This is a genomic window from Legionella nagasakiensis (assembly GCF_900639915.1).
Taxonomy (GTDB): Bacteria; Pseudomonadota; Gammaproteobacteria; order Legionellales; family Legionellaceae; genus Legionella_A; species Legionella_A nagasakiensis.
The window spans coordinates 1-115,343 of the sequence record NZ_CAAAID010000002.1; the positions used below are offsets into that span (position 1 = coordinate 1).

A 115,343-nucleotide genomic window follows, 5' to 3' on the forward strand; every position below is an offset into this window, starting at 1 on the left:
CAGAATAGTTGAATGAATACCCAGGCTCCTCGCTGCTTCAGAACAGGTATATCCTTGTTCAGTGACCAGACTAATTGCATCCAGTTTAAATTCTTTTGTATATTTTCTTCTCGTAGACATATTGAACTCCAATTAAGCAAATTATCTCTTAACTGGGCTGTCCAAATCAATTAGACCACGTCAATGGTAGTGGATGATGAAACAACCAAGATAAGCAGGTATACTATTGAAAAGTAATTATTATTAATAATCTATGTGGACACATCGCCGCTCGGGGCAAACCAATCAACGTGGCAGTCAGGATCATCGTGATCCGTATGAACGCGATCGCACTCGGGTGATTCACTGTCCCGCATTCAGACGTTTGCAGCGAAAAACCCAGATTCTTGGTACCGATGAGGGCGATTTTCATCGCACCCGTTTGACGCATTCTCTTGAGGTTGCTTCCATTGGACGAAGCCTTATACGTCATCTAAGTATTAGTCAGCAACCTCATTTCTTATCAGGACTTCTTCCCAATGATGATCTTATCAGTGTTATTTGTTTATTGCATGATATTGGTCATCCACCTTTTGGTCATGGTGGTGAGGTGGCATTAAACTATATGATGCGCCATCATGGTGGTTTTGAGGGGAATGGTCAAACCTTACGGCTTCTGACTAAAGTTGAAAAAAGTTATGGCGCTTATGGACTTGATTTAACGCGCCGAGCTTTACTTGGGATTCTTAAATACCCCGTTAGTCGCGCCAGTGTGGTTGCGACCTCTTTACCAGAGGTGCAGCAATCCTTCAGTAAAACAATTCGTATCAATGATTGGTTGCCACCAAAGGCTTATTTTGACTGTGAACAGCCTGAAGTAGATTGGTTATTGTCCCCTTTTTCGGAGTCTGAGCGAGCATTGTTTCAGTCACTGGTAAAGCCACCCGGACAATATACTCATGGAAAAGCAGCTTATCATACCTTCGATTGTTCTGTGATGGATATTGCAGATGATATTGCGTATGGGGTTCATGATTTGGAGGATGCAATTCATTTACGGCTGATTGAACGTTCGCAATTTGATACGCTTACCTTAAGACAGTTACTCGCTTTGACGCCTCTCGGTCAAGCTCAGGATGTATTGCTTAATTCTTTATTTGATCCAGCCCCCTATATTCGTAAGCAGGCTATTGGTGAGATGGTGAATTATTTTATAACGGCAACGGAAGTGCGGGTCACTCACGAAGGATTTGCAAATTCTTTGCTTAAATATAATCTTATTTTATTACCTGAGGCGAAAGCACTTTTAGAGTATCTGATGCAATTCATTTATCAATATGTGATTGATTCACAAGAAGCACGTACGTTTGAATATGGTGGGCAAACGGTGGTGTTGCGCTTATTTGAGGCCATCAGTTCAAACCCCGGCAGTTTGCTGGATAATAAAAATCGTTTGTTGTTTCATGAAGCAACGGATGAACAGGCTGCGTTCAGAATTGTGTGCGATTATATTGCCAATATGACGGATGAATACGCTTATCGCATGCATGAGCGATTATTTGGGTTTAATACACGAACGATATTTGAAAGACTATAAATATGGCGTCCCCAAGGGGATTCGAACCCCTGTTACCGCCGTGAAAGGGCGATGTCCTAGGCCTCTAGACGATGGGGACCTAGAATTTTTCGGTTGCATATTAAGCACAATATGCACCAGCATGGTGATATATTTGCCATGTAATATGGCGTCCCCAAGGGGATTCGAACCCCTGTTACCGCCGTGAAAGGGCGATGTCCTAGGCCTCTAGACGATGGGGACCTAGACATTTACAACCATGATTAACAAGCGATGGTGGAGCTAGGCGGGATCGAACCGCCGACCTCTTGCATGCCATGCAAGCGCTCTCCCAGCTGAGCTATAACCCCTAAATTTCCTGTATATCAGCTCTTTAAAAGAGAATCGCAGTTTAATGAGGCCTTCATTACCTGTCAAGGAATTTTTTAAATGAAATTAGGAGTGTGCTTGTTCTGTACGTTTTCTTGAGGATTTTTGATATTGTTTCCAGTCTTTGTCTTTTGCAAAGACAAAGCTTGCTGCTTCTTCAATGAAGAAACCGATATCATCAATATTTGCCCATGCGCAATATTCATTGATTTTTGCGAATATTTCACTATTAATTTCTGCTTTAATTTTTTCTTTTTTTTGAAATCGAGTTCCATTAATAATTGGCATTGCTTTTTACCTTCGAATGAAATGGTTAATTCGGCACATACCTTAGCAAATTATTTATCATTTGAGAAGCTTTAACTATTTTCATTTTTAATGATTAAAACATAGATAAGCCATTCAAAAAATTATATTTTATTTTGAATGGCTGGATTAAAGTTTTTGCTGCAAGTCGTTTAAATGTCGCCTTTACTGCAAAGATTAATAGGATCTGACTGTAACGCCATGACTTCCTGAGTGACTATGGTTGTGTGTGGCAGCGGTCGGAGCTCCACGGTCGTGAACTGACCCATGACTGAAATGACCATGGCTACGTGCAAAGCTTACTGGACCATGACCAAAGGTTGCACTGTGGCTATGAGTATGGCCTGGAGAGAACACGCCAGAATGACTATGGTGATGAGTGCTGGGAGCCGGACGAAAATGGCTATGAGTTGTCACACGGGGCACAACAACAGGGCGAAAAGGTGATGAAAAGCCAGGGGTGACGACCACGGCAGATGGTCTGGGCCATCCAACTGGTGTTGTGGCAACGACACGACTTGGTCTTAATAAAAAAGGTAATAAACAAATGGCGCCAATCATTAGTAAAGTGGCAGCGCCTATGGCAATAGGTAAAACTATTGAAGAAGCGGCAACGGCTGTGGTTCCGGCAGCAAGCATGGCTTTTGATGCAAGGGCTGTCGTTGCGATGGCTGTGGATTTGGTTGCTGTTGCGGCAATAACGCCGGCGGTAACAACTGCTGCTGTCGTTAAGGCCGCCGTACACGCTAAGAGAAAGGTATAATTGGTTTTGTTTTTTAGTTCTTGCGATCGTTCAGTTTTTGAATTTTTCATGCCTATTACCTGTTTTCTTATCATCAAGGGCAGGGCAAGTCTACTTGAGTTTAGGGTCTGTTGACAATTATCCGATGGTGTTATTTTTCTAGCTGCTGCTGTAAAGACTGCAGCAAGTCTAAAAGATCATGTGCCTTTTCGGAAAAGAAGGTTAACTCCTGGCGGGCTTGCAGATAGAGATTTTGAATTTTGAAAAACAATTCTTGTTTGTCGTATAGGGTTGCAAAGGTTGTTTTTTGATTGGCGATATCAGATGCCCTGCCTTTGCCTAATTTGGCATTGCCATATCGGTCAAGATAATCATCTTGCATTTGAAAGACAAGGCCTAAATGTGTGGCAAATTGGCGCAACGCGCATGCTGCATCCGGAGTTGGGTTTCCTGCGGCCAAGACCATATTAATGCAGGCTGATATGAGCTTACCAGTCTTTAACCGATGAATTTCACATAATTGAGATTCGTTAATGGATGGTTTTGCTAGCTCCGAAAGATCAAGACTTTGGCCACTGACCATGCCGGATGGTCCACTGGCTTTCACCAGCTCTTGCGTGACCGTGATGACTTGCTGTAAAGAGAGCGTTTTTGGAAGAAAATTAAGTAATACATCAATGGCCAGCACCTGCATGCCATCGCCTACTAAAATGGCAGTGGCTTCGTCGAACGCTCGGTGACAACTCGGCTTGCCGCGGCGAAAATTGTCATTGTCCATAGCGGGCAAATCATCATGCACCAGGGAATAGCAATGGGTTAATTCAATCGCCGCGGCAATGATATCCAGACTATCAAGAGGCACTTTGATTAATTTACCGCACAAATACACAAGCATCGGACGTAATCGTTTTCCGCCGGGAAATAGCGTGTAAATAATAGCTTCTTTGATGCGAGGAGCCGGAATATCCAATTGATTCAGCAGTGTTTGCAACATCGCTTCATGGCGTATAAGGCAATCGCTCATTGTTTGGTTATTCATTGGGTTGCTCAGGTGCCGGAGTGTTTGCGGCAGAAAGGATCTCAATCTTTTGTTCAGCCTGATTTAAAAGGTCTTGGCATTTATGTGCCAACGTCATGCCTTTTTCGAATTGCTTTAAAGAATCTTCCAGGGATAATTCCCCTTTTTCCAGTTGGGCAACAATTTGTTCTAATTCGGCTATTGATTTTTCAAAATGGATGGTCTTAGTCATTACGGTCATCCTGCGAGCAGGCAAATCATGCAATTATACTGCCTCATTGTGTGGATTCAACAGCCATCACCGGGAAATTATTGTGATCATAATAGAAATCAACATGGCAGCCGTTGACATCAGGCCGGGTATTGTAACCATATTGGCATAATTTTGTTTAGATAAGTCATAAACTTCCATAGGCCTACTTGGTATTCTTCATTGCCGAGAGGGTCAAGTTTTAACTCGGGAAAGGCAATGCCCAAACCAAACAATCCTGGGGCAATAATCCCAACATGCGGATTATAATCCACCTGTTCGCAGTCGTTGATGACCATGTTTTTTCTGCGTTTAAAGCCGACGGCATAAATTGCTTTACTGCATTCTGGCAAAAAACGGGTAATATTCGCTTCGGTGGCCGTATAGCGGACCAGATTATGGGGGTGGACCCCATCAATGTATTGACGTGCCCATCGCGCCGTTTGCCCTTTTAAACCGGTATTGTCAAATAAAATCCAGTCATTCATGGGAATTGCGTAGCGACATGGTGAACGATAAAAATTCATGACTTTTTTAACCCCTAATTCAACCAAATATTGAATGATGATAATGGCGGAATGAGAGGAGCCAAAAACAGCATAAGTTTCATCGGTATTTATAGATTGACTGAGTCGTTCTTTATCAATAGCCAAATCAAAAGGTAACGTATCAATTCCTGGATAATTTAAGCTTTCCGGGACGGAACCGGTTGCCAAAATGACCTGTTTTGCGTGGAACGTTTGCGTATCATTGCTTAAAATCCAGGCTTGATTGGAATGTTTCATTTCATGAATAAAGGCTGGTGCTGTTTGCACGGTTTGGCTTAAGTGTTTGGTTACCCATTGCAAAGGCTCAACGATATGAGATAGGGTGCATGTATCGCCAGCCGGTAAATGATTTAATTGAAAATCGTTTGATGCTTTATCATAGGAGAAGGATTGAACTGCTGTTAAAAAATCAATAAACAGTTTTACAGAGGTATTACTGGAAACATTTTTCCAATGCTGGCCTAAATCGCCAACCTTAAAATAGGGATCTATCCATAGAATATTCGTGGGGGCTATTTTATGATCCAGTAATTTACCTACAGCAGCAATGCCAGCAGGCCCCGCTCCGATAACTGCCCATTCAAAAGTTTCATGAGTCATTTTATTTTGTTTGTGGTGTAGAACGAGGTGTAGAGTCTAAATGCCTGGAAGGCATTATACAAGCTTAACGAAGGAAGAGTTTAAGAACCTGTCTTCATAGTCTAACTACGCAGGGCTAAAAGCCTCGATTTTCTGCGCTCCGGTGCTCTAAAATCAAGGCTTTTAGCCTCAGCCTGGCGACTCTGAAGACAGGTTCTAAGAGTAACGTTAAAGAAATAGAGCATGGAGTATGAAGAGACTTATGAAACAGAAAATACAATTTGTTTGCAATCAATGTGCTGCAGTCTTTTCGCAGTGGGCAGGGCAATGCATGCAATGCGGTGCCTGGAATTCAATCACAGAAGAATCTGTAAACACGTCAGGAAAAAGTACACGTACTGGAAATTATGCAAACGAACGTTCAGAAGTCATGCTTGTTGAGGAGGTGATTCTTGATGGTCAATCACGTATGGATTGCGGTTTGTCTGAGCTTAATCGCGTATTGGGTGGGGGCTTGGTTGATGGATCGGTGGTTTTGATTGGCGGTGATCCTGGGATTGGTAAATCGACTTTGCTCATCCAAACTCTAGCGCAATTGTCGTTGCAGCAGAATGTGTTATATGTTACGGGAGAAGAATCGTTACAACAGGTTGCCTTACGGGCAAAACGATTGCAATTGCCATTAGCCGGCTTAAAGCTTTTGGCTGAAACGCATGTGGAATCCATTCTTGCCCATGCGCAGAAAGAGAGGCCGCGTATTATGGTGATTGATTCAATCCAAACCATTTTTACCGAATTAATTAATTCAGCACCTGGGGGGGTAAGTCAAGTTCGTGAGTCGGCAGCGCAATTGGTTCGTTTTGCGAAAACCACTCAAACGGCTGTTTTTCTCGTTGGTCATGTGACCAAAGAAGGGGCGCTTGCCGGCCCCAGAGTGTTGGAACATATGGTGGATTGTGTGTTGTATTTTGAAGGGCAGAGCGATAGCCGTTTTCGCGTCATTCGCGCGGTTAAAAACCGGTTTGGTGCGGTTAATGAGTTGGGTGTTTTTGCGATGACGGATAAAGGTCTTAAAGAAGTTGCTAATCCGTCGGCGATTTTTCTGTCGCGCCAACCGGAACCAACGCCTGGCAGTGCGGTGATGGTGACCTGGGAAGGTTCTCGTCCGATGTTAGTCGAAGTACAGGCGTTGGTTGATCAGTCCCATAGTCAACAAGCCAAACGAATTACTGCAGGACTTGAACAAAATCGCCTGGCGATTTTACTTGCGGTTTTGCATCGTCATGGTGGTATTGCGACCTTTGATCAGGATGTGTTTATTAATGTGGTGGGTGGGATGAAAGTTACGGAAACGGGCAGCGATTTGGCTCTGCTGGCGGCGGTTGTTTCCAGTTTACGCAATCGCGTTTTAGACAATAAAACGGTCATTTTTGGTGAAGTGGGACTTGCCGGTGAAATTAGACCAGTACAAAGTGGTCAGGAGCGCTTGAGAGAAGCGGCCAAGCACGGTTTCAAACGCGCGATCGTACCTTATGCCAATGCCCCCAAACACGATTTAGCCATCGAAGTAGAGGCTGTTAAGTACTTACATGAAGTGATGGAAAAGTTGTAGCTGCGAGCTTTGCAGCTTCTTTGGCAAAATAAGTAATCATCAAATCCGCACCAGCCCGCTTGATTGCAGTTAGGCTTTCCAGCATGGCTTGCTTCTCGTCGATTAATCCTTGCGCAGCAGCAGCTTTCAACATCGAATATTCACCACTGACTTGATAGGCACATAATGGTACTTCCGGGAAGCGCTGTTTTACCCGATAGATGATGTCTAGATAGTTCATGGCGGGTTTAACCATCAGCATATCCGCACCTTCTTTTAAGTCCAAGGCTGCTTCGCGTAGGGCTTCATGTGAATTGGCTGGGTTCATTTGATAGGTTTTGCGGTCGCCAAATTGAGGAGCGCCCTGGGCTGCTTCACGAAATGGCCCATAAAAGCTGGAGCTGTATTTCACAGCATAACTTAAAATAGCAATTTCTTGATGGCCATTGGCATCCAGTTCTTGCCGAATGGCTGCGACCATGCCATCAGTCATACTGCTGGGGGCCACCCAATCCGCACCGGCATCGGCATAACTCACGGCTTGTTGTGCTAGCAGCGCCAAGGTCGCATCATTATCGATCGTATGGCCACGTAGTACACCGCAATGGCCATGGTCTGTATACTCGCAAAAACAAACGTCGGCAATGATGAGCATCTCTGGATTTATGGTGCGAATCTTGTGTATGGCTTGTTGAATGATCCCATTTGTGCTTAAAGAAGCACGGCCTCTTGTGTCTTTATGTGCAGGAATGCCAAACAGCAAGACTGCGGGAATCCCTAACTCAGAGAGTGTGTCAATTTCTTCAGACAAGCTGTTTAATGTCCATTGATACTGGCCGGGCATGGCGCTAATTTCACGTTTAGCGTTGAGAGTTTCACTGATAAACAAAGGTGCGATGAATTGTGCTGGATGCAGATGAGTTTCCTGTATCATTGCGCGTACTGCTGGAGTTCGGCGCAGACGTTTTAGGCGAAGGGGTATGGAATACTGGTTCATATTAGTCCTTGCTATGCGTATACAATAAATCCATGCCACTGCCAGAGTCGCTGGCTGTCACCTGGATACTGAAAAATTTATTTAAGAGGTATTTCAAGGTTAATACGTTACTGTCTTCTTGGAATAAACCGATATTATAGCTTAAGTATAAACGATTGGTTATCGCTTTACCGACCACAAAAGCCGTGCTGTCAGTCACCTCATTGGTTTCTTGATGATATTGTGATGTGCTTTGTATATTAAAATCAAAACCCAGTGTTTGTTTTAACTGATCCAGTAATTGCAAGCCCTTTGTACCTGAATCGAGATTCATGGCCGAGATGGCAGTCAGTAATAATTGACCTCCCGATCTACTGGCCTGACTTGCCGGTTTTCCTAAGATAATCATGGATAATATATCGGCTTGCGAGAGATTTGCCGGAATGGAAAATAATTTAATTTCAGGGGAATCGACTCGGCCGCTGACTTCAATACCTACGGTTGTTTTATTGCCTAAATTGATGGATTGGATATTCCCAGAGCTGAAATCAAACAATTCATTAGAGCTTGCAAAATTGGCGGTTGCATTTTTAAAATAACGAACAGCGCGAAGCCGGATGCCTGGGTTGCTTATCTTACCTCCTGTAAAGATAAGCTGACCTTCTTCAATCGTTAAGTCCTGTCCATAAGCTTGGTATTTACCGTCTCTGATCGTTAATTCACCCACAGCGAATGGTTCACTTTGTGGTATTTGTCTGATTTTTAGAGCGCCGTCTAAAAAACCATGCAGGCCTTTTACATCCAAAGCAACCTGTTGCCCCATTTTAAGTTCGATATCGGCATTGATGTTAAAAGGAGACGTTTCTTGTTTATCGCTTACAAACACAGCATCATCGGTTAAATCAATGCTGCTGCTGAAATTGATGGGTTTTAAGTTAGCAGAAGGCACAAGAATCGTCCCTTTTATATCAATCAAATCTGGTTTGAAATCAAGCGATAAGGACGGAGAGACATGAACCTTGTGTTCAGAGGTTTGCACGATGGGAAATTGTTCGCCGTTTATGGTTATACTCCCGTTCATCTCTGGGGCAAACGCTCCCTTGCCCTCCATCGTCAATGTTTTGCTTTGAGCTCCGATGGAACCGGTCGCTGTCCATTGCGTACCATGGGTTAGTAATTTAGCCTGGATTGGCGATAGTGCAAGATTTAATTTAGGCAGAAACACACTGGCTTTGTTTAACGTAATATCGCCTTTGACGATGGGGTTATTTAATTTCCCTTCGGCGGACAGCTTGAGATCAAGTCTGCCATGAGGTTTTTCAATGGCAGGACTCACCCCTGCAAGAAAATCGAGAGAATCAATGTGTAGATTTAACGTTCCTTGTATGGTTTGTTTGGTGGCGTCAATGTCATCAAGACGAAATTCAGGCAGTTGCCCATTAAAATCCAATTGTTTATGGCGGTCTATCTGCATATGACCCGCTGCCTTTAATCCTGTTGCTGATAAATTGGCCGTTAATTGTCCGCCTTGAAATCTGAGTGGCGGGAGTGTTTTGTCCAAGGTTGATTGATAGATGCCGGGTGTCATAGTGAGGGTTAGTTTTCCTTGTTGGGGGCCGGTCACTTTAATATCGGAGATCAGTGTTGTTTGTAAATTGGCAAGTGCTGGGTGGAAAAGCATCGGCTGAGGCAGAGAAGCGGTTGCTTGCCATTGGTAGATGGACGTTCCATTGATCTCCAGGTGATTAGCACCAAGCGAAAGGCTGGCATGGATTTTTTGTGGTTGATAATTGATTCGAGCTTTTAATAAATTGTCCATGTACCGTGCCGACACTGCTGCTGTCGCTGAAAGTGTTTGCGGTGAATTTCCCCAAACCTGTGCGGTCAATTCAAGATTTGATAAAGGCAGATTCTTCTCGGTTAATGTGAGTGAGGTTGTTTTGATTTCACCTTTGAATCTTGGTTTGGCCTGTTCATCATACGTCAATGTGGTGACGATGTTACCTTGAGGCATGCGCACTAAACTTCGAGCATCAACTTTTTTATCATGCACATGCGCATGCAAGTCCAAATCCGCTTTTGCCGGTGCATCAAAGGTAACTTGCGCCTTAATCAGTAAATCCGATAAGGTGCCATTCATGGTGATACGACCTTGCCGGTTTTCTATAACATTTTGAGCATCAATGGGCCATTTACCGTCGTGCCATGTGATTTGCATGGACAGTGCCTGGCCGTTTTTCAAGGTGCCATGGAGCGTTCCTTTGGCAGGTTGACTGAATTGCCCTTGCCAATGATATAAGTCTAGATTGCCGCTAAGTTTAATGTCTCCCTGAATATGGTGTTGCATGCCTGTTGTTGGTTTAAACGTCAGATTGGCTGTAACGGCATAGGGAAAATAGGGTTGACCATTTCCTTCTAACAAGAGACGGTTATGACCATAATTGGCTGCAAACTGATGAATGGTCCATTGTTGGCTATTAAGCGTTGTTTGTAAATACAGCTGCTCCATTTGCCAGGCTGCGCCAGCTTGTTTAATACGTAGTTCATTAAGCGTTAATTTGTTTATGGTGAGCATGATTGGTAATTGCGGCAGGCTAAAGTCAGTATGCCCCGCTTTTTCGATAGCTTCGGGTGTATCTTTGATTTCCATTAAGAGGGTGTCGGCATGGATTTCTTTAATGCGTAGTTCTTTATGGAATAAAGCAGTCCAGTTCCATGTCAGGCGTCCATGGTCAAGATGAAGATGAAAAGTATTGTCTTCATAGTCTAATTCGGTAAAGGATATCTGCTTGATCAGTTGGCCTTGTGGTTTTTTTAAAGTGATTTTTCCCGGTAGAGCTAAATTGGCTAGTTTAACGGCAGTATAGAATCCTGGTGTGGTGACCAGAAAAAATGCTAACACGCAGGTCAGTAGGATAAAGAGGATGAAGCATGTGTAAAGAAAGGATTTTAAATAGCGCATAGTTACAGATCAGGCCCCATATTAATCACAAGCTTAGGATTGCGTCCCTCAATACGATTAAAGTGGTTGTTAATCGCCTGGGCAACGCCCACTTTAATGGGACCAACCGGCGATACCCACATTAGACCGATGCCGGCATCGTATTTAAATTCTTTTGGGTTTGGATTATATACATCACCGCCGTCGACAAATCCAATGAGATACCATTTGTTGAAGGTTTCTTTTTGAATTTCCATGCCTGCAAAACTTAAAATTTTTCCAGGTCCTATTGAATTATAGCTGTATGCTTTCAAATTTTCGGCGCCTCCCAGCAATAAGGCTAAGGATAAAGGCAGATTGTTAATCTCATTAATTTGAGTAAATCCTTGCATGGCGTGAAAGAAAAAACGGGTGCGAATCAAGTCAAATGTTATCGCTGCTTTCGCATCAATCGAGGCTTGCGCCATATTAATTTCTGAGAGAATTGCTTTACTGGCTGCAAGGCCTGTGAGCGTGACATTGTAACCGGAAGGGGAAAATAATGGATCAGATACTTTACTCCAGGTCAATGTTGCTTTGGGAAACAAAAGCGACTTGGTTGTTTTGGGTTCCCCTGTGTAATTATAACGCTCATTTAACGCATTTAGGGAGAGAATGCGTTGGTGCCGTTTTTTGACATGTTGTTGAGCAACCGACAGCAAGAGTGAATTCCCATAACCGCTGCTGTAATTCAAGTTGGATAAACTTCCTGTGATGCTGTATTTATCCGTTACAGGATTTTGGCCGGGTATAATATATTGTGCCAGCAATGCATTTTCCTTAAGGGAGCCCTGAGCAATGGCATTGAATTTATGACCGGCGCGGTTTACTGGCACGATATGAATGCCTGCGCGTCCGCGAGGGCCAGTATCGGTTCCATAACCGATGCCTAAGGAATAATTGATTCGATGCACTCTTTCCAGATGAACATCTATTGGTACATGACGTTCGGAATTAATAGTTGGTTTTACCACGACGGATTTAAAGTAACCACTGGCAGACAGATTGGTTTCCAAGGCAAGAACCTGATCCGTCGAGTAAGGTTGGCCAATTTTAAAGGGGACATAACGATGAAGCAATTCCGGTGAAATGTAGGTTGGATCAAAGCGTATCTGACCAAAATAATATTGAGGACCTGTATTGAAAATTAAGGTGATGTTTGCCGTATAACGTTGCCTATCAATTAAAATTTCGGATTTTTCAAAGAAGGCATGTAAATAACCTTGATGTTCTGCCGCATTATGCAATATATCTTTTGCTTCTTCGTAGCGACGGTTAAGCAGAGGTTGACCACTTTTGATTGGAAGATCGCGCACGGCTTGTCGAATTTCAGGGTTTTCAGCACCTTCTCCCTGGAGACGTACAGTCAGGTTGGTTATATGCATTTGCGGGCCGGCGGTGATATAGATTTGCAATCGTTTGCCTGCAGGGTGAATGGTGATGCTTGGCTTGAAAAAACCATAAGGATACATGGCTTTGGTGATTTGTTCTTTTAATGCTTCTGGTGGTTCCTGGGTTATGGGTTTATCTTGATATAATTCAGCCAGGCGGTATTGCACATTCTCTAATACATCCCCTTTAATTCCTGTAATGTCAACATTCACGGCGTTCAACGCACCTAATGGCAGGAGGCTGCATAAAATGAGCAGGATGCGTCTGGCTCGTTTATTGATCATAAAGTTGATTGCCATCCATACCAGAAAGTGATTTCATGGTACCAGAAGCTTCCAATGCTTTCAGGTGGTATATAAATTCCAGTGCCGCTCTGGGAGATAAAGTATCCACATCAATGTTAGCTAATACAGTCAATATAGGGGATGTTGAGTTAGGTAAAGGGGGGGTAAACGGTGTTGTCGATGTTTCTTGCGCCTGTTGCAGATGATGATTGGCGAGCGTTAATACTTCTTCAGGTATTCCGGCTAATGCTGCAACTTCAAGCCCATAGCTGCGGCTTGCATGGCCTTCTTCGACTTGATAAAGAAACGTAATACCGCTTTCGGTTAATGCTGCTCGTAATTGTACGTTACGGATGCAAGAAAATTCGTCAGCGAGTTTGATGAGTTCTAAATAATGGGTGGAGAACAACGTATAAGCTTTCACCTTCGATGCAAGGTGAGCACAACAAGCATAGGCCAGAGCCATGCCATCGTGCGTGCTGGTTCCCCGGCCAATTTCGTCGATTAATACCAGGCTTTGTGATGTGGCATGCCTTAGAATATAGGCCGTTTCCGTCATTTCCACCATAAAGGTAGAACGGCCTGATGCCAGATCATCGCTGGCACCGATGCGCGTGAAAATTCGGTCAATGGGGCCTAATCTTACTTGTTGGGCAGGGACATAACTGCCAATATGTGCCAGTAGAATGATCAGGGCGTTCTGGCGCATGTAGGTGGATTTACCACCCATGTTAGGGCCGGTAATGACTAGGATATGGCAAGTAGAATGAAGGGTTAAATGATTAGCGATAAATCGTTCCTGGAGAATTTGTTCGATAACGGGGTGGCGCCCGCCTTGAATTTCAATGCCTGGTTGGTCACTCAATTCCGGACAGTGCCAGTTTAATGATTGTGCACGTTCAGCAAGAGTACATAATACATCCAGCTCAGCCAGGCCTTGGGCGATTTGCATCAGGGTCTGCAAATATTGGTGAATTTCCTGCAAAAGGGTTTCATACAGCCATTTTTCACGTGTTAATGCCTTGCTTTGTGCGGACAGTACTTTTTCCTCGAATGTTTTTAACTCAGGCGTAATATAGCGCTCGACATTCTTGAGCGTTTGTTTGCGCTGATAATAAGGGGGCGCTTTTTCTGCCTGTGTACGTGGTAATTCTATGTAGTACCCATGGACTCGATTATAGCCAAACTTTAATGAGGGTAAACCTGAATGATGTTTTTCTTTCTGCTCCAGTTTTAACAGTGCTTCGCTTGCGTGTTCGCTCAGTTCACGTAATTCATCCAATTCTTCATCAAATCCAGGCGCAATAACTCCACCATCACGAATTAGCATGGGTGGATTTTCGACGAGGGCTGCCGCTAATAAGTCGTGTAATGCGGGTAAGGATGTTAATTGCTTGCTTAGTGTCAGAATCAAGTCGCTTTCATTGCTGGAAATAGCGTTGCTTATTTCAGGAAGCAAGCGTAATGTTTGACGTAATTGGATTAAATCCCGTGGACGGGCTGAGTTTAAGGCAATACGGGATGTGATTCGTTCAACGTCACATATTTGACGAAGCAACTCATGTAAATGGCTGTCTTGTTTTTTTCTTATTAATTCCTTAATGGCTTGCTGACGATGGCGAATGAGCTGATGGTGGCGTAATGGTCTGCCTAACCAACGTTTGAGCAAACGGCTTCCCATGGCTGAAGCGGTATGATCCAAGAGTGAAAAGAGACTGTGATTGTGGTGTCCATGAGAATGTTCAAATAGTTCCAAATGACGTTGAGTGGCTGCGTCCAATTGCAAATAATGCTGGTTGTGCTCAAGTGTCACCGTCTTTAAATGTGGCAACGCTTGTCTTTGAGTGATCTGCAAGTAGGCCAATAAGCAACCGGCTGCAGGAATGGCTAGAGGATATTCTTTTTCTCCAAAGGCATCTAGATTTTGTACGGCAAATTGCTGGCATAACAATTCCCGTGCGTGTTGCCGATCAAAGTCCCAGGAAGGGCGAATTTTAATCGTGTATTGCTCATTCAGTTTGTCAAAAGGCAATGGTTCCTGAATCAGAATCTCAGCGGGTTTAAGACGAGCAAGTTCACTTTGCAGCTGACTAGAATTTGCTGCCTGCAATAAATGAAAACGACCGCTGCTTAAGTCAGTCCAAGCCAGACCGAATTGTTTCTTATCTTGGTGAATTGCCAATAGTAGGTTATCGCATTTTGCTTCAAGAAGCGCTTCATCGGTAATAGTGCCTGGAGTAATGATTCGGGTCACTTGCCGCTCAACCGGACCCCTACTTTGCGACGGGTCGCCAACTTGTTCACAAATCGCGACGGATTCCCCTCTTTTAATTAAGCGCGCAAGATAATTTTCGACGGCGTGATATGGTACACCAGCCATGGGGATTGGCTTGCCTGCAGATTGCCCGCGGTGAGTTAAAGTTAAATCAAGTAATTGTGCGGCGTGTTTAGCATCGTCAAAAAACAATTCATAAAAATCACCCATACGATAAAACAGCAGCATATCAGGATAGTCTGCTTTAATTCGCAAGTATTGTTGCATCATGGGAGTGTGAGAAGATAGCATCTGAGCCACGATAAAATTACATTTGTCGAGATTCTAGCAAATGCATTAGATCAAGTCAGTAAATGCTGTGCTTGGGTTATCAATAAAAGATTTCATGTGCTTGTGATAAAGTTTGTGTTTTGTGCGGTTTTTTATGACAGGCTTGTTGGTTCAATAAAGTGGATTGTAAATCTAAAATAATATATGCTTGTGAAGATAAATAATTAATATAATTATGTAACTTCTTCACATCATGTGAATTTTTGCTAGACTTGATAAGGAAGCTTATTCAATAAAAATAAAAGGGAGATGAATATGAAACAGTTGGCTATGTTATTAACTGCTGGCGTGGTGGCTTTAATGCTATCTGCTTGTGGTGAAGATAAACCGAAGCAACCGGAGGTAAGACCTGAAAATGCAGCGACTCAGTCTGCAGACAGAACAAATGAAGCCAAGCCCATGGATGCAACGGCTACACCAGAATCAACTGGCACTGAGACTGAAGAATAATCGTTCAGATGATGGACTATAACCCCGCATAAGCGGGGTTTTTTATAGCTTAGATTTCTAAGAACCTGTCTTCAGAGTCTAACTACGCAGGGCTAAAAGCCTCGATTTTCTGCGCTCCATTGCTCACATACTACTATGTATGCTGCGCTATGGTGCTCTAAAATCAAGGCTTTTAGCCTCAGCCTAGCGACTCTGAAGACAGGTTCTAAAGGAAAATCTATAAGTTATACAAAGGATGATTGTATAAACTCATGGTTTCTAAATAGGTGGAGAGAAGTAAATGGAAACGTTGGCGAAGATAGGCTGGTTTCATCTGTTCTATGCTCTAGTACTGATTTTATTAGGGTTTGTTATTGCCCAACAAGTCAGTAAGATCGTAAATCGGTCTTTGTCCAAGCGCTTTTCCCGGCATCAGGTCTTACTTGCACAACGATTAATTTTTTATGGTTTGTTTCTTCTCTTTGTATTTTCTGCTTTGCAACAGCTTGGTTTTAAAATGACCGTGCTTCTTGGGGCAGCGGGTGTATTTACCGTTGCCTTGGGCTTTGCTTCACAAACGGCGGCTTCTAATTTCGTCAGTGGAATTTTTCTATTGTTTGAACGTCCTTTCAGAGTTGGTGATCAGATTAAGGTCAAAGACTTGATTGGCACAGTCGACTCTATTGATTTGTTATCCACCAAAATTAAAACTCCTGAGAACATGCGCATCCGTATACCTAACGAAACAATCATGAAATCGGACATTACCAATATGAGCTTTTTTAATACTCGAAGAGTTGATATCCTCATTGGAGTGGCTTATAGCAGTGATATTGATCATGTTAAATCCGTTTTAACCCAATTGGCGAATGAACATGAGACTGTGGAAAAAGAGCCTGCAGCACAAGTGAGTATTAATAATTTCGGTGATTCGGCCATTGAGTTAAAATTTATGGTATGGACACAAACGAGTCAAGCAACGCAAGTAAAGAATCAACTGCAAGAAGCGATAAAGCGCCGCTTTGATCAGGAACAAATTGAAATGCCTTTCCCACAAATAACCCTGCATCAGGGACAGTAATGGATCCAATTACACAGGGAGCATTAGGTGCCGCTTGTTCACAAGTCCTATTACACAACTATGACAAGCGCAATGCCTGGCTGGTGGGTGCTGTAGGAGGAATGATTGCAGATTTGGATCTGGTCATTCGTTCATCGCACGATCCCATGCTTTTTTTTATTTACCATCGTCAGTTTACGCACTCGCTTTTTTTTATTCCGTTTGGAGGATTGCTGACTGCCTTTGCATTCTTTCCTTTTAAACGATTTCGCAAGCATTGGCACCTCACTTTGTTCGCGGCATTGATTGGTTATGCCACGCATGCTTTACTGGACGCCTGCACCAGCTACGGCACCGTGTTGTTTTGGCCCTTTTCTGATAGGCGTATTGCCTGGGATATGGTTGCCATTATTGACCCTTTTGTCACGGTCCCGCTCTTGTTAGGCGTTGTTTGGACGATAGTGTTTGATAATAGACGGGGAGTGGCGCTTGGTTTAATGGTGGCGGGTTCATTTTTGTTTTTTAATTCTTGGCAACATCATCGTGCTCTTAAGGTAGCAACGGCCTATGTCCATCAGCAACAGTGGGCCTATAAGAGATTGCGTGCTTTTCCTGGTTTAGCCAGCTCAACTCAGTGGCGAATTGCCGGCTATGTCGATGATAAATTATTGATTGCCGATGTGATTACGCCTTTGTTTAGTTCAAGTAAGATTTACCCCCTAGCGCTCTTTCCGGCATTCAAAAAACAAGATTTGCCATCGTATATTTATGAGGCAGGACAACAATTTCGTGACTATAAGGTCTTTTCCTGGTTTACCGATGGTTATCTGATAGCAGCACATCGGCAGCCTCTTTTGCTGGTCGATGTTCGATATCTTATAGGAGATGACCCATTAATTGCGTTATGGGGTATTCAATTTAACATGAATCAACGACATGTGAATGTTGTTCGTTCAATTAATCTTAAGAAGGGCTTTAAACCTTTAAAGTCGCAACATGCACAGGAGTATGATGAACGATGAATATTGCAATTCTGGCTACGGGTGATGAAATCATTGATGGCGATACTCTGAATACCAACAGTCATGCGATTGCCCATAGTTTGTCTTCGGAGGGTTTTTTTCTGGGATTGCATCTTGCTTGTGGTGACAAAGAGAAAGACATTTATTCGTGTCTTGAATTTTTATGCCAAAGCCATGACACTATTATTGTAACCGGTGGATTGGGCCCAACTTCCGATGATCGTACACGTTTCGCTCTAGCGCGATTTCTGGATATGCCGCTCGTTGAATGTCCGGAAGCATTGAATCATATCCAGGCGCGGCTAAAACGAGCGAACCTTTCTATGAATCCAGGCAATCATCAACAATCACTTTTTCCAGCGCAAGCCATTTTGTTGCCAAATCCTTACGGTACGGCGATGGGTTGTCATTGTTCTTGGAATAATAAACAATTTATCCTGCTTCCTGGCCCACCACGGGAATGTCTTGCAATGTTCAATCATCATGTTTTACCTGCATTACGACCTAAAAAAACCGATAGCAAATCGTGGCTTAAATGGCGTCTTTTTGGCGTAGCAGAAGGAGAAATTGCTCAGATTCTTGATGATGCGTTGGCTAATATGGATTGCGAAACAGGATATCGTTTAGAAACGCCTTATGTTGAATTTAAAGTACGGTGCCGTGATGCTCAGGTTTCTGCAATAAAGGGAATGATTGACCCGATTGTTGCGCCGCATATTATTGCGCCTCCTGAGCAAAAAGCCTCCGAGGGCTTGCGTAAACGGCTAGAAACGCTGGAAGAACCCATTGTTGTCATTGATGATGCAACAGGGGGAATGCTGCAAACGCTTATTCAACACCCAAGCACTTATCCTAAAATAATATTTCATGAGAACGATAAATGCCGTGTGCATTTTCATCTTCGTGGATTGGAGGAGTATTGGTCGAAAAAGCAATCAGCAACAAGTCATTTGGTCATCAAATATCATAATGATATTGAGCATGGCAGCGAAACACATCAGATTCCTTATCGCAGTGCTTTGGTGGTTGATTATGCGGCAGAATGGTTAAGTTTCCGATTGCTTCATCTCATCGATCAATTGCATTAATGCCAGGCATAATTCCTGGGTGCCCTCGTCGCGGATTGCTGAAAGGGTAAATACTTTACCTTGCCAGTGTAGTGCTTCTAGAATGCGTTGGATGGTTTGTTGGCGTATTTCATCGTTTGGTATCAAGTCAATTTTATTCAGTACAAGCCATCTTGGTTTATTAAGCAAGGCAGGATCATAAGCCGTCAATTCTTGAATAATGGTTTGTGCCGATTGCACAGGATCACTGCCATCTAAAGGCGCAACATCAATGAGGTGCAATAACACGCAGGTTCGTGATAAATGCTTTAGAAATTGATGGCCTAATCCCGCGCCTTCAGCAGCACCTTCAATTAATCCTGGAATATCAGCCATGACAAAGCTTTTATGTGAAGCAATGCGGACAACACCAAGATTTGGATGCAAAGTTGTGAAAGGATAATCAGCTACTTTGGGCTTTGCACTGGACACTGCGCGAATCAAGGTCGATTTTCCGGCATTGGGTAAACCGAGTAATCCAACATCGGCTAATACGCGCAATTCCAGATGGAGTTGACGGCTTTCACCGGGTGTGCCAGGGGAGGTTTGTCTAGGAGCCCGATTGACGCTACTTTTATAACGAGCATTTCCCAATCCATGAAAACCACCCTGAGCAACTAGAAGCCGCTCACCAGCATGACGAATGTCACCAATAAGTTCTCCTGTTTCGACATCATGTACCAATGTTCCCACAGGCACTTGAATGATTAAATCGTTGCCTTTTTTCCCCGTGCAATTGCTGCCCATGCCACTTTGGCCATTTTCAGCTTTAAAATGACGCTGATAACGAAAGTCAACCAGTGTATTTAAATCTGGACTTGCTTGCAGATAAACACTGCCTCCATCGCCACCGTCTCCCCCATCAGGCCCGCCACGAGGGACGTATTTTTCGCGTCTGAAGCTTAGGCAACCATGGCCACCATGACCTGCCTCTACCTTAATGTTTGCCTCATCAACGAATCGCATGTTTTGGCTTAATGTTGGCCTTCTGCAGCAACAGGAGTGATGTTAACGTATCGGCGGTTTTTAGCACCTTTTGTGGTGAATTTAACCAAGCCAGCAACCAAGGCATATAGGGTATGATCACGACCAAGCCCTACACCTTCACCAGCATGGAACTGTGTCCCTCTTTGGCGCACCAGAATTTCGCCAGCATTTACCAGCTGCCCGCCGTATCGTTTTACACCAAGATATTTGGGATTCGAGTCACGGCCGTTTCTTGTACTACCACCTGCTTTTTTGTGTGCCATTGCAATATCCTCTTTAAAGAGTCAATAAGCGCTAAGGGTTTATTGACTAATACCGGTAATTTTAATTTGCGTGTAATACTGTCGATGTCCCATTTGTTTCATATGATGTTTGCGTCGGCGAAATTTAATGATTTTAATCTTTTTGTGGCGCGCATGCTCAAGTATTTCAGCATTGACCTTGGCATTTGCAATAAAAGGTGCGCCACAGGTAACATTATCACCGTCTGCTATCATCAAGACTTCAGAAAAATCAACGTTGCTGCCAATTTCGGCCGATAATTGTTCAACTTTAAGTACATCACCTTCTTTGACGCGATATTGTTTACCGCCTGTTTTGATTACCGCATACATAATAATTCTCCAACTCGCCGTGTGATTGTTGACAAAGCCTTTGACTGATTGGCTATCACTGGTTCAATAAAAGTGCCACATTTTATAAAATAACCGTTACGACTTCAAGTTGATTTTAAATTATTGTATACTTCGCGCGTTTTACTACGTGAATTTGTTAACAAATTCGCTTTTTTTCGCCCTCGAGAATCTGGTCGCAAGATGAGGGGTTTTTTTATGGAGACTTAAATCAATGTCAACAATTGTTCTAGAAGCTGAAACAAGAGCAGATAAGGGGAAAGGTGCGAGCCGCCGCCTGCGTCGTCTTGAAAATAAAGTGCCCGCCATTTTATATGGTGGTGAAAAAGAACCAAAGCCAATTCATTTATTGCATAACAAAGTACTGAAAGCATTGGAAACTGAAAGCATTTATTCCAGCGTTTTTGAATTGAAAGTGGATGGCAAAGCAGAAAAAGTGATTCTTAAGGCGATTCAGCGCCACCCTTTCAAGCCAGTCATTTTACACATGGACTTGCAGCGAGTGAGCGCCAAAGATATATTGGTCAAATTAGTACCCCTGCATTTTATGAATGAGCAGAATGCCAAAGGCGTTAAAGCCGGTGGGATGGTCAATCATACGATGATGCAGGTGGAAGTTCGCTGCCAAGCTAAAGATTTGCCGGAATACATTGAAGTCGATCTGTCTGATATGGAATTAAATGATGTGTTGCATCTATCCGATCTAAAATTGCCAAAAGGCGTTCATTTAGCGGTTGATCCCAGCGAAGGTGATCACGACCATCCAGTGGTCAGTATTCATGTGCAAAAAAGTGGCGTTACTGAAGCAGCCGCTGAAAAAACAGAAGAAAGCTCTGCTGAAGGTTCCGCTGAAGAAAGTGCAGAATAAAATAAATAATTCTGTTTTTCTCATCGTAGTTTGTGGATGATAAGAGCTTCGATTGATTCATAGTACAGTGCCATTAACGGCGATAGGAAATCCCTCCTAACCTCCCTTTAAACAGGGAGGAATATTCAAGGCATGTGGTTCCTTCTTTGTAAAGAGGAGGGGAGGGATTTTTATTATGAAGTGCGGCTTAGTGAAGACAGCTTAAACCTGAATCTTACCCATGACCATCAAGTTAATTGTCGGTTTAAAAAATCCTGGTGCTTCTTATGCCTCTACACGCCATAATGCTGGGGGTTGGTTTGTTGAACGGTTAGCCCAATATTATAAGCTAACGTTCAAAGCTGAAAAAAAACTGCATGGTGAATTAAGCGGGTTAGAATTTAATGGGAGCTCTTGCAAGCTATTACTGCCTTTGACCTATATGAATCACAGCGGCTTGTCTGTTCGGGCCGTAAGTCAGTTTTATCGTATTCATGCCAGTGAAATATTAGTGGCCCATGATGAACTGGATCTTCCTGCAGGCCGCATCAAATTGAAAACAGGTGGTGGGCATGGCGGCCATAATGGGTTGAAAGATATCATCAATCAGCTGGGATGTTTTGATTTTCATCGTTTACGGGTTGGTATTGGGCATCCTGGTCATAAAGAATTGGTACTAAATTACGTGTTAGGGAAACCAGCTCAGGCGGAACGTCAATTGATTCTGGATGCCATCGAGCGTGGAGTTGATGTGATGCCAGAGATTATAGCAGGCGATTTGGCTAAAGCGATGAATGTATTGAATGGTTAAGAACCTGTCTCCATAGCCTAACTAGGCAGTGCTAAAAGCCGCGATTTTCTGCGCTCCGCTGCTCTAAAATCAAGGCTTTTAGTCTCAGCCTGGCGACTCTGAAGACAGGTTCTAAGTGAGGTTTTCATGGGATTTAAGTGTGGAATTGTCGGTTTGCCTAATGTCGGTAAATCAACCTTGTTCAACGCGTTAACTAAGGCGGGTATTGAAGCGGCAAATTATCCATTTTGTACCATTGAACCTAATGTTGGCGTGGTTACCGTTCCTGATTCGCGCTTACAGGCATTAAGTGATATTGCTCATCCGCAGCAAACCATTCCTGCTGTGATGCAGTTTGTTGATATTGCTGGATTGGTGAAAGGTGCTGCCAGTGGAGAAGGGCTTGGTAATCAATTTTTGGCAAATATACGGGAAACCGATGCCATTGCTCATGTCGTGCGTTGTTTTGAAAATACGGATGTTGTTCATGTGGAAGGAAAAGTTGATCCATTAAGCGACATTGAAGTCATTAATACCGAACTGGCTTTAGCTGATATGGATACGGTAGAAAAAGCTTTAAATAAAGCTGGAAAAATCAGTAAAAGTGGCAATAAAGAAGCGCTTTTTGAAAAGCAAACCTTTGAAAAAATAAAAATGCATTTGGATGCGGGTAAACCTGTGCGTACGTTGCAACTGACTGCTGAGGAAAAGCAAATTAGCCAGCGCTTATTTTTATTGACAGCTAAGCCTGTGCTTTATATTGCCAATGTAGATGATCAAGGCTATGACAATAATCCTCTGCTTGATAAGGTATGTAATCTGGCTGCTGATGAAAAAGCTCGTGTGGTTGCCTTATGTGCGGCCACCGAAGCAGAATTGATTGAATTGGATGAAGTAGATCGCCAGGAATTTATGGCTGATTTAGGATTAAGTGAGCCTGGGTTAAACCGTGTGATTCGTGCGGGTTATGAGTTATTAGGTCTGCAAACTTATTTTACCGTCGGTGTTAAGGAAGTGCGTGCCTGGACGATTCATCGAGGAGCCACAGCACCGCAGGCAGCTGGAGTGATTCATACAGATTTCGAAAAAGGATTTATTCGTGCGGAAGTGATTGCTTATGATGACTTTATCGCTTGCCGGGGAGAGCAAGGTGCAAAAGAGGCAGGTAAGCTGCGCCTCGAAGGCAAGGAATATGTGGTGTGCGATGGGGACGTTATGCATTTTCGTTTTAATGTCTAGACCTTAAAAATCTAACCTCCCTTTAATAAAGGAAGGAATATGTTTGATTTGCGTCATGACATCATTTGAAAAAATCAGGACTGAAAATAGAAAGTTTCAGTCAATTGTTCTTTAAATAAGGCTCGCTATTCGTTTTGTGTTTGTTAGAATTTAAGTTAAAACAACTGGTTGTTTGTTTGCAAAACACAAAAAATCCTGGGGCTTTTTTATGCATATCATCGAAGTCAAACAGTTAAGCATTGCTTTTCAAACAGAAAAGCAGGTAATTAGTGCCGTTGATGATGTGTCTTTCCAGTTAAATCCCGGTGAAACACTGGCCTTGCTTGGCGAATCTGGTTGTGGAAAATCATTGACTTCTCTCGGTATGATGCGCTTATTACCGCCCAATGGTGTGTATGGTCGTGCAAGTGAAGTGGTTCTGGCTGAGCAAGATTTACTTAATTTGCCTGAATACCTTATGCGCAGTCTTCGTGGGCGGCGATTGGCTATGATATTTCAAGAGCCAATGACTGCATTAAATCCAGTCTTAAGCATTGGTGAACAATTATCGGAAGTGTTACACCGACATCAAACAGTGCCGCGTAAGCAAATTAAAGAGCATATGTTGGCTTTATTGGAAGAGGTTGAAATACCTCAGCCAGAAAGACGATTACAGCAATATCCACATCAATTATCGGGAGGACAAAAACAGCGTGTGGTGATTGCAATGGCTTTGGCAAGTCATCCGGACATCCTCATTGCTGATGAACCAACTACTGCGTTGGATGTAACGATTCAGGCGCAAATTCTCAAACTGTTGAAAAAATTACAACAACAGCATCAAATGAGCCTGCTTTTGATCACGCATGATCTGGGCGTCGTTAAAACGATAGCCGATCGAGTTTGTGTCATGTATGCCGGGCAAGTGGTTGAAACAGCCAGTATTGGTGATTTTTTTAAACAGCCTTTGCATCCTTATTCACAACAACTATTAGTTTCCTTGCCATCCTTTGCCAAACGCGGGCAACAATTACAGGCGATTGGTGGTGCGGTTCCCGTTCTTGATGCTATGCCGGCAGGATGTCGTTTCCATCCACGTTGTGCGCATGTATTTGCCCCTTGTGCATCGGTAGAGCCGCCATTGCAGGAGCCTCAGTCTGCTCGTTTTGTCCGATGTCATTTATATCCTGAGCATGCTTATCCACCGGATTTATCTCAGCAAGAACAATCGTGGATAATGGAACAGAAGTCAGATGAGATTATTCTCTCGGTGGAGAATTTGGCAATCTATTTTACCTCAGGAGGTGGCTGGTTTAATCGTCATCGAGAACTCCATAAAGCAGTGGATGGCTTATCCTTTGATTTGCGTAAAGGTCAAACGCTGGCCTTGGTCGGTGAGTCGGGTTGTGGCAAAACAACCACCGCGCGCGCATTATTGCGATTGCAACCAATCACCTCCGGTCAAATCGTTTATCGTGGCCAGAATGTTGCGAACATGCGAGGTCGGGCATTACGTGCGTTCAGAAAAAAAGTACAAATCATCTTTCAAGATCCATTTTCTTCCATGAATCCGCGTATGACCGTTGGTGAAATTCTGGCTGAAGGTATGTTGGCGCAGGGGTTGCGCCGTGCAGAAATCCATAAAAAACAATTGCAACTGCTAGAGCAGGTGAATTTGTCGACCAAAAGTCTGCAACGTTATCCGCACCAGTTTTCTGGCGGCCAACGTCAACGAATCTGCATTGCAAGAGCATTGGCAACGGAACCAGAGCTTTTAATTTGTGACGAACCCACCAGCGCACTGGACATTTCCGTGCAGGCGCAAATTCTTAATCTCTTGAAAGAATTGCAGCAGTCGTTTGGTTTGTCGTATTTGTTTATTACTCATAATATGGGCGTGGTTGCTTATCTTGCCGATGAAGTGCTGGTCATGCGAGCAGGAAAAGCCGTTGAGCGGGGAGACTGTGAGACGATTTTTACTCGTCCATCTCACAGCTATACCCGTCAACTGTTAGAGAGTGTGCCCCAAGTCTAGATGATCTTCATCGCGAACGTCTGAAAGAGAACGGCTTCGGCGCAGAGGTGCAGTGGCACCAAGTAAAGTTTCTCTGGATGCACCTAGAGATACATCGGATAACGAGCGAGCTCTTCTCATTGGCGCAACTGGAAGTACTTGGTCAGCAGGAGAATGCAATGGACTGGCTAACTCTTGGGATAGCCTCTGAAAGGGTACCTCAAAGGCTTGCAGTTTTTGTCGATGGTCGGCATCAGAGCGTTCTAATTTAGGATTTAACGAGTCTTTGCACCGCTGTACCTTTTCTTCGTGCAGCGTAAGTCGTTTTGCAAATTGCTTTTCATCATAGGCTATTTTAGCGCCAGCAGCTATGGTAAAGGCACCAGCGGTGGCGGTAAGGCCCATGGCTGCCGCACTGGCAAGACTGCCGGCTGCCAGGGCAATACCGAGGGGAGCGAGCACGCCTGTTAAAACCAAGGCCAAACTGACTGCAAGCAGTAAAGCCGTAGCGCCTATCAGCAGTGCTGTACGGTTTCGTTGCCAGAAGTTTGGCTTAACTGGTTTTTCTTTTTCTAGCTTAATGAGTTCTTGTTCATTATCGGTAACGATTTTTTTAATATCTTGTTGGTGTGTCTCTGCTAGGCCTACTTTTTGTTTCTTGAGTGCATCTTGCAACGTTTCAGCAACCAGAGTCGGGAAGTTTTTATCCAGCGGTGGGTTTTCGCTTAACCGTTGAATGGCAGTGGCTTGTTTCAATAATGCTTCTTTTATATTTGTTTGTTTTTCTTCAGACAAAATAGAAGCCTGTAATTCCAGTTCAATGGCGTAGAGCGCCAACTGATTTTGCAGTTTGAACCGTTTTTTGGCTTCTTCATCTTCCAGGGTATCAAGTCGTTCATTAACTTTGGCAAACATGGTTTTTAAGGCGCGTTCAAAATGATCGAGTTTGAAGAAATCAACATCATTTTGTGTTGCTTCGGCAAGTGCAGCCAAATGCTCATCCAAATCATCACCATGAGGAATAGTTTGAGCAAAGGTGATGTATTTTTGCAACAGGGTGGTGCGATAATCACGATCATCAATGTTATGATTTGATATAATGCGTTCAGCCAAACTAACAAAACGCTCATAATTAACAGAATCACCATCAATAATTCCAGACAGTAATTGGCTGATGGATGCTGAACGAAGAAATGCAAACGCTTCATCAGGAACACCTTCTTCTTCGATTTCCTCGCCAAGATCACGAGGACTGGCTAATTCAATAAAATTTGCAACGGATTGAATGAGTTCCACCTCATCATGATCGATCAGTCTAAATTGATTATCTTGCATGCTGGCTATGGACGCTTTAAGTCTGGCTAGTTGTTCCTGATTATCAGTATGTTCTGGAATGGGGGTAATCGATTGATCCATCCGGTTTACGTAATAGAGATGATCATTGTAAAGGACAACGCCATTTTTTCCTTGTAATAATCTGTCTAAATCAGGCCATGAAGCCGTGTTTGGGTCAAAGGTTACTTTAACGAGACCGCATGGAGACGTTTCGGGGACTAAGGTTGGATGGGTGAGATAGAGTACCTCACGATCACTGGGTGCTGCAGTTGTGTTTCTGATAATGGCTAAAGAAAAAGGACGTTTTATGCTTTTCTCAGGATCAGGGTCATCTCGCAAAAAAGCAATGGAAAAAGCACAGTTTCTACCATCATCGTCGATATAGCTAAAACAAATGTCATTATAATAACTGTTGATTCCTCCGGCGTGCTCATGAGCTATGAAGGAATTTTCCGGATAACCAGGTAATGTATTGATACGGGCTCTGGTAAATATACGACCATCAAAATTTCCTTGGGTATAGGCGAGAGGTTTTTTCTCATCTTTTAATGTTTCCGTCGCATCATCATAAAGATGAGAGGTGTCTTGCAGACGATGTTGTATTTCTGCAACTGGATATTGATAACTGACGTAATGGGTTCTTGGAAGATCTGCAGCAATTTGGTGGTCATACGTAGATTTTGTTGAGCCTTCAATAAGATTTGGAGTATGGCTTGGAAGATCTCGAAATAACGTAGAAGCAACCTCTATGTAATTTCCAACGTATTTTTTAAAAGCGGCCATGGGACATGCTCCAAATATATTACTTATTACTTGACCTTATAATAAAGGAAAAAACTTAAGGAAATATGATGTATTTTAGCTGAATTCTGGAATCCAACCTGGTTACCGCATTTGCGGTAACCAGGCTACAACTATAGGTTGGATCGTTTGTCAGATGGTTAAGAGAATGTTGAGCGAGGTGCTTCTACTTCGGGTGATTTTGCTGTAAGAGCCTCAGTTAATTCTTGGTTAAACGTGTTGAGTTTGGCGTGCAGGGATTTTCGATAGTCAGGACCTGATTTGGCGCGAGGTTTGAAATGCTGCAAGCCTTTCTGAATTACCGAAGATAAATCGCCGTAGGTGGCTGGATTTGTTTGATACTTAATGACAGCACTTTTTAACTCGTGAAGGTAGACTTGACGTTTTTCCGCTTCCGTCTGATAACTGAAACATCCGAGAACCAGTGCAGCGGCTCTGCTGAAGAAATCACGCCAGGAAAAAGTACTGGCTCGCTCCTTAAGATAATCGCCGAATATTCCACCCAACTGGGTGTCATGCGAGCCAAAGAATCTGGTTTTCAACGCGGTTAAACGATCATGGCGCACGCTACTTACTGTTTCTATCTCTTCATCATCATAAACACCAGTCGCTTGTCGTAATGTCCTTGCAGCAGATGAGAGACGGGGTTTTAATCCATCAATGATCTCAAGTTGGTCTGCGATAGCCCGCTTTTTGCTGCCGGATGCTTCTGCAAGTAGGGGAGAAGCATTAAGGGCAGCTAATTGTTTTTGAATGGCTTTGTGTAGTTTTATTTTATCTGGGGTCGCTAAAGACGCGGAGTCATCCGTCCGGCTTGCCAAAGCATGCATGGCATGTGCGATTTGCGTCAATTGCTGTAATTGCAAGCTTTCTTTTTTACGGATTATAGTTGCTACAAGCTGACTTAACTCATCGTATTGTTGGGATAATCGGTCGTTTTGTTCGTTTAACTGCTGTAATTGTCCGGCCAAGGTTTCTTTTTGTTCGGCTTGTTCTGCTAATAGGGTTTCTGAGTCTGGAATGCCTTCATTAAATGTTTGCCATGCTGTATTCTGGGCAGTCAACCTTCTGGCAATTTGACGCACCTGTTCTTCGCATGATCTATCCTTAAAGGTTGATATGGTAAGCAGGTTTTGCAGTTGTGAAATCATGGTTTCATGGCGGCGAATATGAGCTAATGCCTTATCAGGTGATAGACTATCCAGTTCAGTCAACAGAGAAGGCAATCCATTAGCCTGCATTTGAGCCTCATTCAATTTAAATTCCAGCTTAAGCATGCGGTGTTCCAGGACGGCATGCTCGTGTGCGAAATTATCTAGCTGTGTTTGTACTTCTAAATGTGCTAATTCTTGTTTTTGTCTCTCTCGAACTTTGCGTGGTTCAATAATTTCCTGATAGCGCTGCTGCAGTTTATAAAGATTCACTTCGGAAAGACTTTGCGATGGCGATGTGCCAGACGGTGGTTGAGTGATGTCTACTGCCAGTTCGGCAGCAATTTGTGCGCGTTTGGCCTGAATGTAATACAGTATGTCCTCCATATCAGCATCAAAATCACTATAAACAATGGAGGTGTGATGTTGAAATAAATCGAATACATAAGTGGTATTGATGCCATACCAAGCACCGGCCTGTTGTTCGCGTTTATATAGTTCATCGATGAACTGTCCTATCGCTTCATTGCATTCAAGGTATCGTTTTAAGTCTTCTTTTGGTACCTCTTGGGCAGGAATATACAGACTGGAACGATTTTCAATGGCTTGTGCAAATCTTGCTAGGGATTCATCGGCCATTCTAAGCGCTTCTCGGCGAGCTGCTTCATGATGGCGTAATTGCTCCAAGGCTTCTTCAATGCCTTCAGGCTCTATCATGCTGGCGAATGTAGCTTGTTTTTCTGCTTTTTTTGCTTCGGAGGCTTGAGCAATCTTAAGGGTTTCTTCTTCTTTTTCTTCTGCAGCATGCAGTAATTGCTCGCGGCCTTCGCGGGTTTGTTTTGCCCGTGCCTCTTCAATAGGTTGGTGTTCTTGTGTGGCAGTGGTAATCAATTGCTGAATGCGGTCTCGCTGAGTTCTTATTCTAGTGATTTCTTCGAGTAAGGTGACGTGCGTTTTTTCCAATGCCGTTCGGAAGGTTTCTTTGGCAGCGTAAGGAGCTGGCGGGGATAAGGTTGAATCCAGTTGATCATCCCGTTCCTCCAAGGCGCGTTGCTGCTCCATGAGTTGAGCACTATAGTGTTTTAAACCCGCAATTAATGCGGTATAACTCTCACTGTTTTCTGTTAAGCGCGTAAGCTCGTCTTCCGCACTGGATAAAGAAATGACATAAGCCAGTGTGCTCCCCTCACCAGTAATAAAATCTGGCGTGGTAATTTCTTTTACGGCGGTTGCTTCTTTTAATTGTTGTTTATAAACAGCAAGTTTTCGGACTTCTAGGAGTTGGGCCATCTGGGTTTCAAACAATTCAACAATGCGTGGTACTTCATGATCACATGCTGTAACTCCTTCGTTATGCAAGTGTTCCAATGCTTGTTTTGTGGCATTTTGCTCAATATGGGTGCCAGTGTTGAATAAATGTTTCCAGGCAGTTGTGATATCGCCGATGGTCGTTGTCCCAGGATTTGCTAATAAGCGATGATAGTCGGAAATGATATTGGGAAAATGGCGGTCTATGTTCTCTTTCCATCGCCTATTAAATTGGAGAAATTGAGTGGCTCGTTCTCTAATTTGGGCAAGCACGTGTTCTCGGTCTGCAATCATGGCATCGATTGCTGTTATGTCATCGGAGCCTGATGCCAAAAGTTCTTTACCCGGGCGTAACAGACGTTGAATAGATTCCTCACCAATGAGCTGTTGCAAGTCGTCATGCTGCGCTTTCCATGCTGCGGTTTGTTCTCTTGCCTGTTGCTGACGTTCTTCTTCGTGTTGAAGGTAATCGACGGTTTTGTCAATGGATTCAGGCGTATGGGTTACATAAACTAACAGACGTTTATCTAATTCCTGTTGCAGACCCTGCAGAAGGTCGGTTAATCCTTTCTCTCTAGCTTCCGGATCAGGAACAGCAAGGGCTAGAAAGCGCTGCATGGCTAATCCTGCCTGGTAGGTTTTATCATCAATGATCTTGGGTACCCAGGTTTTTTTATCCAAATATCCGAAGGATTTTCTAAATGACATGAGCTGACGTGCCAAGGAAGTATGACCTTCTGCTATTTGAGTGGTAAGGTCGGCGATATTCCATATGGCTTGTAAGACATTATCGGAATAATCGGATCGGGTAGGAGGCACAAAACCTGTGGCACCGGTACGCAAGGATTCTGGTAATAATCTTTGGGCAGCAAAAACCTGGTTTGCATCACTGGCGCTTAGTTTTTTTGTATCATAAACAAATTTTTTTCCTGCTATAGCCTCAATGTCTGCTTTAAGTTGACTAAGTGCATCAGTAAACGCGCTCATGGTTTCCCCTGTCGGTTCAACAATACCTAGGGAGTGATGACACACCCTACTATTACGATAATTTCTAATCAATCAGTATAGAAGGTAATTATTAACTTAATATTAATTCGAAAATAATGTGTTGCTCCTATCCAGGCTGCAAATAGCATGGTGATTTTATGAAGAAAATAAAGTTTTAATGAACGCATCCAATTCAATGAGCGGGATAAGAGAAGATTTATCCTGATTGCGTGCCTTATATTCTATCAGCGCTTGCTCCAGATTACGTTCACTGACCACGAAGCGATGAGGAATACCGATTAAATCGTTGTCCGCAAATAATACGCCAGGGCGTTCATTGCGGTCATCCAGTAAGACATCAATACCATAGGATTGACATTCTTGATAGAGTGCTTCGGCTTTATCTTTCACTGAATGCGACCGATGGCCATTGATGGGAATAATGGCAAGCTGAAATGGAGCGATGGCTTGTGGCCAGATGATGCCGCGGTCATCATGATGCTGCTCAATGGCTGCTGCAACAACACGAGAGATTCCTAATCCATAGCAACCCATGAACATGATTTGCAACTGGCTCTCTTCATTAAGGACGGTTGCATTCATGGTGCGTGCATATTTGTCGCCCAATTGGAACACGTGACCAACTTCGATGCCTCGACAGGCGTGTAAGTTTCCTTTGCCATCCGGACTAGGATCGCCCTCCTTGACGTTGCGTAAATCATAAGCTTCATGATAGGTTGCATCTCTACCCCAAGCCACATGAATATAGTGCTTGTCAGTCTGATTAGCGCCGCAGACAAATGCGGTCATAGCCAGTGCCTGGTGGTCCACAATGACTGGAATATCTAAATGAACCGGCCCAAGCGAGCCAATCGATGCACCCAGAGTATTGATGATTTTCTCGTCATCAGCAAAAGACACAGGGGATTTGACTAAGGGATGCTTGGCTGCCTTGATTTCATTTAACTCATCATCTCCTCGTAGAACGAGGGCAATCAAGGGTTGTTCCCGGCCTTCAACAATTAAGGTTTTAACGGTTTGTTCGGGTTTAATGTGTAAAAAATTAACCACATCAGCGATGGTTTTTTGTCCAGGGGTATCAACCAAGGTCATCAATTCTTGTGGTAAAGCCGTTGCTTTGGGAGGAACGAGAGAGACTGCCTGTTCAACATTGGCTGCATAATCACTGCCGTCACTGTAAAAAATTAAATCTTCACCGGAGTCAGCCAATACTTGAAATTCGTGAGAAGCTGAACCCCCAATGGCTCCAGTATCGGCTTCTACCGCGCGGTACTTAAGCCCAATACGGTCAAATATTCGACAATAAGTCTGATACATAGTGTTGTAGGTACGTTGTAAGCACTCCTGGCTTAGATGAAAAGAATAAGCGTCTTTCATGATAAATTCACGGGCACGCATCACGCCAAATCTTGGCCTGATTTCATCGCGAAATTTGGTTTGTATCTGATAAAAATTGACAGGAAGCTGCTTATATGAATGCAATTCATGGCGCATGAGATCGGTGATCACTTCTTCATGGGTAGGTCCAAAACAATAATCACGCCCATTGCTGTCTTGCATGGTTAGAAGTTGGCCACCAAAAGAATCCCAGCGACCGGTTTCTTGCCAAAGTTCGGCGGGTTGCACGGCAGGCATAAGCACTTCGAGGGCATGTGAACGATTCATTTCTTCACGGACAATCTGTTCAATTTTGCGTAAAACCCTTAATCCCAGTGGCAACCAGGTGTAAAGACCAGAACCAAGTTTTCTGATCATTCCGGCTCTTAGCATCAGTTGATGCGAGACAATCTCTGCATCGTTTGGTGTTTCTTTAAGAGTGGCATAGAACCATTGTGATGCACGCATGTTGACTCCTAATGTCCAGAGTTTGCTTCATGAATTAATTTATGTAATTTTTCCGTGAGCTTGTCGCTATGTTTCTTATCAAAATGAGCCACTTCCGTTGAGAAGTCTTTAAAGGTTACTTCACCGGTATTAACATCATAGATTGCACCAACCATGCCAATTTCTTCCTGATCTATCATGGAACTTAAGCGTTTGCTTTCTTGGTAAATATGCTGCAATGTATTGGCAATATTTAATTCCGTGACATGATGAACAAAATCGCTGTTGTTGCTGGTACGATTGGATGTGGTCTGAGTTTCAGCGGTGATGGCAGGCTTAATTTTAGCGAGCAATTGCGTAATATGTCCCTGCTCAACATTATCACAGGCGGCCTGGATGGCTCCACAACGTGTGTGTCCTAATACGACAATAAGTTTCGCACCCACTACATGACAGGCATACTCCATACTAGCCAGCACATCGTCATTAACAACGTTTCCTGCTACGCGCACACAAAACAAATCACCAAAACTCATATCAAAAATAGTTTCAACAGGAACTCTGGAGTCGATGCAACCCAGTACCACGGCAATAGGGTGTTGGGTGGTTGCTGTATATCTGATGTCTGTTTTTATGCTGCGATGAATGCGATTATCGTGAAGAAAACGTTGATTTCCTTCTTTCAAGATATTCAACACTTGCGATGGTTCAAGCATTGATTGCACATCATAGGTGGTGACATTAATAAAATCGATGTAATTATGGATGGCGTAATGGTCTTTAAAGCCAATCAAATTTAAAGAGATTTGTTTGTGAGGCGCTTGTTCATTTTTAAATTCCTTAAGAAATTCAACGATTTCTTTATCGATATAATCAGAATATCGGGCATCAATAATCAATTGAGAATTTCTGGGGATCGAATCAAGTTCAGCCACTAATGACGCTTTGTTCAAAAAAGTGGTTTGTTGCGGCAATATCAAACGATTAGTCACGCCATTGGGATAAAATTCCTTGATGATGTCTAAGCGCACCTGGCTATTGGATTTGAGAATATAAAAAAGACTGACCAGCAACCCTATGAGAATGCCGGCAAGCAGGTTAAAGACGACGATGCTGGTGACGGTAGCAATAAAGGGAATAAATCGATCCAAACCCTGGCGAAAAATATTTAAATAAATGGCCGGGCTTGTAAGTTTGTAACCTGTGTAAATCAGGATGGCGGCCAGTGAAGATAAAGGAATTTTATTTAAAGCCTGAGGAATCAACATGACGGCAAATAAAATAAAGAAACCATGTAAAACGGCAGAGGCCTTGGTTTTTGATCCCGCTTGAATATTGACTGAAGTACGAACAATAACGGAGGTGACTGGAATTCCTCCAGTGAGTCCCGCGATCAAATTGCCGAATCCTTGGGCGAACAGTTCTCTATCTTTGGAACAATAGCGACGTTTACGATCCAGTTTCTCTCCTGCTTTGACATTGAGCAAACTTTCCAGAGAGGCAACGACTGCCAGGATAAAAGCATACAGGTAAACTTTGGGGTTGCTCCAAGCTGACCATGTTGGGGATTGCAATTGTGATAGAAAATCAGAAAATCCATCGTTTTCTGGAATATTGACTAATTGTGGAGAATGTTGTGCCAGATATGAATCGCTTAAAATAAACAATTCATTCAGGATAATGCCGACGATAACCACAACAATAGGGCCTGGAATGACTTTAAGCCAGGTTATTTTTGTTTTACTGAAGAAAATTAAAATGGCAAAGGAGAACAATGAAATCAGCATGGCCCCGCTATTGATATGAAAAGATAATTCATATAAGGGTTTTAGCGTTAATCCTTCTGTTGTTTCCAGCAAGTGCATTTTTAGTTCAGCCAGATCAGAAGAAAGCGTGAATGCAAGAGGTAATTGTTTAATAATAAGAAGAATACCAATGGCGCATAATAAACCTTGGATGACGTTAGAGGGAATATAATCGGCGATGAAACCAGCCCGGAAGCTGCCAACGATGATTTGTAATATCCCAGCTAACGCTAAGGCTAATAGGAACGTATTGAAATCACCAAGTTGCGCGATGGCCGCGAGAACTACGGCAGCCATACCAGCAGCTGGGCCGCTGACACTGACCTGAGAGCCGCTTAAACTGCCGACAACCACGCCGCCAATAATACCACTTAAAATCCCTGAGAAAAGCGGGGCACCAGACGCCAGAGCAATCCCAAGGCATAAGGGGATAGCGACTAAAAAGACCACAATGGCGGCGATGAAATCAAATTTTAAAGCCCGCCTTTTATAAACACGCAGCTTGCGGAAATTCGTGCTTAAGACTTCAGTCATTGTGATTGGGTTCATCTGAGATAAGGTACGGGAATTCTATATCAATGCGGATGATTTGTTAACCATTTGTGTGATTTGTGTATTATTGATAATAAGCGGTAGATTTTGCAAACTAATACTCATCGGAAGCAAACGTTACCGCATCTTGTTCTGCGTTGCTGTTTACAAGTTCTTTTTCCAGCGTCTTAAAATTCCATAAATCCTGATCCATTAATTGGCTGGGTTTGATGCTCTGTAACGCATGCAGAATATTGCTTGGGACTTTCGGATTTTCTTCAGCAAGTTGATCAATGAGACGTCCAACGCGTTTACGGGCCAGATTTTCTTGGGAACCGCACAAATTGCACGGAATGATAGGAAAATTCTGCTTGCTTGCATAAGTAATAATGTCGCGTTCCTGAACATAACACATCGGTCGAATGACCATGTGTTTTTTGTTGTCACTCAGTAATTTTGGTGGCATTGAGCGTATATCGCCATTATAAAAAATGGACATCATCAGGGTGCGAATCAAGTCATCGCGGTGATGGCCCAGTGCTATTTTATTAAATCCATGTTCTTCAGCGTAGCGGTATATGATGCCACGACGCAGTCTTGAGCATAATGAACAATAGGTTTTGCCTTCCGGTATTTTTTCTTTGACAATGCTGTATGTGTCGCGGGTTAATATGTCGTGGGGAATGTCTTTTTCTTCCAGCCACTTGCGTAGAAGACCGTCATTCCATCCCGGTTGGGCTTGATCCAGGGTGAATGAAAACAATTCAAATTTATGGTTTGAACGAATACGTAATGTATGTAGAAGCGTTAATAAGGTAAATGAATCTTTACCGCCAGACAAACAAAGCATGACTCGATCGCCACGCTGAATCATATTAAAGTCAGCAATTGCTTTGCCTGTATAGTGTAATAATTTTTTTTCAATCGTGGAAAAAGAAGACGTCATCGTTAAAACCTAGTGAGTTTACCCATGTGCTTTTGTTTACGCATAATCCTGGTTTATGGCGTAAATTAAATGTTTTTTAATCATTATCTTGCAGTCATCGCCTGTTCTTGCGGTGGAAAACGGTTGACGCGAGTGGTTGCCAACCAGGAATTTATTTCGGCTAGATCGTCAACATTCAATGAACCGGCCAGGTATTTTAAATTTAAAATGGCATTAATCAAGTTATATTGATCGCGTGCCAATTGTTCTTGTGCTTCAAACAGACGTTGCTGGGCTGTCACCACGTCAACCATGGTTCGGGTACCGACCTGAAATTGGGCTTCGGTACTTTCTAAAGAATTCTGCTGGGAGATGATGGTCTGGCGATCGGCTTTGACTTTACTGATGCCATCAACAATGGTGTTAAAAGCGATTTGACTGTTAACTGCCGTGTCACGGTAAGTTTGCTCTAGCTGTTCGCTGGCGGTTTGAAAATCATATTGAGCTTGCCGGGTTTGTGCTTCAACCAATCCTCCTTGGTAGAAGGGAAAATTTACGGCTAAAGCCACATTGGATGTTTGTTGATTTTGAGGAACAAAGAAATTACTTGCGCCGCCACTATTAGAGGTACGACTGGTATTTCCTTGAATTGAAAAGACGGGCCAATTGCCGGACGTTTGTGCTTTGATATTTTCGCGGGCGGCTTGCAAGCTATATTTGGACGATAATAGTTTGTAATTTTGCTTTAAACCGGTCGCTACCCATTCATTAACGTCATCCGGATCCGGTTTAATGAGGGGAACTCGACTATCCCGTAGTGGTGATAATTGTTCATACACATAATTGGTTAATTTCCGCAGATTTTCATTTTGATTGACTTGATTATTTTTGGCAGAAATCACTTCTGCAATGGATTGATCATAAGCGGCTTTGGCTTCATAGACAGAAGTAATAGCGTCTAATCCTACATTAAAACGTTGTTGAGCTTGCTCTAACTGTCGTTTGTTTGCTCGTAATTTGGCTTCGGCAAAATCAAGGGTGTCTTTGGCAAATAAGACATCAAAATAAGCTTTCGCAGTGCGTAGAATCAAATTCTGAGCCGCATCATTAAAGGTTGCAAGCGAGGCTTTAACGGAGGCTTTCGCCTGTTGGACTTTTGCCCACGCCTGATAATTGAAGATAGCCTGTGTTGCCGACAGTTGCCATTGCTGGCTGTTATAAGTTTGTTCTGAAGATATGACACCAGCCGTGACGTTGATAACATTGCGGCTGACCTGGGCCGTGGCAGTTAATTGAGGTAAAAGCGAGGCACGAGCCTGTGGTATTGTTTCGGTGTTTGACATAAACGTGCTATAGGCTGCTTTAAACGTTGGATCGTTTTCTACTGCCTGGCGATAGACATCCATCAAATCTGCTGCTTGTATTCCAGATAGATGGCTGATGCTCAATAACAAACACGAAAGCATTTTTTTCATGTACTCTTGTCCTAGAAAACAAATTCTTTAGGTTTTAATTTGTTTATTAATGGTGGAATGTTTGTTTCAAAAATTAATTGTTCCTGCCACTGATTATCATGCCCTAAGGTATACAGTAGCCCTTGCATGATTGGTTGTTTACCAATAATGGCAAATAATCTACCTTCAGGTAACAGTTGAAGACGATGTGTTTCCGTCAGAGAATCAAGCGCGCCGGTAAATACCATAACATCATAAGGTGCTTTATCAAGCCAGCCGCGACAAGCATCGCCTGTGATTAATTCGACATTCGTACAGTGATGGTCCGCTAATTTGCGCCGGGCGCTTGCGGTGAAATCGGCAAAATAATCAAGACTAATCACTTGCTTGGCCAAACGGCTTAACAGCGCTGTTAGAAAACCTGTGCCGGTACCCACTTCCAGTACTGTCTCATTGCCATCCAGTGATAAGGCTTGTAATAATTGGGCTTCTTCCAGAGGCGTCATCATGCGTTGGCCATGAGGAAGATTAATTTGCATGTCTGAATAAGCGAAATGCTTCAATTCGTTAGGTACAAAGTCGTCCCGGGATACCGTTTCGTAAAGTTTCAGAATGGATTCATCAAGCACATCGCCCGTACGTAATTGCTGCTTGATCATGTTAATGCATTCAATTTGAGTACTCATGAAAGGTCCACCGCTCAGTTAATGATTTAGGTTAAAACGTTGGCGTGATTTTAGCAAGAATTGAAGTAAGGTGCTAACTCAATCAAACTTAAGGTATCAATTTATTTTCCATAGTGAAATTGTCTAAGATTTGTTATCATCGCCAAATTTATTCGATCTAGAGGAGGCTGTCGTGGATGATCGTTTTATTGAATTTTTGCACACCGAGTTGGACAAAATTAAGCAAGAAGGTTTATTCAAGACAGAGCGAGTCATCCGTGGCCAGCAACAAGCCGAAGTTAAAGTAAACAATGAGGAAGTCATCAATTTATGTGCCAATAATTATCTGGGACTTGCCAATCATCCCGAGTTAATTGCCGAAGGTCAGAAGGCCTTGGCTCAATATGGCTATGGGATGGCTTCAGTACGGTTTATATGTGGTACACAGACGCCTCACAAAACACTTGAAAAAAAAATTAGTTCTTTTCTCGGCAAGGAAGATGCCATCTTATATTCTTCCTGTTTCGACGCAAATACAGGTTTGTTCGAAACGTTATTAGGTCCTGAAGATGCTATCATTAGTGATGCATTAAATCATGCTAGCATTATTGATGGTGTAAGATTATGCAAGGCAAGACGATTTCGTTATGCCAATAATGATATGAAAGACTTAGAGGCGCAATTAATTGCTGCCAAAGACGCGCGTTTTCGCTTGATTGCTACCGATGGTGTGTTTTCAATGGATGGTATTTTGGCTAATTTACCCGCCATTTGTGAGTTGGCAAAAAAATATCAGGCGATGGTGATGGTTGATGATTCTCATGCCGTGGGATTTGTTGGGGAAACCGGCTGCGGCACGCCTGAGCATTTCGGCGTGGTTAATGACATTGATATTTTGACAGGTACCTTGGGGAAAGCGCTTGGTGGTGCTTCTGGCGGCTATACTGCGGCAAATGCAGTCATTGTGGAGTGGCTGCGACAGCGTTCCAGACCTTATCTTTTTTCCAATACATTGGCTCCGGTGATTGCCCATACGTCCATTGCGGTTCTTGATCTGTTGCAACGTAATAATGATTTAATAAAAAAACTGAAGCGCAACAGTCAATATTTTCGCGAAGGATTAACCAAAGCAGGTTTTACCTTGATTCCTGGTGAACATGCTATTATTCCTGTCATGCTTGGCGATGCAATTCTTGCAAATCAAATGGCAGAAAAATTATTGATGGAAGGCATTTATGTCGTTGGTTTTTCATTCCCTGTGGTGCCCAAGGGGATGGCACGGATAAGAACCCAAATGTCTGCAGCCCATGAACTTCATCATTTGGATAGAGCTTTATCTGCATTTGAAAAAGTGGGTCGGGAACTCAAAGTTATTTAGAGGAAAACAATGAAATCATTAGTCAAAGCGAAACGTGAACAAGGCATTTGGATGGAAGATATCCCAGTGCCTGACTATGGAGTGAATGATGTTTTAATAAAAATAAAAAAAACGGCCATCTGTGGCACTGATATTCATATTTACTCATGGGATGACTGGGCGCAGGCTACGATTCCTGTCCCAATGACAGTAGGTCATGAGTTTTATGGTGAAATCGTTGAGGTTGGCCGCGAGGTTAAAGGGCTTAAACCGGGTCAGCGTGTTTCAGGGGAAGGTCATATTACCTGTGGGTTATGTCGGAATTGCCGTGCGGGGAAACGTCATTTATGCCGTAATACCTTGGGTGTTGGTGTGAATCGTCCAGGCAGCTTCGCAGAATTTCTCGCCTTGCCCGCCAGCAATGTCCTGGTATTACCTGATAATATTTCAGCGGATGAGGCGGCTATTCTTGACCCTTTAGGAAATGCGACTCATTGTGCTTTAGCATTCAATGTCGTAGGGGAAGACGTATTGATCACTGGCGCAGGTCCTATTGGTATTATGGCTGCGGCCATTGTCCGCCATATCGGTGCCAGGCATGTTGTTATTACTGATGTCAATGATCATCGGTTGGAATTAGCACAAAAAATGGGGGTAAGCCGGGCCATTAACGTGAAGTACCAATCCATCCGTGAGGCTATGGAGGAATTGGGGATGACGGAAGGATTTGACATTGGCCTGGAAATGTCCGGAAATCCGATGGCCTTAAATGATATGGTAAAAGCAATGAATCATGGCGGGCGCATTGCTATGTTGGGTATTCCTCCACAGGAAACACCCATCGACTGGAATCAAGTCATTTTCAAGGGATTGATTGTTAAAGGAATTTATGGTCGTGAAATGTTTGAGACCTGGTACAAGATGATAGCAATGTTGCAAAGCGGCTTGGATATTTCACCGGTGATTACTCATCATTTCCCGGTTGCAGAGTTCCAACATGCATTTCAAATTATGGCATCTGGGCAGTCGGGTAAAGTCATTTTAGATTGGTCGTAGATTTATCAGATCATTTGCAGTCAATGAGGTTGTTATGTCGCAATATATTTTCACCATGAACCGAGTCAGTAAAATTGTTGAAAATCAACGGTTCATTCTCAAGGATATTTCCTTGAGCTTTTTGCCTGGAGCAAAGATTGGCGTATTGGGTTTAAACGGTTCTGGAAAGTCTACGTTGCTGCGCATTATGGCCGGTGTTGATAAGCAATATGAAGGAGAAGCAAGAGCACAACCAGGCATTAAAATCGGATACCTTGCCCAGGAGCCTGACATTGATTTGGAAAAAACCGTACGGCAGGTTGTGGAAGAAGCAGTGGTTGACATGAAAAATCTGCTGGCGCAATTTGATGCCATTAGCATGCGTTTTGCTGAACCAATGACCGATGATGAAATGACCACTTTGCTTGCTGAACAGGGTGACCTTCAGCATGCTATTGAAATTGGCAGCGGTTGGGATCTTGATCGCCAATTGGAAATTGCTTCTGATGCACTACGATTGCCTGATTGGGAAACGCCAATTCATGTACTTTCTGGCGGAGAACGACGCCGTGTTGCTTTATGCCGTTTGTTGTTATCCAATCCAGATATGTTATTGCTTGATGAGCCAACCAACCATTTGGATGCTGAAAGCGTTGCCTGGCTCGAACGTTATCTTGAAGAATTTCCTGGCACCGTGGTTGCAGTCACGCATGATCGCTACTTTCTCGATAATGCGGCCGAGTGGATACTGGAATTGGATCGCGGTGAGGGAATTCCTTATAAAGGGAATTATACGGCTTGGCTTGAACAAAAAACTGCACGGCTTGAAGCTGAGCAAAAGCAACAGGCATCGCATCAGCGTGCAATTAAAGCGGAGCTTGAGTGGGTTCGCACTTCTCCTAAAGGTCGCCATGCCAAGAATAAAGCAAGATTGGCCCGCTTTGAAGAATTAAATTCAAAAGAATTTCAGAAACGTAATGAAACGAATGAATTATACATTCCCCCTGGCGAGCGTTTGGGTGATTTGGTTCTAGAGGGAAATAATATCTGTAAAGCGTTTGGTGATCGGTTACTGTTTGATGATTTTAATTTCCATTTGCCAAAAGGAGGCGTATTGGGCGTCATCGGTCCTAATGGTGCTGGTAAATCGACATTTTTGAAAATGATTACCGGTCAATTAGAACCGGATACGGGTGAAATCCGTATTGGTGAGACAGTACATCTTGCTTATGTCGATCAGATGCGTGATCACTTGGATGATCACAAAACGGTCTGGGAAGAAATTACCGATGGACATGACATTATTCAGGTCGGTGCTTTTCAGATGCCTTCTCGTGCGTATGTTGGTCGCTTTAACTTTAAGGGGCCAGATCAGCAAAAGAAGATGTCGCAACTGTCAGGAGGCGAGCGCAATCGAGTGCACTTGGCCAAATTGCTCAAGTGCGGCGGTAACGTATTACTTCTTGATGAGCCTAGCAACGATTTGGATGTGGAGACACTAAGGGCATTGGAAGACGCCATTTTAAGTTTTCCGGGTTGTGCGGTCGTTGTTTCCCATGATCGCTGGTTTTTAGATAGGATCTGCACCCATCTTATTGCGTTTGAAGGTGATTCCCAGGTGATATTTATTGAAGGCGGTTATCGTGATTATGAAGAAGATAGGAAGCGACGTTTAGGGGACAAAGCGAATAGGCCGTCAAGAATTAAATACCGCAGAATAACAGTTTGAAATCCATCTTTTAGATTAGAGGTCTTTTTCTTATGAATAAGTCTTTATTGTTTGGTTTATCAATGTCCTTGGCGTTGACGGGGTGTGTTGAATTTGATGAATCAACCTATATTACTGATGATAACGGCATGGTTCATCATACCAAGCATTATTTAAGAGATTATCGCGGGAGAAATTATTTCCCTCAGGAAATAAAAGGGACTGGTAAAAAACAATTTGTCTTTGACCCGAAGGCTGCTGCTTGGGCTGCTTACGATGCAGAAGGGCATCGTGTGATGACCGGAAGTGCTTCTGGAGGGAAAGAGTTTTGTGAAGATATAAAAAAGCCCTGCCGCACCGTAACAGGCAATTTCCGAGTCTATAATAAACGCGGAATTGACTGTAAGTCTGGAGAATATCCTGTGCAAACGGAGGGTGGGGCAAAAATGCCTTATTGCATGTATTTTTATCGTGGTTTTACGATTCATGCAGCCTACGAGGTACCACCATACAATTCGAGTCATGGATGCGTCCGTGTATTACCCAGTGCGGCAAAATGGTTGAATGAGGAGTTCATTGATATAGGCACGCAGGTTACTGTTTTGTCCTATGAAGATGAGGATGGTGATAAAGATGAGGTTATCTCTAAGTCATGACGCAGCCACAAAAGCCCCTATGTGACCGGTCTCTTTCGTTACCTATGGGCCGGTCACACACAAACTCTAGATAAAAGTCCTTTGTAAAAAGGATGAAGTAATAACAAAAGCACTACTGTTGCTCAGTAGGTGATGTTGGTTTCTCATTTTCAGTCTGGGTTTGTTCTTTTGCCTGCGAGGTTTCGGGTTGTTTGCTATCTGCAGCGGCGGGTTTGTTTGCTTGATTGTTAGGTAACCTGGGTGTTGCGATCATTTGCATGATGCCAAGATCCCCAGATACTTTTCGACCAATTAAAACATCAACAGAAAGAAGTTGTGTCAGCTTTTGCTTGTCATTCTGATAGACCACCTGCAGCGGTACCGTTACTTTCCATTGATTTTCTTTAACAGGGTTGATTTTTATTTCTCCATCAACTTGACTACTAACACTCAATTTTTGTGTCTTAATGGCATTAATATTTCCTGATTGCTCGAGTGCGGTATGAAAACCTTGCCAGCCTTGTTCGGTAAAGCAAGCTTTGAGTTTTTCTAATTCTTGATCAAGCGCAGGAGAATTGAAATCAAACGATTGCACGGTCGCTTTTTCTGCCCATGATTTAATAAGTTCTGGGTCAATATCCGTTTTATCTGCAGGGATATGATACTCACAATTTATGACCGTTGATGCTTGTGGTGTGGCGGTATCCTCCGTATTTGGCAGTGTTTGTAAGGCTTGCATGCTTGAGGTCGACGTATTAGGTGCTGTGTTATCGGCATAGGCAGGGAAACCAAGGATTGCGGCCAGAGCCGAACAGAGGATGGTTTTATTCATGCGTAAGTTCCTTCATCAGTTAAATTTAATAATTCAGCCAACAGAATCGCTGCCAAACGCGCAGTTTTTTGGCCTTGATCCAGTGGTGGTGATAGTTCAGCAACATCAAGGCTTATCACTTTGCCACTTTGTTTGATATATTTCAACAGGGGCAGGGCTTGCCATGGATTTAACCCCATTGGCTGTGGCGCACTAACACCTGGGGCAAAACATTCTGCAAACACATCAAGGCAAATCGATAAATACAGGTATTCATGACGTAACATAAAATCATCAAGAAATGCCATTTGCCAAGCAACACTTTCGTTATGAATTTGTTCGGCGGTTAAATAAGACACATTCCACTCTTTGGCCCGTTCAAAAAGACTTTTGGTGTTTGCTGTCGATTGAATGCCAAGACAACAATAATCAAAAGACAGGTTGTTTTGTTGGCAATGGTCTTTAATTTGCCAGAAAGGAGTTCCTGAAGTGCCTAATCCATGTTGAGGAGGGCGCAAATCAAAATGGGCATCGAAATTAATAATACCCATTTTAGGATAATGAGAAACCAAGCCAAGAAAATGAGGCCAGGCTATTTCATGCCCTCCACCGAATGCTAGGGTTGTATGTCCTTGCTGATGACAATGATCCATTAAAGCAGCAAATTGATGTTGTGCTTTTTCAAGATTGCTATCCGGGCAGGTAATATTGCCAATATCAAAAATCTGCCGCTGATGGTGGCACGCGAGTTTGCCTAATTGCTCGCGTATGGCATTTGGTCCTGTTTTTGCACCGATTCGGCCTAAGTTGCGTTTGATTCCTTCGTCACTACAAAACCCTAAAATGACGGATTGTTTTGTAGGCGCCATTGACTCAGAGAGTAAGTTGATGCAGTGTGCTTGTTGAAAATAACGTTCACCAGAAAGACTGTCTTTTCTTCCTTGCCAAAGGGATGGTGTAGGGGGAGTGTAATCAGGAAGGTCAGGCAGCATCTTATTCTCCTTCAATTTTCCCAGTCATTTTTTGACTTTGTCAGTAATAACCAAAGTAAGCATACTCATAAGCGGCGATTCTGTCATCTCAATTTGATTGATATCAGCCGCCATCATGGTTCTAAGAATAGGGCAATGGTAAAATGGATGGCAATGTCTCCAGCAAAGTCGTGCCAAGTAGGGTGATGTCTGCTATCATCTGCGCTGTTCTAAATTTTTAATTGGAGCCGCGGTGTATATCATAACTGGAGGCGGAAGCGGAATTGGTCGGGCACTTGCGCAGGCTTTGGCAAAGCGAGGCCAGTCTGTGCTTGTTATTGGCCGTCGCGAGCAGCCTTTGCTTGAAACGGCTTCATTCGATGAGAACATTCGTTATCTTTGTGCCGATGTGTCGACTCATCAAGGGCGCCAATACATCACGGAACAAATAAAAACAGAAGTCCGAGGACTTATCCATAATGCCGGAATCATCGAGCCTATTATGCCGATTGCTGACATGAAGGAATCTGCATGGCGGCAAGTGATGGCCACCAATGTGGAAGCCCCTTTGTTTTTGACACAATCATTACGGAAAAACCTGATAAACGGTCGAGTATTACATATTGGGTCGGGTGCTGCTTATTTCCCGGTGGCTGGCTGGAGTGCTTATTGTGTGTCGAAAGCGGCTTTGTCCATGTTGACTCGGTGCAGTCAGTTAGACTATGACCATATAGCGTTTGCCAGTGTTATGCCCGGAATTATCGATACCGACATGCAAGGTGTTATCCGCGGTGCAAATCATATGGAAGAAGAGAAACTGGAGTTTTTTAAACGCTTGAAGCGATGCGGGCAATTGCTTACGCCAGAAACGGTAGCTCTTTTTTTATGCTGGTTGCTATTGGGTATGGATGACAATCGTTATGTTTCCCAGGAGTGGGATATCTATGATACGGCGCATCATACAGATTGGCTGATTCCTCCACATACAGTGCCGACCTGGGACGAATGAGTGATGACTGGATGTGATTTATTATTACAGGATGCAACCATGGTGGATAGACATGGCAGGCAGCATAAAGGACAAGCCATTGCCATAGCAAACGGCCGCATTCTTTGGTCTGGCCCATTAAGTCAATTGCCACAGCACTATCTTAAACAGGCGATAAAAACAGAGCAGTGTCAAGGGAAACTCATTACGCCAGGACTCATTGATTGTCATACCCATCTCGTTTATGCAGGTAACAGGGCTGATGAATTTAAAAAACGGCTGGAGGGGGTGACTTATGCAGAAATTGCCCAAAGCGGCGGAGGTATTTTATCCACGGTAAAACAGACGCGGGCGGTTTCCGAAGAGGTGTTGTTGCAGCAGTCACTGCCACGAATTCAGGCACTGGGTGCTGAAGGAGTGACTACCGTGGAAATAAAATCTGGATATGGGCTCGATCTGGATAGTGAATTAAAAATGCTGCGGGTTGCAAAAAAACTGGAAAAAATAACCGGGATACGAGTCTTAACGACGTTTCTGGGAGCCCATGCCATACCGCCAGAATACCATGGCAGAAGCCAGGATTATGTGGATTATTTGTGTCAAGAGGTATTACCAACTGTGGTTGAAGCAGGACTTGCTGATGCGGTGGATGTATTTTGCGAATCCATTGCTTTTTCATTAGTACAAACGGAACAACTGTTCCGTCGAGCGCAAGAATTGGGATTACGTGTCAAGTGCCACGCCGAGCAATTATCAAACATGGGTGCTACAGCACTTGCGGCCCAGTATGGTGCATTGTCTTCTGACCATTTAGAACATCTGGATGAGGCGGGTATTGCAGCCATGGCAAACGCTAATATGGTAGCCGTCTTGCTGCCAGGTGCTTACTATTTTTTACGTGAAACTCGCAAGCCTCCGGTTGAATTATTACGGCGGGCCGGAGTAGGCATGGCCATTGCGACGGATTGCAATCCCGGCTCCTCACCGACGACGTCTCTTTTGCTGATGATGAATATGGCCTGTCAATTTTTTTCACTGACAATACTTGAGGTTTGGAGTGCGGTGACTTATCAAGCAGCAAGGGCATTAGGACTGTCTGAGGAAACTGGATCATTAGAAGCAGGAAAGCGGGCAGATTTGATTCGTTGGTCAGTTTGTGAATCTGAACAATTATGTTACCAGTTTGGTTATCCATTTACGCACGATACGATGATCGCGGGTCAATGGCAGAATCCTTCGTGAAGGGATGGTTTTATTTAGAACCTGTTTGCATAGCTAAACTCTGAAGACAGATTCTTAAAACGGATGAAAGTATTTTTGTAGTCAGCCTATGAGGAATTAAACATGCAGCGGAAATTTTTTCTGGTTGGGTTGTTGTTAAGTTTAACCACGCACATAGCTTTTGCAGTGCCTCCAGAAGCACAAACGATCCAGCAGGAAACGCCCGAATACATCATGAATATCCGTTATCCTGACGAATTTTCGTCGACACAGGTGAATGAAATTGTGGCGGCATTCATTAAAAATAGAAAAAATAATTTTCTTAAGATGGTCAGCAAGGGAGACAACATTCCTGCCAGTGTTACCAGTAAAAACAGTTTATACATTGATTATAAAATACCCTATCAGAGTCATGATGCCTTAAGTGTCCTGTTTGATACTTCTATTTACCATCGAGGCGCAGCTCACCCTTCGCCTGCATTGATTACTTTTAATTTTATTCATGGGAAACAAGTTAAGCTGGAGGAAATGTTTACGCCCGGCAGTGATTATCTGAATCGCCTGGCGAAACTTTGTCGAGAAGCACTCCTGAAGAAAAAATTACCGACGTATGATTTGGTGAACGAAGGAACAAAACCTGAAAAACAAAATTTTAATACCTGGTATTTCTCTAGCAGTGGTTTGGTTATCGTCTTTAATGTTTATCAAGTGGCACCTTATTTTGTTGGCCCACAATATGTTGAGTTGCCTCGTAGCGCATTAGCTGATGCATTAAATGGCAAAGTAGCACAAGCTGTTTGGGGATCTCAATGAGTCATCCATCCCCTTTCGTTGCTGCTGAGGAAAAAATTGCGGAATTAAGCTTGCGAAGCATTGTGCTGGCTGTGCTATTAACATTATTGCTTGCCATGTCTAATGCTTATCTTGCTTTAAAGTTGGGTATTTTGACGTCTGCCTCTATTCCAGCAGCGATTATTTCCATGGGTATTTTGCGTTTATTTAAAGACGCCACCATTCTTGAAAACAATGCAGTGCAAACGGCTGCTTCCGCAGGTGAAGCGGTAGCAGGCGGTATTGTTTATACCATTCCAGCTTTAATTATCATCGGCTATTGGCATCATTTTGATTACTTGACCAATTTTTTTATAGCAGCCAGTGGTGGGGTGCTTGGTGTGTTGTTTTCTATTCCATTACGCCGAATTCTTGTGAATGAAAAGGCATTACGGTTTCCAGAAGGGCGAGCCATCGCCGAAGTATTAAAAACATCCATGGATAAGATAGGGATTCGAGATATTGTCTGGGGGGGTGTCATTGGCGGTATACTGGAACTCTTACAAGTTGGTTTTAAGATTCTGGCGAATAGCTGGAGCTATTGGTTTGTTGCTAAACGTTCAATTTTTGGATTTGGAGCAGGTTTTTCAGCAACCATGATAGGTGCCGGTTATCTAGTTGGTCATCACATGGCGCTCAGCATATTTTTAGGTGCGATTATTTCCTGGATGGTTGCCCTGCCTATCGTTAGTCAATTTTATCCGGAATTTTTAATCCATTATCCAGCGGATAAAGCGGCACAATTTCTATGGAATAGTGAAATGCGGTATATGGGAATTGGTGCCATGCTGTTTGCTGGTGTATGGACATTTATTAAATTAATAAAACCGTTGCTTCATAACATAAGAAACTCGTTGCAGTGCTTTGTAAGTAAAAATCATGCCGAATTGCAATTACCGCGGACTGATCGGGATATTCCTATACCATTTATTCTCATTGGTGTATTGATTATGGCCGCTGTATTATTTCTTTTCTTTCAGGTTGTTTTTCCTTTAGCCCAGGCTGGATTGGATGGTGATTTTTCTCCGACCTTGGTCTTTGCGATGGTTCTGTATGTCCTTATTATCGGTTTTCTTTTTTCCGTCATTACTGCTTATTTTTCTGGCATGGTAGGAGTGACGGCGAGTCCCGGAAGCTCTGTGGTGATTGCTGGAATTTTATTTGCCGCCTGGTTGCTTTTGAGTGTCCTTAAGTTAGTTGTGCCTTTTCCGCTGAGTGATGAGCAACTCATGGCAGCTGAAGCAATTACCATCATCATTGGTTCTGTAGTTACAGGAATTGCTGCGATTGCCAATGATAATACTCAGGATTTGAAAGTTGGCCAATTGGTTGGCGCAACACCTTGGAAACAACAATTGATGTTGCTGTTAGGCGTTTTGATTTCTGCGTTAATCATTCCTCCTGTGATGCAACTTTTGTTTAACGTTTATGGTATTGCTGGTGTTATTCCTCATGAGGGAATGGATATCAGTCAAACGTTGCCTGCACCAACGGCAGCACTGCTTGCAGCCGTGACAGAAGCTGTATTTCGCAATACATTGCCTTGGATGATGATGCTAATCGGTGCGGCAATTATTATTATGATTCTTGTTCTTGAGCGCCTCCTAAAATTGCAGCGATGGATTCATCTTTCGATTTTAGGGGTTGCCATTGGCATGTATCTTCCTCTCGCTTCTTCTTTTCCATTGTTTTTAGGGGGGGTGATTGCCATGATTGTCAATTGGCGCTTACATAAGAAAGGCATGGAAAAGGAAAATGAAAATAAGCGTAAGCAGGTCGGCACATTGATTGCGTGTGGTCTGGTGGCTGGATCGGCATTGATTGATGTGTTGCTGGCGATTCCTTTTTCTATTGTTCATAGTCCTGATGCTTTAAAGCTTGTTGGGTCAGGCTGGCATGCATATGGTGTGGTATTGGGAGTCTTATCAACCGTATTGCTTGCTGCTTGGATAGAACGTCGTGTGTGTCATGCGTAAAAGGCTACTGTCCAGCCTGATCGACCTCTTAAATTCCTCCCTTGCATAAAGGGAGGTTAGGATTTTAAAAAAGGGAGGAAGAGTAGCATTTACAATGCCTCTATGGTTGTCCGATGAGTTAATAATTTTTCTCGAGTAAGTTGGCATTGAGTCAGTTTTTCCTTTTCTTTGGTGATGATTTCCGGCGGTGCTTTATCTATAAATTTTGCATTACTGAGCTTACTTTCAGCAAAGGCAATCTCTTTATTCAATTTGGCAATTTCTTTTTCAAGACGGTTTAGTTCAGCCTCTTTATCAATGAGACCCGCCATTGGGATGAGTAATTCCATATCACCCACGATGGCTGATGCTGAAGCAGAGACTTGTATATCCTGTTTTATTGTATTTATTTTTGTTAATTTGGCCAGGGCTATTAAAATGGCTGAGTACTTTTTAACTCTTTTTTGTAGTTCTGGTGTCACATGCCGAAGAGTTAGTGGAATAAGTTTGGCTGGACTAATAGCCATTTCACTGCGTATCGTACGCACAGATTGGATGATTTTTTTTACCCAGTCAATTTCTTCCTCAATCGTTTCATTGATTAACTCTTCTTCCATCTGTGGATAGCGGCTTAGCATGATGGTTTCACCATTTTCACTGGTTAGTTTGGTAATACGCAGCCAGATTTCTTCAGTGATAAACGGTATAATCGGATGAAGTAATTTAAGTATTTGATCAAGCACGTGGATCAAGGTACGTCGTGTCCCACGTTTCATGGGGGCGAGTGCTTCTTCATCATAGAGAACCGGTTTTGATAATTCCAGATACCAATCACAGTATTCATGCCATACAAATTCGTAAAGTGTGTTAGCAAGTAAGTCAAAACGGTAAGTTTCAAAATAATGGTTGCAGATGGATTTGACATGCTGCAAGCGCGATAGGATCCATTGATCAGCTGGACTGTATTGAAATGCTCCATCACCAAAATCGGCTTGATCTTCACTGGCATTTAATAATACATAGCGTGAGGCATTCCATAACTTATTACAGAAATTGCGATAACCCTCTACACGATTCATATCAAAGCGTACCGTGCGTGCGGTGGATGCCAAGGAACAAAAGGTAAAGCGCAATGCATCAGTGCCGAAAGCCGCAATTCCATCAGGAAATTGCTTTCTTGTGGTTTTTGCAATTTTATCCCGAACGGAGCCAAGCATCAGATTGGCGGTTCTTTTGGCAATTAAATCATTTAAATCAATGCCATCGATAATATCGATGGGATCAAGCACATTTCCTTTGGATTTCGACATTTTTTTGCCATCACTGTCGCATACCAAGCCTGTAATAATCACGTCTTTAAAAGGAATTTTACCAGTGAATTTAAGACCCATCATAATCATGCGGGCAACCCAGAAGAAAATAATGTCAAATCCTGTGAATAAAACAGAGGTTGGGTAAAATTGTTCAAATTCAGGGGTACGTTCTGGCCATCCCAAGCTTGAAAATGGCCAAAGAGCCGATGAAAACCAGGTATCGAGTACATCTTCGTCCTGTTTTAAAGAGACGGTTGGGTCAAGCTTATGTTTAAAACGAACATCATTTTCGCTGTAACCAACATAGACATGCCCCTGATTGTCATACCAGGCTGGAATGCGATGTCCCCACCATAGTTGGCGGCTAATGCACCAGTCTTCAATGTTTTCCATCCATTGGAAATAAGTTTTAGTCCAATTTTCAGGAATAAAACGGATTTCTCCTTTTTTAACGACTTCAATGGCTGGCTGTGCCAGTGGTTTGGTTTTAACATACCATTGATCGGTCAATAAGGGTTCAATGATGACGTTGGATTTTTCACCGCGAGGCACTTTTAATTTATGGGGTTCGATTTTGACCAATAAGCCAAGTTGTTCCAGGTCGTTGATGATTTGTTCACGGGCAACAAACCGATCCATGCCTTGGTATTTGACTGGAGCATTTTTATTAATTGTTGCCTTTTTGGTTAATATATTGAGTACAGGAAGTTGGTGCCGTTTTCCTATTTCATGATCATTGAAGTCATGTGCTGGCGTTATTTTGACACAGCCACTGCCAAATTCCGGTTCGACATACTCGTCAGCAATGATTGGTATGGTGCGGTCGCATAAAGGCAGATGAACGTATTTACCAATGAGATGCTGATGTCTTGGATCATCGGGATGTACAGCAACAGCGGTGTCACCCAAAAGTGTTTCTGGGCGAGTGGTGGCAATAACCAGCGATTCGTTTGAGTCGACTAAAGGATAGCGTATATGCCACAGTAACCCATCTTCTTCTTCTGAAATAACTTCCAGGTCAGAGATGGCCGTGCCTAATTTAGGATCCCAGTTAACCAGACGGGTACCACGATAAATGAGTCCTTCATCGTAGAGTTGCACAAATACCTTTTGCACGGCAGCAGATAATCCTTCATCCATGGTGAAACGTTGTCGTGTCCAGTCTACGGATGATCCAATTCGCCTCATTTGGCGGGTAATAGTGTCGCCTGATTCTTCTTTCCATTGCCAGACACGCTGAAGAAATTGCTCACGTGACATATCTTTGCGTGATAAGCCTTGTTGGTCGAGTTGTCCTTCGACAATGAGCTGGGTGGATATTCCGGCGTGATCGGTTCCCGGTTGCCATAAAGTGCGGGCGCCCATCATACGTTGATATCGTATTAAGGTATCGATTAAGGTGTGTTGGAAACCATGTCCCATGTGTAAACTGCCAGTCACATTGGGGGGGGGTAACATGATGCAAAAATGTTTGCCTTCACCCCGTGGTGCAAAATAGTGGCGGCTTTCCCATCGTTTATAGCATGCTTGCTCTATGGTTTGTGGGGAATAAGTCTTGTCCATGGCTAAACCTGTATTACTGAAAAGCGCAAATTTTAACATATACCCCTCGCGAGTGAAAATGCGGCTTTTATTAGGTTTTGCATTTGCAGAAGTTCTCTCTTTATAAAGCTGTCTCTTGATCACATCTCTGCCAGCGGGATGTCGGAGAGTAGAGCTGGACTGGGTTTTCAGAGATGTGTAGAAGATTGAGCTTTTAAAGAGAAGTTGATGGAATGTTTTGGGATTGGTTGTTATCGGGATTTTCAAAATCATGGCGATGATCGGCGGCCAGATAGGTATACATGGTGGGAACCACAAAAAGCGTGAAACAAGTGCCAATTAATAAGCCTGCGGAAATAACCAAACCGATATCAAAACGGCTGACTGCGCCAGCGCCTGATGCGATAAGTAATGGAACGACACCAAACACCATGGCGGCCGTAGTCATTAAAATAGGTCGCAAACGAATGCCTGCAGATTCCTCAACAGCCGCTCTCTTGTCAAGATTTTTTTCTCGTTGCAGGTGATTGGCAAAATCAACAATTAAAATGCCATGTTTACTGATTAAGCCGATTAATGTGATCAAACCAACTTGAGTATAGATATTAATACTGGCTGCACCTAAATTCAGGGGTATTAATGCCCCGCAAATGGACATGGGAACACTGATTAAGATAATCAAAGGGTCACGGAAACTTTCATATTGTGCTGAAAGAACGAGAAAAATAACAATGATTGCCAAGAAGAAGGCAACAATCAAGGTGTTTCCTTCCTGAATGAATTGTCGAGATTGTCCACCATAATCATAATCAAATCCTTTGGGTAAATTTTTAGCGGCTTCTTGCTGCAAAAAATTTAATCCTTGCCCCATGGTGACTCCAGGCATCATGACCCCTTGAATAGTAGCTGAGTTCATTTGCTGGAAATGAGCCAGGGCATTTGGTTGAGTTCTTGCAAGAGGGCTGACCACGGTTGAAAGGGGCACCATGGTACCACTTGCCGTGCGAACATAAATATTACCTAATTGTTCAGTGGTTAGGCGAAATCGTCGGTCGAGTTGTGGAATGACTTGATAACTGCGGCCTTGCAAATCAAAAAAGTTAACGTACCCACCTGAAAGAGCGCTGGCTAAACTACTGCCAATGGTTTGCATGTCCAATCCCAAATCGGCCGCTTTAGATCGGTTGATTTCCAATTCAATTTCAGGCTGATTAAATCTTAGACTATTATCAAGATAGATAAACAAACCGCTGTCTTTTGCTTTATCCAGAAGTTTATTAGAGACTTCATATAAACTTTGAAAATCATTGGTTGTTTTAATAACAAACTGAATTGGCGTACCACCTCCTCCACCAGGTAAAGGTGGAGGAATGACGGCAAATGTTTTTAATCCAGCTATCTCATCCAGCTTATTTTGTAAAGGTGCTTTCATGGCAAATTGGCTTTGACGTTGATCCCATGGTTTTAATACCATTCCTGAAACAGGAGCGTTTGAATTGATATTGAAGTAATGCGCTGTTTCCGGAAAGCTTTGATAAATTTTTTCGAAGGATTTTGTAAAGGCTTCCACATAATTTAATGTAGCGTATTGAGGGGCAGTACCAACGACAAAGAAAAATCCCTGATCTTCTTCGGGGGCGGTTTCTGCGGCAGTTTTTGTGTATAAATAAGGTAACATCAATAAAACTACCGCAGCAAACAACAAGATGATTGCCCGAGTATCGAGCAGACTATGTAAGGCTTTTTGATAGCGAATTTTTAAGCGGCTAAAAAAATCATCAAGAAATCTAACAAATCGCCCGCTGTTTATTTCAGCCGAAAGTATTTTGGAACACATCATGGGTGATAAGGTAAGTGCAATAACGCCTGAAATGATAACGGCACAGGCCAACGTAAAAGCAAATTCCTTAAATAAAGCACCAGTAAGTCCTTGCATAAAGCCAATGGGTGCATAAACGGCCGCAAGGGTAATGGTCATTGCAATCACCGGGGTAGCAATTTCGCGTGCTCCGATAAGGGCGGCTTCAAAGGGCGTTTTTCCTTCTTCAATATGACGATGAATATTTTCTACGACAACGATCGCATCATCAACGACAAGACCAATGGCGAGAACAAAGGCAAGCAGCGTGAGGAGATTAATGGAATATCCTAAAAACATCATTAACGTACAAACACCAATCAACGATAAAGGAATTGTGACAATAGGAATTAATACAGAACGCACAGAACCGAGAAACAAGAAAATGACGACGATTACAATGAGTGCCGCTTCAACAATGGTAGCGACTACCTCGTGAATAGAAGCTCTGATAAATTCAGTGGCGTCGTAGACAATGGTGCCTGTTAATGAAGGAGGAAATTGTTTTTGAATGGCAGGAAATTGTTTGCGCACATCTTGTATAACGGATAATGGGTTTGCCGATGGCGTTGGGGTAATGCCAATGAACACCGCTTTTTTGCCATCGAAGGTAACGGATGAATCATAATTTTGCGACCCTAATTCAACCTTGGCAACATCTTTCAAACGAATGATTGAATTTTTGTCGCTACGGACAATCAATTGTTTAAACTCTTCTGTGTTACTCAGGTTTGTTTTTGCTCTGATATTGATTGCGACGTATTCACCTTTTGTGTTCCCGGCAGCGGTTAAAAAGTTGTTATTGGCTAGTACCTGGAAGACATCCGCCGGAGCCACTTTGAGTGCTGCCATTTTGATGGGGTCAAGAAATACTCGCATCGAGTAGGTTTGTCCTCCTAAGATTTCTGCCGTTGCTACACCATCAACGGTTTCTAATTGCGGCTGGACAACACGAATGGCATAGTCGGTAATTTGTTGAGGAGTCATATCAACGCTGTCAAGGCTAATGTAGAGCAGTGCTGTCGAGGTATCAGAGCTTTTGATAATGACAGGTTGCTGTGATTCAGGAGGCAACTGATTCAACGTTTGCTGCACCTTACTCATCACATCGGTAAAAGCGACTTGCGGATCAAAGTTCAGTTTGATGTTTAAAGTAATGGTGCTAACGCCTTGTGTGCTTGAAGACGTCATGTAATCAATGCCTTCAGCACTGGCGACGGCTGACTCGAGTGGTGTGGTAATAAAACCGGCAATTAAATTGGCATCAGCACCAGGATAGGCGGTTGTTACGGTGATCACCGTATTATCCATGCGAGGGTATTGGCGCACCTGCATGCGAGTCATAGAACTAATGCCAAAAAGGAGAATCAATAGGCTGATTACCGTAGCGAGCACAGGGCGTTTGATAAATAAATCAGTAAATTTCATTGGTTATCCTGATAAATCGGGTCGTTCAGCTACTCACCTAATGCATTAAGATCGACGGTGTCTTTTAATATCACATCATTATTGATGACAACTCGGGTGTCATTTTGCAACTTTAGCTCGCCTGAACTGACCACAATGTCGCCAGCTTTGACACCATTCTTAATGACGGTATAGTTACCTTGTTGATCTCCCGTGGTAACAAACACGCGTTTTACCCGTAGAATGTCTTTTCCATCCTGATCCTTTTTATCTTCTTTATCTTTTTCGATGATGTATACAGAGTTCCCGTAAAGACTATATGAAATGGCTGTTGTCGGTAATACAACCACCTTGGGTATTTTGGGCTGTTCGACTTCTATCGCTGCAAACATACCAGGAATAAAGTTGAATTCAACGATCTTATGATCCGTATTTATCTTGCTGTCACAAGTAATGACCAATTTATCGTTGTATTTTTGCTTTTTGGCGGTGATCAGCGAAGAATGAACAGGATTGGCAAGTTCTTTACTGGGACAGTTGGGCACCGTTGCCTGCACTAAAATGTTATGGGTATTAATATCCACTTTCGAGTTTATAGCGGTTATCTTGCCTTCAAACAGTAATCCAGGATTTTGTTCTACAGAAAAGGTAATTTTTTGATTCAGATGAAGATGTTTTAATAAATTCTCAGGCAGATAAAATTCCAGAAAAAGAGGATCCATGGATTGTAAGGTGACGATGGCTGTTTGTCCTGGCGTGATGTATTGCCCAAGATTAACTTGCCGGATCCCTAATTGTCCGGAAAATGGTGCCGCAATGTGTTTTTGGCGAATAATGGCTTGTGTTTTTTCTACGTCGGCTTGTGCTTGTACTAACTTGGCTCTGGCGGCATCAACGTTGGAACTTGGTGTAGCGCCTCGTTTGAACAAATCTTCCTGTCGCTTAAAGTTGATTTCTTGAAGTGTGAGTTCAGATTGATTAAATTTTAATGTGGCTTGATCGACTGTATCGTCAATATCAATTAATGGTTTATCCTTTTCAATAAATTGACCTGAATCAAAATGAATGGCAACCACGTTTCCGGAGGCTTCGGAATTTACGTCAACACCATTAATTGCGACGAAATTTCCTACGGCAGCCATCGTTGGCTCCCAGGCGCGTTCTGTGGCCGTAACCGATGATACGGTTACGGCAGGAGGTTCATAGTGGGCAAAAAACCGTTTCATCATATAGGCTTTAAACAGGTTGAAGCCAACAATTCCACCAAAAATAATGATTAGAGCGATGATCATTATGATCATGCGTTTTTTCATCTTATTCATTTCGCAAGTTTATCCCATTCACTTGAAGCTATAATCATCGCACGAGAACGGCGTGTTGGTGGACGATTTTAAATCATTAAAGCCATGAAAAACACGCTTAAAAACCTTAAAAAACAGGGCTGCGAGCAGTATAACATAAATAATTTTTCGGTATAGTCCGGAGGCGGGCAATAGGCAGATAAAAATCTTGTTGACTAAATTAATTACTTTGTTAACATTCAGCTTCCAATTTATGCTAAGGATCATCTATGAAACTTAAGTCATTCCTGTTTCTTTGCTTCATGAGCTTATTTGCTTCTGCGTTTGCAAACAACCAGCATGAGCATCCCAAAGCACACAGTACGGAAGTAAAGCGTACGCAAAAAAGTGTTACCTGGCCAGGTCCATGTGAGATTGAAATCATAAACCGCAGCTATGATATTGTGCAAGTTTATGGTGAATTTGATGATGGTGAATGGTTGCGATTCAATATTCCCCCCTATGATGCTCCTCATCGAATTTCTCTCTATTATTATGGTTATTGTCATTACGATATGTTTTTAAGCATTGATACCTTGAGTGGCTATCGGGTTTATACAGGTTATCCAGCCGTTAGAACAATCATCGAGGTTTTCCCTTATCTGGCTAATCAATTGAAAGCAGAAATTAAAGCGAAGTAAGACCATTAAGCTTTTTGACCCATCAAGCCTGTTGCGCAAAAACGGCAACGAGGTTTGATGGGTTTGTTATTTTGGGGCCTGTCATGTGATATTTGTATATGACTCGCTTATTACGATATGTTAGTCTTTGGATCGATTTAATAAAAAGGGAGCAATCATTTTGAGAACGTTGAGACTAATAGCCATGTCGGCTTTTGCTCTGGTCATCATTGCCTGTGCTGCGACTCCCCAACGTGAAAGTACTGGAGAGTATCTTGACAGCACAGCAGTCACAGGTAAGGTTAAAGCAAAATTGCTGGATAATCTGGGAACAAAAGGATTTGCAATTAAAGTAAAAACTTACAAAGAGGAAGTTCAATTAAGTGGTTTTGTTGATGATGTAGAGATTAAGCAGAGAGCAGGGGTGATTGCTGCAAGTGTAGGTGATGTTAAGCGAGTTCGTAATGATCTTATTATAAAATAAGATAAGCGTATCATAAACGAATATTACTCGTAAAAACTGCTCCCTGTATGATAGAAACAGGCAGGATCAGAAATAAAGTGAACAAGGGTCGACTATGTTTGATGCAAGTTACAAAATCGCAGAATTCGATGAAGCATTGTGGCAAGCGATGGAAGCAGAAAGCCGTCGGCAGGAAGAACATATTGAATTAATTGCGTCAGAAAACTATGCAAGTCCTAGAGTTATGCAGGCTCAAGGCTCGGTACTTACTAATAAATACGCTGAAGGTTATCCTGGAAAACGCTATTATGGTGGTTGTGAGTATGTGGATGCGGTAGAGGCATTAGCCATTGCGCGTGCAAAGCAGTTGTTTTTGGCCGATTTTGCTAATGTTCAACCTCATTCTGGTTCACAAGCAAATGCCGCAGCAATGATGGCGTTGTTGGAGCCTGGTGACTTGATTTTAGGCATGGCTTTGCCTCATGGCGGGCATTTGACTCATGGTTCCCAAGTCAATTTTTCCGGTAAACTTTACCGCTCTTTGCAATATGGATTGAATGCGCAAACGGGGCTAATCGATTATGACGCCATAGAGGCACTGGCAAATGAGCATCAACCTAAAATGATTATTGCAGGGTTCTCTGCTTATTCTCAAATTCTAGATTGGGCGCGTTTTCGCGCCATTGCAGATAAAGTGGGTGCTTACCTTTTGGTGGATATGGCCCATATTGCCGGATTGGTTGCGGCAGGTATTTATCCGTCACCGCTTCCTTATGCGGATGTTGTAACAACAACCACGCACAAGACATTAAGAGGTCCTCGTGGTGGGCTTATTTTGGCAAAAGCAAATGAAATCATTGAAAAGAAACTGAATTCAGCCGTATTTCCTGGTGTTCAAGGTGGTCCCTTAATGCATGTCATTGCGGCTAAAGCAATTGCTTTAGCCGAGGCTTTACAACCGGAATTTAAAACGTATCAACAACAGGTAGTGAGCAACGCCAAAACCATGGCTTCCGTCCTTATGGAGCGCGGTTATAAAATTGTATCTGGTGGAACAGAAAATCATTTAATCTTGCTGGATTTAATTGATAAAAACATCACAGGAAAGGAAGCAGACGCGGCATTGGGGCGGGCGAATATTACTGTGAATAAAAATTCAGTTCCCAATGATCCACGCTCGCCTTTTGTGACTAGTGGATTGCGGTTAGGTACGCCGGCGGTCACAACACGAGGATTTAAAGAGCAGGAAATTCGTCTTTTAACTGGATGGATCGCTGATATTCTGAATGATGTAAATGATGATGCCATGATTGCAAATGTTAAAAAACAAGCACTACACTTATGTAGTGAATTTCCAGTTTATCGTAGTTAGTGTATGTATTGTCCATTTTGCCATGCTGAAGAAACTAAAGTGGTCGATTCTCGTCTTGTCGCTGATGGTGCGCAAGTTCGCAGAAGACGGCAATGTCTGGTTTGTCATGAGCGTTTTACTACCTTTGAAACGGCTGAACTAGTCATGCCGGTTATTATTAAACGTGATGGTCGCCGTGAAGCATTTAATGTTGAAAATTTGCGTGCTGGAATGCTGCGTGCTTTGGAAAAAAGGCCAGTGAGCGTGGATGATTTAGAAAATGCAATAGCAGTTATCCTGCAAAAGATACGTCGCAGAGGCGAACGTGAGATTGAGTCTCGTCAGATTGGAGAATGGGTCATGGAGCAATTATATCGGCTGGATCATGTTGCTTATATCCGCTTTGCCTCTGTGTATAAACGATTTAAAGACGTCAGTGAATTTAGGCAAACAATTGATCAAATCAAAGATGATGCATCCTCATGAGGTAGACGTGGATAATCAAACAATTAAAGGTAAAAGAAAAGCAAGAAAACTTGCTTTACAGGCATTATATCAATGGTTAATGACCAAAAGTGAGCCCTATGAAATTGAAGCTCAATTTCATGCTATTAATGATATGACTAAGGTTGATCAGGACTATTTTCATCGTTTGTTACATGGTGTGATTACTCGTCAAAACGAAATAGAAAATGCATTCACTCCCTATCTGGATAGACCTATTCAGAGTTTAAATCCGATTGAACTGACGGTTCTGCGATTGAGTGCATTTGAATTGCTGCATTGCCATGAAATACCTTATCGCGTCGTGCTTGATGAAGCAATTTCCTTAACTAAATCCTTCGGATCCCAAGATGGATATCGTTATGTAAACGGTGTATTGAACAATTTAGCCAGGCAAGTCAGGGCAATTGAAATCCGTGGCATCCATGAATGAATTTTCATTGATACATCAATTTTTCAAATCTATTTCGCATGGGCGCGATGATGTTATGGTAGGCATTGGTGATGATGCCGCTTGTTTATTTGTGCCGCCAGGGCAGCATCTGATAGTCAGTTGCGATACGTTAGTAGCAGATGTTCATTTTCTTTCTTCGTGGAACCCCTATGACATCGCTTATAAGGCTGTTATGGTGAATGTAAGCGATCTGGCTGCTATGGCGGCCGTTCCTGCCTGGATAACACTGGCGCTTACTTTGCCAGAATGCGATGAAGAATGGTTGCAGCGATTTTCCTTAGGGCTGCAAGATGCGCTTCAACATTTTAATATCGCTTTGGTTGGTGGCGATACTACTCATGGCCCATTGAGTATCACGATAACGATTCATGGGATGGCGCTTGAGGGAAAGGAAGTACGTCGTTGTGGCGCAAGTCCGGGAGATAAAATCTGGGTTAGCGGGCAACTGGGAGCAGCAGCGCAAGCCGTTTCTTTTCTGGACCGAACAGACATCGCTGACCATGATAAAATGGAATTAATGAAGAAATTATTATATCCAAAACCTCGTATTGATTTGAGGGATTGCTTGCAAGCATACGCAACGGCCGCGATTGATATTTCGGACGGTTTAAGCGCTGATTTAAATCATATTTGTGAGGCCAGCAATACTGGGGCGTGTTTAATATTGGATAATATCCCCATACATCCTCTCGTTAAAAAATATCAACAGGAAAATGCTGTTGATTTTGCCTTAGGCGGAGGAGATGATTATGAGCTGTGTTTTACGGTTTCACCTAGCCACGAAAAGGCGATGCTCGAGCATCTTAATCGTCTTGGTTTAAGCTGTTATTTTATTGGAGAAATGGAAGCACAACCTGGTTTATGGGGAAAGCAAAAACAGGGTGACATTATGTCACTCGCTCCTAAAGGTTATCGTCATTTTTAGGAAGATAAGTACACAGAGCTGGGGCATCTCTTTGAAAATCCATCATAAAATAAATTAGGCGCTTTGTCATGTTACAATAGCTTCTTATTTTAAGCAGCCATCTGGGAGTGATAATGAACGCGATTAAACTTTCAAATCGAGTATGGCAGGATCCAGTGTATTTTATTGCGTTTGGTTTTGGTACAGGCCTCATGCCAATAGCTCCAGGAACCTGGGGAACTTTGGCCGCAATTCCTGTGTATTTATTGTTGACTAGCAGTGCCTGGAGTGTTTATTTAATCTGCACAATAGCCGCATTTCTGCTTGGTGTGTACGTTTCTGAAAAAGTGTCAACCGACCTAGGTGTACACGATTATTCAGGAATTGTGTGGGATGAAGTGGTAGGTTATTTGTTCACCATGTTTCTTGCACCTTCAGGGGTAGTCTGGATGATAATAGGTTTCTTGCTGTTTCGTATTTTTGATATCTGGAAACCTCAACCCATTCGATTGATTGATAAACAAGTGCGGGGTGGCTTAGGGATCATGCTTGATGACTTGCTCGCTGCTATTCCAGCTTGGGTTATTTTGCAATTACTTGCCTGGGGATTTGCGTGAACGAGAGTCATAAAGAATTCATCAGTATAGGGTTGACCATAAGCATTGTTGCTTTGGCTTTATTTATTATTCATCGGTTCATCCCATCGTTATTATGGGCAGCTATTATCGTTATTGCGACTTATCCAGTCTATCAACGCTGGTGCCGCTTTTTAGGTGAAAGGCATAATGTAGCTGCATTCTTGTTTACTTTAATTTTGGCATTATTGCTGATTCTTCCTGTTAGTTGGTTAGTTACGTTGGCTGTGAAAGAAATTCAATTATTCTTTAATTATCTGCAAAAAATTAATCGAGAAGGCGGTCAGGCGCCAACTTTCTTCCAGGATTTCCCGATTATTGGTAACGAATTAGTCGCTTATTGGAATGAACACGTTGGTAGTCCAGGCAATGTTAAGTATTTTCTTTCTAATTTGCATTTATCATTGACGCCTGCCAGTTATTACATTAAGCAGATCGGTGTAAATATAGCACATCGTGGGTTTCAGCTGGGTTTTACATTGCTTTGTTTGTTTTTCTTTTACCGGGATGGTCATAAATTATTTCAACAAATTAACCATATTGGTGAATTGTGCTTAGGAAAGAGATGGTTCCGGTACATGGACCGATTGCCTTTGGCGTTACGCGCTACGGTAAACGGTACCATTGTGGTAGGCATCGGCGTTGGAATCCTGATGGGTATTTGCTATGGGCTGGTCGGTTTTCCAGGCCCTACATTAACCGGTTTTATTACGGCGTTTGCTGCGATGATTCCTTTTGTGGTTCCTATTGTCTTTACGGTCGTTGCTCTTATTTTATTTGCTAATGGCAGTATGATCGCGGCCATTATTGTGATCGTATGGGGAACGGTCGTTATGTTTGTGGCTGATCATTTTGTCAAGCCTGTATTAATCGGCGGCGCAATCCAACTTCCATTTCTGGCTGTGCTGTTTGGTATTTTGGGTGGTGTAGAAACGTTAGGTCTTCTTGGATTATTTGTAGGACCCATTATTATGGTACTGTTTATTACGTTGTGGCATGAGTCCCAGGATATGATATAAGCGCTCATTATTGTTCGTTATTTATTTAATTTGAATAATATATAAACATATTGAAAAAATTATGCCAGTGTGGCATAATGAAAAGCAACTGGGAGGACTTGAATTTAGAACATTGAGACCAATTTAATGGTTTATGTTGTATTCGTGCAAAGGGGAAACACGTGGATAAAGATTGGCCTACAAAAGATAAAGACATGCATATTGCTCAACTGATTATGGAAGAGTATGCGAAGGAGCAGGACAGCAATTCTTTGGGTTTATTCGAACTGGTTGTTAATCAGGATGAAAAGCGAATGAATTTTCGCCTGGCTAACTGGGTTCTTGCTATTGCCCAGCAATTTAATTCAATGTATGGTGCAAATCGTGGTGATTACATTACAAGGCAAGTCATTAGCCGTTGCATTACACAAGGACAGACCATTCATTAGAGCTTGTTAACAAGCTCTTAGACTTCTTTATGAAACGCTACCGCAGTGGAAAATTGCCTCAAAGATAGAGTTCGAGGGGAAACCGCCATTCCACAGTGGAGGATATTTCTACAGCCTCCCAAAATAAGTTGCATAATCCGTTTCAAATTTTGGACTTTTTTGGTACTGTAACAACACTTGATTTATAGCCTGAATCAAATCAACGTTACGAGGATTTACAGCAATCCCCAAGCCAAACCCATACTCTTTGGATTCTCCAATGGTTTTTAATTGTCCTCCACTGCGAATTTCCCAGTAATAGGCAGTGGGAGTATCCAGAAATGCAAAATCAATTTTTTTTAAAGATAAGGCTTCGATCAGATCTTCTTCATAGGAAAACTCAACAATTCGAATATTTTTGATTCCTGCGCGCTTAATGACCGTAGGAAATACCGTGCCTGATTCCACGGCAATGGTTTTCCCTGTTAAACTATCTAAATTGAAAGGTTGATTAAAATATTTATCATGCGTCAAAAAAATGGCATGGCTTGGCAGGTAGGGAAGAGAAAAGTTGACTATCTTTGCCCGTTCTGGCGTGATGGCAATAGCGCCCACGGCCACGTCTACTTTATCATTAACTAATGCCTCCAATAATTGCCCAAACGGCATGCTGTCAAATTGACAGTCGCGTTGCAGCTTGCTGCATATTTCCTGCATCATAGTAATATCAAAGCCAAATAGTTGCTTGTTGCCCCCTTGCATAACATAGGGAGGTACAAAATTAGCAACAGCGACGCGTAAAGGCGGATTTTGAGCATATACTGATGACCATAAGATAAGAAGAACAATCAGGCCATAATAAATTCTTTTCATGACTCTTCCAGATGGATTAAATAGTATTGACTATGCTATTAACTTAACTTGATTTAGCGCGAACATCCAGTAAAAACTTTTAGTATAAAGAATTATAGCGCTGGGTAGCGCCATGCGGTATTTGAGAAATCAAGTCGCATAAAAACCAATATCTTCCATTCCAATGGATGTATAATTCCCCTTTTAATAAAGGGAGCTAGGGGGGGGATTTTTGATGGTCCTATTGAATCTAATCCTTTGAAAATCCCTCTCAACCTCTCTTTAAAAAGAGAGGAGTTAATGTAATTTACGCAATAATGCTCTTTTTGCAAGAGGCAATATTAAAAATCAGTGTAGGTGAAAAGGATCAAATTTTTTCTGGATAACTATGTCAATAACTCCTAATAGCTTAGTTCAAACAGATATTTTGTTTACAAAACATTTTGAATCGCTGAGTCATCCTTTATCTATGACAGTACGCCAATTGTTAGGCATCAGTGATTATGCTTGCCGCCAAATACTTCATTTAAAAGAGTTGCTAGCCGAAGAGGATTGCCAGGGCAGGCTGGCCAAAGAGGATTACCAGCAGTTAATTGCTTCAATGAGGATAGATAACCCAGTTCAGATGTTTGCGCAATCATTACGGCAGTTTCGTCATCGTCATCTGCTGAGATTATTGCTACGGGAGTTGGCACATCTTGCTGATACCCAGGAAACAATAGCGGCTTGGTCCGATTGCGCCGATGTCATTATTCTGCATACATTAGCCTATTGTAAAGCGCAATTATCCAAGCGGTATGGCGTACCTCGATCTACATCAGGTCAGGTTTGCCAATTATATGTCATTGCCATGGGTAAACTGGGAGGGCGAGAACTGAACTATTCTTCGGATGTTGATTTAATTTTTGCGTTTTCAGAGGCTGGTTTTACGGACGGGGAGGAATCCATCAGTAATCAGGAATATTACAGCAAAGTCATCCAGCAATTTATCCAGTTGCTCCAAACTGTGACAATAGATGGTTTTGTTTTTCGCATTGATTTGCGTTTGCGTCCGAATGGTGATAGCGGGCCCTTAATAAGTAATCTTGCGGCTATGGAAACTTATTATCAAGAACAAGGTCGTGATTGGGAACGTTATGCGATGGTTAAGGCCAGGCTTATCAGTGTGTCAGCTGATGTACAAAAAGATTGGTTTGAGCGATTGATTATCCCTTTTGTTTATCGCCGATATGTTGATTTCAGTGTGATTGAATCATTACGGAGTATGAAGGCGATGATTGAACGTGAAATACAATTGGATCCCATGTTGGATGATATTAAAAGAGGACGAGGCGGAATTCGTGAAATTGAATTTGTCATTCAATGCTTTCAGTTAATTCGTGGTGGGCGGTTGCCGCAGCTTAGACAGCAAAATGCTATAAGAGCATTAAATGCCCTAAAACAAGAAGACTTGCTTTCGCATACAGCCGCTTTGCAACAAGCGTACCTTTTTTTACGTAAACTAGAAAACATGTTGCAAGCCCATAATGATCGCCAAACCCATGCGTTGCCTACGGATGAGCGCATACGTGGACAAATCGCATTGGCAATGAACTTTAATCATTGGGATGAACTGGTGGAACGTTTAGAACAATATCGAAGAATCATTAGCCATGCATTTCATGCCGTTCTTGGCAAAGCAGATATCTACGAAGATGAAAAAAAGTTACTGGCCAATCAATTTGCCAGCATTTGGCAAGGGCATGTGGAAACAACAATGGCTGTTAATCTGTTGGCAAGTCTTGGTTTTCAGGAAGCGGATCGTTGTTATCAAATGCTGCATGCTTTTCGTCATGCGCCACGCTGTCGTCGCTTATCACAAGCGGCACGCCTGCGTCTTGACCGCTTTATGATTCTTTTGCTTCATAAGTTAAGACAAGTAAATAATACCGATGCTGTGCTGCTGCAAGTCTTGCATTTGTTGGAAAAAATTGTTGGGCGCAGCGCTTATTTAGCTTTATTAACAGAAAATCCAACGGTGCTTGAAGAGTTATTGCACTGGTTTGCCTATAGCCCGTTTATTACTTCTCTTTTAGTGAATCAACCGTTTCTCTTGGAAGTATTGGTGGATCAAAACCAAGCTTGGCGGCCTCTTGCGCGCTATCAATTAGATCAGTTACTGCAAGCACATTTAAGCCATGGCTGTGATGAGGAACTGCAAGATGATTTATTACGTCAATTTAAACTGACCTGTTGGCTGCTGGCTGCGCGGGCGGAACTCTATGGTCAATGTGATGCATTGCGTATTGGTCGATTTCTAGCAGATGTGGCTGAAGTCATTATTACGAACGTTGTTATTCTTGCCTGTCAACGATTGAATGGGCGTTATCCTGAAATCATGACGATTAAATCTCGTTTTGCCATTATTGCTTATGGCAAGCTGGGTGCTCGAGAAATGAATTATGATTCTGATGTGGATCTGGTTTTTCTTCATAAGGCTCAGTCTATTGAGGAAGGATTAGTGACACGTTTGACGCAAAAAATCCTGCATATGCTGACAATGCGTTCGCAGCTGGGTGTGCTTTATTCGGTTGATACGCGATTGCGCCCCTCAGGGTCAGCGGGGCTTTTAGTCAGTCATGTGGATGCATTTGTTGAATATCAGCGTGTTCATGCCTGGACTTGGGAGCATCAGGCTTTATTACGTGCTCGCACTATATTTGCAAGTAAATCGATAAAAGCGACTTTTAATCACTTAAAAGCAAATGTTTTGTCTTTACCAAGAAATAAAGCATCATTGGCAAAAGAAGTAAAAAACATGCGTGAAAAAATGAATAAATACACGGAGAAGGATGCCATTAAATACGTGCCAGGCGGCTTGATTGATCTTGAATTTTTAGTGCAATTTTTAGTGTTAGCCAATCCTGCAAAAAATCGGGTACGACGGACTAATACATTGGCTCAATTACATGATTTATTTCATCAGAATGTTCTGACTCAATTTCAATTTCAGCAATTAAGGCAAGCCTATCGTCGTTATCATGAGGCGATGCATCAGTATTTACTGCAATCAAAGACAGCAACCATTGGGGAGCAGCAGGCGAATGTGTTAGCGATTAGCAAGGAAATTTATGCTAGCCTTAGTTCGGAGTTTTGATGCAGTTTATAAAGCATAAAAACTCCGAATTGGGGTTATTCTAGGAAATCGGCGTATAAATCATAATCATCACTGCCTTTTATCTTAACTGTTGCAAAGGAGCCTGTTTTAACCTCTTCTTGTTTAGGCAAGAAAACCAGACCATCAATTTCTGGTGCATCACTCATGCTGCGGGCGATGATTTGTTTATCATTTATATTGTCAATCAAGACTGTTTGCTTAGAGCCGATTTTAGCCTGTAATTTTTTACGACTGATTTCAGCTTGGATTTGCATAAAACGGTGATAGCGTTCTTCTTTAATGTCGTCTGGTATTGGATTGGCTAAATCATTTGCTTTTGCACCAGCTACAGGAGAATATTGAAAGCAGCCTACTCGATCCAATTTGGCTGCCTGTAGAAAATCCAAGAGTTCTTCAAATTCATCGTCTGTTTCGCCAGGAAATCCGACAATAAAGGTAGAGCGAATAGTGATGTTTGGGCAAAGCTCACGCCAATAGGCAATGCGTGCCAGTGTGTTCTCACTGCTGGCTGGCCGTTTCATGGTTTTTAATACCCGGCTACTTGCGTGTTGTAAGGGAATATCCAGATAAGGCAAGATCAAACCATCTCGCATGAGAGGAATAATGTCATCAACATGCGGATAAGGATAGACGTAATGTAATCTAACCCATAGGCCTAACTGACCTAATTGTTCACATAAATCATAAAAACGCGTTTTAATGGTCTTTCCTTGCCATTCCGTATCTTGATAGCGTGTGTCTACGCCATAAGCGCTGGTATCTTGTGAAATTACAAGTAACTCTTTAACGCCTGCTTCTTTTAATTGGGTTGCTTCCTTAAGGACATGAGTCAAAGGATAACTTTGCAATTTGCCGCGCATGGTTGGAATGATGCAAAACGTACAGTTTTGGTTGCATCCTTCAGATATTTTTAAATAAGCGTAATGACGAGGAGTCAGTTTAATCCCCTGCGGTGGAATTAATTGAGTAAATGGGTCTGTTGGTGGTGGCAGATGATGGTGGACAGCACGAATGACTTCTTCATAAGCATGGGCGCCACTAATATGGAGGACATCAGGGCAAAATTCGCGAATTTTTTCAGCTTTTGCTCCCAGACAGCCAGTGACAATGACTCGACCATTCTCAGCCATGGCTTCTTGAATAGTGTCTAGCGATTCCTGGATGGCAGCGTCAATAAATCCACAGGTATTGATGACAACCACGCCGGCATCTTGGTAACTAGACACCAAATCATAACCTTGGGCACGTAGTTGCGTAATGATTCGTTCTGAATCCACCAATGCTTTAGGACAGCCCAAGCTAACAAAGCCGACTTTGTGATTCATCTTGCGTATACTTGTGTAAAAAAAACATACGAATTATACCGGCTTATACACAGTAAAGTCCAATGTTTAAACTTAACTCGCTAGCGACAAGGCCCTAGTTAATTTGTTATAAAAGGTATCAGAAGAAATTTCTCCGACGGTTCGAAGATTATTTAATTCTTTACCTTGCGTATTGAAAAATAGAAACGTTGGTGGCGCTACGACGTCGTAAAGACGTTGTAATGCCTTGCTATCCGCATTGTTGGCTGTGAGATCGATCTTTAATACAATAAAATTCCTTAAGGCAGTTTGCACTTGAGGATCTTGTAACGTTGTTGCCTCAATTATTTTACAAGCAGTACACCAGTCGGCATAAAAATCAAGTACGACTGGCTTTCCTCTTGCTTTAGCCAGTGCTTCCTTGAGCTGCTCAACGGTGTTGATGGATTCACGGTAAGCCTGGTTGGAGAGATGAGTTTGTAGAGTAGGGCGTGCAACCAAAGGCTGTAAAGGATTTGTGTTGCCTTGGCTTGCACCAATTAAAATTAAAATACCGTATACCAGGAACAAGATGCCCAGACTTTGGCAGAATTTCTCGACATGAGTAGCAGAGCGGGTTAAAGCTCCTAGAAAAATGCCTGAAAAGATCAGTAAACTTCCCCATAAAGCCATAATCAGTGTTGCAGGCAATACACGGTCAAGCAAATAAATGGCTACAGCTATTAATAATACACCAAAAAACGCTTTTACCGTATTCATCCAATGGCCGGCTTTAGGCAATAATTTTCCCGCGGATGTTCCGATTAATAACAACGGGATACCCATACCAAATCCTAAGGAAAACAAGGCGATACCACCAAAGATAATATTACCGGTCTGAGCGATATAGCCTAAAGCACCAATTAAAGGTGCAGTGACGCAAGGGGATAGAATTAAGGTAGATAAGCTTCCCATCAGAGCTGCACTAAGATAATGGCCGCCTTCATGGCTGCGAGTTACACTTGCTAATTTGTTTTGCCACGAGAGCGGCAATCGTAATTCATAAAAATTAAACATCGATAACGCTAACAGGATAAAAATAAGACTAAATACACTAATCACCCAAGGAGATTGCATGACGATTTGCAGATTATTGCCCATTAGTGCCACAATCCCGCCAACCACAGCATAGGTTGCTGACATGCTCAAGACGTAACTTAGCGACAGGAAAAAAGCCTTACGCGTAGACAAGCTTTCGCCATGGCCGACAATAATGCCAGAAAGCACAGGAACCATAGGCAGGACGCAAGGGGTGAAAGAAAGTAATAAGCCAAATCCTAAAAAACCAAGAATAATCCATACTAAATTGTCTGTGGAAAGTACCTGTTCAATATCATTATCTTCATTTTCCGTGTTATTGGTGGTAGGCGTTGTGTCGTCTTGTTCGATAGTCGCTTGCGTCAATGCCAGATCTTGATTAACCGTTAATTTGATTTGTTTTAACTGTGGAGGATAGCAGAAGCCATCATTGGCACAGCCTTGGTATCGCACGTTAAGTAATGATTCACCTGCTTGGTCGCTGAGGATGGAGACGGGTAAAGTCAGTTGTTTACGATATACCTCATAGGTCTGTCCCTGTTTATCGGTTTTTTTAAGGGATTCAGGAAAACGAATGGGGCCTAAATGAATATTGCTATTGGCCTGTGGTGTTAATAGGATGCGATTTTTATATAAAAAAAATCCTGGACGGATGTCCCAATTAAGAAGCAACGTGTTAGGATCGGATGGCGTTGCAGTGATTTGAAATACCTCTTCAGCCGGTGGTGGATTTGCAAAGCCCAAGATGGTTGTAAAAAATAAAATCAAAAATAAACCATAATATTTCATTGTCATCTGATAAAAAGAGAGTTCTGTTAAGTATTGTAAAGCATCTTATGGCTGAGTCAAAAATTGACCATCTATATTTATGGCGATTGATATGATTGGCCTCTTGCGAAACTCATTTGCCTTGAAAAGAGCGCGGGGAGAAGCGGAGTATAGAATGTCGATTGGAATAATGAGTCTTAGAGCTTGTTAACAAGCGCTAAAAAAAATCAAATTTTTTTTCATTCTGCCCTTGAAAGCCGTTAAATAATCCCCATATGGCAATCATCAGCGTTATGATGTATCGTGGCGCTAACAAATCAGAGGGGTACTCTGAAAATAAATCAAGGTAATAACCAAACCAGGAGAAAACAAAATATGAAGATTCGTCCTTTACACGATCGTGTTGTTGTTCGCCGTCTGGAAGAAGAGCTGAAAACGGCAGGCGGTATTGTAATACCTGACAGTGCCAAAGAAAAGCCAATGCAAGGGGAAGTTATTGCAGTTGGCGCAGGTAAAGTGTTAGAGAACGGTGATGTACGTGCTCTGGCTGTTAAAACCGGCGATGTTGTGCTGTTTGGCAAATATTCTGGTACGGAAGTCAAGATTAATGGGCAAGAACTTGTCGTGATGCGTGAAGATGACATCATGGGTGTGGTTGAGAAGTAATTTTATCGACTAAGGAGATAATATAATGGCTAAAGATTTACGATTTGGTGACGAAGCTCGCCAACAAATGCTTGCTGGTGTCAATGCGTTGGCAAATGCGGTGCAAGTGACTATGGGCCCAAGAGGTCGTAACGTGGTTCTGGAAAAATCCTACGGTGCTCCAACAGTAACCAAAGACGGTGTATCAGTTGCAAAAGAAATTGAGTTTGAAGATCGCTTCAAAAACATGGGCGCCCAAATGGTTCGTGAAGTGGCTTCTAAAACATCAGATGCGGCTGGTGATGGTACGACCACTGCTACCGTATTGGCTCGTTCAATTCTGGTTGAAGGCCATAAAGCAGTAGCTGCTGGCATGAATCCAATGGATTTGAAGCGTGGTATTGATAAAGCGGTTCTGGCAATTACCAAAGAATTGCATTCTATGTCCAAGCCTTGCAAAGACAGCAAAGCAATCGCACAAGTAGGAACCATTTCTGCTAACTCTGATGAAGCCATTGGCTCAATTATTGCTGAAGCCATGGAAAAAGTAGGTAAAGAAGGTGTTATTACCGTTGAAGATGGCAACAGTCTGGAAAATGAACTGGCTGTTGTTGAAGGTATGCAATTTGATCGTGGCTACATTTCTCCATACTTTGTCAACAATCAACAAAACATGTCTACGGAACTTGAAAGTCCATTCATTCTGTTGGTTGACAAGAAAATCGCCAATATCCGCGACATGTTGTCTGTATTGGAAGGGGTTGCTAAATCTGGCCGTCCATTATTGATCATCGCTGAAGACGTAGAAGGCGAAGCTTTGGCTACGTTGGTTGTTAACAACATGCGTGGTATTGTTAAAGTCTGTGCCGTTAAAGCGCCAGGATTTGGCGATCGTCGCAAAGCCATGTTGCAAGACATTGCTATTTTAACGAATGGTCAAGTCATTTCTGAAGAAATTGGCAAGAGTCTGGAAAGTGCTTCATTAGAAGATCTTGGTTCAGCAAAACGTGTTGTAGTCACCAAAGAAAATACCACCATTATTGATGGTGAAGGCAAAGCGAAAGACATCAATGATCGTATTAGCCAAATCCGTGCTCAAATGGAAGAAACTTCTTCTGACTACGATCGCGAAAAACTGCAAGAGCGCGTGGCCAAATTGGCTGGCGGTGTTGCAGTCATCAAAGTCGGTGCGGCTACTGAAGTTGAAATGAAAGAGAAAAAAGCCCGAGTAGAAGATGCTCTGCACGCAACACGTGCTGCTGTTGAAGAAGGCATCGTTGCTGGTGGCGGTGTTGCTCTGATTCGTGCACAAAAAGCGTTGCATAACCTGAAAGGTGACAACCATGATCAAACCATGGGTGTTGACATTCTTCGTCGTGCTATCGAGTCTCCATTACGTCAAATCGTAACCAATGCTGGCTATGAAGCATCTGTTATCGTCAACAAAATTGCTGAAAATAAAGGCAACTTTGGCTTTAATGCAGCAACTGGTGAATACGGTGATATGGTTGAGCTTGGTATTCTTGACCCAACCAAAGTGACTCGTACTGCCTTGCAAAATGCGGCTTCTGTAGCAAGTTTAATGCTGACCACAGAGTGTATGGTTGCTGATCTTCCTAAGAAAGAAGAAGCTGGTGCCGGTGATATGAGCGGCATGGGCGGCATGGGCGGCATGGGTGGTATGGGCGGCATGATGTAATCTTGCTGTTTATCGCACCCTTTAAAAAACCATGTTTTTTGGTCTAATGCCAGTCAGTTAAGCTGACTGGCATTAGGATATTGGGCTGACTGCGTCTCATAAAATCGGTTATCTTCCCTAATTTTTTGCTAACAAGTCAATATTATTAGCTTGCAGTGCTTCTATAATCTCCATATTCAATTCACTTGTGATCACAGGTTTTTTCTCAATATCGCTGATAACACAGCGTACATCTAAATAGAATTGGTTTGCTCCTCGATCGTGCGCTAATTCATATAATATTTCAGGTTCATACGGCGGTGTTTGAACCACTTGCTTATGTTGTGAGACGATGTTTTGAATGATGTGTTTTGCTTTGTTTAAATCATCGCTGTTTCCAATGAGAATGGGAATATTAATTTTAACGTATCGATTATTGTCGAATGTATAGCACACGATGGATTTTTCAATCAGGAGGGAGTTAGGAAAGATGACTTCAGAATTGGTTTCTGTCGTGATTTGTGTAGACAGTAGACTAATTTTTTTTACGAGCCCTTCAACCTGCTCAATAATGACATGATCTCCAACCTTAATCGGTTTTTTAATAAATAGAACAAGACCACTGATGAAACTCGTCATGATGCTACGTAAACTAAATCCAATACCCACAGAAAATCCACCGAGAATCAATCCTAAAAATCTGAGATTGATGCCAGAAATGATGAGTGCGATAAGCAAGGCGATGAGATAGGTAAAATAGGTCACCAACATAACAATCGTTGCCTGTCTATCAGGATCTTCGGCAATGGTTTTGAGGGTGCCAATTCGCCTTGCAATGATTCGACCTATTACTAAAATTAGGCAAAAGAATCCAACTGCTCTTAAAATTCTGAGAGGTGCTATTCGCATATCATTCAGCTGAAATCCGTGATGTAAATAATTAAAAAAGGATAAAATTTCTTGTTTAGGAACCCACCAAATGACCATCAATAACATACAGGTATTAATCGTTATTCCTATGAGAATAGCAATGCGTATCACCTGTAATTCCACTAATGAGCCGCGGTGATGTTTGATGATCATCGAGCTTAATTTATCTTGCAATTTGTCATGCGCATAATTTATCCATATACACAATCGCCAATAGATAAACAAAATTAAAATCGTACCTAGGACACTGGGAATGAAAAAAGTGGCAAATTGTTGATAACCAATCCAAGCCATTAAAATAGGAACAAGAAACAGGGCGATGATCGTGTTCATCATGATATGAAGAGAGCGTCGAGATAATTTGTGTCTGATGGAGTCAAGCTCAAATGCGGTCCAAAAGGTCCAAAGTGCAGCTATGCTAAGAATGGTTAGATAAACAGTCTTAATAAAATCAATATAGAGCTGGGGGATAGGCTGATTGTTGAAAAACAACAATCCTAAAATACCAAACAAAATAAGTCCAAGCAGTATCTTTGTACGTAATAAGATGGAATCAACTAAGTGATGATCAAACCAAGGTCTATTGACTAAGATAACTCTTATATAGAGTTCGTTCATGGCGTTGACTAGAAGATACAGAAAAAGTACATCAGTGAAAAATGGTCTTGCGGCTACTCCTGTCTTGTAGAATGCTATTAAGTGTATATAGAGGCTTAATACGCCCACGGGCAGTAAAATTATCGCATAACGCTTGATAATAGTAAGGCCTCGCACGTCATGCTTAACGTATTCTGGATTAAAAGACCATTTGTAGGATAAGGAAGAATAAAAAACAATCAAAATAATTAAAAAATAAATGATGGTCAGTTGGTTAGACTGGGGTGAAATAAAACCCATAAAATCAGATAATGCTTGTGCATTAAAGAAAAATTTTTCGTAGTCTCCATACTGGAATATTTTCCATGGCGGCATCCCTTTTTCCAATAAAATGTATTGTTCTTTCTTCTTTATTTGGGACAGTATGTTGATACGTAGGTCATGAAGACGGTATAGGCTCAAACTACACGAGGCTACTTGTTTTGAATACAGGTTTTTTTGCTTAATTAAGTAATTATACTGCGATTTATCTTCTTTCGCTAACGTCGGGGCGACCGTTTCATCGTCTAATAACTGATTGATACGTTTTAAGTGTTCTTTATTATCAGCCACACACTTTTCCGTTTGTTGTTGCAGATCTTTAATGGTTGATAATAGCGAGTATAGAGCGTCGATATTTAGAGCGTTTGAAGATAGGTTTTGATGAATTTGACTCAGTTTGTTTTTTATTCTATCACTATCAAAATCGACCGCATTCGATGCAGAAAACATCAAACCAGACCAACACAAAACAAGCGTGATTAATAAATTTTTAACGAGATTGTTTATAAGTGTTCTAATGTGAAATAAGGGTTCTGCCCGCCCAACACGTTTCATTTTTTATTAGTTTCTAATGGCTTATGATTACAATGTTAGTATAAATTTCGCATTCTATGGAGCGTTTGGACGATGGATTACCGGATAAGCTCTCCAGTGGATATATCTAAACAATCTCTATTGATTGAAATTATTTTTTAGTTATCAGAGCAACTATATCTGGATTCGAAGGTTTGCCATGCTCTCTATACTAAGTGCATGGCAAGAGATTTAATTAATATAATGACATTTTCCATCATGGCTCATGCACACTTGGCCTTTTTTCTTACACGCTTTTTTCTTGGCTGCTGTACATTTTGACTTTGTCAGATGCTTTGTTTGGTGAGTAGCTGCCTTGTCGTTCTTTGCTATTGTGGAAGCGGCAAATGCCACGTTCAAAGAACCAAACAAAAATAAAGCGCCAATCGTTGAATTTAAAAGAATATGTTTCATGCTATTTTCCTTACACATTTGCTTATCTTAATTATGTTGATATATTTTACAGTTTGTCAAAATTATTATCTAATTATTTCGTCTGGATGGAGATGAATTGTCACCTGTCTACCCTTGATTTTGTCTATTACGAATGTAACTGGAGCCGGCTCCCACCATAATCTTACAATGACAGTAAGTAGGCTTATAAATGAATAATTTCAATCTACCTTGTGATTAAAAATTAGAGGTATTTATCCTGCAACGAATTAGAGTTTTATTTGCAATGCAGTTAAAAATTAATATAATCATGTTTTTTTAATGTAGTTTTTTTGTGTTATTTCATGATGATGTCGGTGTTAGGTGGTTTTATCAGGATGATGTTTAGTTTACACAAAAATGCATCTTACCTGTTTGTCATTTTTATATTCACTTTCAGTTCAAAGGTATTCGCCGTTGATCCAGCAGGCGGTATCTATGCAGGTGTTATTTTAGGAGCCAGTCACACGCCTAGCCTTGATTTTACACTATCGATGCCAACCAATTTTTTTAGTTTTATCTGTCAGAATAATCCGGCTGGTTGCAGTGGTTTGTCCAATAAAGGTCAGTTAACGTATACCTATCTCGGTGGCTTGGGTTTACAATTTGGTTATCGAATTAAGCGATATCGTGCAGAATTGGAGTTTTTATATAACGACAGTCCATACAAAACGTTGCAAGTAGGGAATGTTGCTATAAATCATACTGCCACAAACTTGAACCGTTTGCGTGAGCGGAAATCCGGATCAGAATTCAGTATTGAAGGAAAAACTGCAACCGCTGTCGGGTTCCTGAATGGCTATTATGATTTATTGGCACCTGATCAATTTTCGCACTTCGTTCCTTATGTTGGTGCGGGAATCGGATATGCGCAGATCAGTAACCGAAATCGATTTTTATCCCAAGATTCTGAAATTACAAACACTTATAGCTCTGTGCAAACGCAAACGGGTGCTGCCCAAGGCATTTTTGGTATTAGTTATTTTTTTGGTGATTACACCTCTCTTAGTTTGGATTACCGATACCTCACGTCTTTGAAAGAGGTTAGGTATGCCTTTCAAGGAATTAGTCTTAACCAATTTAATGCTCGTTTTCAGGCACATACACTCAATCTAACGTTTAATGGCGTGTTGCATGGCATTTGATGTTATTACGAATCATGGTATTGACTGAGCTTATCCGCTGTCCCAAATACAGCTTTGATGTCTTGCCTATCCTGAGTGCTGTGAAAACGATGGATGTACTTTTATTGATAAGGGATGGATATGGGTTTCATTCGGATAAGCTTCATTAGCGTTCTTTCTTTTTTGCTTTTATCGTGTGCTTCTAATTATGGCGCGATTCAACTGCCTCCGGATCGCATAAGCTATAATGCATCGTTACAATATAGCGATACTCAACAAATGTTAATTAACATCGTTCGTTTGCGCTACACCGACATTCCCTATTTTTTAACGGTCAATAATGTTGTGTCTCAATTTAATTATTCCCGACATGCTGGGGCAGGATTCACCAATGATCCTGGCTCAACTTCTTTAACAGTTGGGGTTGATGGAGATGTTTCTTTAGATATCAGCGAATCCCCAACCATTACTTATACGCCTTATCAAGGTGAAAACTATGTCACGAAGTTACTAACTCCCATTGATTTAAGCGTTGCTTATATGCTATTGCGAGCAGGTTGGGGTGTGAATGCGGTATTTCGTTTAATCTTCCAAGGTTTTGGTGAATATGCAAACAGTACTATTGCTTCACGTTCTGTCACGAGACGTGTGCCTGAATACAAGGAATTTCATGAGTTAGGACTTGTTTTTTTGCGATTGCAACATAATAAACATTTAAAGGTTTCACCAGAAAAAACGGATGGAGAATTCGGCATTAGATTAACGATAGAACATTTCAATAGAATCCCCTCAAATGATCGAAACGTGTTAGCCAAACATGGGTTTACTTCTTCAACGCCCTCGGTACTGCTTGTGAGTCATCCTACAAATAGACCTGGCGAAGTATATGTGCAAACAAGACCTGTCTTGGGTGTATTTAATTATTTATCAAAAGGAGTGGATATTCCTGAAGAGGACATTATCTATAAACGCGCCCCTATGACGTATCAAAAAAATGGCGAGATTTTTGATTGGAGAAAAATCACTCGTGGACAAATGAGTGTTCACACGAGCAAGTTGAAGCCAAGTGAATCTTACGTTGCCGTAAAGTACAAGAAGAACTGGTTTTACATTGCAGAAGATGATTTTGATTCAAAAGAAACGTTAAATATGCTGTCTATCATCATGGGCATTTATCAAGGGGACGTTCAAAGCTTTTTGCCTGTACTGACGGTCAGTTAAATTAAAAGAGCTATGACCGTGTGTCAGCTACGACTTAATATATGAACTATAATTAGCGACATAAGGTCTGTTGACAAGAGATGTAAATTATTTTCTTTGTACAAGGACCTTTTTTTATTAGCTTCAGAGAGAGGAGGCGACAATGAAAAAAATAATCCTGTGTTGTTGTATTGTGTTTAGTATGGGCGTTTTTATTAATGCTAATGCTTGCCAAACTGAGAAGTGTAATAATAACGGGGATTGCAGCAAATATGGAAATGAACGATGTAAGACCGCTGGAGCAAGCTGCAAGGGGCAGTGGGATGAGGATCCTTTTAAGAGCGGTACACAAGGATGTCATGGAACCTGCTATTGTAAAGAACCATCATCAACGTCCAGTGCTACAACAGTACAAGGTTCAAGTTCAACGAAAAAAGCACCTTCCAAACCACATCATCCACGAAGCCAGGATGCCCAAAAAAGACTAAAAAGTAGATCGCAGTAACATTTGAATTTACAGAGGGAGCGTAAGATTATGAAAAAAACTATAATGATGTTGTTTGCAACACTTGCAATGGGGTTTTTTTTCAATGCACAAGCCTGTAAAACAGGATTGTGTAATAAGGATGGTGATTGCAATAGTTATGCGCCAATTTGTACATCAGGAAAAGCTTACTGTAAAGGTGAATGGGATGAGGATCCTTTTAAGAGCGGTACACAAGGATGTCATGGCAATTGTGTTTGTAAAAGCGGTTCTTCTTCATCGAGTGTAAGTTCAGGTCAAAAGAAAAAACCGGAACCAGCAAAACCAAAGCCAGCAAAACCAGCTAAACACAAAAGGCCTGCTGCATGATCAGCTGAGCCTTTTGATAGCAGCAAGAATAGCCTGGTTGCTTGCAACCGGGTGACTTAGCTAGGCTTCATCAATGATCTTCAGAATGAAAAGCGTAATCACATTCAACAAAGAAATCTAGGGTCTGCTGACATTTTCTTGTAACCAATTGAAATAAAAGAGAAAAATCGTAGGATTTAAGTTCCCACACAAGAACAAAACAAGTTTGCAATGGCTAGACGTATGCTCAGCGAAGAGCTTTGGTCAAAGCTACATAGAATAATGCGTGAACATGGGATTTATCACAAGCCCCATTTACGCAATACCGTAGAAGGAATGCTATACAGAATGCGTGTTGACTGTTCATGGCGGGATCTCCCGGAAGAGTTTGGATGTTGGAATACCGTGTTTCAAAAATTCAATCGCTGGTCATTAAAAGGTAAATTAATGGTCATTTTCAAAACGCTTGTATATGAACCTGATCTGAAATGGAAATTCATTGACAGTTCTTTGTGAAAGCTCATCAACACAGTGCTGGCGAGACTTCTGAAGAAAATCAGGCTTATAGGAAAATGCCGGGGTGGAAATACGACAAAGATAGATATGGCGGTTGATGCACATGGCTTGCCCATTGATTTTGAGATAACCGAAGGTGAAGTACATGACTGCAAAATTGCACCAGAATTCATTGAAAAGTTACCCGATGCAGATTTTACGATTGCAGACAAAGGCTATGACAGTGAGGAGATTCGACATGTCATTCGCAACAAATCATTGGTTCCAGTGATTCCCAGAAAAAATAATTCCAGAATTGGTAATGCAGACATGGATTGGTATTTGTATAAATATCGACATTTAGTTGAAAATTTATTCGCAAGAATCAAGCATTTTCGTGCTCTTTCTACCAGATTTGATAAATTAAAGCGCAATTATACATCGGTAGTTGCTATGGCATGTGCGTTTTTATGGTTGCCTATGTGGAATGTCAAGAGACCTTGTTAATGTCCTTTTTTCTTTGTTTCAGAGCCTTTACGTACTGGCTTTACTCGGAACAACTTGGCCTTAATTTTTGAAAATAGAGAACGAATCCATTCTCCAATTACTTCTACTACCAGCCATATAACGAAGTCTATAATCATATCTGCATTCCCAAATATTTTGATCATTATAATCACATATTGAATTTATTTTGTCAAAATATGCTTATACTGTCTCAAGCTAGAGAAATGTCAACAGAACCTAGTCATTTCAGAAAAATCCCGGTTGCTACGCTTGCTACCAGGCAGATCACAAAACTGTTTTTATGGCATACTTCTTGGGTAGTATAAGAGGCAATCATATGCTGATGAGTGAATTGAAACCACCTAGGCAGGCGAGGAAATGAAGTGTTTTTCTTTTTCCCATTGTTTCAAAGGTGATAAGGCAGGATTGGCCATGGCTTTAACCGGTAGATAAAATGTTTGCTCAAGAAGATATTGTCCACTTAATGCAGCATGGGATACTTGGTCGGTAAAAACAAGCCAGGTACTGTGTGGAGGAAAATCAACACGATGTTTATGAACCGTTTGTTGATAGATATCGTCGAGCTTCATATAGTCATGAAGATGAAGCATGTAATGATCATAAGGTGAACGTAACGTTTTTGTTGCTTTAATGAGCTTCAGAAGTTTTGCATGAGCCGGATTAAAAGAAGGAATTTTAGGCGAAAATCTTGCCAGAACTTGATGAAAAGCTTCACCCAAATGCCAAACACGAGGTTCGCCATAAGAATTGATGTTACAAAATACCCGCAAAATTCGTAAGCCATTCACCGGTGTTGAGGGAAAAGAATCGACATGCAGACGAGTGTCGTCCTTGCGTTTTGAGCTTTTTCGGCCTTTTATTTCAGCGGGTCGATAACTGGTTCTGCCCCAACGAAGGTCTTGACGGTATTGTGGCAATAATTCATCAACAAGTTGCCTGGCGTAGTTAGCGAAGCGATGCATAAACGCTTGCATAACAGGAAGAAGAGCGGATGATTGGTTGGTGATTGCAAGGCCACCAAGACGTTGTTGCTTATAATCGTAACTGATGTTTTTATGTTTTCGGTCAAGGATCGATTCAGATAAGATAAATTGTTCATTTTCCCCTGGCATAAAAGAATAGAGGGGAAAAAAAATCACTTTTCCGGATTCTAATGCCGTTAACGCTTGCTGTTTATGTTTTTCCTGGAGGTTATGTAGGTTTTCCACTTCCAAAGTATACAATCGGTCGTCCATTATTATCTCATGTTGCAAAAACCATTCTATTCTAGCAAAAAAATAGGGTGATTTAAAAATAACAATTTTTAGGGTCGGTTGACAATTGGTTTCACGGCTGCAAATTCATCTGATTTGCGCAAATCATAAGAATTTTCGCATCGCAAAACCAATTGTCAACAGACCCTAATAGAGATCAAAATATTTCAATTATCCTGGTTTTCAACTATTCTTAGGCTCACCTATGAATAAAAAGGAGCTTGCAATGAGTGAATTAGTGAATAAATTGTCTATCCTCTTAGCCGATACGTATGCTTTATATCTAAAAACTCAGAATTATCACTGGCACGTGAAAGGACCGCAATTTAAATCGTTGCATGAATTATTTGAAGCACAATACCGTGAGCTTGCGGAAGCCGTGGATCAAGTGGCAGAACGAATTTTAATCAAGGGTCACAAAGCGCCAGCTTCTTTTAAAGAATTTGAAACATTAAAAACGATTAAGGATGGTGATTCTAAATCCAGTTCCAATGATATGGTCACAGAACTTGCCAAGGATCATGGAACCTTGGTGAAAGACTTGAATGTTGCTATGGCAATGGCACAAAAAATGAACGATGAAGGAACGGCTAACTTGTTAGCAAATCGAATTGAAGCGCATGAAAAAGCCCGTTGGATGCTGGAGGCTTCACGAATGGGCGCTTAATTTCTTTATACAGAGTCTGCCCCATTCTTGAATTTACTTAGAATCACATACAAGGAGGTATCGTATGGCAAATCGGCCTAATAATGTTGTTATGGTGGTGGTCATCGTTGTTATCGTTCTTTTGGCGGCAATCATATTGCATCATATCTTTGGCGGGCCTCGGCCGGTTATTGTTCCAGTAAAGCCGCTTGAACCGGAAACGGAGACACGGGTCGAATTGCCGCCAGTCATTGGCACACAACCCGGTCAGCCTGCTAACACGACGGGTGTTGGTGCAAGACAGAATTCAGAAGCGGGCAAAAGCCAGCCGTCACGATGAGTCGTAATTAGAATTCTTTCAGTTTGGTGACGCTGAAGACAGATTCTTACAGGACTTAAGTCCTGTCTTATTGTCCATAGACTGGTTTACTGCTGCTATGTTCTGCTGGCTGCTGACGTAACTTTCGGGCTTCCTTATACCATGGAGTATGTTTTATCTTTTTCTTGGTGAGTTGCGGTGCAAGTTTTGCAAACATGGTTTCCGCGTTTTTAATGGCCTCATTTCCAGCATCGAGAGAACAGCCTGTTACTTCTGAATGAGTTATTTCAAGCTTTACGGTGTGTTTTAAATGGTCAATATATTGTTCAGCAATTTTGGCAATGAATGGGTTTGTTGTAGTTACTTTTACTACGGTGCCTTTACTTAAAACATTGTCTATCATATTGATGACTGTAATAGCCAGGCGTTGTTGTTCCGCTTCTGGTGATTCAGACTTCTCGGATAAGGCACTTTTTACCATCAAAATGGCTCTAGGGATATTATCTTTGTAACTGAAAGAATATTGATGCCCGGAAGGGGATGTTATATTTAAACCGGTCTCTGTAAGAAATTCTTCAACTTCTTTTACCGTTAATTTTTTGGCAGAAAAATTAATGGTAATCAGAGAAGAATGATTGGTTCTATGCAATAATATTTTTTTAGTGTCGGACTGATTAAGTAGGGCGTAAATCATCATGGAAGATAAAGAACTGGTGTCTTCCTGTGCGGTAGGTCGTGCATGAGATGACGGTTTATTTTTTAGCACATCCGCACGATAAGGCCTTGTTTGTAATTTGGCTGGGCAGCTTCTTTTATGGACTTTAATATAAACGGCTTGCAAACGATGAAAAAGTGCTTCCCAGGCGATGGTTAAATCATCGAACTCTTCCTGATGTTGCGAGGAAATTGCTTGAATGATGACCCATTGGTGTTTGAATACATCTACTTGATCATCATATTGCCTGATATGATGCGCTAGGTCACGTGCTGCGAGTGATTTTGATTGTTTTAGCAGTTTTATCCCTGTTTCGATTTGTTCCTTAAATTGAACTAATATCGTGCGTGAGACTTCTTGATGCTTGCGCTCCATGTCCGTTGGTAATTCTTCAGGTATTCCTGCGATGGCAGCCGGTAAGGGATTTTCTTGATGATTAATCGGCATCCTTAATGCGATACATACGTCGCTAAGATTAATCGATAATCGATGCTCAACGTCAACGATTAAGTCGCGAATCGTTTGTCCTGCTGTATTTTGATATTGACTTAAGTGTTCTATGATTTTGGATTGACTTAATTCTGGCAGCTTCTTACGCAAAAAATCGAGGAAGTCCTGATAATATGGGTGCTCTGCACGTAAATTCTTTTCTGCAATAATGCATTCATACTCCCTTCGGATTAATTCAAAAATACCCATATGAATCAATTGTTGGCATTGATCTTTTAAAGCTTCATTTTCTGTGCATTCATAAGTCATCGTAGCTTGCTCAAGCATATCTTGGATGGTGCTGGTGGATAGTGGATGGAATAGAGGTTCCTGCTCTGTTTTATCGAATCTAGATAAGAGTTCAAGATAGAAATTAGTTTGCAATGCTTTAATATAAACAGGGGCATCCGCTAATGCGTCAGCAAGATGAGAGATATTGTGGAAATGGCTGACAAATTCTGTAATATACTGATAATCAGGATTTGATTCTTGCAGTAAATCCACATGATCGTCGGCTGCTTGTGCTTCAATTTCAGTTAATTGTGTGAGCAGAGATAGGAGCGTTTTATTTTGTTTCGCCTTATATAAGAGTAGTTGTTTGTCCGTCATTGGACTGCTGTTTATTGCGTCAGGAAAGTCCGCAAGTTTTATCGTCAGTTGTTTGTATTGATTCTCCAGTTCATGATAAGCGTTGATCATTAAAGCTTGACGTAGTGTTGCCGCGGAGGGTAATGAAAAAAAATCCTTGATGTTTTCAATCAATTTCTTACGATGTGCCATTTATTATCTTCTCCACATAAGAAGATTTATAGTCTGACTTAATTAATAATAGATTAAAAATTGAAAACTATTTAATTTTTAATTGATAATCGCCTTTCATGGAGCGAAATGATTGTGAGCTTACTTACTCTAGCTCAGGTTTTTGCCCGGTTTTGGCGCTATTTTTTGTTTTTTAGGATGACTATTTTTTTCTGCTTTTTGGATAATATCGCATATATTTTTAATATCCTCTATTTCAGGATGCTCTTTTATCTTTTTTGTTTTATTTTTTTTCATCGTTTTTCTCCAATTGGCCCATTATTTTAGGTATAGCAAACTTACCGCAATTTGCTTGTAATATTGACTTCTTTTGCTGAGAGCAGCAACATGGCATTAAAAAATATTGGATCGTGTGGGTGCAAACATTTCTTTTTCCTCTCAGTCTGTTTTTAAGCGCGAGCTTACTGTTTGTTATTCAGCCGATGGTAGCCAAGGTATTATTGCCGGTGTATGGTGGAACTCCAGCCGTATGGACGGTATGTATGCTCTTTTTCCAACTGTTGTTATTACTTGCCTATGCTTATGCCTGGTTTTTAAGCCGATTAAAAGGCACTTCGTGGCGGTTTGTTCATTTGACGGTTTGCTTATTAAGCCTTATTTTTTTACCGCTTTTGGTTGTTCCTCCTACTGATGGAGGAATGCCAGAAATGGCAATTCTGAAAACGCTGCTGTTGCAGCTTGGCGTGCCTTTATTAGTGATTGGGGCATCAGCACCCTTGTTGCAATACGCTTTTAGTCAGACTAAACAGAACACAGGAAGAGATCCTTATTACCTGTATGTGGCCAGTAACGCAGGAAGCTTATTGGCATTGCTGAGTTATCCATGGCTAATTGAGCGCTTTTCAAGAGTCGGTGAACAATTTTACGGCTGGAATATTCTTTATTTCGTTTATCTTTTCTTGATGACAGGGTTGTTGTTAATCCCTCATTATCAGTCACTAACCCTTACACTGGACACATTGGCTAAGATAACTTGGAGAAAGAAAGCTCATTGGCTTTTTTTGAGTTTTGTGCCCTGTAGCTTGATGTTGGGTGTTACTTTTTATATTACGACCGATATAGCAGCCACGCCTTTATTTTGGGTTTTACCTTTAGCGCTTTATCTGTTTTCTTTTGTGTTAACGTTTGCCAGAAAACCGTTGATTTCTCATGATTGGGTAGTGAAGCATATCCTGTATTTTTTAATATTCCCCATGCTTGCTTTTATTGTTGGCGTACAGCATATTTCGGTGGGCCAACTCATTATTGCCCATTTAACAGGTTTTTTTATGCTGGCGTTATTTTGCCATGGTGAATTGGCTCGCTTGCGCCCACCTGCATTTCAATTGACCACCTTTTATTTTTGTTTGGCATTAGGCGGCGTTTTGGCTGGTTTGTTTAATGGCTTGTTGGCGCCGCAACTATTTGCGGACTCCTACGAATATCCTTTAGTGATATTACTGGCTTTATTATGTATTCCAATCCATCGAACCAAACGCCGTTGGCCGAGTGCCATGGTTGTATTGTTGATGTTGCTTATTAATTCTTACATACCAGAGAAAAGCATATTTGGATGGATAAAGATATATCATACAGCTGAAATATTAGCATTAATTATTATTTTACTGACGTACAGAGCCAAATGGGATCTTTTTTTTAGTATGTTGATTTTATTCGTTTTTATTTTCATACCAGCGTTTAAATCGACTGAAATACTTAGTCAACAACGCAATTTTTATGGAATAAAACAAGTGTTTTCTCATGCAGGAGCGCATGTGTTAATGAGTCAAAGTACAATCCATGGTTTTCAAGTTTATGATAACCAGCCAAATGCCGGTACAAGGGCTTATTATGGGGCAATATTTCCTGTGGTTCAGCGAATGCAGGCTGCATCACCATCATTGAATGCCATGATCATTGGCTTAGGCACAGGGATTATGACTTGCCAATTTCGTAAACAAGATAAGGTTACGATGGTCGAAATTGATAAACAAGTGATTGATATTGCGAAAAATCCTAATTTTTTTACTTATTTGCGTGATTGTCTGCCCCAGGTATCATTGATTCAGGCCGATGGTCGTATTGCAGCGGCTCAGGCTAAGGATGCGTCGTATGAATTGTTAGTCATAGACGCATTTAATTCAGATTCTATACCGGTACATTTGTTGACCAGAGAGGCGTTTGCTATTTACCAGAAAAAGATTAAAGACGATGGTGTTATCTTGATTAACATCAGTAATCGTCACTTAAACTTATTACCCGTGTTGATTGCGGTTGGGCAAGCGTTTGATATGGTGGTATTACATAAGCAGCAGGCAGGTAATCCACACCTTGGACAATTGGCATCAGAATGGGTGTTACTGACTCAAAATGAAACATTGGCCAATCAGTTAATGGGGACAGATAAGTGGCGCTTTATGGCAGGAGCTAAACGTGTTTTGTGGACCGATGATTATACTAATATTGTGCCTCTGTTAAGATTTAGATGGTAATGTTGTGTTAATATTGTATTAATGTTTGCCATATATAATGTTGGTATTTAATAAAAAATAGCCAAATTGGTATGTCATCGCTTATTGAGACACTGCAATCCTTCATAGATAGTATACAAAAGAACGACGTGACTATTTTTAGTGAACGCATGAAGTTTTATAGTAAAAAAATGGCTGTGTTCAATCATGACTTTTATCAGACAAATATCAATGAAAATGAAGAGATTCAGGCTTGCATTCAACAACTATTACTCGCTTTAGGGATTCCTAAAATTAAATGGGGACGGTATCTTCATGCTTCCTTGACTGTTTATGATTTTTTTCTGGAGTTACAGGAATTAACCAACCGCGAAAATAAAAAAATTAATGAATTTTTAAGATTAATCACAGAAAAGAGTAAGCATAAAAAAAGGAAAATTCTCATCGGTGGCGCCATACTGCTTTTTGCGCTTTCTTTTATACCGCCATTTCTTATTACTGGAGGGCTGACTGCCATTCAAAGCCTTTTAGCGGTGAGTGCGTTCTTTCCTGTGATTGGCCTAATTTATACACTTGGTGTTGGAATATACAGTTTTTATCAGAGTGCTTCGGAACCAAATGTTTCCCTTCTGCACCGATTTCGTGAAAATTTTTCTTTGTTTGCTTCTTCAGCATTAAATTTAGCGGCTTATGGTGTGTTAATTGCTGCAGCAACCACCATGAATCCAGTAGCGGCTATATTATTTGTGGCTGCATCACTGGTTTCAGTATGCAATGAGGTATTTCATTTAGTGCAGGTCTGGAACGAAAATCGCAAGAAAGGTCCTATGACCGATGAGGATCTTCTCGAGGTTCGCCAGGAAAAAATCCGAATTGCTAATGACTATGCAAGACGCAGAAATAACGTAGTCATTGCATTGGCCGCTTCCATCGTTCTTGCCGGGATTATAACCGTGTGGAGTTTTGTGCCGGGTGGTATTTTTGTGAGCATTGTCATATTGGCAGCCATTGCTGTTGTTTATGGACTGAAAAAACTGTGTTCCTTCTATAATGATAAGCGGATGAAAGCACACCTGGTTCAGGAATTTGAAGCGTTAGAACATGCAGAGGAGGCTAGGTTGCAGGCTGAAGCGCATCCTGAGATGGCATCATCTCTAACGGAAGCAGCAAGAACAAATTCAGCTGAGTTAAGCTCAGTGTTTTCCCAAGAAAGAGCCATGAAACCTGGCTTTGCCAGTCGAGATGGTTTATTTTCTTCTGCCAGCAGACGACAGGTAAGAGAGGAGCAAGAATTACAGCCTTTACTGCGGCTGGCAGCGGTAGAGGTAGGTATAGATAAGTCGTCGTCTCCTTGCGCGCAATCTATGGAAGATGCTCATGAGATGGATTTGGATGCTGCGCAAGTATATGTCCTAGGCGCTCCTCAGTCACTTATATGAGACGATACTTCAGCCAGATTTCCCTTATTTTCAAGCCATGTCTTGCGATCGTTTGCTCGCTTTTTGGCAAGCATCATATCCATCATCGCCATGGTTTCAGGTTCATCATCAAGGGTCAATTGCACTAATCTTCGGGTATTAGGATCCATCGTCGTTTCCCGTAATTGCATGGGGTTCATTTCACCTAACCCCTTGAACCGTTGTACATTGATTTTGGTTTTTTGATTTTTGGAAAGCTCGGTGATGATTTTTTCTTTTTCCTCATCGTCTAACGCATAATGTACGGCTTTGCCGACATCTATGCGATAAAGAGGTGGCATGGCAACGAAGACATGGCCAGCCTTAACCAATGGTTTAAAATGACGCAGAAAAAGTGCACAAAGCAACGTGGCAATATGAGCACCATCTGAATCGGCATCAGCAAGAATGCATAGCTTGCCATATCTTAAGCCGTCAAGATCGTCACTGCCCGGATCGATGCCAATGGCCACCGAAATATCATGTATTTCCTGGGAAGCCAGCACTTGTGATGAATCCACTTCCCAAGCGTTTAGAATTTTACCCCGTAATGGCAAAATGGCTTGAAATTCCTTATTGCGTGCCTGTTTGGCGGATCCTCCGGCTGAATCACCTTCCACCAGAAATAATTCCGCTTGATTTAAATCTTGCTGCAGGCAATCCGCCAGTTTTCCTGGTAAGGCAGGTCCTTGGTGGACGCGCTTGCGGGCAACCTGTTTTGCCTGACGCAGTCTTTTTTGAGCGCGTTCAATGGCAAGATTAGCAATCATTTCACCAGCAGTTCGATGTTGGTTCAACCAAAGCGCAAATGCGTCTTTGATGACGCTGCTGACCAAGCCTGCTGTTTGGCGGGAACTGAGACGCTCTTTGGTTTGTCCAGCAAACTGCGGTTCTTTCATTTTTACCGATAATATGTATTGACAGGGTTCCCAGAGATCTTCCGCAGCGAGTTTTACGCCACGCGGCAGGAGATTACGCAATTCACAAAAAGAAGATAAGGCATCGAACAATCCTGACCGCAGCCCATTAACATGCGTGCCACCCTGTATGGTAGGGATCAAATTCACATAACTTTCATTAACACTCGTTACTGGTGAGGACGACCAGACCAAGGCCCAATCCACGGTGGCTTCTTCACTATGATATTCACCACTGAAAGGTTCCTGTGGGATGAATTCGGCAGCCAGAGATTGGCAAAGATAGTCGCTTAGTCCTTGTTCATAACACCAGTGCATTTCTTCATTGGTGATCTTGTTGATAAACGTCATGGATAAACCCGGGCAAAGTACGGCTTTAGCCCGTAGAACATGAATCAATTGTTTGCTGGAAAGACGGGTTGTATCAAAATAGCTGGCATTTGGCCAAAAGCGAATGATGGTCCCAGTATCACGTTTTTTAGTAACGCCAATTTCATTCAGTTCTGCTTCTTTTTCTCCATTAATAAAAGACATGCTGTAGACAATGCCGTTGCGTTTGATGTTGACTTCAAGTCGCTCTGACAAGGCATTAACCACGGAAACTCCAACCCCATGCAAGCCACCTGAAAAACGATAAGTTTTATGAGAAAACTTGCCGCCAGCGTGCAGGCGGGTCATGATGACTTCAACACCACTTAATCCTAATTGGGGATGAATATCCACTGGCATGCCGCGGCCATTATCTTCAACTTCTACGGAACCATCTTCATGCAAGGTAACAAGGATATGGCTGGCAAAGCCTGCAAGCACTTCATCGACGCTGTTATCGATCACTTCTTGCGCCAGATGATTTGGACGGCTGGTGTCGGTATACATACCTGGGCGACGTTGCACCGGTTCAAGACCGCTTAACACTTCGATGGCTTCAGCAGTGTAATTTTCAGACATGTTGCTAGAACTCAATCAAAAAATATCGTTTAAGTTTAACATGAATAAAGAAATAACGTCACAGGCAGGTGAAAGACTGGCTGAATTTATTTCCTGGTAATAGGTTACAATACTACCCTTATGAGATTATTCAACAATGATCGGTGGGAATTTATCGGCGTAATTCAGTGGTTTTCTGGCGATCTCAATGGTTGTTTGCATGGCTGCTTTAACAAAAGCCATCGCTAATTCATCGTCATCATGAGTTGCAGTAGGAATCCCTCGATCGCATTCTTCTCTAATGCGGCGGTCTAAAGGAAGTTGGCCAAGCAAGTTACAGCGGTAGGTTTTGCAGAGTTGTTGAGCGCCGCCATGACCAAAAATACTGTCTTGATGGCCGCATTGACTGCAACGATAAAAAGACATGTTTTCAATGATGCCTAAGACATCGATATTGGTTCTGGCAAACATTTTCAATGCTTTTTGTGCATCAAGAGTCGCAACGGTTTGCGGGGTTGTAACAATCACAGCGCCAGTTAATGGAATTTTTTGCACCAGGCTTAGTTGGATATCGCCTGTGCCTGGAGGCAAATCAAGCAACAAATAATCCAGTGCGTCCCATGCGGTGATGTCTAGCATTTGAATCAGGGATTTGGCAAGCATTGGGCCGCGCCAGATTAACGCAGGTTCGTCTTCGGTCAGATAACCGATGGACATGGCTTGTACTCCATGAACAAGGACTGGCAGGTAACGATCATCGCGGATTTCTACTGGTGCAGACTTACCCAGCATCAACGGGATGCTTGGCCCATAAATATCTGCATCAAGGAGTCCGACGCGGGCACCGGCACGTGCTAGGGCTGTGGCCAAATTGACAGCAACGGTAGATTTTCCTACTCCGCCTTTCCCTGATGCAATGGCAATGATGTTTTTTACGTCACGTAGCGTTTTACCTGGCAATTGTGTGCGATGAGCTTTAATAGAATGCTCCAGGGTAATATTTATTTGATAGGTGGGAAGTGCTTGCTCCAGTGTTGATGCTAAAGAAGGAAGAAGTGTTTTTTGTAAGAATGCACTGGGAAAACTGGCGCATAAATGCAGATTGAGTTGGGTGTCTTTCAGAGAAACATGCGGTTTAATGGGGAGCTCACGCAAACTCATGCCCAAGAAGGATTCTGTGGTATGGTTTAACAGCTTAACAACAGTATTTTCCGGCGTCATGAGTTTATGCCAGTGATTGCTATGTGCGCATGATACCTCGTACTGGTGTATTTTGCGAGGGTTAGAGCAAATCGTCCTCATAGTTCCATGCGAGCCAATGGGCATTTGCCAGATAATATAATCCGCAATGAATGGGCTCAGGGTAAAGATTGGCTAAGAGACGTGCATAATGTTGAACTTGTTGGCGGTGTTGGTGCTCTGCGTGTTCCTCTTCTTGTCCTGTTTTGAAATCAATAACCCATCGAATACCTTGCTCGCAGAAAGTCCGGTCAATAATTTTAGTTCCTATTTCAGAGTCATTATAGGCCAGAAGTTCTAATTCGTTATGTTCTTCACTCTGTCTTTTGATTAGCCATTGACCGATTGGATCTGAAAATAATTGCTTTATTTGTGTTTGGATTTGGGATTGTGCTGTGATGAGGTGTTGTCCAGTTAAACCCATGGTTTTAAATTGATGATGCACCAAGTTCCACGGAATTTCAAAAAACGTCGCTGGATGGTGGTCACAAATCCATTGCAGTAATTCATGGGTCACAATGCCAATGAGACGTGAATGGTGATGATTAAGAGGAAAGGATAGATTGCTAACGACTGGATGAAGACATGGTGGTGGGTTCTGATAAAAGTCAAGAGGAAGACAATAGAGCTTTGGCTCTTTGGTTGTTTCTTTGTCGATTTGAGAAGACACTGAATTGACTGAAATAAACGACAAATTTTTGAGCAGACTTCGGAACGACCCATAACTGCCTTTATCGTTTTTATCATAGAAATAAAGACGCTTTTTCGCTCGCGTTGCAGCCACATACAGCAGGCGTTGCACTTCATAATGGTTTTTATATTCTTCCAGCATTTCCAGATAATTATATAATAAACAATGCTCCTCATGAGCCGCTTTTACGGGTGAAACCAGCAGCAGGTTGTCTTGCTGCGTTGGCAGTTTAAGCCAACGAAGTAAAGGTTTATCGAATTGAGTGGGGCGCGCACTCAAGCCAGGAATAATCACGCAATCAAATTCTAGTCCCTTTGATTTGTGGATGGTCATGATATGCAATCGAGCGGGTGTGATTCGTTGGGAATAGAGTTTTTTTAATTCCGTCTCGAATTGTTCCAGGTCAGCAATTTGGCCATGTTCTTCGAATTGTTCTAGTAAAAGCCAAAATTGGTCCAGATCATCCTGTTCACTGGTACTAAGTACCTGGTCAAGGTGCAGTGTTCGGAGGGTATTTATTACCCAATCCACAAGAGGCTGTTGATGGCGGGTTAGTAGAGCCTGTTGCATGATTTGATAAAAAAATTGGCTGCGTGCCTGTCCTTCATCACTTAACCCTTGAATATCATTAAGCTGTGACAAAGCAAAATAAATGGATTTGTCTTGTGAAAAATTTGCAATGCAGTGCATATCGACCAATGACAAACCGCACCATGGGCTGCGAAGTACGGCGAGCCAGGCTAGCCGATTGGCAGGCATGAGCAAGGCTTGCGTGAGTGACCATACGTCTTGTAAATGAGGTAAATGAGCCAAAAGGTCGATGTCTATTCCCTGGAAAGGAATCTGATTTTTTCTTAACAAGCGCATGATGTCACGCAGTTGTGTACGCGAACGTACAAGGATGGCAATTTCATCGTTAGGATGAGTTTGCAACTCTTGAATCACAAGGTTTATGATAGCATGTGCTTCTTCCTGGCTATCTTTAGCTTCAAATAACTGCACAAAGTTTGTTTGACTGGATGGTTGTGTTCCTTTTGAATGATGAAAGGCAATCGCTCCTAATTCCATATCATTGGTGGCAGGAAAAATAGCGCTGAAATGGTGATTAATCCAATCCACAATGACGCTCGCGGAGCGGAAGTTACAGCTCAGCTCCAAGGGAATAAGCTGGATTGGACCAATACCTTGTTGCTTGGCTCGTAAGAAAAGACCGACTTCCGCGGCACGGAAGCGGTATATGGATTGCATTGGATCGCCAACGACAAACAGCGTTTTGCCCTCATTCGTTTGCCATCCTTGCACAAGTCGTTCCAATAATTGAAATTGTTGAATGGATGTATCTTGAAATTCATCAACCAGTAAGTGATGGATTTGATGATCAAGATAAAGTGCTAAATCCGTTGGAGAGTCTTCATCTCCTAATGCTTGCAAAGCCTGTTGAGAAATAGCGGTAAAATCAACTTCATTGCAGTCGCTGAATATTAACTGCAGGTGTGCTGCTAATAAAGGCAGTAACGTCAATAAGGCTTGCAGTACTTCCCATTGGTTTGGGTCATAGGATGGCGCAGGCAATTCTTTAACTCTTAGCAAGGATTCGAGAAAATCGGGTGACTCGTTTAGGGTCGCTAAGAGTCTTTTGCTGGCTTCTTTTAATTGCTGATATTCTTCCTTGCTGCAGGCATCACGTTTTAAGCCTACATGGTGATCAAAGGATTTGCGCAAGGAATCGTTTGTTGTCAGTAATAAAGCACCCAAGCTGCGAATGAGTTCGCGATTTAATTCTTTAAAATGATGCCAATTTTTTAGAGGATGTCGAGCTGATTCAGGGTTGTTTTCCAGGCAGGCTATTTGGCGGGACAGTGTGATTAATTCCTCATGGCAATTTTGGGGAATGCTTTGGCAGAAGCGGCCTATTTCATGTTGTTCAATCCATGCTAATGCTTGTTCAAAGGTTTGCTTTTTTTGAGTTCTAGCCTCATAGATTGGTGCTAACCATTGGTCTCTGTTTGCGAGCAGGTTACTGAATAAGAGTAATAACTTATCTTGGCGGTTGTCCAGATGACGCAATAACCTTTGCAAAGATTGATGATAATCCGCATGCTGAATGGCATAGTCAAGGCAGGCACGTGCCGCAGCTTTATAGTGTTTGGCTGGATTGTCACTGATTTGGGCAAAAGGGATTTGTTTTTCTTGCAGGGGTATAGCCTGGTTGATTCTTTGACACAGCGAGTCAATGGTAAAAATACATAGGCGATTTGGTTGTGAGAGTAGTTGCCAATGGCATGCTTGGTCTTTGATAAGTGCTTTTGTTGCATAAATGGAAGTTTGGTGGTGATGGGGTGAGGCGAGGCGTTCACCTTGAGCGGCTCTATGCAATGCCTGTAAAATGCGTTCGCGCATTTCGCTGGCTGCCTTACGGGTAAACGTTAAGGCGATGATCTGTTCCGGGACTTCAACCGTGGCTAATAATCTTAAGTATCGTTGAGTCAGAAGTTCCGTTTTTCCGGATCCTGCTGGTGCCTGAACAATAAAAGAGCGTGCTGGATCAGTCGCCTGTTCCCGTTGATTATAATCGCTTGGCAGCATCATGCGTGTCCAGAATCACTTCCGTTGCAGGTGGCCTTAAATTATAGGAAGAACTCATGCAATGGCCATAGGCTCCTGTATTGGCAATTAACATAAAATCATTTTCCTTGGTATCTGGCAGTAAACGATCATAGCCAAGTGTGTCTCCGGTTTCGCAAATAGGTCCGACGACGTGAGCAAAACTGGTCTTATTATCTTCTAGACGACTTAAATTAACAATCTCATGATAGGAGCCATATAGTGCTGGCCTGAGTAAAGAATTCATACCCGTTTCAATACCGATGAATCGAACTTTGCCTTTCTCTTTGCATTGGGTTACCTTGGCAAGGATAACACCGCTTTCAGCCACAAAAAATCGTCCAGGTTCAAGCCAGAATGACAAATGGGGATAGCGCGATTTCACGGCAAGTAATGAGGCATCCAAGGCACTGAGATCCAGGGGTTGCTGTCCTGGTTTTTCAACGATGCCTAGTCCACCACCTAGATTAATGATTTTGGCATGAGGGAAGCGGGATACTTCACTGGCCAACATTAATGCGGTTTGTTGCCATAGATCAGCGGATAAAATACCACTGCCTGAATGAGCGTGCAGGCCGATGACGTTAATACGATGTTGATGTACTAGCTCAGCGACCTCTTTAAGCTGTTCTCTGGGAATGCCAAATTTCGATTCGCTACCACCTGTACATACATATTTATGATGACCTGCACCACAACCTGGATCAATGCGTAACAGAATGGATTTATTTTTAAAGAGTTCGGGCCAATGTTCTAGAGGATATAAATTATCTATGGTGACGTGGCAACCAAGGGATAAAGCATCTTCATATTCTTCTCTTGGCGAAAAATTCGGAGTAAACAGCAGACGATTTCTATCCATATCTGGAAAAAGAGATAAAACATGTCGCAATTCATCCATTGAAACGCATTCAAAACCAATATTTTTTTGCAAAAGGGTAGTCAGTATTGCTGGATGAGGATTGGCTTTAATCGCGTAGAAAAGAGTATCTACCGATTGTAATTGCAATAATTCATCTGCTTTTTCTGTCAGAGTTGCAAGATGATAAACATAGCATGGAGCATGTTGAGTACCAAGGTCTAGCAGTGCATCACGCTTGCTTTCCCACCAAGGGATTCGATGTTTTTCTGGCTTACCGAATTCTTCCTGCCAGCTTTTGGAATAATAAAAACTTTGTGGGTTATTTTCAATCAATAACGCATGGAGTTTTTGACACAGTTTATCCGCTTGTGATTCATCAACCACAAACGTCAAGTTTAGATCGTTAGATGCAAGGGACATGAGGTAGATTTGCTGAGCTTCAAATACCTCCAAGGTTGGTCCTAATTGCGGAAGAACGGTACGAATATGATGGCCAACGAGGCTGACTGCACTGCAAGGCTCAATCACTCTGGCGCGGCCAAAACGATTTAAATCGGTTATTAATGCGTCTAAAGCGGTTCTATCGCGTAATTTTGCACTGACATCCAGTGACAAAGTGACATTAAATTCAGAGGAAGACAGTAAATCAACTGAAAAATCATGTTGTTTAAACGTGGTAAAGACGTCAGCAAGAAAACCAACTTGCTGCCACATGTTTAATGTGTCAATGGAAATGAGGGTAATACTGTGTTTGACTTGAATGGATTTAATCGGAGGTGCTTGCTCATCCCTATCCTGAGAAATCCAGGTTCCTGAATGCTCAGGCATACGAGTGTATTTTACGGCCATGGGAATACCGGCTCGCCGTACAGGTGGTAAACAATTGGGGTGCAACACTTTGGCGCCCATGGAAGCAATTTCCTGTGCTTCGTCATAGTTAAGTTGTTTTAATAAACGTGCGTGCGGTAATTGGTGGGGGTTTGCCGTATAAATACCAGGAACATCCGTCCAGATCTCGCAACTCTGCGCTTTGAGTGTTGCGGCAAGGAGTGCTGCGGAAGTATCAGAGCCGCCTCTTCCTAGTAAAACCGTTTCCCCTCGCGGATTGGCGGCAATGAATCCTTGGGTAATAATGGCCTGAGCTCCGCTTTTAACCAGTTTTTCTTGTAATGGGGGATTGGGTTCACTGGCGCACCGGGCTGCAAGATAATTGATAGTATCACCACCGGCGATAGGTGTGGTGATTAAGGCTTCGCGGACATCAAACCAGAGGCAATGAATTCCTTTTTTCTGTAAAAAAGCGTGCCCTAGTCGGGTCATCATCAATTCGCCAAGGCTTAAAATTTGTGCGCGGGTTTTAGCGGGTGCTTCTTTTAGTAAAGCAATTCCAGTTAGCCATTGCTCCAGTTGTTGTAGTTCATGATGAAGCAGTTCGGGAGAGACTTCTAAATCTTTAGCAAGTTGCGTGTATCCTTGACAAACCTCTGCCTGGATAGAATGATGCTCATTCAACAAGGCAGTTTCAATCATCTTTTCCAGTTGATTAGATGCTTGTGATAATGCAGAGCAAACAATGACAGGCTGAGTACCGCTGACGAGGTGTTTTTGGGTTATTGCTGCAATATATTCCCAATTTTCTCGAGAAGAAACACTGGTGCCTCCAAATTTGGTAATGACTTGCTGCATGATGAATCCGTGCAAAAATAAGGCACATTAGCATGGAGAATAGACGGTTACAAGCCTTTTGAAAGCCATAATTATGCTCATGCTGGAAGATAAAATGACAAAAGAAAACCGGATACTTGTTATTTTTTTATGAATGGTTTGAAAATGAAATACATTCATTTATCATCAATTTGTTCTGCAATCGTTTGGAATTACCTAAGGAGTATGGAGTGAAAAGAATGCAAACACCGGTACGAACCGCCATAAGTGCGGCAATTGGAGCGATGCTGACAAGCAGCGCAGTAAACGCAGGCGCTTTTTCCCTGTATACGGAAGGAAGTACCACGGCGATTGGAAATTATGCGGCAGGCATTGCCGCGGAAGTGGCCGATGCCTCAACGGGTTGGTATAATCCAGCCGGTCTCGTCTTTCTGGGTAAGCAACAGGTACTTTTGAGTGGTGTGGGGGTATTTCCAAGCACAAAATTGTCTGGTAGCAGCACATTTACAACCATAGGTCTGCCTAGCTATACTCAAACGTTTAATAATTTACAAGCGTCCAAAGACGCATTTGTTCCCGCGTTTCACTATGCTTTACCTTTAGCGGATCGCGCAGCGTTTGGGTTAAGCATTGTTTCTCCTTTCGGTCTTTCTACAGAGTATTCAAATTCTTCACCTGTACGTTATGCAGCGACCTTTACTGAGCTTCTTTCAGTGACGGTTTCTCCGGAACTGGCCGGCAAGCTGACGGACAATTTTGCAATTGGTGCCGGTCTTGATTTGCAATGGGCACAGGTAAAATTCAATCGTATGCTGGGCGCACCAACCTTATTACAACCCTTTGGAATGCCGCCAACTGCGTTAGATTCATTAAGCTATAATAAAGGCTATTCGTTTGGCGTTGGCTTTCATGCGGGCGTTCTTGCCATGTTTAATGATCAGCACACGCGCGTCGGTTTGAATTATCAATCCAGAATGAATCATACCTTCGATGGATATAGTCAGCTCACGGGACCTCTTGCTGATGTTCCTTTCTTTGCGGATGGTTCAGCGACGTTTCGCAGTGACAATTTATACAGTAATGACATTCAATTTCCTGAAGTTGTGACGTTAAGTGCTTACCAGGATGTCAATGAGCGTCTGGCCTTATTAGGCTCTGTTGTATATACGGGCTGGAATGTCTTTAAGACCATTCAATTAAATAACGTGGCGGCTTCGTCTCCGCTTACCGGTCCGGTCATCGTCACGTCTACCTCAACTCAAAATTACCGCGATGCCTGGCGTTTTGCCGTGGGAGCCAATTATCGTGTCAATGAACAATGGATGATGCGGGTAGGTGGCGGTTATGATCAGACGCCGACGATTGATGCAGAGCGTGATGTGCGTTTGCCGGATGCTGATCGTTGGGCTTTATCGGTTGGTGCACATTACCAAATGCGTCCTTGCTTGGGCTTTGATGTGGGTTACACGCATTTATTCGCCAGCGGCGACACCACGATTAATAAGACCGAGCCACTTGGGACAACGTCTGCCTATAATGTAACGGCAAGAGGCAAGCCACACGCTAATTTGGTGGGCATACAGGCTGTATGGACCATTGATAAAGAAGAAGTACCTACCAAGTAAGCAAAAAAATTCCGCTGCCCAGATGAAAGGGCAGCGGGTAAATAATCTTTTTTACAGTACTAATCTTGAGTAATTCTGGTTTCGCCTGGTCCAATAACGGTTACGGTAAAGCCATTGGCTTTCATGGATTTTGGTGTTATGTCGCCTGTATCAAGATTTAAAGTAACTTGCCCTACAGTAACAGGGCTTGCAGTATCCGTCTTCATTTTGATTAAGGCATTGCAAAATCCAGTTCTTTTGCCACATATCACTTGAACCACGCCCCAAAAAACACGGTTGGTGCTATGCGCCTTGGTGGGATGAGGAGAAGCGATGTCAAGGCTTGGGCCCACATAGGCGTTGGATTGAAACGCCGTATCATTATGAGTGATCAATTGAGCGGGAGCTGCAAAGACAGTGGTTGCTGTTACGCTTAAGGTAGCAATGGCAAGGGTTTTTAATAATCGATTCATGAATATTCTCTCCATTTTTGTTAAAATTAGGACACAACCCAACATAGGGTAATCAGTATTTTGTAAAATGAAAAGACAAGATTTTAATTTTGAATTACCACAAGAATTAATTGCGCAGTATCCGTTGGCAAACCGCAGTGATTCACGGCTTTTAATGTATTCACGTAAATCAGAAAGCTATGGCCATCATCAATTTAAGTCTCTGGTTGATTTTCTTGAGCCGGGAGATTTATTGGTGATGAATGATAGCAAAGTGATTCCAGCAAGATTATACGGGCGTAAAGTCAGTGGCGGTAAAGTCGAATGTTTAATAGAGCGGTTAAGCAGTCGTGAATGCTTTTGGGCTCATATTAAAGCCAGCAAAGCGCCTAAAATTGGTGGTTTAATCCTTTTAGAGAAAGGATGGTTTCTTGAAATTATTGGCCGCGATGATGATTTATTTCACTGTAGAGCCAATGGTGATGTGGATACGATGCTGGAAGACATTGGGCATATTCCTTTGCCGCCTTATATTCAGCGCTCTGATGAGTCTTTGGATTTAAGTCGATATCAGACGGTGTATGCTCGCTACAAAGGATCGGTTGCCGCTCCCACCGCAGGACTGCATTTCGATGAGTCATTATTGGCTGCATTACAACAAAAAGGGATAAACATTGCTTATTCCACATTACATGTGGGGGCTGGCACATTTCGCCCTCTACGTTGTGAAGATATTAAAGATCATAAAATGCACAGCGAATTTTTTACAGTCAGTGATGCTTTATGCGCTGCTGTAAACATGGTGCGTGCTGCTGGGAAACGGGTGATTGCTGTAGGAACGACTGCTCTTCGTAGTTTGGAAAGTGCAGCACGGCAAGGTAAACTTGAACCTTGTAGTCGAGATACAGATATTTTTATTTACCCAGGGTATCAGTTTCAGATTTGCGACGGCTTGATTACAAATTTTCACTTGCCTGAATCGACATTATTGATGTTGGTTGCGGCTTTTATTGGCTATGAACAAGCAATGAAACTTTATCAGGTAGCCATTGCACATCGTTATCGTTTTTTCAGTTATGGCGATGCAAGTTTACTGTTATAGGGAGTGAAGGATTAATACGATGGATGCAAGAACTCTTTTAAGGAAGGCGGGAGAAACAGGTTGTGGATAAAAGCGATAAAGAGAGCTGTGTTGCCGGAGTAGTGCCTAATCTAACGACTTCAGCTGGAAGCTGTTTGACTGCAGAAAATTGGCAGGAGGCTGGCGTGACGACTGTTTCTTGCTCTTTGGTATCGCTCTTGATGAAGCCGGGCTATGATGTTTTAAAACAATTACCTAATCTGGCTTTTTACATCGGTTGGGCAGGCCGGATTGTGTTGAATGCTTCTCTCCCTGAAGCGGACAAAAATGGCATTTACACATTACGTTCGTCCTACGATGGCAGTTATATCCGTCATTCTATGGATGATATTTTGGCGCTGATTGCCCAGCTGCGACCACACTGTGTTATCTTGCCGCAAGACGTAATGCAAAAAAAGCCATCGGCATGGCAATCATTGCCTGACGATGTATTTCCCTTTTTGCCGGTGAATACTCTTCCCAATAGGGAAGCATCAAAGTCCTATGGTTTTTATTTGGATTATGATAAGGCAGAGGATGCAAAGCAGAAAAAAAAGGAAAGGGGAAATTTGAGGCCTTATTATGCGGCAGGAAGTTTATCTTTAATGCAGATGCAGGCATTAATAGCAGATGGCGTTTGCTACCTGGAATCAGATAAGCCTGCCAGGGATGGTTTACAAGGATACGTTTATGCCCATGAAGGTGATTTTTCATTGGCGGAACCCACAGAGGCGACCCGATTTGAGGTCATTGACAGGAGATGTCAATGTCCTGTTTGCCGACAACGGTTGAGCCGGGCTTATCTTCATCATTTATTAGTGCAGACCCCATTGCTTTGTCAACGGTTTTTGATTCAGCATAACCTCTTTTATTGTCAAAAGACTTTGGCAGGCTTGGGCGGATGAATTGTTTTTCGCAGCTTGAAATTCAATACTTCATTTACGCCAGCTTGAAATCTCGATATTATGTCACGCAAATTTCCGATGTTGTCATACTTCATCATCATAAGTAATACTGAATTAAGGAGAAAAAGATGAGTTTTTTTATCAGTAATGCAATGGCAGCTGCTCCTGCGGCGCAACCTGCGCAAGCGGATGGGACGTTTTCTTTGATTATGATTGTCGCTATTTTCGTGTTGTTTTATTTTATGTTGATTCGACCACAAAGCAAGCGTGCCAAAGAGCATCGAGAATTAATCGGTAAACTGAAAAAAGGTGATGAAATTGTTACTTCTGGCGGGTTGCTTGCCAAAGTCACGGCCATCGATGAGCAATACATCAAGGTTAGCATTGCTGAAGGAATTGAAATCAGTTTACAACGAAATGCTGTCAGTGCTGTTTTGCCTAAAGGAACACTTAAATCACTCTAATGATCGTCATAGAGACCACTTAAATGCAAAATAAATACCCACTCTGGAAAAACCTGATGTTGATTGTTATTACCATCATTGGGTTAATCTATGCCATTCCTAATTTATACAGTGAAGATCCGGTGGTTCAGATTTCTTCACAATCGCCGGTTGATATGCAACAGTTGGAGCAAACAGTAACCGGTTTGCTTGACTCAGCAAAGATTAAATATCTCTCGACAAGGGTTGAGAATGACAATTTGGAAGTACGTTTTGCTTCCACGGATACTCAATTATTGGCAAGAGATGTCATACGAAATAGTTTGGATAAAAATTACACCGTAGCTTTGAATCTTGCTTCATCAACCCCTCCTTGGTTAATGATGATAGGTGCTGAACCCATGAAACAAGGTTTGGACTTGCGAGGAGGTGTGCATTTTCTTTTAGAAGTGGATATTGATAGTGTCATCAATCGTCGCTATGAAGGCATTATGAAAAGCATCAGCCAGGATTTGCGTGAAGCAGGAATTCGTTACACTGGCATCCGTTATGTCGCAGATAAAGGGGTCAATATTCGATTTCGCTCTGCCCAAATTATGGAAGATGCGTTGGCAGAACTGAAACAAAAAATGCCTGGCCTAAGTTTTATTAAATCAAAAATCATCTTTGAATTGACGGCTTCTCTCTCTCCAGCTGAACTTAATACCATTCGTCAGAATACGATTGACCAAACCATGAGTATTTTGCGCAATCGTGTGAATGAGTTGGGTGTAGGCGAAGCGGTGGTGCAGCAGCAGGGAGCGACACGTGTCGCGGTAGATTTGCCTGGTATTCAGGATGCTGCACGTGCTAAACAGATTCTTGGAGGAACGGCAACCTTGCAGTTTCATCTGGTTGATCAAGACAATGATCCGCAAATTGCTAAGCAAACCGGTGCGGTTCCTATTAACAGCAAACTATACATGATGGATGGCCAGCCGATTTTATTAAAAAGACAAGTGGTGTTGAGCGGTGATTCCATCACCAGTGCCGTATCAAGTTTCGATCAGCAAACGGCAACGCCAGCAGTGCAGGTGCAATTGGGCGGAGGCGGAGAATCATTTTTTACCAAGATTACTCGCGAAAATATTGGTAAACGCATGGCCATTGTCTTTGTAGAAAGTAAAACTCGTATGGAGAAATCGGGTGATGGCAGCAAGCGAGTGACTTATCGCGAAGAGCGCGTTATCAGTGCCCCTGTGATTCAAAACGCCTTGGGAAATAATTTTCAAATTACTGGCCTGCAAGATAATAAGGAGGCGAGTAATTTAGCATTATTGCTGCGCGCTGGTGCCTTGCCAGCAGCGATTTATCCCATTGAAGAACGTACCGTTGGGCCGACGCTGGGCAAGGAAAATATCCGTCGTGGTATTATTTCTTTAGAGGTTGGCATGGCATTAATCCTCGTGACCATGCTCTTGTACTATCGCTTTTTTGGATTGGTTGCAAACATCGCTTTGTTGCTTAATTTAATCCTCTTGTGTGCACTTTTATCGATGATTGGTGCGACTTTAACCTTGCCAGGTATTGCAGGAATTGTGTTAACGGTGGGTATGGCGGTGGACGCAAACGTCCTTATATACGAGCGTATTCGTGAGGAATTGCGTAATGGCTTATCACCGCAGGCCGCCATTTTTGCTGGCTATGAACGGGCTTTTGCAACCATCCTCGATGCGAATATCACGACATTTATTGTTGGTGTTGTATTGTTTTCGATTGGTACAGGGCCTGTACGTGGATTTGCCATCACCTTGTCCCTGGGATTGCTTACTTCCATGTTAACTGGCGTTACGTTCACCAGAGCGATCGTTAATTGGTTTTATGGTGGGCGACCTGTTAAAAAATTATCAATTGGTATTTAGCGAGCTAAGTTGAGAGGTCTAGATGGAATTTTTCAATCCGAATTCAAACATCGATTTTATGGGGGCTCGAAAATGGACCGCCATATTCTCTATATTAATATTCATTGTTTCAATTTCTGCGTTATTGATAAATGGGTTGCAATGGGGATTGGATTTTACTGGTGGTACGCAAATTGAAGTATCGTATCCTCAGTCTGCTGATTTGCCTGCCATTCGTGATAGTTTATATAAAATAGGCTTTAAGGAAGCACAAGTCGTCAGTTACGGTACCTCAAAAGATGTACTGATCAGCATAGCACCGCGTTCTGATCTTGATCAAACGTTGCTGGTTGAACGAATTATGGAGCAGTTACCGGGGGCGGTAAAACAGCGTGTTGATTTTGTCGGTCCACAGGTCGGCCAAGAGCTGGCAACAAAAGGTGCGCTTGCTATTATAATCTCCTTATTAGCCACCATGGTTTACATCGCCATGCGTTTTGAATATCGATTGGCGTTTAGTTCAGCGGTTGCTCTTGTTCATGATCCCATATTAATTCTCGGCGTATTCGCCATGTTCGGTATCGAATTTGATTTGAAAGCGTTAGCCGGATTATTGGCTGTCATTGGGTATTCACTGAATGATACGATCGTCGTATTTGACCGAGTGCGAGAAAATTTTGTCAAGATTCGTCGTGCCAGTGCCGTAGAAATCATGAATACTTCTATTAATCAAACGTTGTCCCGTACCATTATGACCTCGGTATTGACGTTATTTGTCGTTGTTGCATTATTTGTGTATGGTGGAGAAACGATTCACGGTTTTGCTTTGGCGTTGATCATCGGTATTGTGATAGGTACTTATTCATCCATCTATGTGGCTGGAGCACTCGCTGTGGTGATGGGGCTTGATAGAAAAGATTTTCTGCCAATGCAGCGCAAGGAAATTGATGAACGACCTTAAACCGCTGTAAAAAATTTCTTTTTTTACAGCGTTATTATAAGCACTATTCCTCCTTTAAAAAGGGAGGAATAGGTAGCACAAACCTTTTAAGCTTCTAGCAATTTGTCAGTTTTTGCAGCGCAAATAAAATCGTTTAGCGACAAACCTTTTAATGCATGCGTTGTGAAATGAACATGGCAATAATTGTATCCCACTTTGAGATCCGGATGATGGTTTTCAAGATTGGCTATCCATGCTAAAGCATTCACAAAGGCCATGGTTTCGTAAAAATTCTTGAATGCAAAGGCGCGGCTAATTTCTTTATGATCATCAGAGACTTGCCAGGCATCGGCAAGTTGTGGCATTAACTGCTGGATTTGTTCAGGCGTAAGCGCTGCACCAATGCCTTCACAGGCTTCACAATGTTTGCTGCTGAGATCGCTGTTCATTTATTATCCTTTTATATTGTTATGTTGATAAGCATGTTGAAAGTGTATCAAGAAAACGATGGTTTTGTTGCTCCGTGCCAACGGTTACCCGTAAATAATGATTGAGGCCGTACGGATGAAGAGGGCGTACAATGATGCCGTGACGTTGCAATGCCTCATAAAGCGGACCCGCGTCGGTTTTGCAATCCATGGTAATAAAATTTCCTGCGGTTGGTAAATACCCAATGCCTAAGTTATCTAATCCATGTTTTAAGTCGTTTAAGCCGTCTTGATTCATACTCACACTTTTTTTAATAAATTCATCGTCGTCTAGAGCGGCGATTGCTGCCACGAGTGCCGCCTGATTTACGGTAAATGGCGGATTTGCACGCTGTAAAATGGCAGTGATTTCTTTATTGGCTATGGCATAGCCTAAGCGTAAACCCGCCATTCCATAGGCTTTGGAGAAAGTGCGGGTAATGATGAGATTCGGATGCTCAGAGAGCAATGTTGTGGAATTTTGATATTCCGGATGGCTGACGTATTCATAATACGCTTCATCAAGCACGAGTATGGTCGAATCAGGGATATGATTTAAAAGTTTCTTGATTTCTGCTGGCTCCAGCAGCAAACCGGTTGGATTATTGGGGTTTGGAATAAAAATTAAAGCTGTTTTTTCATGACATGCATGAATCATGGCATCGATATCCACTTCCCAATTTGGCTTAAGTGGGGTGCTGATGACTGGAATACCTAGTGTCTTTGCAAAAACACGGTAAGCAATGAACGACTGATCATGAACCAGTATTTCTTTATTGCGGTGCAATGCAAAACAAGTCATCATCAGCGAGAACAATACGTCGGAGCCATTACCTAAGGTAATCATTTCAGAATCTATGGATAATTTCTCTGCAAGTTTATGTCGTAATGGATGATTGGCTGCCGCAGGATAAGTCGCGATTCTTGTTCCAGAAATATTACTCAGCACCTCAAGGACGCGGGGACTACATCCTAACGGATTTTCATTGCTGGCTAACTTGATGATGTCTTTGATGCCTTGTTCTTGCGCCAATTCTTCTGCTGATTTGCCCGGTATATAAGGAGCCAGAGTTTGAATTCCTGGATGAGGTAATAAATGATAGTCGCAAGACATACTGGAATCTCTCAGATATGGTGTTTCATTATCTTATCGAACCTATTTATGAAAGAAAATGTTTTATGGCCAGGATAATGTTCACATTACTTGCTTTTAGTCACCAGTTGGACGTAATATTTTCCTGACCAACCTCAGGAAATGGATGATGACTATGGAATATGGGTTCTCGTTGACCGAAGTATTGGTTTCATTATTGCTCATGACCGCTACTTCTCTGGCATTATTAAAACAACAATGGTTAAGCATTCAATTATTTAATCAAATTCACCTGCAAACGCAAGCCTTAACTCAACTGGATAGTGCTACAGAACAAATGATGGCAGGGTTGAGGGTTTCTTTAATGGATGATCGGTTTAAGTTTACGCAAAAATGGACTGATCATGTGGCTCATCTCCATGTCACCTGGAATTGCATATCACAACAAAACCAGACATGCGAATTACATCGTGCACTAATTGCCAAATGACTGATAAAGAACAAGGGTTTGGATTACCCGAACTATTGATCAGTTTGCTGCTTGCAAGCTTTATTATTCTGGCACTCGTGAATCAATATGTTGGCGCGAAACGTCATGATCGTTTTACTCAATATGCTATAGAGCAGGCATTGGAGTTGCAATTGGTGACTGATTTGATGCGTGACAGCATCAGACGTGCTGGTTTTACGCCTTGTCTGAATATCAATCATTTAATAACGATTGACCGGCGCAATGGCCACAAAAACCTGCAGGCGATTGAAATTAAACATGCCCAACAAGATTCCATCCATATTCAACGTATGGATGAAGCGTTTGATTTAATGATTCACATCAATAATCCTACAGAATTTATGATCCGTAAATCAATGTTTAAATCTTCACAGGTGGTGTTGATTTCAGATTGTATGCATGCAGAAATTCATCAAATAAAAGCAGTCAAATCACATCAGAATGGACAGAGGATTACTTTATCTGAGCCTTTGTTGTTTAATTATCAGAAACCGATTTTTGTCGGGGAATGGTTGCAAGAACGTTTTTACATTCATCCTAAGAAAGGCGAAGCGGCTTTATTTTATCGTCTTAATCGTGCCGATGAACTGGCTTCTTTCATAAAGTCGATGCGCGTCCATTTAAAACAATCCGGCAGATACCTGGTACTTGCTGTGATTTTAGGACTCTCTCATGGCCAAGAAATACAATTTGAAACGTCAGTACGTTCATAAAAACGGTTTTATATTGTTAACAACCATCGTGATGGTTAGTCTACTCGCATTCTTGGTTTTGTCATTGATGCAGGGTGTATTTCTATATTCCAAAACAAGTGCACAGTTAGTATCCAATCATCAGGAATTTTATCAGATGGAGACGGTAGCCTATCAATTGGCATTCAGACAAGAGTGGTTCTCTGTGCCTGATTGTATTGTAGAAAATAGCGGCTGGAATCGGATGGAGAATGCATTAGAAAAATCTCATTGTAGGATTGTATTAGAGGGAAAAGATTATCATTATCTAATAGAAGACTTAGGTGAATATCCTGCTTTTTGTATACTTACTGGCAGTAAGATGGCTGGCAGCCATCATTGGCTGCTGAATGTGATAAATCACCAAGGTGATTTGTTGCAATTGCGTATTGCCAAGACTTCCGTCAGTCAACTATGTGATTCATCATCCGAACAAACGATTGAGGAAGGGGTTATCAGCTGGAGATATTTGCGTCACTCCTGAATACCCTCTAAATAAGCATTGCTGGTGCGGCTGAGGGAGCATTTTCTTCTACTGTTGTTCTCTCCCCTGCACTCGCTTGACTATCATGTGGGCTAACATGAGGAAAAATGATGGCTGGCGGGCGTGATGGGGGCGTGAACAGAGTTCTTGCAACTCCTCTCGGTGAGTGACTTGAATGTTTTGGGCTGCCAAACAGGCTGTTTCTGGTAGCCAGTGTTGAGGACCATGAAAAGAGTGGGTCTGAAACTCCTTCCCGTTCTTCGCGGGCTGGCGTATCTTTAGGACTTGGCCAAGCATGGGTGGTGGCTCGTCTGGCACTGGACTCCATAGGCATTTCACCATTTCTCAAGTTGATGACGCCTTGATAACTTTGCCCATGATGGCCACGTACGAGAACGCCTGGATAGGTGATTAAATGGTCAAAGCAGGTTCGGCAGCATAATTTGGAAATCCCAAATATAAAAGATTCATCATGAGGATGTTCGCATTCAACAAACAGGTATCGTGCGATTAACTGCTCGGCATGAATATTCTTAACGCTTGTCGTCACTGGTATGGGAGGCAAATCAAATTCACTGTCCAGCCATCCTTTTGCCGTTATATATCGTGTCTGCATTTTAAGTACAGCATCATGCATGGTAGGTAATAAAATGATGGCCGGTGCATCCATGCCAAAGGCTTGTTTTTCTTCGGCCGTAAACGTCATATCATCAATACAGACGGCGTGAATGAGTTTTATGGCCGCCTGTAACAGTACTTGAGTCTGTGTGTCAGGATCATCTCCGATCGTTCGTTCCGGGAATAATGCTTTGATGAGTGTTTTAGCATGGACTTCAAGTTCACTCAACGGACAGGAAGAAGTTAATTTTTCCGCATTTTTTTGCATGAAACGCTGAATGATTCGCAATTTTTTTGCAATAACTGCCATGATGATTTCTTGGTCACCATGTTTGCCGACATTAGCACCAATCACCAGTCGAGGAACTTCTGAAGTATCCAGAGTGACTGCTGTGCATGCCGACAAAGAAGAATTCAGTGTTAGAAGACGGGCAAGACTATCCATGCGGCGGATGCGTCTTGCATCGCATGCTGCTACCCGTTCATCAACGGGGGAATATTCATCGGCTACCCAGTTCCTAATATTTTCCTGCATCGCAAGGATTTCTTCAGACGTCCTGGGAGATAAACGCAGGACCAGTTGGTTCGATTCTGGTGAAGGTCCAAGTACTTTGATCCGCTCAGATAATTGGTCGAGGATGTTTTGAATGTCTGGAATTTCATTAAAACGCCGAATGGCAGCATCCAATTGCGAACGACTAATCTTTTGTTTTTCAAGTTCGGTTAAAAAGCTATAAAATGCAATCTTAAAGATAGAATCTTCTTGAGAATTCACCGCGACTGCAGTTTTGGCAAGTTCAAAATAAGATGATTTGACTGGCCAGGATAATTCCGTATTTTTTGCATAGGGTTGTTTTAATGCCCTAACCAAATGGAGCATTATGGTTGACCAATGTATTTCTGCAGATGTTGGCATGGTTTTGGTGTTTATCCGGTCTAAAATCAAAAACGGGGAATTCTAGTATGAAGAGTGTATGGGCGGCAATGAATTATTTAGATTATCGTTGTTTAATGCCTAAAATGGCGGTGACTGGTGAATATCATAACCATTCCCAAAGTGTTGGCTGCCTCGATAATGTCTTTGTCTCGAATTGAGCCACCAGGTTGAATCACTGCGGCAATACCATGTTGGGCTGCCATGTGGATGCTGTCGGCAAAAGGAATAAAGGCATCGGATGCCATCACGGCCTGATGGGTTGAAAAACCAGCGGATTCTGCTTGCCATAGACCAATGCGGGTGCTCATGATTCGGCTTGTCTGGCCTGCGCCAATACCAATGGTGGCTTCTTCCTTGGCAAACACAATGGCATTGGACTTAACGTGTTTGACTGCACGCCAGGCAAATAATAAGTCCCTCATTTGTTGTGGATTAGGTTTTCTAGTTGTGACGGTTTTAAATTGTTCTGCATGAATAGACCATTCATCCCGTTCTTGAACCAATAAGCCGCCATCAATACTTCTTACATCAATTTGGGGCAGTGCGAATGGCTTAGAGTCTCCAGTTATTAATACTCGAATGGTTTCCTTTTTAGCTAAGATAACTTGAGCTTCTTTGCTGGTGTCAGGCGCAATGATGACTTCAATAAATTGTCTAGCAAGCATGGTTTTGACCGTGTCTGCTTGTAAACATCGGTTAAACGCTAAAATGCCACCATAACTGGAAACAGAATCGCTTTCATAGGCACGTTCATAAGCTTCCACTTGTGTTTTGCGTGCCGCAATGCCGCAGGGGTTTCCATGTTTGACGATAACGCACACCTGTTCATAGTCAGGAAATGATTTCAGGCAATTCCAGGCGGCATCTGCATCGAGCAGGTTATTGTAAGAGAGAGGTTTGCCTTGCAGACACAAGGCATGAGCAAGTGAATTTATCATGGGAGGCGTATTAACATAGAGTGCGGCTTGTTGCTGTGGGTTTTCACCATAGCGCAAATCGTTCTGTTTTTTATGTTGAGCGATGAAATTATCCGGAAATGTGGCAAATTTTCCTTCTTCATCATTAAAGCGATTTAGATAATTGGCAATGATGGCATCATATCTTGCGGTGTGGGCAAATGCTTTTTTTGCCAACGTAAATGCCCAGTTTTTAGGCTTTTGTTTTGCATCTAGATACTGAATAAGTGTTGGATAGTCGTCTGGTGTAACAACAACGGCTATGTTGGCATGATTTTTAGCCGCAGCACGGATCATGGCAGGCCCACCTATATCGATATGATCCAGAGCGTCTTGTAGCCTACAGTCTGCCTGGCGAATCATGTCTTCAAATGGATATAAATTGACTATCAGCAAATCAAAAGGGCGAATGGCAAAGGGTCGCAAAGCTTTTTCATCGTCTGTGCCATTGGCCAGTAAGCCGGCGTGAATGGCTGGGTGAAGTGTTTTTACCCGTCCATCGAGTAATTCGGGAAAACCGGTATAGTGTTCTACTTTAGTAATGGGAAATCCGTGCTCTTGGAGTAAGGTAGCAGTCTTGCCGGTAGCAACAAGTTCAATGTTTTGTTGATGCAGTTTGGCGGCAAGCAATACAAGATCGCGTTTGTCAGAGACACTGATCAGAGCCCGGCGTGGATTAAAAAAAGAAGTGGTCATGGTTTATCTCACCTGGTTTAGAGGGCGTGGCGTTTTTGCAAACAATCCAACACCTCGTATAAATCAATTTGACGAAGGTGTAACAGGACAAGGAGGTGGAATATCAGATCAGCCGCTTCATTGATTAATTTGTCAGAATGGTCACCAAGCGCTGCAATCACAGTTTCTACGGCTTCTTCACCTACTTTTTGCGCGCAGCGGTTGACCCCACTGGTTAATAAGGCAGAAACATAGCTGCCTGGTAGTTGAGTTTGTGCTCGCTCGGCAATGACATCGCTTAAGGTATTTAAAAAACTGAATGTGGATGAAGCCGCCGGTTGAAAGCAGGTCTTAAAGCCTAAGTGACAGGCTGGACCGGATGCCAGGACTTGAATCAGAAGACTGTCGCCATCACAGTCGGTCACTATCTGCTGGACCGTCATGGTATTGCCCGAGGTTTCTCCTTTACGCCATAAACGTTGTTTACTACGACTGTACAGAATTAATGCTTTGGTCGTTAACGTTTGCGCAAGTGCATCTTGGTTCATATAAGCCAGCATCAATACTTCGCCGGAGCGTGCGTCTTGAATGATGGCGGGTAATAATCCATTCATTTTTTGCCAATCTAATTGTTCTATATTTAATGGATTCATAATCTTACCTCGATCTGGCTGGTGGCGAGTGTTTGCTTAACGTCCTGAATACTTAATAGTCGTTCATGAAAAACGCTGGCAGCTAAGGCTCCGTCTACATGAGCTTCCCGAAACACACGGACAAAATCGTCGGCAATACCGGCACCTCCCGAGGCAATCAGTGGAACATGGGTCAATGCGCGCATTTTTTGTAATTGATCAATATCATACCCTTGACGAACCCCATCGGATTGCATGCAATTAAGAACAATCTCCCCAGCGCCACGAGCCTGAACTTCAAGAATCCAATCGATGGTTTTACGTTTTGCAGGTTTGCATTTGAGTGGATCACCCGTATATTGATACACATAAAAATCATCCTCTATCCATTGACTGTCAATGCCAATGACCACGCACTGACTGCCGAAAGCTTCACTGAATTGATTAATGAGCTCTGGTCTTTCCAGGGCAGGACTGTTGAGTGAGATTTTATCAGCGCCGGCGTTTAAAATGGCCTGTGCTTTTTCAAGCGTACGAATACCTCCTGCGACTGTAAATGGAATAGGAAGAACGCTGGCGACTTTATGGATCCATTGAGGACATACACAACGGTGTTCAGGGCTTGCGCTAATGTCATAAAAAACCAATTCATCGGCCCCTTCGGCTGCATACAAAGAGGTAAGTGGAATGATTTCACCCACGATGCGATGATGACGGAATTGAATGCCTTTAACGACTCGGTTGTTGTAAACGTCCAGACAGGGGATGATGCGTTTGCTTAACATGGTGCAACCTCTTGAATGCAAGCGGATAAGTTGAGATCACTTTCGTACAAGGTACGACCTAGAATGACGGCTGCAATGCCTATCGTGGCAAGTTTGCGCATGTCTTCAAGATGGCGAATTCCGCCAGAGGCTTGCCAGGCAATGTCGGGAAAACGGCTAAGGGCTTCCTCATAAAGACGCACGTTAGGACCATTCATCATGCCATCACAGGCAATATCGGTGCATAGCACGTGTTTAATACCTAATGCTTCGTAAAAGGCCACGATGTGCCAAAGATTATAGGTGGTTGTTGTTTGCCAGCCGTGAATCGCAGGTGCGGGAGTGCCTTGGAGCATATGCACATCGAATGCCAACACGATGTTTTCGGCGCCAGCTAACGTTATTATTTGCATGGTCAGTTCTGGATCATTAATGGCGATGCTGCCAATGACGAGCTTCGTAATACCTGCAGCGAGGCAGGTTTTTGCACTGGCAAGACTGCGAATGCCGCCACCGACTTGAAGGGTGATGTTATCCATTTTTATGGTTTTTATCAGAGCCAATTGTTGAATTTCTCCCAAGCGAGCACCATCCAGATCAACGACATGCAAATGCGTCGCACCCTGCTTTGTATACTTCATGGCAAGCGCTTGGGGCGTTGATTCGTAAAAAGAAACACGATCAAATTGACCTTGTTGCAAACGAACGCATCGACCTTGTTGCAAATCAATGGCCGGAATAATCAACATGTTTTCTCCCATGCTTGTGTTAAAAAGTTATTTAATAATTTAAGGCCAGTATTAGCTGATTTTTCCGGATGAAATTGCATGCCAAAAACATTATTTTTTTGCACGATGGCTGTAAATTCATGGCTGTATTGGCAACGGGCCAAGGCATGATTATTGTTTAAGGCCGCGTAACTATGGACAAAATAAACCTGTTCATGGTCATTTATTCCTTGCTTTAATAAAGAGTCGCTATGCCAGTGCAAGTGATTCCAACCCATGTGCGGAACTGGATAATGTTCTTTGTAAGATAGACGTTGAATATGACCCGGAATGAGTCCCAAACAATCCACATGGCCTTCGTCGCTTTGTTCATATAACAATTGCATGCCAAGACATATTCCAAGCAAGGGTTGCGTCAATTGCGTCAATACGGGTACCAAACGATAGGCATGCAGCGATTGCATGGCAGGAGCAGCCGCCCCTACACCGGGAAGAATGACGTGACTTGCCTGTTTTATATCGTTTTCACAATGCGTTAATACAGGACTAAATCCCAGGCGCTTGATGGCATTCATCAGCGAGGTTAGATTGTTTCCAACCACATCAATGACGGCAATCATAAAACCCCCTTGGTGGATGGCAAGTGATTGTTTACCCGCTGCATGGCTTGTTGCAAGGCGCGTCCTAAGGCTTTGAAGCAGGCTTCAATCATGTGATGATGATTTTGTCCACGCACGCTAACATGCATGGTTGCCCCAAGACTGCTTGCCAGAGAATTGAAAAAATGAGGAACCATTTCTGTTGCCATGCCGCCAACAAATTCACGAGTAAATGGCGCATCAAAGGCACAAAAACTGCGGCCACAAAGGTCAAGGGAGACGGTTGCTAATGCTTCATCCATCGGTAGAGTAAATCCATAACGATTAATACCCCATTTATCATCCAGGGCTGTCCTTAATGCATTGCCAAGCGCAAGCGCTGTGTCTTCAATTAAATGATGTTCATCCACGTGAACATCTCCTTCGGCCGTTATTTGTAAGTGAAAACCGCCATGCTTGGCGATTTGTTCCAGCATGTGGTTAAAAAAACCAATGGGGGTGTTAATAGCACAGGGCTCATCGGAATCAAGGACGACGGTTAAAGCAATGGCTGTTTCCTTGGTGTTACGGGTGATGGTAGCGCGGCGTTTTTGATTTAAAATCGTATCGACCACGTTTAACCAGTTGTGTTGATTGGTCATGGGCAGATAAGCAACGCCTAAGTTGTCGGCTAATTGTTTATCCGTCTCGCGGTCACCAATGACCCAGCAACGAGTTGGGTTTATTTTATTGTTTTGCAAAAAACTATTGAGTAAACCGGTTTTGGGTTTACGACAAGCGCAACCATCAAATAAAGTATGCGGGCAAATAAATACGTCGCGAAAAGTAATGCCCTGAGAGGAAAACAGGTCGATGATATAATCATGGCAACGCTGAAAATCCGCTTGCGGAAAACGAGTGGTTCCCAAACCGTCTTGATTGCTGACCATCACCAGTTGAAATCCAGCATCCAGTAAACGAAGTAATGCCGGGATAACATGAGGGCAAAGACGGATTTTGGCCAAATCATCAATTTGATTGTCATGGGGTTCCTCGATTAATGTGCCATCGCGGTCAATAAATAGAATGTCTTGCATTACCGCTCTCCAGAAAACAAGGTTAAGGTGGACAATAATTGTGCGTTTTGATGTTCGCTTCCTACAGTAATTCGCAAGTGATGCGGCAAGAGGCCATGATCGGCAAAAAAGCGAACGGCAATGCCGTGTTGTTTAAACCATTGGGCCAGTGTCTTGGCATAAAGGGTTTTAATTAGGACGAAATTAGTGACAGTCGGATAAATCTTGTCTATCCAGGGCGATGATTGCAAGCCCGCGATAAGTTCGGTGCGCAGGAACGCGATGCGTTGTTTGGTTTGGATAAGCCAATCTTTGTCTTTTAACACCCATGAACTTAAATTAATGACTGTGGTGGATAAAGTAAAAGGAGCCATAATTGTTTGCAGTGCTTGAATAACCTGAGATTGCGCAAGAACAGCACCAAGCCGTAATCCAGCTAAACCATAAGCCTTGGACAGTGTGCGTAGGACGATGAGATTATCAAAGCCAGAGATGAGTGTTGCTGCACTTGGTGCATCGCTAAATTCAATATAAGCTTCATCGACAACAATCATGGCTTTGTTATTAAATTGCCGACATAGGTTGGCTATGGCGGCTAATTCAATGAGGTTCCCAGTAGGGTTATTAGGGCGACAAAGCATAATCAGTTTACAATTGGGCCGCCATGACTCCTGGATTGCCTCATACGACGGTTGAAAGTCAGTGTCATTTTCCTGTAAGGGACAATCAATGACCCCGGCTTGCTGT

General features: G+C 42.4%; 95 protein-coding genes, 3 tRNA genes and 1 pseudogene (1 of these 99 running past the window's edge). 48 read left to right on the plus strand and 51 right to left on the minus strand.

The window, feature by feature from the left end; all coding sequences use genetic code 11:
• On the minus strand, positions 1-120 hold a 120-nt coding region (locus E1O52_RS01600), incomplete at its 3' end, for a transposase (protein WP_165474677.1).
• Positions 121-253: 133 nt separating this feature from the next.
• On the opposite strand from E1O52_RS01600, the gene E1O52_RS01605 reads away from it, so the two are divergent.
• Complete coding sequence (locus tag E1O52_RS01605) at positions 254-1,576, plus strand: anti-phage deoxyguanosine triphosphatase (RefSeq protein ID WP_133126974.1); 1,323 nt, start codon at positions 254-256, stop codon at positions 1,574-1,576.
• A gap of 3 nt (positions 1,577-1,579) precedes the next feature.
• On the opposite strand, the gene E1O52_RS01610 is transcribed toward E1O52_RS01605, so the two are convergent.
• From E1O52_RS01610 to E1O52_RS01645, 8 genes are all read right to left on the minus strand, one after another.
• A tRNA-Glu gene (locus E1O52_RS01610) sits at positions 1,580-1,655 on the minus strand.
• A 67-nt stretch (positions 1,656-1,722) separates the two neighbouring features.
• Positions 1,723-1,798 (minus strand) — tRNA-Glu (locus tag E1O52_RS01615).
• 31 nt (positions 1,799-1,829) lie between these two features.
• Positions 1,830-1,905: transfer RNA gene (locus E1O52_RS01620), tRNA-Ala, on the minus strand.
• Positions 1,906-1,990: 85 nt separating this feature from the next.
• Positions 1,991-2,212, minus strand: coding sequence for a hypothetical protein (locus E1O52_RS01625; protein ID WP_133126975.1), 222 nt, complete (start codon positions 2,210-2,212; stop codon positions 1,991-1,993).
• A gap of 195 nt (positions 2,213-2,407) precedes the next feature.
• On the minus strand, positions 2,408-3,043 hold the full coding sequence (locus E1O52_RS01630) for a hypothetical protein (RefSeq protein WP_133126976.1): 636 nt from the start codon (positions 3,041-3,043) through the stop codon (positions 2,408-2,410).
• 80 nt (positions 3,044-3,123) lie between these two features.
• On the minus strand, positions 3,124-4,011 hold the full coding sequence (locus E1O52_RS01635; RefSeq protein WP_133126977.1) for a polyprenyl synthetase family protein: 888 nt from the start codon (positions 4,009-4,011) through the stop codon (positions 3,124-3,126).
• Complete coding sequence (locus tag E1O52_RS01640; RefSeq protein ID WP_133126978.1) at positions 4,004-4,222, minus strand: exodeoxyribonuclease VII small subunit; 219 nt, start codon at positions 4,220-4,222, stop codon at positions 4,004-4,006. Before E1O52_RS01640 ends, E1O52_RS01635 begins: the two co-directional genes overlap by 8 nt.
• Positions 4,223-4,341: 119 nt before the next feature.
• On the minus strand, positions 4,342-5,388 hold the full coding sequence (locus E1O52_RS01645; RefSeq protein WP_133126979.1) for an FAD-dependent oxidoreductase: 1,047 nt from the start codon (positions 5,386-5,388) through the stop codon (positions 4,342-4,344).
• A 241-nt stretch (positions 5,389-5,629) separates the two neighbouring features.
• Here E1O52_RS01645 and radA point away from each other — a divergent pair, with 241 nt between their 5' ends.
• A complete protein-coding gene (gene radA, locus E1O52_RS01650) occupies positions 5,630-6,979 on the plus strand; it encodes a DNA repair protein RadA (RefSeq protein ID WP_133126980.1) in 1,350 nt (449 codons plus the stop codon).
• Here radA and hemB read toward each other — a convergent pair.
• The 4 genes from hemB to mutS form a co-directional block, all read right to left on the minus strand.
• Complete coding sequence (gene hemB, locus E1O52_RS01655) at positions 6,945-7,955, minus strand: porphobilinogen synthase (RefSeq protein ID WP_133126981.1); 1,011 nt, start codon at positions 7,953-7,955, stop codon at positions 6,945-6,947. The two genes, radA and hemB, sit on opposite strands and share 35 nt — an antisense overlap.
• A 1-nt stretch (position 7,956) precedes the next feature.
• A complete protein-coding gene (locus E1O52_RS01660) occupies positions 7,957-10,836 on the minus strand; it encodes a translocation/assembly module TamB domain-containing protein (protein ID WP_165474678.1) in 2,880 nt (959 codons plus the stop codon).
• Between the two features lie 62 nt (positions 10,837-10,898).
• Positions 10,899-12,590, minus strand: a complete 1,692-nt coding sequence (locus tag E1O52_RS01665; protein ID WP_242602126.1) for an autotransporter assembly complex protein TamA — start codon at positions 12,588-12,590, stop codon at positions 10,899-10,901.
• Positions 12,580-15,156 (minus strand): DNA mismatch repair protein MutS, encoded by a 2,577-nt coding sequence (gene mutS, locus E1O52_RS01670; RefSeq protein ID WP_133127196.1) that lies wholly within the window; start codon positions 15,154-15,156, stop codon positions 12,580-12,582. The genes E1O52_RS01665 and mutS overlap by 11 nt, the downstream gene beginning before the upstream one ends.
• A gap of 294 nt (positions 15,157-15,450) precedes the next feature.
• Between mutS and E1O52_RS01675 the strand changes: the two genes are divergently transcribed.
• The 4 genes from E1O52_RS01675 (at position 15,451) to E1O52_RS01690 (ending at position 18,794) form a co-directional block, all read left to right on the plus strand.
• On the plus strand, positions 15,451-15,645 hold the full coding sequence (locus E1O52_RS01675; protein WP_133126983.1) for a hypothetical protein: 195 nt from the start codon (positions 15,451-15,453) through the stop codon (positions 15,643-15,645).
• Between the two features lie 280 nt (positions 15,646-15,925).
• A complete protein-coding gene (locus E1O52_RS01680; RefSeq protein WP_133126984.1) occupies positions 15,926-16,705 on the plus strand; it encodes a mechanosensitive ion channel family protein in 780 nt (259 codons plus the stop codon).
• Positions 16,705-17,706, plus strand: a complete 1,002-nt coding sequence (locus E1O52_RS01685) for a metal-dependent hydrolase (protein ID WP_133126985.1) — start codon at positions 16,705-16,707, stop codon at positions 17,704-17,706. Before E1O52_RS01680 ends, E1O52_RS01685 begins: the two co-directional genes overlap by 1 nt.
• Positions 17,703-18,794, plus strand: a complete 1,092-nt coding sequence (locus tag E1O52_RS01690; RefSeq protein WP_133126986.1) for a competence/damage-inducible protein A — start codon at positions 17,703-17,705, stop codon at positions 18,792-18,794. Before E1O52_RS01685 ends, E1O52_RS01690 begins: the two co-directional genes overlap by 4 nt.
• Here the strand turns inward: E1O52_RS01690 and cgtA are convergent.
• Genes cgtA through rplU form a run of 3 tightly spaced genes read right to left on the minus strand, consistent with a single transcriptional unit; the run spans position 18,753 to position 20,413 of the window.
• Positions 18,753-19,778 carry an Obg family GTPase CgtA gene (gene cgtA, locus E1O52_RS01695; RefSeq protein ID WP_133126987.1) on the minus strand — a complete coding sequence of 342 codons (1,026 nt, stop codon included), beginning with the start codon at positions 19,776-19,778 and terminating at the stop codon, positions 18,753-18,755. The genes E1O52_RS01690 and cgtA overlap by 42 nt on opposite strands.
• An 8-nt stretch (positions 19,779-19,786) precedes the next feature.
• On the minus strand, positions 19,787-20,062 hold the full coding sequence (gene rpmA / locus E1O52_RS01700) for a 50S ribosomal protein L27 (protein ID WP_133126988.1): 276 nt from the start codon (positions 20,060-20,062) through the stop codon (positions 19,787-19,789).
• Between the two features lie 39 nt (positions 20,063-20,101).
• A complete protein-coding gene (gene rplU / locus E1O52_RS01705; RefSeq protein ID WP_133126989.1) occupies positions 20,102-20,413 on the minus strand; it encodes a 50S ribosomal protein L21 in 312 nt (103 codons plus the stop codon).
• 232 nt (positions 20,414-20,645) lie between these two features.
• Here rplU and E1O52_RS01710 point away from each other — a divergent pair, with 232 nt between their 5' ends.
• From E1O52_RS01710 to E1O52_RS01725, 4 genes are all read left to right on the plus strand, one after another.
• Positions 20,646-21,299 (plus strand): 50S ribosomal protein L25/general stress protein Ctc, encoded by a 654-nt coding sequence (locus tag E1O52_RS01710; protein ID WP_133126990.1) that lies wholly within the window; start codon positions 20,646-20,648, stop codon positions 21,297-21,299.
• A 220-nt stretch (positions 21,300-21,519) separates the two neighbouring features.
• Positions 21,520-22,089 carry an aminoacyl-tRNA hydrolase gene (pth, locus tag E1O52_RS01715; RefSeq protein WP_133126991.1) on the plus strand — a complete coding sequence of 190 codons (570 nt, stop codon included), beginning with the start codon at positions 21,520-21,522 and terminating at the stop codon, positions 22,087-22,089.
• A 126-nt stretch (positions 22,090-22,215) separates the two neighbouring features.
• Positions 22,216-23,307: a redox-regulated ATPase YchF gene (ychF, locus tag E1O52_RS01720; protein ID WP_133126992.1), complete on the plus strand. Its 1,092-nt coding sequence runs from the start codon at positions 22,216-22,218 to the stop codon at positions 23,305-23,307.
• Between the two features lie 208 nt (positions 23,308-23,515).
• On the plus strand, positions 23,516-25,321 hold the full coding sequence (locus E1O52_RS01725; protein WP_133126993.1) for an ABC transporter ATP-binding protein: 1,806 nt from the start codon (positions 23,516-23,518) through the stop codon (positions 25,319-25,321).
• On the opposite strand, the gene E1O52_RS01730 is transcribed toward E1O52_RS01725, so the two are convergent.
• The 7 genes from E1O52_RS01730 to E1O52_RS01760 all read right to left on the minus strand — a co-directional run bounded on the left by E1O52_RS01730 (position 25,298) and on the right by E1O52_RS01760 (position 38,128).
• Entirely contained in the window at positions 25,298-27,418 is a 2,121-nt protein-coding gene (locus E1O52_RS01730; protein ID WP_133126994.1) for a hypothetical protein, read from the minus strand. The genes E1O52_RS01725 and E1O52_RS01730 overlap by 24 nt on opposite strands.
• A gap of 158 nt (positions 27,419-27,576) precedes the next feature.
• Positions 27,577-30,882 (minus strand): coiled-coil domain-containing protein, encoded by a 3,306-nt coding sequence (locus E1O52_RS01735; protein WP_133126995.1) that lies wholly within the window; start codon positions 30,880-30,882, stop codon positions 27,577-27,579.
• Between the two features lie 156 nt (positions 30,883-31,038).
• Positions 31,039-32,748, minus strand: a complete 1,710-nt coding sequence (locus tag E1O52_RS01740; RefSeq protein WP_133126996.1) for a proline--tRNA ligase — start codon at positions 32,746-32,748, stop codon at positions 31,039-31,041.
• Between the two features lie 8 nt (positions 32,749-32,756).
• Complete coding sequence (locus E1O52_RS01745) at positions 32,757-35,066, minus strand: bifunctional SulP family inorganic anion transporter/carbonic anhydrase (protein WP_133126997.1); 2,310 nt, start codon at positions 35,064-35,066, stop codon at positions 32,757-32,759.
• A gap of 112 nt (positions 35,067-35,178) precedes the next feature.
• On the minus strand, positions 35,179-36,009 hold the full coding sequence (ttcA, locus tag E1O52_RS01750; protein WP_133126998.1) for a tRNA 2-thiocytidine(32) synthetase TtcA: 831 nt from the start codon (positions 36,007-36,009) through the stop codon (positions 35,179-35,181).
• An 83-nt stretch (positions 36,010-36,092) separates the two neighbouring features.
• Positions 36,093-37,463 (minus strand): TolC family outer membrane protein, encoded by a 1,371-nt coding sequence (locus tag E1O52_RS01755; RefSeq protein ID WP_133126999.1) that lies wholly within the window; start codon positions 37,461-37,463, stop codon positions 36,093-36,095.
• A gap of 11 nt (positions 37,464-37,474) precedes the next feature.
• Positions 37,475-38,128: a protein-L-isoaspartate O-methyltransferase family protein gene (locus E1O52_RS01760; protein ID WP_133127000.1), complete on the minus strand. Its 654-nt coding sequence runs from the start codon at positions 38,126-38,128 to the stop codon at positions 37,475-37,477.
• A gap of 172 nt (positions 38,129-38,300) precedes the next feature.
• Here E1O52_RS01760 and E1O52_RS01765 point away from each other — a divergent pair, with 172 nt between their 5' ends.
• Genes E1O52_RS01765 through E1O52_RS01780 form a run of 4 tightly spaced genes read left to right on the plus strand, consistent with a single transcriptional unit; the run spans position 38,301 to position 42,863 of the window.
• Positions 38,301-39,485: a glycine C-acetyltransferase gene (locus tag E1O52_RS01765; RefSeq protein WP_133127001.1), complete on the plus strand. Its 1,185-nt coding sequence runs from the start codon at positions 38,301-38,303 to the stop codon at positions 39,483-39,485.
• Between the two features lie 9 nt (positions 39,486-39,494).
• Entirely contained in the window at positions 39,495-40,520 is a 1,026-nt protein-coding gene (gene tdh, locus E1O52_RS01770) for an L-threonine 3-dehydrogenase (RefSeq protein ID WP_133127002.1), read from the plus strand.
• 34 nt (positions 40,521-40,554) lie between these two features.
• Positions 40,555-42,228, plus strand: a complete 1,674-nt coding sequence (gene ettA / locus E1O52_RS01775) for an energy-dependent translational throttle protein EttA (RefSeq protein ID WP_133127003.1) — start codon at positions 40,555-40,557, stop codon at positions 42,226-42,228.
• Positions 42,229-42,260: 32 nt separating this feature from the next.
• On the plus strand, positions 42,261-42,863 hold the full coding sequence (locus E1O52_RS01780) for a L,D-transpeptidase (RefSeq protein WP_133127004.1): 603 nt from the start codon (positions 42,261-42,263) through the stop codon (positions 42,861-42,863).
• 112 nt (positions 42,864-42,975) lie between these two features.
• Here E1O52_RS01780 and E1O52_RS01785 read toward each other — a convergent pair whose 3' ends face one another.
• Positions 42,976-43,674 (minus strand): DotI/IcmL family type IV secretion protein, encoded by a 699-nt coding sequence (locus E1O52_RS01785; RefSeq protein WP_133127005.1) that lies wholly within the window; start codon positions 43,672-43,674, stop codon positions 42,976-42,978.
• Entirely contained in the window at positions 43,671-44,645 is a 975-nt protein-coding gene (gene hutG / locus E1O52_RS01790; protein ID WP_133127006.1) for a formimidoylglutamase, read from the minus strand. The genes E1O52_RS01785 and hutG overlap by 4 nt, the downstream gene beginning before the upstream one ends.
• Before the next feature lie 232 nt (positions 44,646-44,877).
• Here hutG and E1O52_RS01795 point away from each other — a divergent pair, with 232 nt between their 5' ends.
• The 4 genes from E1O52_RS01795 to E1O52_RS01810 all read left to right on the plus strand — a co-directional run bounded on the left by E1O52_RS01795 (position 44,878) and on the right by E1O52_RS01810 (position 49,640).
• Positions 44,878-45,633 carry an SDR family NAD(P)-dependent oxidoreductase gene (locus E1O52_RS01795; protein WP_133127007.1) on the plus strand — a complete coding sequence of 252 codons (756 nt, stop codon included), beginning with the start codon at positions 44,878-44,880 and terminating at the stop codon, positions 45,631-45,633.
• A 3-nt stretch (positions 45,634-45,636) separates the two neighbouring features.
• On the plus strand, positions 45,637-46,854 hold the full coding sequence (hutI, locus tag E1O52_RS01800; RefSeq protein ID WP_133127008.1) for an imidazolonepropionase: 1,218 nt from the start codon (positions 45,637-45,639) through the stop codon (positions 46,852-46,854).
• 102 nt (positions 46,855-46,956) lie between these two features.
• Positions 46,957-47,646, plus strand: coding sequence for a DUF3298 and DUF4163 domain-containing protein (locus tag E1O52_RS01805; protein ID WP_133127009.1), 690 nt, complete (start codon positions 46,957-46,959; stop codon positions 47,644-47,646).
• The gene (locus E1O52_RS01810; RefSeq protein ID WP_133127010.1) at positions 47,643-49,640 is read left to right on the plus strand and encodes an OPT family oligopeptide transporter; all 1,998 of its coding nucleotides are present in this window, start codon (positions 47,643-47,645) and stop codon (positions 49,638-49,640) included. Before E1O52_RS01805 ends, E1O52_RS01810 begins: the two co-directional genes overlap by 4 nt.
• Before the next feature lie 89 nt (positions 49,641-49,729).
• Here E1O52_RS01810 and E1O52_RS01815 read toward each other — a convergent pair whose 3' ends face one another.
• The 3 genes from E1O52_RS01815 to E1O52_RS01825 form a co-directional block, all read right to left on the minus strand.
• Positions 49,730-52,495 carry a valine--tRNA ligase gene (locus E1O52_RS01815; protein WP_133127197.1) on the minus strand — a complete coding sequence of 922 codons (2,766 nt, stop codon included), beginning with the start codon at positions 52,493-52,495 and terminating at the stop codon, positions 49,730-49,732.
• A gap of 193 nt (positions 52,496-52,688) precedes the next feature.
• Positions 52,689-55,760: an efflux RND transporter permease subunit gene (locus E1O52_RS01820; protein ID WP_133127011.1), complete on the minus strand. Its 3,072-nt coding sequence runs from the start codon at positions 55,758-55,760 to the stop codon at positions 52,689-52,691.
• A 29-nt stretch (positions 55,761-55,789) separates the two neighbouring features.
• The gene (locus E1O52_RS01825) at positions 55,790-57,052 is read right to left on the minus strand and encodes an efflux RND transporter periplasmic adaptor subunit (protein WP_133127198.1); all 1,263 of its coding nucleotides are present in this window, start codon (positions 57,050-57,052) and stop codon (positions 55,790-55,792) included.
• Positions 57,053-57,309: 257 nt separating this feature from the next.
• Between E1O52_RS01825 and E1O52_RS01830 the strand changes: the two genes are divergently transcribed.
• The 9 genes from E1O52_RS01830 (at position 57,310) to E1O52_RS01870 (ending at position 63,457) form a co-directional block, all read left to right on the plus strand.
• A complete protein-coding gene (locus tag E1O52_RS01830; protein ID WP_133127012.1) occupies positions 57,310-57,720 on the plus strand; it encodes a hypothetical protein in 411 nt (136 codons plus the stop codon).
• Between the two features lie 184 nt (positions 57,721-57,904).
• The gene (locus E1O52_RS01835) at positions 57,905-58,183 is read left to right on the plus strand and encodes a BON domain-containing protein (protein ID WP_423202700.1); all 279 of its coding nucleotides are present in this window, start codon (positions 57,905-57,907) and stop codon (positions 58,181-58,183) included.
• 94 nt (positions 58,184-58,277) lie between these two features.
• Positions 58,278-59,534, plus strand: a complete 1,257-nt coding sequence (gene glyA, locus E1O52_RS01840; protein WP_133127013.1) for a serine hydroxymethyltransferase — start codon at positions 58,278-58,280, stop codon at positions 59,532-59,534.
• A gap of 3 nt (positions 59,535-59,537) precedes the next feature.
• The gene (gene nrdR, locus E1O52_RS01845) at positions 59,538-59,999 is read left to right on the plus strand and encodes a transcriptional regulator NrdR (protein ID WP_133127014.1); all 462 of its coding nucleotides are present in this window, start codon (positions 59,538-59,540) and stop codon (positions 59,997-59,999) included.
• Between the two features lie 7 nt (positions 60,000-60,006).
• Positions 60,007-60,450: a transcription antitermination factor NusB gene (nusB, locus tag E1O52_RS01850; protein ID WP_133127015.1), complete on the plus strand. Its 444-nt coding sequence runs from the start codon at positions 60,007-60,009 to the stop codon at positions 60,448-60,450.
• On the plus strand, positions 60,443-61,396 hold the full coding sequence (thiL, locus tag E1O52_RS01855; protein WP_133127016.1) for a thiamine-phosphate kinase: 954 nt from the start codon (positions 60,443-60,445) through the stop codon (positions 61,394-61,396). The genes nusB and thiL overlap by 8 nt, the downstream gene beginning before the upstream one ends.
• 113 nt (positions 61,397-61,509) lie before the next feature.
• On the plus strand, positions 61,510-61,992 hold the full coding sequence (locus E1O52_RS01860) for a phosphatidylglycerophosphatase A family protein (RefSeq protein WP_133127017.1): 483 nt from the start codon (positions 61,510-61,512) through the stop codon (positions 61,990-61,992).
• Entirely contained in the window at positions 61,989-63,029 is a 1,041-nt protein-coding gene (locus E1O52_RS01865) for an AI-2E family transporter (RefSeq protein WP_133127018.1), read from the plus strand. Before E1O52_RS01860 ends, E1O52_RS01865 begins: the two co-directional genes overlap by 4 nt.
• 161 nt (positions 63,030-63,190) lie before the next feature.
• A complete protein-coding gene (locus E1O52_RS01870; RefSeq protein ID WP_025385334.1) occupies positions 63,191-63,457 on the plus strand; it encodes a hypothetical protein in 267 nt (88 codons plus the stop codon).
• A 108-nt stretch (positions 63,458-63,565) separates the two neighbouring features.
• Here E1O52_RS01870 and E1O52_RS01875 read toward each other — a convergent pair whose 3' ends face one another.
• The gene (locus E1O52_RS01875; protein WP_133127019.1) at positions 63,566-64,309 is read right to left on the minus strand and encodes a transporter substrate-binding domain-containing protein; all 744 of its coding nucleotides are present in this window, start codon (positions 64,307-64,309) and stop codon (positions 63,566-63,568) included.
• 367 nt (positions 64,310-64,676) lie between these two features.
• On the opposite strand from E1O52_RS01875, the gene glnE reads away from it, so the two are divergent.
• Positions 64,677-67,424 (plus strand): bifunctional [glutamate--ammonia ligase]-adenylyl-L-tyrosine phosphorylase/[glutamate--ammonia-ligase] adenylyltransferase, encoded by a 2,748-nt coding sequence (gene glnE / locus E1O52_RS01880; RefSeq protein ID WP_133127020.1) that lies wholly within the window; start codon positions 64,677-64,679, stop codon positions 67,422-67,424.
• A 35-nt stretch (positions 67,425-67,459) separates the two neighbouring features.
• Here glnE and rimO read toward each other — a convergent pair whose 3' ends face one another.
• Entirely contained in the window at positions 67,460-68,770 is a 1,311-nt protein-coding gene (gene rimO, locus E1O52_RS01885) for a 30S ribosomal protein S12 methylthiotransferase RimO (protein ID WP_133127021.1), read from the minus strand.
• 72 nt (positions 68,771-68,842) lie between these two features.
• Positions 68,843-70,615, minus strand: a complete 1,773-nt coding sequence (gene dsbD, locus E1O52_RS01890; RefSeq protein WP_133127022.1) for a protein-disulfide reductase DsbD — start codon at positions 70,613-70,615, stop codon at positions 68,843-68,845.
• A gap of 354 nt (positions 70,616-70,969) precedes the next feature.
• Here dsbD and groES point away from each other — a divergent pair, with 354 nt between their 5' ends.
• The gene (gene groES, locus E1O52_RS01895) at positions 70,970-71,260 is read left to right on the plus strand and encodes a co-chaperone GroES (protein WP_133127023.1); all 291 of its coding nucleotides are present in this window, start codon (positions 70,970-70,972) and stop codon (positions 71,258-71,260) included.
• Positions 71,261-71,282: 22 nt separating this feature from the next.
• Complete coding sequence (gene groL, locus E1O52_RS01900) at positions 71,283-72,938, plus strand: chaperonin GroEL (RefSeq protein ID WP_242602134.1); 1,656 nt, start codon at positions 71,283-71,285, stop codon at positions 72,936-72,938.
• A 117-nt stretch (positions 72,939-73,055) separates the two neighbouring features.
• Here the strand turns inward: groL and E1O52_RS01905 are convergent, their stop codons facing one another.
• Together E1O52_RS01905 and E1O52_RS01910 are read right to left on the minus strand one after the other, a co-directional pair.
• The gene (locus E1O52_RS01905) at positions 73,056-75,320 is read right to left on the minus strand and encodes a mechanosensitive ion channel family protein (RefSeq protein WP_133127025.1); all 2,265 of its coding nucleotides are present in this window, start codon (positions 75,318-75,320) and stop codon (positions 73,056-73,058) included.
• Positions 75,321-75,530: 210 nt separating this feature from the next.
• Positions 75,531-75,752, minus strand: coding sequence for a hypothetical protein (locus tag E1O52_RS01910; protein ID WP_133127026.1), 222 nt, complete (start codon positions 75,750-75,752; stop codon positions 75,531-75,533).
• A 356-nt stretch (positions 75,753-76,108) separates the two neighbouring features.
• On the opposite strand from E1O52_RS01910, the gene E1O52_RS01915 reads away from it, so the two are divergent.
• The 5 genes and pseudogenes from E1O52_RS01915 to E1O52_RS01935 all read left to right on the plus strand — a co-directional run bounded on the left by E1O52_RS01915 (position 76,109) and on the right by E1O52_RS01935 (position 79,928).
• Positions 76,109-76,915 carry an outer membrane protein gene (locus E1O52_RS01915; protein WP_165474680.1) on the plus strand — a complete coding sequence of 269 codons (807 nt, stop codon included), beginning with the start codon at positions 76,109-76,111 and terminating at the stop codon, positions 76,913-76,915.
• A gap of 120 nt (positions 76,916-77,035) precedes the next feature.
• Positions 77,036-78,115 (plus strand): hypothetical protein, encoded by a 1,080-nt coding sequence (locus tag E1O52_RS01920; protein ID WP_133127028.1) that lies wholly within the window; start codon positions 77,036-77,038, stop codon positions 78,113-78,115.
• Between the two features lie 142 nt (positions 78,116-78,257).
• Positions 78,258-78,599: a hypothetical protein gene (locus E1O52_RS01925; RefSeq protein ID WP_133127029.1), complete on the plus strand. Its 342-nt coding sequence runs from the start codon at positions 78,258-78,260 to the stop codon at positions 78,597-78,599.
• A 30-nt stretch (positions 78,600-78,629) separates the two neighbouring features.
• A complete protein-coding gene (locus E1O52_RS01930; RefSeq protein WP_133127030.1) occupies positions 78,630-78,947 on the plus strand; it encodes a hypothetical protein in 318 nt (105 codons plus the stop codon).
• 210 nt (positions 78,948-79,157) lie between these two features.
• Positions 79,158-79,928, plus strand: a pseudogene (locus E1O52_RS01935) (IS5 family transposase).
• 362 nt (positions 79,929-80,290) lie between these two features.
• Here E1O52_RS01935 and kdoO read toward each other — a convergent pair.
• Positions 80,291-81,184 (minus strand): Kdo hydroxylase KdoO, encoded by an 894-nt coding sequence (kdoO, locus tag E1O52_RS01940; protein WP_133127031.1) that lies wholly within the window; start codon positions 81,182-81,184, stop codon positions 80,291-80,293.
• Between the two features lie 244 nt (positions 81,185-81,428).
• On the opposite strand from kdoO, the gene E1O52_RS01945 reads away from it, so the two are divergent.
• Together E1O52_RS01945 and E1O52_RS01950 are read left to right on the plus strand one after the other, a co-directional pair.
• Positions 81,429-81,869, plus strand: a complete 441-nt coding sequence (locus tag E1O52_RS01945; RefSeq protein WP_133127032.1) for a Dps family protein — start codon at positions 81,429-81,431, stop codon at positions 81,867-81,869.
• A gap of 64 nt (positions 81,870-81,933) precedes the next feature.
• Positions 81,934-82,188 carry a hypothetical protein gene (locus tag E1O52_RS01950; RefSeq protein WP_133127033.1) on the plus strand — a complete coding sequence of 85 codons (255 nt, stop codon included), beginning with the start codon at positions 81,934-81,936 and terminating at the stop codon, positions 82,186-82,188.
• Positions 82,189-82,255: 67 nt separating this feature from the next.
• Here the strand turns inward: E1O52_RS01950 and E1O52_RS01955 are convergent, their stop codons facing one another.
• Together E1O52_RS01955 and E1O52_RS13130 are read right to left on the minus strand one after the other, a co-directional pair.
• A complete protein-coding gene (locus E1O52_RS01955) occupies positions 82,256-84,151 on the minus strand; it encodes a hypothetical protein (RefSeq protein WP_133127034.1) in 1,896 nt (631 codons plus the stop codon).
• 129 nt (positions 84,152-84,280) lie between these two features.
• Entirely contained in the window at positions 84,281-84,427 is a 147-nt protein-coding gene (locus E1O52_RS13130; RefSeq protein WP_165474681.1) for a hypothetical protein, read from the minus strand.
• 119 nt (positions 84,428-84,546) lie between these two features.
• Between E1O52_RS13130 and E1O52_RS01960 the strand changes: the two genes are divergently transcribed.
• Both E1O52_RS01960 and E1O52_RS01965 read left to right on the plus strand, forming a co-directional pair.
• A complete protein-coding gene (locus tag E1O52_RS01960; RefSeq protein ID WP_207384155.1) occupies positions 84,547-86,661 on the plus strand; it encodes a fused MFS/spermidine synthase in 2,115 nt (704 codons plus the stop codon).
• Positions 86,662-86,789: 128 nt separating this feature from the next.
• Complete coding sequence (locus E1O52_RS01965) at positions 86,790-88,079, plus strand: hypothetical protein (RefSeq protein ID WP_133127035.1); 1,290 nt, start codon at positions 86,790-86,792, stop codon at positions 88,077-88,079.
• Here the strand turns inward: E1O52_RS01965 and parE are convergent.
• The 4 genes from parE to E1O52_RS01985 form a co-directional block, all read right to left on the minus strand.
• Positions 88,064-89,962 carry a DNA topoisomerase IV subunit B gene (gene parE / locus E1O52_RS01970; RefSeq protein WP_133127036.1) on the minus strand — a complete coding sequence of 633 codons (1,899 nt, stop codon included), beginning with the start codon at positions 89,960-89,962 and terminating at the stop codon, positions 88,064-88,066. The genes E1O52_RS01965 and parE overlap by 16 nt on opposite strands.
• A gap of 126 nt (positions 89,963-90,088) precedes the next feature.
• The gene (gene apbC, locus E1O52_RS01975) at positions 90,089-91,162 is read right to left on the minus strand and encodes an iron-sulfur cluster carrier protein ApbC (RefSeq protein ID WP_133127037.1); all 1,074 of its coding nucleotides are present in this window, start codon (positions 91,160-91,162) and stop codon (positions 90,089-90,091) included.
• 61 nt (positions 91,163-91,223) lie between these two features.
• Positions 91,224-94,457 carry a UvrD-helicase domain-containing protein gene (locus E1O52_RS01980; RefSeq protein ID WP_423202701.1) on the minus strand — a complete coding sequence of 1,078 codons (3,234 nt, stop codon included), beginning with the start codon at positions 94,455-94,457 and terminating at the stop codon, positions 91,224-91,226.
• Positions 94,438-97,023: a bifunctional aspartate kinase/diaminopimelate decarboxylase gene (locus E1O52_RS01985; RefSeq protein WP_133127039.1), complete on the minus strand. Its 2,586-nt coding sequence runs from the start codon at positions 97,021-97,023 to the stop codon at positions 94,438-94,440. Before E1O52_RS01985 ends, E1O52_RS01980 begins: the two co-directional genes overlap by 20 nt.
• A 209-nt stretch (positions 97,024-97,232) precedes the next feature.
• Here E1O52_RS01985 and E1O52_RS01990 point away from each other — a divergent pair, with 209 nt between their 5' ends.
• Positions 97,233-98,627 (plus strand): OmpP1/FadL family transporter, encoded by a 1,395-nt coding sequence (locus E1O52_RS01990; protein WP_165474683.1) that lies wholly within the window; start codon positions 97,233-97,235, stop codon positions 98,625-98,627.
• A gap of 59 nt (positions 98,628-98,686) precedes the next feature.
• Here the strand turns inward: E1O52_RS01990 and E1O52_RS01995 are convergent, their stop codons facing one another.
• Positions 98,687-99,079: a hypothetical protein gene (locus E1O52_RS01995; RefSeq protein WP_133127040.1), complete on the minus strand. Its 393-nt coding sequence runs from the start codon at positions 99,077-99,079 to the stop codon at positions 98,687-98,689.
• 67 nt (positions 99,080-99,146) lie between these two features.
• Between E1O52_RS01995 and queA the strand changes: the two genes are divergently transcribed.
• The 5 genes from queA to secF all read left to right on the plus strand — a co-directional run bounded on the left by queA (position 99,147) and on the right by secF (position 104,367).
• On the plus strand, positions 99,147-100,160 hold the full coding sequence (gene queA, locus E1O52_RS02000; protein WP_133127041.1) for a tRNA preQ1(34) S-adenosylmethionine ribosyltransferase-isomerase QueA: 1,014 nt from the start codon (positions 99,147-99,149) through the stop codon (positions 100,158-100,160).
• A gap of 62 nt (positions 100,161-100,222) precedes the next feature.
• On the plus strand, positions 100,223-101,083 hold the full coding sequence (locus tag E1O52_RS02005; protein WP_133127042.1) for a tRNA guanosine transglycosylase family protein: 861 nt from the start codon (positions 100,223-100,225) through the stop codon (positions 101,081-101,083).
• Between the two features lie 128 nt (positions 101,084-101,211).
• The gene (gene yajC, locus E1O52_RS02010) at positions 101,212-101,547 is read left to right on the plus strand and encodes a preprotein translocase subunit YajC (RefSeq protein ID WP_133127043.1); all 336 of its coding nucleotides are present in this window, start codon (positions 101,212-101,214) and stop codon (positions 101,545-101,547) included.
• A gap of 23 nt (positions 101,548-101,570) precedes the next feature.
• Positions 101,571-103,427 carry a protein translocase subunit SecD gene (gene secD, locus E1O52_RS02015; protein WP_133127044.1) on the plus strand — a complete coding sequence of 619 codons (1,857 nt, stop codon included), beginning with the start codon at positions 101,571-101,573 and terminating at the stop codon, positions 103,425-103,427.
• A gap of 22 nt (positions 103,428-103,449) precedes the next feature.
• Positions 103,450-104,367 (plus strand): protein translocase subunit SecF, encoded by a 918-nt coding sequence (secF, locus tag E1O52_RS02020; protein ID WP_133127045.1) that lies wholly within the window; start codon positions 103,450-103,452, stop codon positions 104,365-104,367.
• 86 nt (positions 104,368-104,453) lie between these two features.
• Here secF and E1O52_RS02025 read toward each other — a convergent pair whose 3' ends face one another.
• Both E1O52_RS02025 and hisC (E1O52_RS02030) read right to left on the minus strand, forming a co-directional pair.
• Positions 104,454-104,795: a 4a-hydroxytetrahydrobiopterin dehydratase gene (locus E1O52_RS02025; RefSeq protein WP_133127046.1), complete on the minus strand. Its 342-nt coding sequence runs from the start codon at positions 104,793-104,795 to the stop codon at positions 104,454-104,456.
• Between the two features lie 19 nt (positions 104,796-104,814).
• Positions 104,815-105,927 carry a histidinol-phosphate transaminase gene (hisC, locus tag E1O52_RS02030; RefSeq protein ID WP_133127047.1) on the minus strand — a complete coding sequence of 371 codons (1,113 nt, stop codon included), beginning with the start codon at positions 105,925-105,927 and terminating at the stop codon, positions 104,815-104,817.
• Between the two features lie 145 nt (positions 105,928-106,072).
• Here hisC (E1O52_RS02030) and E1O52_RS02035 point away from each other — a divergent pair, with 145 nt between their 5' ends.
• Genes E1O52_RS02035 through E1O52_RS02045 form a run of 3 tightly spaced genes read left to right on the plus strand, consistent with a single transcriptional unit; the run spans position 106,073 to position 107,632 of the window.
• Positions 106,073-106,396 (plus strand): type IV pilus modification PilV family protein, encoded by a 324-nt coding sequence (locus tag E1O52_RS02035; RefSeq protein ID WP_133127048.1) that lies wholly within the window; start codon positions 106,073-106,075, stop codon positions 106,394-106,396.
• Positions 106,393-107,130, plus strand: coding sequence for a hypothetical protein (locus E1O52_RS02040; protein ID WP_133127049.1), 738 nt, complete (start codon positions 106,393-106,395; stop codon positions 107,128-107,130). The genes E1O52_RS02035 and E1O52_RS02040 overlap by 4 nt, the downstream gene beginning before the upstream one ends.
• The gene (locus E1O52_RS02045) at positions 107,090-107,632 is read left to right on the plus strand and encodes a hypothetical protein (protein WP_133127050.1); all 543 of its coding nucleotides are present in this window, start codon (positions 107,090-107,092) and stop codon (positions 107,630-107,632) included. The genes E1O52_RS02040 and E1O52_RS02045 overlap by 41 nt, the downstream gene beginning before the upstream one ends.
• A 7-nt stretch (positions 107,633-107,639) precedes the next feature.
• Here E1O52_RS02045 and E1O52_RS02050 read toward each other — a convergent pair whose 3' ends face one another.
• The 8 genes from E1O52_RS02050 to hisC (E1O52_RS02085) form a co-directional block, all read right to left on the minus strand.
• The gene (locus E1O52_RS02050; protein WP_133127051.1) at positions 107,640-109,166 is read right to left on the minus strand and encodes a hypothetical protein; all 1,527 of its coding nucleotides are present in this window, start codon (positions 109,164-109,166) and stop codon (positions 107,640-107,642) included.
• A 92-nt stretch (positions 109,167-109,258) separates the two neighbouring features.
• Positions 109,259-110,839, minus strand: a complete 1,581-nt coding sequence (gene purH, locus E1O52_RS02055) for a bifunctional phosphoribosylaminoimidazolecarboxamide formyltransferase/IMP cyclohydrolase (protein ID WP_133127052.1) — start codon at positions 110,837-110,839, stop codon at positions 109,259-109,261.
• A 17-nt stretch (positions 110,840-110,856) separates the two neighbouring features.
• Positions 110,857-111,471, minus strand: a complete 615-nt coding sequence (hisIE, locus tag E1O52_RS02060) for a bifunctional phosphoribosyl-AMP cyclohydrolase/phosphoribosyl-ATP diphosphatase HisIE (RefSeq protein WP_133127053.1) — start codon at positions 111,469-111,471, stop codon at positions 110,857-110,859.
• Entirely contained in the window at positions 111,468-112,235 is a 768-nt protein-coding gene (gene hisF / locus E1O52_RS02065; protein WP_133127054.1) for an imidazole glycerol phosphate synthase subunit HisF, read from the minus strand. The genes hisIE and hisF overlap by 4 nt, the downstream gene beginning before the upstream one ends.
• A complete protein-coding gene (locus E1O52_RS02070) occupies positions 112,229-112,963 on the minus strand; it encodes a 1-(5-phosphoribosyl)-5-[(5-phosphoribosylamino)methylideneamino] imidazole-4-carboxamide isomerase (protein WP_133127055.1) in 735 nt (244 codons plus the stop codon). The genes hisF and E1O52_RS02070 overlap by 7 nt, the downstream gene beginning before the upstream one ends.
• On the minus strand, positions 112,957-113,562 hold the full coding sequence (hisH, locus tag E1O52_RS02075; protein ID WP_133127056.1) for an imidazole glycerol phosphate synthase subunit HisH: 606 nt from the start codon (positions 113,560-113,562) through the stop codon (positions 112,957-112,959). Before hisH ends, E1O52_RS02070 begins: the two co-directional genes overlap by 7 nt.
• Positions 113,559-114,617 carry a bifunctional histidinol-phosphatase/imidazoleglycerol-phosphate dehydratase HisB gene (gene hisB, locus E1O52_RS02080; RefSeq protein WP_133127057.1) on the minus strand — a complete coding sequence of 353 codons (1,059 nt, stop codon included), beginning with the start codon at positions 114,615-114,617 and terminating at the stop codon, positions 113,559-113,561. The genes hisH and hisB overlap by 4 nt, the downstream gene beginning before the upstream one ends.
• Positions 114,617-115,343, minus strand: partial view of a histidinol-phosphate transaminase gene (gene hisC, locus E1O52_RS02085; protein WP_133127058.1) — the 3' portion only. 338 nt of this gene lie beyond the right edge of the window; only the last 727 of its 1,065 coding nucleotides appear in the window; the start codon falls outside the window, past its right edge — the gene reads right to left on this strand; it ends in the stop codon at positions 114,617-114,619. Before hisC (E1O52_RS02085) ends, hisB begins: the two co-directional genes overlap by 1 nt.

Excerpts from the sequence above, each read along its gene's own strand:
- E1O52_RS01605 (WP_133126974.1), top strand. The coding sequence starts at position 254 with ATGTGGACACATCGCCGCTCGGGGCAAACCAATCAACGTGGCAGTCAG.
- E1O52_RS01625 (WP_133126975.1), bottom strand. The coding sequence starts at position 2,212 with ATGCCAATTATTAATGGAACTCGATTTCAAAAAAAAGAAAAAATTAAA.
- E1O52_RS01630 (WP_133126976.1), bottom strand. The coding sequence starts at position 3,043 with ATGAAAAATTCAAAAACTGAACGATCGCAAGAACTAAAAAACAAAACC.
- E1O52_RS01635 (WP_133126977.1), bottom strand. The coding sequence starts at position 4,011 with ATGAATAACCAAACAATGAGCGATTGCCTTATACGCCATGAAGCGATG.
- E1O52_RS01640 (WP_133126978.1), bottom strand. The coding sequence starts at position 4,222 with ATGACTAAGACCATCCATTTTGAAAAATCAATAGCCGAATTAGAACAA.
- E1O52_RS01645 (WP_133126979.1), bottom strand. The coding sequence starts at position 5,388 with ATGACTCATGAAACTTTTGAATGGGCAGTTATCGGAGCGGGGCCTGCT.
- radA (WP_133126980.1), top strand. The coding sequence starts at position 5,630 with ATGAAACAGAAAATACAATTTGTTTGCAATCAATGTGCTGCAGTCTTT.
- hemB (WP_133126981.1), bottom strand. The coding sequence starts at position 7,955 with ATGAACCAGTATTCCATACCCCTTCGCCTAAAACGTCTGCGCCGAACT.
- E1O52_RS01665 (WP_242602126.1), bottom strand. The coding sequence starts at position 12,590 with ATGATCAATAAACGAGCCAGACGCATCCTGCTCATTTTATGCAGCCTC.
- mutS (WP_133127196.1), bottom strand. The coding sequence starts at position 15,156 with ATGCTATCTTCTCACACTCCCATGATGCAACAATACTTGCGAATTAAA.
- E1O52_RS01675 (WP_133126983.1), top strand. The coding sequence starts at position 15,451 with ATGAAACAGTTGGCTATGTTATTAACTGCTGGCGTGGTGGCTTTAATG.
- E1O52_RS01680 (WP_133126984.1), top strand. The coding sequence starts at position 15,926 with ATGGAAACGTTGGCGAAGATAGGCTGGTTTCATCTGTTCTATGCTCTA.
- E1O52_RS01685 (WP_133126985.1), top strand. The coding sequence starts at position 16,705 with ATGGATCCAATTACACAGGGAGCATTAGGTGCCGCTTGTTCACAAGTC.
- E1O52_RS01690 (WP_133126986.1), top strand. The coding sequence starts at position 17,703 with ATGAATATTGCAATTCTGGCTACGGGTGATGAAATCATTGATGGCGAT.
- cgtA (WP_133126987.1), bottom strand. The coding sequence starts at position 19,778 with ATGCGATTCGTTGATGAGGCAAACATTAAGGTAGAGGCAGGTCATGGT.
- rpmA (WP_133126988.1), bottom strand. The coding sequence starts at position 20,062 with ATGGCACACAAAAAAGCAGGTGGTAGTACAAGAAACGGCCGTGACTCG.
- rplU (WP_133126989.1), bottom strand. The coding sequence starts at position 20,413 with ATGTATGCGGTAATCAAAACAGGCGGTAAACAATATCGCGTCAAAGAA.
- E1O52_RS01710 (WP_133126990.1), top strand. The coding sequence starts at position 20,646 with ATGTCAACAATTGTTCTAGAAGCTGAAACAAGAGCAGATAAGGGGAAA.
- pth (WP_133126991.1), top strand. The coding sequence starts at position 21,520 with ATGACCATCAAGTTAATTGTCGGTTTAAAAAATCCTGGTGCTTCTTAT.
- ychF (WP_133126992.1), top strand. The coding sequence starts at position 22,216 with ATGGGATTTAAGTGTGGAATTGTCGGTTTGCCTAATGTCGGTAAATCA.
- E1O52_RS01725 (WP_133126993.1), top strand. The coding sequence starts at position 23,516 with ATGCATATCATCGAAGTCAAACAGTTAAGCATTGCTTTTCAAACAGAA.
- E1O52_RS01730 (WP_133126994.1), bottom strand. The coding sequence starts at position 27,418 with ATGGCCGCTTTTAAAAAATACGTTGGAAATTACATAGAGGTTGCTTCT.
- E1O52_RS01735 (WP_133126995.1), bottom strand. The coding sequence starts at position 30,882 with ATGAGCGCGTTTACTGATGCACTTAGTCAACTTAAAGCAGACATTGAG.
- E1O52_RS01740 (WP_133126996.1), bottom strand. The coding sequence starts at position 32,748 with ATGCGTGCATCACAATGGTTCTATGCCACTCTTAAAGAAACACCAAAC.
- E1O52_RS01745 (WP_133126997.1), bottom strand. The coding sequence starts at position 35,066 with ATGACTGAAGTCTTAAGCACGAATTTCCGCAAGCTGCGTGTTTATAAA.
- ttcA (WP_133126998.1), bottom strand. The coding sequence starts at position 36,009 with ATGACGTCTTCTTTTTCCACGATTGAAAAAAAATTATTACACTATACA.
- E1O52_RS01755 (WP_133126999.1), bottom strand. The coding sequence starts at position 37,463 with ATGAAAAAAATGCTTTCGTGTTTGTTATTGAGCATCAGCCATCTATCT.
- E1O52_RS01760 (WP_133127000.1), bottom strand. The coding sequence starts at position 38,128 with ATGAGTACTCAAATTGAATGCATTAACATGATCAAGCAGCAATTACGT.
- tdh (WP_133127002.1), top strand. The coding sequence starts at position 39,495 with ATGAAATCATTAGTCAAAGCGAAACGTGAACAAGGCATTTGGATGGAA.
- ettA (WP_133127003.1), top strand. The coding sequence starts at position 40,555 with ATGTCGCAATATATTTTCACCATGAACCGAGTCAGTAAAATTGTTGAA.
- E1O52_RS01780 (WP_133127004.1), top strand. The coding sequence starts at position 42,261 with ATGAATAAGTCTTTATTGTTTGGTTTATCAATGTCCTTGGCGTTGACG.
- E1O52_RS01785 (WP_133127005.1), bottom strand. The coding sequence starts at position 43,674 with ATGAATAAAACCATCCTCTGTTCGGCTCTGGCCGCAATCCTTGGTTTC.
- hutG (WP_133127006.1), bottom strand. The coding sequence starts at position 44,645 with ATGCTGCCTGACCTTCCTGATTACACTCCCCCTACACCATCCCTTTGG.
- hutI (WP_133127008.1), top strand. The coding sequence starts at position 45,637 with ATGACTGGATGTGATTTATTATTACAGGATGCAACCATGGTGGATAGA.
- E1O52_RS01805 (WP_133127009.1), top strand. The coding sequence starts at position 46,957 with ATGCAGCGGAAATTTTTTCTGGTTGGGTTGTTGTTAAGTTTAACCACG.
- E1O52_RS01810 (WP_133127010.1), top strand. The coding sequence starts at position 47,643 with ATGAGTCATCCATCCCCTTTCGTTGCTGCTGAGGAAAAAATTGCGGAA.
- E1O52_RS01815 (WP_133127197.1), bottom strand. The coding sequence starts at position 52,495 with ATGGACAAGACTTATTCCCCACAAACCATAGAGCAAGCATGCTATAAA.
- E1O52_RS01820 (WP_133127011.1), bottom strand. The coding sequence starts at position 55,760 with ATGAAATTTACTGATTTATTTATCAAACGCCCTGTGCTCGCTACGGTA.
- E1O52_RS01825 (WP_133127198.1), bottom strand. The coding sequence starts at position 57,052 with ATGAAAAAACGCATGATCATAATGATCATCGCTCTAATCATTATTTTT.
- E1O52_RS01830 (WP_133127012.1), top strand. The coding sequence starts at position 57,310 with ATGAAACTTAAGTCATTCCTGTTTCTTTGCTTCATGAGCTTATTTGCT.
- E1O52_RS01835 (WP_423202700.1), top strand. The coding sequence starts at position 57,905 with ATGTCGGCTTTTGCTCTGGTCATCATTGCCTGTGCTGCGACTCCCCAA.
- glyA (WP_133127013.1), top strand. The coding sequence starts at position 58,278 with ATGTTTGATGCAAGTTACAAAATCGCAGAATTCGATGAAGCATTGTGG.
- nrdR (WP_133127014.1), top strand. The coding sequence starts at position 59,538 with ATGTATTGTCCATTTTGCCATGCTGAAGAAACTAAAGTGGTCGATTCT.
- thiL (WP_133127016.1), top strand. The coding sequence starts at position 60,443 with ATGAATGAATTTTCATTGATACATCAATTTTTCAAATCTATTTCGCAT.
- E1O52_RS01860 (WP_133127017.1), top strand. The coding sequence starts at position 61,510 with ATGAACGCGATTAAACTTTCAAATCGAGTATGGCAGGATCCAGTGTAT.
- E1O52_RS01875 (WP_133127019.1), bottom strand. The coding sequence starts at position 64,309 with ATGAAAAGAATTTATTATGGCCTGATTGTTCTTCTTATCTTATGGTCA.
- glnE (WP_133127020.1), top strand. The coding sequence starts at position 64,677 with ATGTCAATAACTCCTAATAGCTTAGTTCAAACAGATATTTTGTTTACA.
- rimO (WP_133127021.1), bottom strand. The coding sequence starts at position 68,770 with ATGAATCACAAAGTCGGCTTTGTTAGCTTGGGCTGTCCTAAAGCATTG.
- dsbD (WP_133127022.1), bottom strand. The coding sequence starts at position 70,615 with ATGAAATATTATGGTTTATTTTTGATTTTATTTTTTACAACCATCTTG.
- groES (WP_133127023.1), top strand. The coding sequence starts at position 70,970 with ATGAAGATTCGTCCTTTACACGATCGTGTTGTTGTTCGCCGTCTGGAA.
- E1O52_RS01905 (WP_133127025.1), bottom strand. The coding sequence starts at position 75,320 with ATGAAACGTGTTGGGCGGGCAGAACCCTTATTTCACATTAGAACACTT.
- E1O52_RS01910 (WP_133127026.1), bottom strand. The coding sequence starts at position 75,752 with ATGAAACATATTCTTTTAAATTCAACGATTGGCGCTTTATTTTTGTTT.
- E1O52_RS01915 (WP_165474680.1), top strand. The coding sequence starts at position 76,109 with ATGATGTTTAGTTTACACAAAAATGCATCTTACCTGTTTGTCATTTTT.
- E1O52_RS01920 (WP_133127028.1), top strand. The coding sequence starts at position 77,036 with ATGGGTTTCATTCGGATAAGCTTCATTAGCGTTCTTTCTTTTTTGCTT.
- E1O52_RS01925 (WP_133127029.1), top strand. The coding sequence starts at position 78,258 with ATGAAAAAAATAATCCTGTGTTGTTGTATTGTGTTTAGTATGGGCGTT.
- E1O52_RS01930 (WP_133127030.1), top strand. The coding sequence starts at position 78,630 with ATGAAAAAAACTATAATGATGTTGTTTGCAACACTTGCAATGGGGTTT.
- kdoO (WP_133127031.1), bottom strand. The coding sequence starts at position 81,184 with ATGGACGACCGATTGTATACTTTGGAAGTGGAAAACCTACATAACCTC.
- E1O52_RS01945 (WP_133127032.1), top strand. The coding sequence starts at position 81,429 with ATGAGTGAATTAGTGAATAAATTGTCTATCCTCTTAGCCGATACGTAT.
- E1O52_RS01950 (WP_133127033.1), top strand. The coding sequence starts at position 81,934 with ATGGCAAATCGGCCTAATAATGTTGTTATGGTGGTGGTCATCGTTGTT.
- E1O52_RS01955 (WP_133127034.1), bottom strand. The coding sequence starts at position 84,151 with ATGGCACATCGTAAGAAATTGATTGAAAACATCAAGGATTTTTTTTCA.
- E1O52_RS13130 (WP_165474681.1), bottom strand. The coding sequence starts at position 84,427 with ATGAAAAAAAATAAAACAAAAAAGATAAAAGAGCATCCTGAAATAGAG.
- parE (WP_133127036.1), bottom strand. The coding sequence starts at position 89,962 with ATGTCTGAAAATTACACTGCTGAAGCCATCGAAGTGTTAAGCGGTCTT.
- apbC (WP_133127037.1), bottom strand. The coding sequence starts at position 91,162 with ATGACGCCGGAAAATACTGTTGTTAAGCTGTTAAACCATACCACAGAA.
- E1O52_RS01980 (WP_423202701.1), bottom strand. The coding sequence starts at position 94,457 with ATGCTGCCAAGCGATTATAATCAACGGGAACAGGCGACTGATCCAGCA.
- E1O52_RS01985 (WP_133127039.1), bottom strand. The coding sequence starts at position 97,023 with ATGCAGCAAGTCATTACCAAATTTGGAGGCACCAGTGTTTCTTCTCGA.
- E1O52_RS01995 (WP_133127040.1), bottom strand. The coding sequence starts at position 99,079 with ATGAATCGATTATTAAAAACCCTTGCCATTGCTACCTTAAGCGTAACA.
- queA (WP_133127041.1), top strand. The coding sequence starts at position 99,147 with ATGAAAAGACAAGATTTTAATTTTGAATTACCACAAGAATTAATTGCG.
- yajC (WP_133127043.1), top strand. The coding sequence starts at position 101,212 with ATGAGTTTTTTTATCAGTAATGCAATGGCAGCTGCTCCTGCGGCGCAA.
- secD (WP_133127044.1), top strand. The coding sequence starts at position 101,571 with ATGCAAAATAAATACCCACTCTGGAAAAACCTGATGTTGATTGTTATT.
- secF (WP_133127045.1), top strand. The coding sequence starts at position 103,450 with ATGGAATTTTTCAATCCGAATTCAAACATCGATTTTATGGGGGCTCGA.
- E1O52_RS02025 (WP_133127046.1), bottom strand. The coding sequence starts at position 104,795 with ATGAACAGCGATCTCAGCAGCAAACATTGTGAAGCCTGTGAAGGCATT.
- hisC (WP_133127047.1), bottom strand. The coding sequence starts at position 105,927 with ATGTCTTGCGACTATCATTTATTACCTCATCCAGGAATTCAAACTCTG.
- E1O52_RS02035 (WP_133127048.1), top strand. The coding sequence starts at position 106,073 with ATGATGACTATGGAATATGGGTTCTCGTTGACCGAAGTATTGGTTTCA.
- E1O52_RS02040 (WP_133127049.1), top strand. The coding sequence starts at position 106,393 with ATGACTGATAAAGAACAAGGGTTTGGATTACCCGAACTATTGATCAGT.
- E1O52_RS02045 (WP_133127050.1), top strand. The coding sequence starts at position 107,090 with ATGGCCAAGAAATACAATTTGAAACGTCAGTACGTTCATAAAAACGGT.
- E1O52_RS02050 (WP_133127051.1), bottom strand. The coding sequence starts at position 109,166 with ATGCCAACATCTGCAGAAATACATTGGTCAACCATAATGCTCCATTTG.
- purH (WP_133127052.1), bottom strand. The coding sequence starts at position 110,839 with ATGACCACTTCTTTTTTTAATCCACGCCGGGCTCTGATCAGTGTCTCT.
- hisIE (WP_133127053.1), bottom strand. The coding sequence starts at position 111,471 with ATGAATCCATTAAATATAGAACAATTAGATTGGCAAAAAATGAATGGA.
- hisF (WP_133127054.1), bottom strand. The coding sequence starts at position 112,235 with ATGTTAAGCAAACGCATCATCCCCTGTCTGGACGTTTACAACAACCGA.
- E1O52_RS02070 (WP_133127055.1), bottom strand. The coding sequence starts at position 112,963 with ATGTTGATTATTCCGGCCATTGATTTGCAACAAGGTCGATGCGTTCGT.
- hisH (WP_133127056.1), bottom strand. The coding sequence starts at position 113,562 with ATGATTGCCGTCATTGATGTGGTTGGAAACAATCTAACCTCGCTGATG.
- hisB (WP_133127057.1), bottom strand. The coding sequence starts at position 114,617 with ATGCAAGACATTCTATTTATTGACCGCGATGGCACATTAATCGAGGAA.